This window comes from Ruegeria sp. AB11 (assembly GCF_056536325.1).
Map to the genome: position 1 here is coordinate 342317 of NZ_JBQFJO010000002.1, position 114324 is coordinate 456640.

The 114324-nt window shown below is 55.1% G+C and carries 105 protein-coding genes and 4 pseudogenes (1 of these 109 running past the window's edge); 50 read left to right on the forward strand and 59 right to left on the reverse strand.

Annotation, left to right across the window (positions count from 1 at the left end):
* Nucleotides 1-229 precede the first annotated feature (229 nt).
* From ACR3EJ_RS21150 to ACR3EJ_RS21185, 8 genes and pseudogenes are all read left to right on the forward strand, one after another.
* Nucleotides 230-1165, forward strand: a pseudogene (locus ACR3EJ_RS21150) (aldehyde dehydrogenase family protein); the annotation flags it as partial.
* 20 nt (nt 1166-1185) lie between these two features.
* Nucleotides 1186-2555, forward strand: a pseudogene (locus tag ACR3EJ_RS21155) (aminotransferase class III-fold pyridoxal phosphate-dependent enzyme).
* A 506-nt stretch (nt 2556-3061) separates the two neighbouring features.
* Nucleotides 3062-3481: a hypothetical protein gene (locus ACR3EJ_RS21160; RefSeq protein ID WP_170703505.1), complete on the forward strand. Its 420-nt coding sequence runs from the start codon at nt 3062-3064 to the stop codon at nt 3479-3481.
* A 352-nt stretch (nt 3482-3833) separates the two neighbouring features.
* Nucleotides 3834-5564 (forward strand): ATP-binding protein, encoded by a 1731-nt coding sequence (locus ACR3EJ_RS21165; protein WP_170546443.1) that lies wholly within the window; start codon nt 3834-3836, stop codon nt 5562-5564.
* Complete coding sequence (locus ACR3EJ_RS21170; RefSeq protein ID WP_170546440.1) at nt 5561-6901, forward strand: sigma-54-dependent transcriptional regulator; 1341 nt, start codon at nt 5561-5563, stop codon at nt 6899-6901. Before ACR3EJ_RS21165 ends, ACR3EJ_RS21170 begins: the two co-directional genes overlap by 4 nt.
* Before the next feature lie 125 nt (nt 6902-7026).
* Nucleotides 7027-8037 carry a TRAP transporter substrate-binding protein DctP gene (dctP, locus tag ACR3EJ_RS21175; protein ID WP_170546437.1) on the forward strand — a complete coding sequence of 337 codons (1011 nt, stop codon included), beginning with the start codon at nt 7027-7029 and terminating at the stop codon, nt 8035-8037.
* Between the two features lie 68 nt (nt 8038-8105).
* Nucleotides 8106-8738 carry a TRAP transporter small permease subunit gene (locus ACR3EJ_RS21180; RefSeq protein ID WP_170546434.1) on the forward strand — a complete coding sequence of 211 codons (633 nt, stop codon included), beginning with the start codon at nt 8106-8108 and terminating at the stop codon, nt 8736-8738.
* An 11-nt stretch (nt 8739-8749) separates the two neighbouring features.
* Complete coding sequence (locus ACR3EJ_RS21185) at nt 8750-10150, forward strand: TRAP transporter large permease (RefSeq protein ID WP_170546431.1); 1401 nt, start codon at nt 8750-8752, stop codon at nt 10148-10150.
* A 1487-nt stretch (nt 10151-11637) separates the two neighbouring features.
* Here the strand turns inward: ACR3EJ_RS21185 and ACR3EJ_RS21190 are convergent.
* The 15 genes from ACR3EJ_RS21190 to ACR3EJ_RS21260 all read right to left on the reverse strand — a co-directional run bounded on the left by ACR3EJ_RS21190 (nt 11638) and on the right by ACR3EJ_RS21260 (nt 27146).
* Entirely contained in the window at nt 11638-12735 is a 1098-nt protein-coding gene (locus ACR3EJ_RS21190) for a M56 family metallopeptidase (protein WP_170546428.1), read from the reverse strand.
* Nucleotides 12722-13117: a BlaI/MecI/CopY family transcriptional regulator gene (locus ACR3EJ_RS21195; protein ID WP_010442339.1), complete on the reverse strand. Its 396-nt coding sequence runs from the start codon at nt 13115-13117 to the stop codon at nt 12722-12724. Before ACR3EJ_RS21195 ends, ACR3EJ_RS21190 begins: the two co-directional genes overlap by 14 nt.
* Nucleotides 13118-13182: 65 nt before the next feature.
* A complete protein-coding gene (locus tag ACR3EJ_RS21200) occupies nt 13183-13584 on the reverse strand; it encodes a DUF2160 domain-containing protein (RefSeq protein WP_170546425.1) in 402 nt (133 codons plus the stop codon).
* Between the two features lie 8 nt (nt 13585-13592).
* Complete coding sequence (locus ACR3EJ_RS21205) at nt 13593-14390, reverse strand: carbohydrate ABC transporter permease (protein ID WP_170474752.1); 798 nt, start codon at nt 14388-14390, stop codon at nt 13593-13595.
* Entirely contained in the window at nt 14387-15250 is an 864-nt protein-coding gene (locus ACR3EJ_RS21210) for a carbohydrate ABC transporter permease (protein ID WP_170546422.1), read from the reverse strand. The genes ACR3EJ_RS21205 and ACR3EJ_RS21210 overlap by 4 nt, the downstream gene beginning before the upstream one ends.
* Nucleotides 15247-16323 carry an ABC transporter ATP-binding protein gene (locus ACR3EJ_RS21215; protein WP_170546419.1) on the reverse strand — a complete coding sequence of 359 codons (1077 nt, stop codon included), beginning with the start codon at nt 16321-16323 and terminating at the stop codon, nt 15247-15249. Before ACR3EJ_RS21215 ends, ACR3EJ_RS21210 begins: the two co-directional genes overlap by 4 nt.
* Before the next feature lies 1 nt (nt 16324).
* Nucleotides 16325-17374, reverse strand: coding sequence for an ABC transporter ATP-binding protein (locus ACR3EJ_RS21220; RefSeq protein WP_170546416.1), 1050 nt, complete (start codon nt 17372-17374; stop codon nt 16325-16327).
* An 85-nt stretch (nt 17375-17459) separates the two neighbouring features.
* Nucleotides 17460-19199: an ABC transporter substrate-binding protein gene (locus tag ACR3EJ_RS21225; protein ID WP_170546413.1), complete on the reverse strand. Its 1740-nt coding sequence runs from the start codon at nt 19197-19199 to the stop codon at nt 17460-17462.
* A gap of 227 nt (nt 19200-19426) precedes the next feature.
* The gene (locus tag ACR3EJ_RS21230; RefSeq protein WP_170546411.1) at nt 19427-19699 is read right to left on the reverse strand and encodes a YHS domain-containing protein; all 273 of its coding nucleotides are present in this window, start codon (nt 19697-19699) and stop codon (nt 19427-19429) included.
* Between the two features lie 182 nt (nt 19700-19881).
* Nucleotides 19882-20937: a sn-glycerol-3-phosphate ABC transporter ATP-binding protein UgpC gene (locus tag ACR3EJ_RS21235; RefSeq protein ID WP_170546409.1), complete on the reverse strand. Its 1056-nt coding sequence runs from the start codon at nt 20935-20937 to the stop codon at nt 19882-19884.
* The gene (locus ACR3EJ_RS21240) at nt 20937-22184 is read right to left on the reverse strand and encodes an MGH1-like glycoside hydrolase domain-containing protein (protein WP_480423501.1); all 1248 of its coding nucleotides are present in this window, start codon (nt 22182-22184) and stop codon (nt 20937-20939) included. Before ACR3EJ_RS21240 ends, ACR3EJ_RS21235 begins: the two co-directional genes overlap by 1 nt.
* 5 nt (nt 22185-22189) lie before the next feature.
* Nucleotides 22190-23398 carry a carbohydrate ABC transporter permease gene (locus ACR3EJ_RS21245; RefSeq protein ID WP_170546404.1) on the reverse strand — a complete coding sequence of 403 codons (1209 nt, stop codon included), beginning with the start codon at nt 23396-23398 and terminating at the stop codon, nt 22190-22192.
* Entirely contained in the window at nt 23398-24633 is a 1236-nt protein-coding gene (locus ACR3EJ_RS21250) for a carbohydrate ABC transporter permease (RefSeq protein ID WP_170546401.1), read from the reverse strand. The genes ACR3EJ_RS21245 and ACR3EJ_RS21250 overlap by 1 nt, the downstream gene beginning before the upstream one ends.
* A 65-nt stretch (nt 24634-24698) precedes the next feature.
* Complete coding sequence (locus ACR3EJ_RS21255; RefSeq protein WP_170546397.1) at nt 24699-26054, reverse strand: ABC transporter substrate-binding protein; 1356 nt, start codon at nt 26052-26054, stop codon at nt 24699-24701.
* A gap of 18 nt (nt 26055-26072) precedes the next feature.
* On the reverse strand, nt 26073-27146 hold the full coding sequence (locus tag ACR3EJ_RS21260; RefSeq protein ID WP_260027290.1) for a LacI family DNA-binding transcriptional regulator: 1074 nt from the start codon (nt 27144-27146) through the stop codon (nt 26073-26075).
* A 170-nt stretch (nt 27147-27316) separates the two neighbouring features.
* Between ACR3EJ_RS21260 and ACR3EJ_RS21265 the strand changes: the two genes are divergently transcribed.
* Nucleotides 27317-27508: a hypothetical protein gene (locus ACR3EJ_RS21265; protein ID WP_170546391.1), complete on the forward strand. Its 192-nt coding sequence runs from the start codon at nt 27317-27319 to the stop codon at nt 27506-27508.
* 253 nt (nt 27509-27761) lie between these two features.
* Here the strand turns inward: ACR3EJ_RS21265 and ACR3EJ_RS21270 are convergent, their stop codons facing one another.
* The 10 genes from ACR3EJ_RS21270 to ACR3EJ_RS21315 form a co-directional block, all read right to left on the reverse strand.
* Entirely contained in the window at nt 27762-28916 is a 1155-nt protein-coding gene (locus ACR3EJ_RS21270) for a Gfo/Idh/MocA family protein (protein WP_375543915.1), read from the reverse strand.
* Entirely contained in the window at nt 28916-29971 is a 1056-nt protein-coding gene (locus tag ACR3EJ_RS21275; protein WP_170546385.1) for a sugar phosphate isomerase/epimerase family protein, read from the reverse strand. Before ACR3EJ_RS21275 ends, ACR3EJ_RS21270 begins: the two co-directional genes overlap by 1 nt.
* Nucleotides 29972-29998: 27 nt before the next feature.
* On the reverse strand, nt 29999-31027 hold the full coding sequence (locus ACR3EJ_RS21280; protein WP_260027289.1) for a LacI family DNA-binding transcriptional regulator: 1029 nt from the start codon (nt 31025-31027) through the stop codon (nt 29999-30001).
* A gap of 37 nt (nt 31028-31064) precedes the next feature.
* The gene (locus ACR3EJ_RS21285) at nt 31065-32687 is read right to left on the reverse strand and encodes a dihydroxyacetone kinase subunit DhaK (protein ID WP_170546380.1); all 1623 of its coding nucleotides are present in this window, start codon (nt 32685-32687) and stop codon (nt 31065-31067) included.
* An 11-nt stretch (nt 32688-32698) separates the two neighbouring features.
* The gene (locus ACR3EJ_RS21290) at nt 32699-33691 is read right to left on the reverse strand and encodes an ABC transporter ATP-binding protein (RefSeq protein WP_170546377.1); all 993 of its coding nucleotides are present in this window, start codon (nt 33689-33691) and stop codon (nt 32699-32701) included.
* The gene (locus tag ACR3EJ_RS21295; protein ID WP_170546374.1) at nt 33684-34781 is read right to left on the reverse strand and encodes an ABC transporter ATP-binding protein; all 1098 of its coding nucleotides are present in this window, start codon (nt 34779-34781) and stop codon (nt 33684-33686) included. The genes ACR3EJ_RS21290 and ACR3EJ_RS21295 overlap by 8 nt, the downstream gene beginning before the upstream one ends.
* A 2-nt stretch (nt 34782-34783) precedes the next feature.
* Nucleotides 34784-34972, reverse strand: a complete 189-nt coding sequence (locus ACR3EJ_RS21300; RefSeq protein ID WP_010442360.1) for a hypothetical protein — start codon at nt 34970-34972, stop codon at nt 34784-34786.
* Nucleotides 34969-35907 carry a carbohydrate ABC transporter permease gene (locus tag ACR3EJ_RS21305; protein ID WP_170546370.1) on the reverse strand — a complete coding sequence of 313 codons (939 nt, stop codon included), beginning with the start codon at nt 35905-35907 and terminating at the stop codon, nt 34969-34971. The genes ACR3EJ_RS21300 and ACR3EJ_RS21305 overlap by 4 nt, the downstream gene beginning before the upstream one ends.
* Nucleotides 35904-36851, reverse strand: coding sequence for a carbohydrate ABC transporter permease (locus ACR3EJ_RS21310; protein WP_010442362.1), 948 nt, complete (start codon nt 36849-36851; stop codon nt 35904-35906). The genes ACR3EJ_RS21305 and ACR3EJ_RS21310 overlap by 4 nt, the downstream gene beginning before the upstream one ends.
* Nucleotides 36852-36930: 79 nt before the next feature.
* On the reverse strand, nt 36931-38250 hold the full coding sequence (locus ACR3EJ_RS21315; protein ID WP_170546367.1) for an extracellular solute-binding protein: 1320 nt from the start codon (nt 38248-38250) through the stop codon (nt 36931-36933).
* Between the two features lie 387 nt (nt 38251-38637).
* Between ACR3EJ_RS21315 and ACR3EJ_RS21320 the strand changes: the two genes are divergently transcribed.
* The 4 genes from ACR3EJ_RS21320 (at nt 38638) to ACR3EJ_RS21335 (ending at nt 43353) form a co-directional block, all read left to right on the forward strand.
* Nucleotides 38638-39417 (forward strand): MOSC domain-containing protein, encoded by a 780-nt coding sequence (locus ACR3EJ_RS21320; protein WP_480423507.1) that lies wholly within the window; start codon nt 38638-38640, stop codon nt 39415-39417.
* Between the two features lie 231 nt (nt 39418-39648).
* A complete protein-coding gene (gene xylB / locus ACR3EJ_RS21325; RefSeq protein ID WP_170546364.1) occupies nt 39649-41106 on the forward strand; it encodes a xylulokinase in 1458 nt (485 codons plus the stop codon).
* Entirely contained in the window at nt 41103-42050 is a 948-nt protein-coding gene (locus ACR3EJ_RS21330) for an aldose epimerase family protein (RefSeq protein ID WP_170546361.1), read from the forward strand. The genes xylB and ACR3EJ_RS21330 overlap by 4 nt, the downstream gene beginning before the upstream one ends.
* A 1-nt stretch (nt 42051) precedes the next feature.
* Nucleotides 42052-43353 carry a cytochrome c peroxidase gene (locus ACR3EJ_RS21335; RefSeq protein WP_170546358.1) on the forward strand — a complete coding sequence of 434 codons (1302 nt, stop codon included), beginning with the start codon at nt 42052-42054 and terminating at the stop codon, nt 43351-43353.
* Here the strand turns inward: ACR3EJ_RS21335 and ACR3EJ_RS21340 are convergent, their stop codons facing one another.
* Together ACR3EJ_RS21340 and ACR3EJ_RS21345 are read right to left on the reverse strand one after the other, a co-directional pair.
* Complete coding sequence (locus ACR3EJ_RS21340; RefSeq protein ID WP_480423509.1) at nt 43354-44865, reverse strand: CRTAC1 family protein; 1512 nt, start codon at nt 44863-44865, stop codon at nt 43354-43356. It lies immediately after the preceding gene.
* Nucleotides 44855-46072, reverse strand: a complete 1218-nt coding sequence (locus ACR3EJ_RS21345; protein ID WP_170546353.1) for an ROK family transcriptional regulator — start codon at nt 46070-46072, stop codon at nt 44855-44857. Before ACR3EJ_RS21345 ends, ACR3EJ_RS21340 begins: the two co-directional genes overlap by 11 nt.
* Before the next feature lie 151 nt (nt 46073-46223).
* Here ACR3EJ_RS21345 and xylF point away from each other — a divergent pair, with 151 nt between their 5' ends.
* From xylF to xylA, 4 genes are all read left to right on the forward strand, one after another.
* Nucleotides 46224-47243 carry a D-xylose ABC transporter substrate-binding protein gene (gene xylF / locus ACR3EJ_RS21350; protein ID WP_155150139.1) on the forward strand — a complete coding sequence of 340 codons (1020 nt, stop codon included), beginning with the start codon at nt 46224-46226 and terminating at the stop codon, nt 47241-47243.
* Nucleotides 47244-47306: 63 nt separating this feature from the next.
* Nucleotides 47307-48605: a sugar ABC transporter permease gene (locus ACR3EJ_RS21355; RefSeq protein ID WP_170332141.1), complete on the forward strand. Its 1299-nt coding sequence runs from the start codon at nt 47307-47309 to the stop codon at nt 48603-48605.
* A complete protein-coding gene (locus ACR3EJ_RS21360) occupies nt 48605-49408 on the forward strand; it encodes an ATP-binding cassette domain-containing protein (protein WP_170546351.1) in 804 nt (267 codons plus the stop codon). The genes ACR3EJ_RS21355 and ACR3EJ_RS21360 overlap by 1 nt, the downstream gene beginning before the upstream one ends.
* Before the next feature lie 9 nt (nt 49409-49417).
* The gene (gene xylA / locus ACR3EJ_RS21365) at nt 49418-50725 is read left to right on the forward strand and encodes a xylose isomerase (protein ID WP_170546348.1); all 1308 of its coding nucleotides are present in this window, start codon (nt 49418-49420) and stop codon (nt 50723-50725) included.
* A 527-nt stretch (nt 50726-51252) separates the two neighbouring features.
* Here the strand turns inward: xylA and ACR3EJ_RS21370 are convergent.
* The 5 genes and pseudogenes from ACR3EJ_RS21370 to ACR3EJ_RS21390 all read right to left on the reverse strand — a co-directional run bounded on the left by ACR3EJ_RS21370 (nt 51253) and on the right by ACR3EJ_RS21390 (nt 55242).
* Entirely contained in the window at nt 51253-52041 is a 789-nt protein-coding gene (locus tag ACR3EJ_RS21370) for an IS3 family transposase (protein ID WP_480423648.1), read from the reverse strand.
* Between the two features lie 52 nt (nt 52042-52093).
* The gene (locus tag ACR3EJ_RS21375; protein WP_170703282.1) at nt 52094-52381 is read right to left on the reverse strand and encodes a transposase; all 288 of its coding nucleotides are present in this window, start codon (nt 52379-52381) and stop codon (nt 52094-52096) included.
* A 602-nt stretch (nt 52382-52983) separates the two neighbouring features.
* Nucleotides 52984-53190, reverse strand: a pseudogene (locus ACR3EJ_RS21380) (transposase); the annotation flags it as partial.
* Nucleotides 53191-53332: 142 nt separating this feature from the next.
* Complete coding sequence (locus ACR3EJ_RS21385; RefSeq protein ID WP_170546345.1) at nt 53333-54244, reverse strand: amidohydrolase family protein; 912 nt, start codon at nt 54242-54244, stop codon at nt 53333-53335.
* Nucleotides 54241-55242 (reverse strand): ester cyclase, encoded by a 1002-nt coding sequence (locus tag ACR3EJ_RS21390; protein ID WP_170546342.1) that lies wholly within the window; start codon nt 55240-55242, stop codon nt 54241-54243. Before ACR3EJ_RS21390 ends, ACR3EJ_RS21385 begins: the two co-directional genes overlap by 4 nt.
* A 147-nt stretch (nt 55243-55389) precedes the next feature.
* Between ACR3EJ_RS21390 and ACR3EJ_RS21395 the strand changes: the two genes are divergently transcribed.
* From ACR3EJ_RS21395 to ACR3EJ_RS21465, 15 genes are all read left to right on the forward strand, one after another.
* Nucleotides 55390-56439 (forward strand): ABC transporter ATP-binding protein, encoded by a 1050-nt coding sequence (locus ACR3EJ_RS21395; RefSeq protein ID WP_010442382.1) that lies wholly within the window; start codon nt 55390-55392, stop codon nt 56437-56439.
* An 85-nt stretch (nt 56440-56524) separates the two neighbouring features.
* Nucleotides 56525-57751, forward strand: coding sequence for an ABC transporter substrate-binding protein (locus ACR3EJ_RS21400; RefSeq protein WP_170546338.1), 1227 nt, complete (start codon nt 56525-56527; stop codon nt 57749-57751).
* Between the two features lie 65 nt (nt 57752-57816).
* Entirely contained in the window at nt 57817-58845 is a 1029-nt protein-coding gene (locus ACR3EJ_RS21405) for a carbohydrate ABC transporter permease (protein WP_170546335.1), read from the forward strand.
* A 1-nt stretch (nt 58846) separates the two neighbouring features.
* Nucleotides 58847-59728, forward strand: coding sequence for a carbohydrate ABC transporter permease (locus ACR3EJ_RS21410; protein ID WP_010442385.1), 882 nt, complete (start codon nt 58847-58849; stop codon nt 59726-59728).
* Nucleotides 59729-59906: 178 nt separating this feature from the next.
* Complete coding sequence (locus tag ACR3EJ_RS21415) at nt 59907-60935, forward strand: nuclear transport factor 2 family protein (protein WP_170546332.1); 1029 nt, start codon at nt 59907-59909, stop codon at nt 60933-60935.
* Nucleotides 60936-61067: 132 nt separating this feature from the next.
* On the forward strand, nt 61068-61598 hold the full coding sequence (locus ACR3EJ_RS21420; protein ID WP_170546329.1) for an ester cyclase: 531 nt from the start codon (nt 61068-61070) through the stop codon (nt 61596-61598).
* Between the two features lie 11 nt (nt 61599-61609).
* Nucleotides 61610-62941 carry a histidinol dehydrogenase gene (gene hisD / locus ACR3EJ_RS21425; RefSeq protein ID WP_170546326.1) on the forward strand — a complete coding sequence of 444 codons (1332 nt, stop codon included), beginning with the start codon at nt 61610-61612 and terminating at the stop codon, nt 62939-62941.
* The gene (locus ACR3EJ_RS21430) at nt 62938-63990 is read left to right on the forward strand and encodes an ester cyclase (RefSeq protein ID WP_170546323.1); all 1053 of its coding nucleotides are present in this window, start codon (nt 62938-62940) and stop codon (nt 63988-63990) included. The genes hisD and ACR3EJ_RS21430 overlap by 4 nt, the downstream gene beginning before the upstream one ends.
* 1 nt (nt 63991) lies before the next feature.
* On the forward strand, nt 63992-64759 hold the full coding sequence (locus ACR3EJ_RS21435) for an SDR family NAD(P)-dependent oxidoreductase (RefSeq protein WP_170546320.1): 768 nt from the start codon (nt 63992-63994) through the stop codon (nt 64757-64759).
* Nucleotides 64759-65778, forward strand: coding sequence for a LacI family DNA-binding transcriptional regulator (locus ACR3EJ_RS21440; RefSeq protein WP_170546317.1), 1020 nt, complete (start codon nt 64759-64761; stop codon nt 65776-65778). The genes ACR3EJ_RS21435 and ACR3EJ_RS21440 overlap by 1 nt, the downstream gene beginning before the upstream one ends.
* Nucleotides 65775-66749 carry a nuclear transport factor 2 family protein gene (locus ACR3EJ_RS21445; RefSeq protein ID WP_170546314.1) on the forward strand — a complete coding sequence of 325 codons (975 nt, stop codon included), beginning with the start codon at nt 65775-65777 and terminating at the stop codon, nt 66747-66749. Before ACR3EJ_RS21440 ends, ACR3EJ_RS21445 begins: the two co-directional genes overlap by 4 nt.
* Nucleotides 66750-66900: 151 nt before the next feature.
* On the forward strand, nt 66901-67863 hold the full coding sequence (locus ACR3EJ_RS21450; protein ID WP_170546310.1) for a cupin domain-containing protein: 963 nt from the start codon (nt 66901-66903) through the stop codon (nt 67861-67863).
* Nucleotides 67864-67965: 102 nt separating this feature from the next.
* On the forward strand, nt 67966-69090 hold the full coding sequence (locus ACR3EJ_RS21455; RefSeq protein ID WP_170546307.1) for a cobalamin-independent methionine synthase II family protein: 1125 nt from the start codon (nt 67966-67968) through the stop codon (nt 69088-69090).
* The gene (locus tag ACR3EJ_RS21460; protein WP_170546303.1) at nt 69087-69782 is read left to right on the forward strand and encodes an alpha/beta fold hydrolase; all 696 of its coding nucleotides are present in this window, start codon (nt 69087-69089) and stop codon (nt 69780-69782) included. Before ACR3EJ_RS21455 ends, ACR3EJ_RS21460 begins: the two co-directional genes overlap by 4 nt.
* Nucleotides 69779-70474 (forward strand): RraA family protein, encoded by a 696-nt coding sequence (locus ACR3EJ_RS21465; RefSeq protein WP_170546300.1) that lies wholly within the window; start codon nt 69779-69781, stop codon nt 70472-70474. Before ACR3EJ_RS21460 ends, ACR3EJ_RS21465 begins: the two co-directional genes overlap by 4 nt.
* Nucleotides 70475-70626: 152 nt before the next feature.
* Here ACR3EJ_RS21465 and ACR3EJ_RS21470 read toward each other — a convergent pair whose 3' ends face one another.
* Nucleotides 70627-70773: a hypothetical protein gene (locus ACR3EJ_RS21470; protein WP_170546297.1), complete on the reverse strand. Its 147-nt coding sequence runs from the start codon at nt 70771-70773 to the stop codon at nt 70627-70629.
* 249 nt (nt 70774-71022) lie between these two features.
* Between ACR3EJ_RS21470 and nhaC the strand changes: the two genes are divergently transcribed.
* Entirely contained in the window at nt 71023-72495 is a 1473-nt protein-coding gene (gene nhaC, locus ACR3EJ_RS21475) for a Na+/H+ antiporter NhaC (RefSeq protein WP_170546294.1), read from the forward strand.
* Between the two features lie 72 nt (nt 72496-72567).
* Nucleotides 72568-73584: a GlxA family transcriptional regulator gene (locus ACR3EJ_RS21480; protein ID WP_170546291.1), complete on the forward strand. Its 1017-nt coding sequence runs from the start codon at nt 72568-72570 to the stop codon at nt 73582-73584.
* Between the two features lie 113 nt (nt 73585-73697).
* Here the strand turns inward: ACR3EJ_RS21480 and ACR3EJ_RS21485 are convergent, their stop codons facing one another.
* Both ACR3EJ_RS21485 and ACR3EJ_RS21490 read right to left on the reverse strand, forming a co-directional pair.
* Nucleotides 73698-73835 (reverse strand): hypothetical protein, encoded by a 138-nt coding sequence (locus ACR3EJ_RS21485; RefSeq protein ID WP_170546288.1) that lies wholly within the window; start codon nt 73833-73835, stop codon nt 73698-73700.
* A gap of 155 nt (nt 73836-73990) precedes the next feature.
* A complete protein-coding gene (locus tag ACR3EJ_RS21490; RefSeq protein WP_170546446.1) occupies nt 73991-75190 on the reverse strand; it encodes an ROK family transcriptional regulator in 1200 nt (399 codons plus the stop codon).
* Nucleotides 75191-75376: 186 nt separating this feature from the next.
* On the opposite strand from ACR3EJ_RS21490, the gene ACR3EJ_RS21495 reads away from it, so the two are divergent.
* From ACR3EJ_RS21495 to fsa, 5 genes are all read left to right on the forward strand, one after another.
* Entirely contained in the window at nt 75377-76396 is a 1020-nt protein-coding gene (locus tag ACR3EJ_RS21495; RefSeq protein ID WP_029622083.1) for a sugar ABC transporter substrate-binding protein, read from the forward strand.
* Between the two features lie 117 nt (nt 76397-76513).
* The gene (locus ACR3EJ_RS21500; RefSeq protein ID WP_170546286.1) at nt 76514-77584 is read left to right on the forward strand and encodes an ABC transporter permease; all 1071 of its coding nucleotides are present in this window, start codon (nt 76514-76516) and stop codon (nt 77582-77584) included.
* Nucleotides 77584-78366: an ATP-binding cassette domain-containing protein gene (locus ACR3EJ_RS21505; protein WP_170546283.1), complete on the forward strand. Its 783-nt coding sequence runs from the start codon at nt 77584-77586 to the stop codon at nt 78364-78366. The genes ACR3EJ_RS21500 and ACR3EJ_RS21505 overlap by 1 nt, the downstream gene beginning before the upstream one ends.
* Nucleotides 78363-79034 carry a nucleoside/nucleotide kinase family protein gene (locus ACR3EJ_RS21510; protein WP_170546280.1) on the forward strand — a complete coding sequence of 224 codons (672 nt, stop codon included), beginning with the start codon at nt 78363-78365 and terminating at the stop codon, nt 79032-79034. Before ACR3EJ_RS21505 ends, ACR3EJ_RS21510 begins: the two co-directional genes overlap by 4 nt.
* Nucleotides 79035-79131: 97 nt before the next feature.
* Entirely contained in the window at nt 79132-79785 is a 654-nt protein-coding gene (gene fsa / locus ACR3EJ_RS21515) for a fructose-6-phosphate aldolase (RefSeq protein ID WP_170546277.1), read from the forward strand.
* Between the two features lie 491 nt (nt 79786-80276).
* Here the strand turns inward: fsa and ACR3EJ_RS21520 are convergent, their stop codons facing one another.
* The 6 genes from ACR3EJ_RS21520 to ACR3EJ_RS21545 all read right to left on the reverse strand — a co-directional run bounded on the left by ACR3EJ_RS21520 (nt 80277) and on the right by ACR3EJ_RS21545 (nt 83726).
* Nucleotides 80277-80420, reverse strand: a complete 144-nt coding sequence (locus ACR3EJ_RS21520) for a hypothetical protein (protein WP_311201799.1) — start codon at nt 80418-80420, stop codon at nt 80277-80279.
* A 15-nt stretch (nt 80421-80435) separates the two neighbouring features.
* Nucleotides 80436-81332 (reverse strand): AGE family epimerase/isomerase, encoded by an 897-nt coding sequence (locus ACR3EJ_RS21525; RefSeq protein ID WP_311201798.1) that lies wholly within the window; start codon nt 81330-81332, stop codon nt 80436-80438.
* Between the two features lie 5 nt (nt 81333-81337).
* Nucleotides 81338-81475: a hypothetical protein gene (locus ACR3EJ_RS21530; protein ID WP_170546275.1), complete on the reverse strand. Its 138-nt coding sequence runs from the start codon at nt 81473-81475 to the stop codon at nt 81338-81340.
* A gap of 19 nt (nt 81476-81494) precedes the next feature.
* Entirely contained in the window at nt 81495-81680 is a 186-nt protein-coding gene (locus tag ACR3EJ_RS21535; RefSeq protein WP_170546272.1) for an SAM domain-containing protein, read from the reverse strand.
* 504 nt (nt 81681-82184) lie between these two features.
* Nucleotides 82185-82826 (reverse strand): NAD(P)H-binding protein, encoded by a 642-nt coding sequence (locus ACR3EJ_RS21540; protein ID WP_170546270.1) that lies wholly within the window; start codon nt 82824-82826, stop codon nt 82185-82187.
* 12 nt (nt 82827-82838) lie between these two features.
* Complete coding sequence (locus tag ACR3EJ_RS21545) at nt 82839-83726, reverse strand: EamA family transporter (protein ID WP_170546267.1); 888 nt, start codon at nt 83724-83726, stop codon at nt 82839-82841.
* 77 nt (nt 83727-83803) lie between these two features.
* On the opposite strand from ACR3EJ_RS21545, the gene ACR3EJ_RS21550 reads away from it, so the two are divergent.
* Nucleotides 83804-84313, forward strand: a complete 510-nt coding sequence (locus ACR3EJ_RS21550) for a MarR family transcriptional regulator (protein WP_170546265.1) — start codon at nt 83804-83806, stop codon at nt 84311-84313.
* A 162-nt stretch (nt 84314-84475) separates the two neighbouring features.
* Here ACR3EJ_RS21550 and ACR3EJ_RS21555 read toward each other — a convergent pair whose 3' ends face one another.
* Entirely contained in the window at nt 84476-85462 is a 987-nt protein-coding gene (locus tag ACR3EJ_RS21555; protein WP_170546261.1) for an aldo/keto reductase, read from the reverse strand.
* Between the two features lie 81 nt (nt 85463-85543).
* Here ACR3EJ_RS21555 and ACR3EJ_RS21560 point away from each other — a divergent pair, with 81 nt between their 5' ends.
* Together ACR3EJ_RS21560 and ACR3EJ_RS21565 are read left to right on the forward strand one after the other, a co-directional pair.
* Nucleotides 85544-86371 (forward strand): LysR family transcriptional regulator, encoded by an 828-nt coding sequence (locus tag ACR3EJ_RS21560; protein ID WP_170546258.1) that lies wholly within the window; start codon nt 85544-85546, stop codon nt 86369-86371.
* Nucleotides 86372-86594: 223 nt separating this feature from the next.
* Complete coding sequence (locus ACR3EJ_RS21565; RefSeq protein WP_170546255.1) at nt 86595-87722, forward strand: hypothetical protein; 1128 nt, start codon at nt 86595-86597, stop codon at nt 87720-87722.
* 818 nt (nt 87723-88540) lie between these two features.
* Here ACR3EJ_RS21565 and ACR3EJ_RS21570 read toward each other — a convergent pair.
* From ACR3EJ_RS21570 to ACR3EJ_RS21600, 7 genes are all read right to left on the reverse strand, one after another.
* Nucleotides 88541-89923, reverse strand: coding sequence for an FGGY-family carbohydrate kinase (locus ACR3EJ_RS21570; protein WP_170546252.1), 1383 nt, complete (start codon nt 89921-89923; stop codon nt 88541-88543).
* A gap of 12 nt (nt 89924-89935) precedes the next feature.
* Complete coding sequence (rhaM, locus tag ACR3EJ_RS21575; RefSeq protein ID WP_170546249.1) at nt 89936-90250, reverse strand: L-rhamnose mutarotase; 315 nt, start codon at nt 90248-90250, stop codon at nt 89936-89938.
* Nucleotides 90250-91233, reverse strand: coding sequence for an ABC transporter permease (locus ACR3EJ_RS21580; protein WP_170546245.1), 984 nt, complete (start codon nt 91231-91233; stop codon nt 90250-90252). The genes rhaM and ACR3EJ_RS21580 overlap by 1 nt, the downstream gene beginning before the upstream one ends.
* Nucleotides 91230-92213 (reverse strand): ABC transporter permease, encoded by a 984-nt coding sequence (locus ACR3EJ_RS21585; protein ID WP_170546242.1) that lies wholly within the window; start codon nt 92211-92213, stop codon nt 91230-91232. Before ACR3EJ_RS21585 ends, ACR3EJ_RS21580 begins: the two co-directional genes overlap by 4 nt.
* 14 nt (nt 92214-92227) lie before the next feature.
* The gene (locus tag ACR3EJ_RS21590) at nt 92228-93754 is read right to left on the reverse strand and encodes a sugar ABC transporter ATP-binding protein (protein ID WP_170546240.1); all 1527 of its coding nucleotides are present in this window, start codon (nt 93752-93754) and stop codon (nt 92228-92230) included.
* Nucleotides 93755-93819: 65 nt separating this feature from the next.
* The gene (rhaS, locus tag ACR3EJ_RS21595) at nt 93820-94818 is read right to left on the reverse strand and encodes a rhamnose ABC transporter substrate-binding protein (RefSeq protein WP_170546237.1); all 999 of its coding nucleotides are present in this window, start codon (nt 94816-94818) and stop codon (nt 93820-93822) included.
* A 43-nt stretch (nt 94819-94861) separates the two neighbouring features.
* Nucleotides 94862-95668, reverse strand: a complete 807-nt coding sequence (locus ACR3EJ_RS21600; RefSeq protein ID WP_170546235.1) for a DeoR/GlpR family DNA-binding transcription regulator — start codon at nt 95666-95668, stop codon at nt 94862-94864.
* Nucleotides 95669-95855: 187 nt separating this feature from the next.
* Between ACR3EJ_RS21600 and ACR3EJ_RS21605 the strand changes: the two genes are divergently transcribed.
* Both ACR3EJ_RS21605 and ACR3EJ_RS21610 read left to right on the forward strand, forming a co-directional pair.
* Nucleotides 95856-97958 carry a bifunctional rhamnulose-1-phosphate aldolase/short-chain dehydrogenase gene (locus tag ACR3EJ_RS21605; RefSeq protein WP_170546233.1) on the forward strand — a complete coding sequence of 701 codons (2103 nt, stop codon included), beginning with the start codon at nt 95856-95858 and terminating at the stop codon, nt 97956-97958.
* 22 nt (nt 97959-97980) lie between these two features.
* Nucleotides 97981-99222: an L-rhamnose isomerase gene (locus ACR3EJ_RS21610; RefSeq protein WP_170546229.1), complete on the forward strand. Its 1242-nt coding sequence runs from the start codon at nt 97981-97983 to the stop codon at nt 99220-99222.
* Between the two features lie 80 nt (nt 99223-99302).
* On the opposite strand, the pseudogene ACR3EJ_RS21615 reads toward ACR3EJ_RS21610, so the two are convergent.
* From ACR3EJ_RS21615 to ACR3EJ_RS21645, 7 genes and pseudogenes are all read right to left on the reverse strand, one after another.
* A pseudogene (locus ACR3EJ_RS21615) lies at nt 99303-99482 on the reverse strand (DDE-type integrase/transposase/recombinase); the annotation flags it as partial.
* A gap of 171 nt (nt 99483-99653) precedes the next feature.
* On the reverse strand, nt 99654-100106 hold the full coding sequence (locus tag ACR3EJ_RS21620; protein WP_170546226.1) for a hypothetical protein: 453 nt from the start codon (nt 100104-100106) through the stop codon (nt 99654-99656).
* Nucleotides 100093-102492: a trimethylamine N-oxide demethylase gene (locus ACR3EJ_RS21625; RefSeq protein ID WP_170546223.1), complete on the reverse strand. Its 2400-nt coding sequence runs from the start codon at nt 102490-102492 to the stop codon at nt 100093-100095. Before ACR3EJ_RS21625 ends, ACR3EJ_RS21620 begins: the two co-directional genes overlap by 14 nt.
* On the reverse strand, nt 102489-102842 hold the full coding sequence (locus ACR3EJ_RS21630) for a cupin domain-containing protein (protein WP_170546220.1): 354 nt from the start codon (nt 102840-102842) through the stop codon (nt 102489-102491). Before ACR3EJ_RS21630 ends, ACR3EJ_RS21625 begins: the two co-directional genes overlap by 4 nt.
* A gap of 19 nt (nt 102843-102861) precedes the next feature.
* Complete coding sequence (locus ACR3EJ_RS21635; RefSeq protein WP_170546217.1) at nt 102862-104844, reverse strand: ABC transporter permease; 1983 nt, start codon at nt 104842-104844, stop codon at nt 102862-102864.
* Complete coding sequence (locus ACR3EJ_RS21640) at nt 104844-105872, reverse strand: quaternary amine ABC transporter ATP-binding protein (RefSeq protein WP_170546215.1); 1029 nt, start codon at nt 105870-105872, stop codon at nt 104844-104846. Before ACR3EJ_RS21640 ends, ACR3EJ_RS21635 begins: the two co-directional genes overlap by 1 nt.
* An 84-nt stretch (nt 105873-105956) precedes the next feature.
* The gene (locus ACR3EJ_RS21645) at nt 105957-106907 is read right to left on the reverse strand and encodes an ABC transporter substrate-binding protein (protein WP_170546212.1); all 951 of its coding nucleotides are present in this window, start codon (nt 106905-106907) and stop codon (nt 105957-105959) included.
* Nucleotides 106908-107145: 238 nt separating this feature from the next.
* Between ACR3EJ_RS21645 and ACR3EJ_RS21650 the strand changes: the two genes are divergently transcribed.
* The 5 genes from ACR3EJ_RS21650 to ACR3EJ_RS21670 all read left to right on the forward strand — a co-directional run bounded on the left by ACR3EJ_RS21650 (nt 107146) and on the right by ACR3EJ_RS21670 (nt 111717).
* Nucleotides 107146-108081: a LysR substrate-binding domain-containing protein gene (locus ACR3EJ_RS21650; protein ID WP_170546210.1), complete on the forward strand. Its 936-nt coding sequence runs from the start codon at nt 107146-107148 to the stop codon at nt 108079-108081.
* Between the two features lie 174 nt (nt 108082-108255).
* Entirely contained in the window at nt 108256-109932 is a 1677-nt protein-coding gene (locus ACR3EJ_RS21655) for a formate--tetrahydrofolate ligase (protein ID WP_170547678.1), read from the forward strand.
* Nucleotides 109933-109989: 57 nt separating this feature from the next.
* Entirely contained in the window at nt 109990-110295 is a 306-nt protein-coding gene (locus ACR3EJ_RS21660; RefSeq protein WP_010442824.1) for a chorismate mutase, read from the forward strand.
* Nucleotides 110296-110348: 53 nt separating this feature from the next.
* Nucleotides 110349-111239, forward strand: coding sequence for a bifunctional methylenetetrahydrofolate dehydrogenase/methenyltetrahydrofolate cyclohydrolase FolD (folD, locus tag ACR3EJ_RS21665; protein ID WP_170474711.1), 891 nt, complete (start codon nt 110349-110351; stop codon nt 111237-111239).
* Between the two features lie 169 nt (nt 111240-111408).
* Nucleotides 111409-111717 carry a hypothetical protein gene (locus tag ACR3EJ_RS21670; RefSeq protein WP_170547547.1) on the forward strand — a complete coding sequence of 103 codons (309 nt, stop codon included), beginning with the start codon at nt 111409-111411 and terminating at the stop codon, nt 111715-111717.
* Here ACR3EJ_RS21670 and ACR3EJ_RS21675 read toward each other — a convergent pair.
* Nucleotides 111702-112544: a DMT family transporter gene (locus tag ACR3EJ_RS21675; protein ID WP_170547545.1), complete on the reverse strand. Its 843-nt coding sequence runs from the start codon at nt 112542-112544 to the stop codon at nt 111702-111704. The two genes, ACR3EJ_RS21670 and ACR3EJ_RS21675, sit on opposite strands and share 16 nt — an antisense overlap.
* A 141-nt stretch (nt 112545-112685) precedes the next feature.
* Between ACR3EJ_RS21675 and ACR3EJ_RS21680 the strand changes: the two genes are divergently transcribed.
* A complete protein-coding gene (locus tag ACR3EJ_RS21680) occupies nt 112686-113120 on the forward strand; it encodes a group II truncated hemoglobin (RefSeq protein WP_170547543.1) in 435 nt (144 codons plus the stop codon).
* 10 nt (nt 113121-113130) lie between these two features.
* Here the strand turns inward: ACR3EJ_RS21680 and ACR3EJ_RS21685 are convergent, their stop codons facing one another.
* Both ACR3EJ_RS21685 and glnT read right to left on the reverse strand, forming a co-directional pair.
* The gene (locus ACR3EJ_RS21685) at nt 113131-113841 is read right to left on the reverse strand and encodes a type 1 glutamine amidotransferase (protein ID WP_170547541.1); all 711 of its coding nucleotides are present in this window, start codon (nt 113839-113841) and stop codon (nt 113131-113133) included.
* 64 nt (nt 113842-113905) lie between these two features.
* Nucleotides 113906-114324, reverse strand: the end of a protein-coding gene (glnT, locus tag ACR3EJ_RS21690; RefSeq protein WP_170474700.1) for a type III glutamate--ammonia ligase. It continues 910 nt past the right edge of the window; 419 of the gene's 1329 nt are visible here — the last part of the coding sequence; its start codon lies beyond the right edge, outside the window — the gene reads right to left on this strand; the stop codon is at nt 113906-113908.

Sequence of the window (114324 nt, forward strand, 5' to 3'; positions counted from 1 at the left end):
GCCTGTTTGCGCGGTTTTGACCGCTGGCCCTGATGGGTTCCGCAAACCAAGTTCCTATCGGCTTTGCGGGCTGCAACGCCCGAGCTATTCGGCGGAGTGTCCTAGTTCTAGCGGCTAACTTATGCACCATCATCTCGCGGGTCTTGCTAACTTATTATTGTTCCTTTCCTCTCAGCCTCTCGAGTAGCTGGACGTGGGCTGTAGGGTTCATCGCGCGTGAGGACGGCCCATAGCTGCGGGCTGCGGCGTACTTGTCCACCCTTCGAAAGAAATGCCTTTTTCCGCGCTGGCCCTCGCTGAGCTTGCAGATCGTGCGGGTTTTCCGGACGGTGTTTTCAATGTTGTGACCGGAGACCCCTCAACAGTAGTCGAGCCCTGGCTGACCGACCCCCGGGTTCGGGCGCTTTCCTTTACCGGCAGCACCGAAATTGGGCGGATGCTCTATGCCCGGTCGGCAGAAACCGTTAAACGTCTGGTCCTTGAACTTGGCGGGCATGCCCCGTTCATCGTTTTCGAAGATGCCGATCTGGACGTTGCGGTTCGCGAAGCCGTCAACGCGAAATTCGCAACAACCGGACAGGATTGCCTAGGCGCCAACCGGTACCTTGTTGCACGCCCCATCTATGATGAATTTGTCGACCGATTCGTCAAAGCCACAGCGGCGCTTTCAATGGATGCGGGGATCAACGATCCGGACCTCGGCCCGCTGATGAACGCGGCAGCTGTCGCAAAGCAAATCGAACAGGTCGAAGACGCTGTCGCACAGGGCGCACACTGCCTGCTCGGGGGGCAAGTATCGGACAAAGGCCCCTTGTTCTTTGAGGCCACTGTCCTTAGCAAAGTGCCGACAAGCGCAAAGATCTTCCACGAAGAGACATTTGGCCCGGTGGCAGCGATCACGCCCTTCGATACCGAGGAGGAGGCGGTCGAGATCGCAAATGCGACGGAATACGGGCTGGTTGCGTATGTCCACACAGGACCCGCGTCGAATTTATCGAACGAGCCGGGCCTTGCAATTCGGCATGGTTGCCGTGAACCGGACCAAAATTACCGGCGCGCCGATCCCGTTCGGCGGCGTCAAACAGTCCGGGCTTGGGCGCGAAGGCGCCAGACAAGGCTCGAGGCTTTCACAGAAATCAAATATGTCTGCCGCGACTGGACGTGACAAAGGCGAGGAACAAAACAATGCTGACAAATGATCAACTGGCCGCATGGGATCGCGAGAATTTCTTTCACCCTCAACACATCTGGCCAACCACGCACGGGGCGAGACACCGTCTCGTGTCATCACAGGCGGAGAAGGTGTATATCGAAGACCGGGATGGCAAGCGTCTGCTTGACGCCTTTGCCGGGCTTTATTGCGTCAACGTTGGCTATGGACGTCCGGAAATCGCCGATGCGATCGCGGAACAGGCCAAGGAACTGGCGTACTATCATGCTTATGTCGGACATGGCACCGAAGCGTCGATCACGCTTGCCAAAATGATCCTGGATCGCGCGCCGGATCATATGTCCAAGGTATATTTCGGACTGGGTGGTTCTGACGCAAATGAGACCAACATCAAGCTTGTCTGGTACTACAACAACATCCTTGGCCGCCCCGAAAGAAGAAGATCATCAGCCGGTGGCGGGGGTATCACGGGTCTGGCCTGATGACCGGGTCGCTAACCGGGCTTGAGCTGTTCCACAAGAAATTCGACCTGCCGTTGGCTCAGGTCATTCATACCGAAGCACCGTATTACCTGCGCCGCCCCGAAGCTGGTATGAGCGAACAGGAATTTTCCGACTGGTGCGCCGCCCGTCTCGAAGACCTGATCCTTGCCGAAGGGCCAGACACGATTGCTGCGTTCATTGGCGAACCCATCCTTGGAACCGGCGGGATCGTCCCGCCGCCTGAAGGGTATTGGGCGGCCATTCAGGAAGTGCTGAACAAATACGATATTCTGCTGATCGCAGATGAGGTGGTCACCGGCTTCGGACGGCTCGGCAGCATGTTCGGCTCGACGCACTATGGATTGCAGCCGGATATCATCACAATCGCCAAAGGCCTGACCTCGGCCTACGCGCCGCTATCCGGTTCGATCGTGTCCGAAAAGATGTGGTCTGTTCTGGAGCAGGGGACAGATGAAAACGGCCCCATCGGTCATGGATGGACATATTCCGCCCATCCCATCGGGGCCGCCGCCGGTATTGCCAATCTGCAGCTAATGAACTCGCTGGATCTGGTAAGTAACGCAGGTACCACCGGCGCCTATCTGAATGCCGAGATGCAAAAAGCCTTGGGTAACCATCCAAACGTCGTTGAAATACGCGGCGAGGGTATGCTCTGCGCCGTCGAATTCGCGCGTGATCCTTCATCCCGGTTGTTCTTCGAGCCCGACAAAGGCATCGGTGCAAAGGTCGCTGGAGCGCTCTTGGGGGAAGGCGTCATCGCAAGAGCCATGCCGCAAGGCGACATACTGGGATTCGCCCCTCCACTATGCCTCACGCGCGACGAGGCCGACCGGATCGTCGAGGCAACACGCCGAGCGGTTACTTCCACCGACTTTGCATAGGCACATCTTTTCATTGCCACACCGCAGAGTCACGATTCGAACGTGCTTGGGCGTTAGGGATAATTCAAGTTCGACGCCTCGGCAGCGATTGTGGGTGCCTTTGAACCTCAATTGCTACCGTCGACGCGTTTGAACGGATGCACGCCCGATAGCCTTTTGTGCTGACATTGCTCTATTCTCTTCAACCGTCGTTCTGAACTCAGGTCCCATAAAGCGGTCGTTTGAACAATGGCCGGTCTGTCCCGCGTTTCCGACTTCCGTCTTTCATCAACTCATGCAACTGAAGCGAATGGCGGCTTTGGCGGGCTGCACCGCAGCGGAGTAGGCCATTGGCCAGTAGAAGCTGGGCCGTCCTCGTGATCAGCTATTGGCGGGCCAGCGGGCTTTTCTGCAATGGCACAGAGGTCGGCAGCGAGTCCCTAAGTGCCCAATGCTGCACTTTGTACGAAAGACTGCTTTTCTGAACTTTTTCTTATTTTGGGCGTTTGATAGCAAGAGGTATAGAAATGCCTTCTGACACGCAAAAACAAAAATTTAAGACCTGGGCTTTCGCAATCTTTTTATGGGCCTTTCTATGTGTATGGCTGAGCGGAATGACCGCAGGACTGATGGCCGGAGCGTGCCGGAATGATCGCTATGAGGTTGCCAAGAAGCTTCGGTTCTGTAACTTTTCACTCGCCGCTGGCGCTTGGATGAATTTCTCATCTCTCGAACGAGCTAAGGGGAGCCGCATCGAACTCGAAAGAGGGATCGCGCTGTATCAGACGGGAGAAACAGACAAAGCGGTTGAAGCATTTGAGGAAGCCTTGCGTGACGCGCGAGCAAACCCGGGGCCTTGGGAACAGGACCTCCACCAGCGCATAATTCAAATGGAAGACCGCTACACGCTCGCGCTGTGGGTGTCGGTGGTCGAAGCGGTCAAATAGGAGACTTGAGCAGCTTGGATATTTTCAGAGCCGCCATTGGTACAAACGCAACGAAAGTCTTTTTTGTCCGCATCCTGTGAACTCGCAGACGTCGAGATTTTGCATTTGCAGCGAATGTCAGAAAAGCGGGCTGCGTCCGCAGAATTGCGATACTGTGCTAGATGTCTCCTTTGGGCCGAATCTGCTTACGGAATGCAAATAGTTGTTTCGGCATGTTCGTTCGTTGCTTCGCGTTCTCAAATTACTCGGTCATTCTTGTTCGGCCAAAACATCCAAATGTCAGTTTAGAACTCTTGGGATGGACGGCTAATACCTACTGTGATCCTATGCCGTCGCAGTTCATGGGCATTCAATGCGATCAGCTTCGTATATTGTAGGTATTTTGATAGCCATTGCCGCCAGCATTGGCCTTTATTTGGTTTCTTACCAGTACTTCGTTTCGGAGGAGCTTTCGAAAGCTCAGGGCCGGCTCTCTCTTTACCAAAGCTCGGTAAACAGCGAACTCGAACGATTTTCCCACCTCACATATGTGCTGTCACAGGATTCCTTTGTAATTGGAACAGCTGAAGGAGACGGCACCGGAACTTTAAACCGACGCCTCGAGGATTTTGCGGAGCAGGCGGGATTGGATGCGATCTACCTGATGGACGAAGACGGGATCACGATTTCCGCATCGAACTACCGCGACACTGGGAGCTTTGTTGGCCAGAACTACGCTTTCCGTCCGTATTTCCAAACTGCTATTTCTGGTGAACAGGGCCGCTTTTATGCCATCGGGGCAACAACTGGTCTGCCAGGCTACTTCATCGCCAACGCTGTGCTTGACGACCAGGGAACTTCAACTGGCGTCATTGCTATTAAGATCGATTTCTCTAATCTTCAGGATAGTTGGAAAAACTCGGGCGAACAGGTTCTTTTGGCCAATGAAGACGGCGTTGTTTTGCTTTCTTCGAACTCGGATTGGCAATATCGCGCGTTGACGCCACTGTCGGAACCACAGCGAGAACGGATTCGAGATGCCAGGCAGTTTCCGGGCCAAGACTTAGATGCGTTGGATTGGGTTGAGTTGCCGGGAGATCAGGCCAGAATTGCGGGGACGAAGCGCCTGCATCTTGCAGCTACAGATCTACCTCATGGCTGGTCGCTCCACTATTTTGCAAGTGACGATCAGGCCGTTGCGCGCAGTTGGCTGGTAACTGCAGTTTTTGTCCTTTTGGCGGGGCTCGCATTTATCTTTTTCCAGATACAACGCGCAAGGCGCGTAGGCGCGGCCTTAGTGCGGTCCGAAGAGGAAGAAGCAAAGCTGCGGGAGGCAAATGAAAGGCTCGCCATCGAAATCGACGACCGCAAGAAAGCCGAGCGGAGCCTCAAACGCACCCAAGGGGAATTGGAGCGCGCAAGCCGACTGGCGGCTCTGGGGCAACTATCCGCGTCGGTCACGCATGAACTGGGCCAGCCGATCGCTGCGATGCGCAATCACCTGGTGGCAGAAGAGATCTCATCTTCCAGTGGGTCTAAGCTACCGCAAAAAATTGGAAGTCTGGTCGACAGGATGGAAGGGATCACGCGCCAATTGCGGTTCTTCGCGCGCTCAGAGAGTGAGGCGTTCGACGACGTAGACTTATGCACTTCGGTCAATGCCGCGTTGGCTCTGGTTGTGCCAAACATCGAGCAGGGCAAGGTGAATATCTCAGTTGATGCGCCGACCGGTCTGGTTTTTATCCGGGGCAGTGCACTGCGGATCGAACAAGTCATCACTAATCTTTTGCGCAATGCGATTGACGCGATGGACGAAGTGGATGCACCTGAAATCCATATCGCTGTCATAGCTACTGATGATGAAGCGGTGTTGGAAATTCAGGACAATGGTCACGGGTTGGGCAAGGCAACGCTGGCTGAGTTGCAAGAGCCATTTGTAACCACAAGAGAGAGTGGGAGAGGCATGGGCTTGGGACTGGCCATTTCCACCAGCATTGTCAAAGATCACGATGGCAAGATGACGGCCCGAAATCGTGATGGCGGCGGAACAGTTTTCCGCGTCATCTTCCCGATAGCCTCAAATACTGAAGAAACGGACGAATGACCCAGCAGCAAGCCTTCAAAGTTCTGGTCGTTGATGATGACAGATCGATGCGACAATCGCTTGTCGAGTTGCTCGAAGCCGCTGGCTGGGCCGTTAGCGCCCTGTCGCGCGCGACCCTCGTGATGGAATATCTGGCCCACACCTCGCCCGATGTTATTCTGTCCGATGTGCGTATGCCCGGCATGTCGGGACTTGAATTGCTGTCCAGCCTGGACAGGCATGTGGCGCCTCCGTTGGTATTGATTTCGGCACATGGTGACATCCCGATGGCGGTTCAGGCCATACAGGACGGGGCGTACGGGTTCATCGAAAAGCCATATGAACCACGGCGATTGCTTACGGTGCTGAGGCACGCTGCTGAACAAAACAGAATGCGAAGAAGCAATGCCCGCCTCAAAGACCGGCTGTTCAAACTGTCAGGCCTTGACCGCATCCTGCTGGGCCAAACAGACGCCATTACAGACTTGCGACAAGAAGTACTTGATCTGGCCGATACATCCGTTGCGGTTTTGCTGCAGGGGGATACCGGCACCGGGAAAGAGCTGGTTGCCCATGCTTTGCATGATTTGGGCCGCTCGCCGGAGGCACCCTTTCTGGCGCTGAATTGCGCGGCATTGTCCTCCGAGACGTTTGAAGCAGAAATGTTCGGCGTCGCGGGTGAATCCGACGGAAGGCTTGTGGCAGCATCGGGTGGGACCTTGTTTCTGGACGAAATCTGCTCGTGCCCACCAGCGGCTCAGGCGAAGCTACTAAGGGTCATCGAAGATCAGCAGGTCCTTCCGGTGGGGGCTGTGTCGCCGGTGCCGGTAAGTGTCAGGGTCGTGTCAGCAACCAACGAAGACGTTGTACTGGCCGCCGAGGAAGGCCGCCTGCGTCAGGACCTTTTGTTTCGACTAAATACTGTCGTCTTGACTTTACCTCCACTACGTCAAAGGCGGGATGATCTGGTTCTTTTGGCGACGCATTTCTTGAACGAATACGCGCAGGTTTATGAGATAGACGCGCCAGAACTCGATCAGGACGATTTGGCCGCTCTGCTTGCACATAGCTGGCCCGGGAACGTACGCGAATTGCGCCACGTCTGCGAACGGCGCATTTTGGCGGCCCGACGCGGAGGAGGGTCGGTGGTGCAGGCTATCCAAAGCGATCAGCACTTCGACGAAGTGCCGGATACGCTGCGCGAAGCGGTTGCTGCTTTTGAACGCGAACTCATCGGCAAAGCCATCAAGGCGCATAAAGGCCGTATGGATGCCGCCGCCGAAGCGCTTGGGATTGGCCGACGGACACTCAACGAAAAGATCGTCAAACTCGATCTCGATAAAGAGGCGCTGTTGTAGGAGAAATCACTCTGCGGATATCCGCAGGGACTCCGAAACTTCACGCGCATTTTCCTTCATAGGCAGGCTGCTGCGCATCGTGAATACTCTGCCCAAACACATTGCGTGATCTGGGAGGAGCCACTATGCGCAAACATCTTAACCGGGCGGCCATCGCCGCCCTGTCGCTGACCGTTGCATCCGAAGCACTGGCTGTCGAATGGAACGTTTCCCTGTGGGGCAAGCGTCGTGCCTTTACCGAACACGTCGAGAAACTCGCCGAACTGGTGAACGAAAAAACGGGCGGTGAGTTCACACTCAACATCAGCTATGGCGGCCTGTCGAAGAACAAAGAAAACCTCGATGGGATTTCGATTGGTGCGTTTGAAATGGCCCAGTTCTGCGCTGGCTACCACCGCGACAAGAACCCCTCGATTACTGTCCTGGAACTGCCGTTTTTGGGCGTGACATCGCTTGAACAGGAAGTCGACCTGTCGATGGCCGTCTATCAACACCCGGCCGTTGTCGAGGATCTGGCCCGCTGGGATGCTACGCTCCTGATGCCGTCGCCGCTACCGCAGTACAACCTTGTTGGCGTCGGTGAAGCACCTAAATCCCTAACCGATTTCGAAGGTCTGAGCGTTCGGGCGACTGGCGGCATCGGTAAAGCGATGGAGACGGTTGGGGCAGTTCCGACCTCGATGTCTGCATCCGAAGTGCGTCAGGCAATGGACAGCGGCATCGTCAAAGCGGTCAGCTTTGCGCCACACGCGCATATGTCTTTTGGCACCATTGAAAATGGCACGTGGTGGACGACGAACCTCAATCCCGGCACCGTCAACTGCCCTGTCGTGGTGAACACGCTGGCACTGGAAGATCTGTCTGACGAACACCGCGATGCTCTGCTGGGATCGGTGGAAGAGGCACTGGATCATTACGTGAGCCACTACCAGACCAAAACGATGGAAGCGTGGGGCCCTGAGCTGGATCAACGCGGCATCGAACGGGTCACTTTCAGCGATGAAGAAATCGCAGCGTTCAAAGAAGCCGCAGCCGCCCCCGCGGCCGAGGCCTGGATCGCAGAAAACACCGAGCGTGGCCTACCAGCACAAGAGCTCTATGACCTTGTGACTGGCAAGATCGCAAACGGGAGCTAATCCACTCAGTGCCCGGCGTCAGCTTGATTGGCGTCGGGTTATTTTTTTCCTGACAGCGGAGTACAACGATGGCCGGGTCATCCCAGGTGCTGTCCGACGACAGCCGTCTCAGCATTCTCGATCAACACCTCTACAAACTGGAAAGCTTTCTGGCTTTGATCAGCGGTCTTGCAGTCTTTTCGCTGATGGTCATGGCCGTAGTCTCCGTTGGTGGTCGGAACTTCGCCAATGCACCACTTCCCGGGTACGTGGACTGGATCGAGCAGGCCATGCCATTAATCGCCTTCATGGGGATTTCCTATGCGCAGCGTGATGGCGGTCATATCCGAATGGACATGGTTGTTGGAGCGCTTAGAGGCCGGATACTCTATATCGTTGAGTTTATCACAACCGCTGTCATTCTGGCGCTGATCGTCTTGCTGATCTGGGGGAGTTGGGCGCATTTTGCACGCAGCTTTGACTTTGGTGCGCCACTCTGGAGCCGCGACAGCTCTATCGACATAGGTATCCCGCTGTGGCCCGCAAAGCTGTTGGCCCCCGTCGCCTTTAGCGTGCTTTGCCTAAGGCTTGCTTTACAGCTCTGGGCCTATGGTCGCGCGATCAGGCACCCCGATCAGGCACCTATTGCCGTCCCGCTAATAGCCGATGCAGCCACTCAAGCTGCAATGGAAGCCGAGCACGTCTCGGGCCACGACAACTGAGGTTATATCTGATGGAACCCATTGATATTGGTCTGATCGTCTCGGGCGGTATGCTTGTTCTTGTGGTGTTGGGGATGCGCGTGGCCTTTGCCGCCGCGACAGCTGGCATGATTGGCTTGATCTGGATCTTCTGGGCCAAGTTTGGGTACGACCCGGCGCGGTTCGGCAAGGCTCTGACAGTGGCCGTCAAAACAGCGGGGCAGGTGCCGCACTCCAAGATTTCAAGCCAGGCGTTGAGCCTTATTCCGACCTTCATCCTGATTGGCTACCTCGCCTATTACGCGGGCCTGACCAAAGCACTGTTCGAAGCCGCGAAGCGTTGGCTCGCATGGGTCCCGGGCGGGCTGGCGGTTTCGACCGTTTTCGCAACCGCTGGGTTTGCGGCGGTATCTGGGGCCTCGGTCGCCACTTCCGCTGTGTTCGCCCGTATCGCCATCCCCGAGATGCTGAAGATAGGCTACGACAAGCGTTTTGCTGCAGGTGTCGTTGCTGCAGGCGGTACGCTCGCCTCGCTCATCCCGCCTTCGGCCATTCTGGTCATCTACGCGATTATCGTCGAGCAGGACGTGGGCAAACTGCTGTTGGCGGGATTCATCCCGGGCATGTTCTCGGCAGTAATTTACGGCTTGCTGATCATTGGCATGGCCGTTGTGATCAAAGGATTTGGCCCCGCAGTCACCGGATTTACATGGAAAGAACGTTTCCTCTCGTTGCCGCCCGCATTGCCCATCGTGATTGTCGTCGTCACCATCATCTTCTTTGTTTACAACCCGTTCGGCGGCGATGCCTGGGGTACGCCAACCGAAGGTGGCGCAATTGGAGCATTTGTGGTGTTCCTGATGGCGCTGTATCAGGGCATGCGCTGGTCCGAACTCAAAGACGCGCTTTTGGAAACCGCCAAGCTGAGCGTGATGATTTTCACGATCATCTGGGGCGTTTTAGTTTACGTTCGTTTTCTTGGTTTCGCCGAACTGCCAAGTGCATTCTCCGACTGGATCACCTCGCTTGAGATGTCTCCGATGCTGATCCTGATCTGTATTCTTCTGGCTTACGCTGTACTGGGCATGTTCATGGATGCCATAGGTATGCTGCTGCTGACGTTGCCGGTAGTTTACCCTGCCGTCATGGCGTTGAATGGTGGTGAAGCCGTAAGTGCAGCCGAAAGTACCTTCGGTATGTCCGGACCTATGTGTGCCATCTGGTTTGGCATTTTGGTTGTCAAAATGGCCGAGTTTTGCCTGATCACCCCGCCTATTGGGCTGAATTGCTTTGTCGTGGCCGGCGTTCGTGATGACCTAAGCGTTCAGGATGTTTTTAAAGGTGTAACGCCTTTCTTTCTGGCGGATGCTGCAACCATCGCGATGCTCGTTGCCTTCCCTGCTATCGTCCTATGGCTTCCTGGTCAGGTTTGAATCACATGGAATGATTTTGGAGTGCGGTATGCCGGTGCAGCTAAGGCCTGCATCAATCAGCTGCACTGCAGAATACATGACACTTGTTCAATGGCCGGTTTGGGCCGAATGGTGGCGAGCTATCCGTTTCAGTCAGGCGCTGCTAGCTCCGCTTTCTCGACAGTCTCAGTCGTGACACATTTTATAAGATCCCGCGAACAGCGGGCATGTGTACAAGTTCAGAATAGATAGCTCGCAGCAAGTCGTCGTGCGGCAGGGGTTCTACCAAACGGCCACCATGCACTGTACCAGGATACAAGAGAAATAGTAGCGTCGGTGCAGTCTCAGTTTCGGCATTTGGGCCCAAGTAGTCAAAACATATTGGAACCGGGCCTTGCAATCAATCGCGTGGAAAAAGTTCATTGGCATCGCTAAGTAAGAACAGATTTGTTCGCTTGCTGCCTTGAATAATCTCCGTGAGCGCGTCCCGCCAACCTAGGATTTATTTCCTGTCGCCTTTAAGCCTAGACCCATCAACCACCCAAAGCATGTTTTTACAAAAATCCTCGCGGGCTCGACGCTCTTTGGGATCGAGATGGGAATGTTGGATCTCCAAAGTGAGGCCTGCCAGCGTGTAGACGTCGGCAATGTGCTTCTCACCAGTATTTTGATCAGTAAACACTTGTTCTTGCCAACGGAGTGGAAACTCATTTTTCCAGTTCCGATTCCAATCAGTTTCTGGTTCCCACCAAGGATCACATTCCACTTTGCATTTGTGCGCCGAATGATGAACCCTAACCTCGCCACAACGCGGAATCATTTCAGATTTGCAATATGAGCATTGCCTTACAGTCCCAGGGATCGGTCTACTTCGGTTGCCATTAATGATTGCTGTTAACATTCCTGCGCCTGGAGCCTGTGGTTTTGAGGTCAGCTAAACGTAGCAGCTTTTCACATCCATCTCGGACTGTTTCGCGAGGCTTAGTGCCATTGGCTTCAGAGCAGCGCATTGCGAAAAAATGGGCCCGAGTCTGGCTCAGTGTGGCGCAATGTCCGCTTTGGGGAAGCTGCGACGCTGCATCGGATGGTGTTTTCAGAGTCCGCCATGGTCCGTCTTCATCGGAGCTGTAAGTTGGCTGATATCGAATGCTGCTCTCACCCCGATGTCGGCAGCGAGCCCATAGTTCTAGATGCTGCATCTTGAATGAGTGACTGCGAAGCTATGATTGCTGCCATTGGTCTGCGCAAGGCGGCCTATGGCTGACCTTCATCTGCGGGTTGCGATGCTGCGTTGCAGCAGGTCGGAGCCGCCATTGGCTGCTATCAAATCGTTCTCGGACAATCGATGTCGAGCAACACGGGCGCCCGCATTAGAGCCGGTGATAGCGGCACATTGAACCCGGACTCATTGAAAACCAGCAGCATCGTAGCGCCGAATCTGCGACCAGCTTGCTAGAAAACCGGTGGGGCCGACTTTCCAATCCACGCCGGACTTAAAATTCGGCCTTTCAATTTCCCTGATTCCGAGCTTCCAGCCGTTCCAGATTTACAACCGTCGAAAGCATAAGACGATCATGGCTCCAATCCTGGGTTTGACGAACCGAGGCAGACCCAATGGCAAGCACAACAACCAGAGAAAGCGTCAGCCCAAAGAAGTTTGTTGACAATTGTGTGTTGGTCACGGGCGCATCGGTCAGGGCGATCACACGCTGGCGCAGAACTTGCTTTGCTTTCGGCCCGTTAACCAGGGCTACATGAAGAATGCGAGGGTTCTTCAGCTTGATAGATCGTGTGCAGTAGTCCAGTAGACAAGCGGTATAGTCGGTCGCGTCAATGCCTTTGCGCGAGACGACAGACTGGTCGCAGGCCAATTCGCGAAGCCGATCAAACTGTTGTTTCATGGCCAGATAGGCCGGGTTCCAAAACAGCAGAGGACGCATAAGCTCGAAACCCAGTTCCCATTCCACGTCCAGCGCGCGGATGTGCTGGAATTCATGCGCCAGAGCAAAGCGCAAATCGCGTGGCGAGTTTAGCAAATGGCTGGGCAAAACGACGTGACGGCGACGAAGGCCGCGTACCGCAAAAGGCACAGTTACGCGATCTGAAAGGCGAATGTCCACCTTTGCCGACTGTCGCCAAAGAAAGCTGGACCGTACGGCCTTGCGAATTGTAAGCGCGTTGCGGGCAACCCGAATTGCCAGAACAATTGATAGAAGAACCAGCGTAGTCAGCGCGCAAGTTACGAAAACAGAGCCGCCTGACAAGACATAGTCGAGCCAGCGTTCGCGCGTATTCAAAAGGGTTTCGAACTGCGCAGCGGGCATGGCGATTTCGCCGCGCAAATAGGCCGCCACTGCGATATCCCCCAGCGCGACAACACGTCCGGGCCACACCTGAGCGACAAAGCCCGAAACACCGATCGCCAGAACCGGGCTGAGCATAACGCCGATGCAAAGTATCTTGAGCGAACGAAGCTGAGCAACAAAGCCGTACCTCATGGGCGTCAACGCAAGGCCCCCACGCACGGCCAGCCAGATCAGCGCCGATAATCCAAGCACAACGTTGAACTCGAGAAACGCATCGAGAACCGGTTTAACCGCTGTCATTTTGCAGTCTCCTCTCTACCAGTGCTCGAATCTCCTCTAGGTCATCTTCTGTCAGGCCCTCATCGTCGACCAGCCTTGCAACCAGAGTTGCGGGCGTGTCGTCAAACAGGGTCCGGGACAGATTCTGCAACGACCGCGACTGATACCTGTCCTTCTCGAGAAGGGGTCTGTAGATCAGCGACTTGCCGTTCTTCTCGCTTTCGACAAAGCCCTTCTCATCAAGGATCCGCAAAATTGTGGCTCCGGAAGTGTAGGCGAGATTGCGATCAGGTGGCAGGCGATCAAGGACTTCACGGACCGTGCCCTGACCAAGCGCCCAGAGTTCGTTCATGAACTCAAGTTCCACTTCGGTCAGAAGATTTGTTGTCTTTTTCTTTCGCATCAATCTCGGTGTCGCCATTATTAGTATGTCTGACAGACAAGCATCCTTTCGCTGTTTCGCAAAGCCTAAACTTTCCAGAAGACGAAGACGCCCCAACCGATGGACAGGAAAAGCGGCGTCCAGACCGGTTGTCCGACCAGCCCGAGCCAGGCCAGGAAGATATAGGTCGAGCCCAGCAGGGTGATGAACAACCGATCCCCCAGCGTGGTGGTCAGCCCCAGCACGCCGCGCCGCTCGATCCCGTCTCGGAATTTGAACCCTTCCAGCAAACCAATTAGGGCGATGGCCGAAAATATACCGATGAACACCGCCAGTGTTGCCGGAGTCCATGCCATCCAGAAATCCGGCCACAAAGGAGCGGTCCACGAGAAACCTTTTTCCTCTTGCTGACCGACACTGCCCCAACCGGCCTGTTGGGCATAGGCCACTGAAGGCAGGAATGGCAGAGTGACAAGAAGTTTACGCATATCGAACCTCACACACGTCCCATCGCGAAACCGCGCGCGATGTAGTTGCGGACAAACCAGATGACGATGGCGCCGGGGATGATGGTCAGCGTGCCGGCGGCGGCCAACAGGCCCAGTTCGTACCCCGCGCTGGAAGCGGTGCGGGTCATCACGGCGGCAATTGGTTTGGCCTCGACCGCAGTCAGGGTTTTGGCCAGCAGCATCTCGACCCATGAGAACATGAAGCAGAAGAAAGCAGCGACACCGACGCCCGCTTTGATGTTCGGCAAGAAGATCGTCACGAAGAAACGCGGGAACGAGTAACCGTCTACATAGGCGGTTTCATCCAGTTCCTTCGGGACGCCGCGCATGAAGCCTTCCAGTATCCACACCGCCAGAGGCACGTTGAACAGCGTGTGTGCCAGCGCCACAGCCAGATAGGTGTCGAACAGGTGGATCGACGAATACAGCTGAAAGAACGGCAGCGCGAACACAGCCGCAGGGGCCATCCGATTGGTCAGCAGCCAGAAGAACAGCTGTTTGTCCCCCAGGAACCGGTAGCGCGAGAACGCGTAGGCCGCAGGCAGCGCCACACAGACCGAGAGCACCGTGTTGATCGTCACGTAGATGATCGAGTTGATATACCCCCAGTACCACGTGGGGTCGGTAAAGATGGTGATGTAGTTCTCCAGCGTGAAGGTCTGGGGGAACAGGGAAAAGCCCGACAGGATCTCGTTCGTTGTCTTGAAGGACATCGCCACCAGCCAATAGATCGGTAGCATAAGAAACGCGATATAGAGGATCGGGATAAGGGACCGCTTCTTCATTGCGCGTCATCCTTTGTCATCAGAGTGTAGAAGACCCACGACACAAGCAGCGTGATGGCGAAGTAGATCAGGCTCATCGCGGCTGCAGGGCCAAGGTCGAACTGTCCCAGCGCGATCTTCACAAGATCGATCGACAGCAAGGTGGTTGAGTTACCGGGGCCGCCGCCGGTCAACACGAAGGGCTCGGTGTAGATGTTGAAACTGTCCATGAAGCGTAGCAAAACGGCGATGGTCAGGACGGTTTTCATCTTGGGCAGCTGGATGTAGCGGAACACTGACCACGGGCTGGCACCGTCAATCTTGGCAGCCTGATAATAGGCGTCAGGGATCGAAACGAGGCCCGCATAGCACAGCAACACCACAAGCGAAGTCCAGTGCCAGACATCCATGACAATGACGGTGATCCAGGCCGAAAGCGGCTGTTGCGTCATGTCATAGTTGATGCCCAGAACGTCATTCAGGAAGTATCCCAGAAGACCGATCTGGGGCAGGGTGAAGATGTTCCACATCGAACCGACTACGTTCCACGGGATCAGCATCGGCAGGGCCATCAGCACCAGACAGACCGGCACCCAGAATCCTTTGCGAGGCATCGACAGGGCCACGATGATGCCCAACGGCACCTCGATCAGCAGGATCAGGAAGGTGAACAGGAATTGCCGACCCAGCGCGGCTTGGAAGCGGTCGGATCGCAGGATCTGTTCGAACCAGCCCAGACCTTCCCAGAAGAACTGGTTGTTGCCGAAGGTTTCCTGCACCGAGTAGTTGACCACTGTCATCATCGGCACCAGCGCGTTAAACGCGACCAGCGCCAACACCGGTAGGACAAAGAACCATGCCTTTTGGTTTTCCGTTCTCATTGCGCGCGCTCCTCGGTAGCAATCCAGCCGTCGCGGTATACGCGCGATTGTTCAGGTTTGAATTGTAGGAAGACCTGTGAGCCGGGCTCAGGCACCACATTTTCCGTCACAACCTTTAGCGCAGTATTGCCGACCATGGCGCTGACCACATAGTGGCGTCCAATGTCCGAAACTTTGGTTACATGTGCAGGGATGCCTGTGTCGCCGAAGCCTACATATTCAGGGCGGATGCCCAGATCGGTGCGGCCCCCGTCGCCATGGGTCAGGCCTTCCAGCACAACCTCGTGACCTTCGAACACCGCGCGGTCACCCTTGGCCTCGCAGGGCAGCACGTTCATGCCGGGGGAGCCGATGAAGTGGCCGACAAATGTGTGTTGGGGTCGCTCGAATAGCTCAACGGGCGTGCCGATCTGCACCACTTCGCCTTCCTGCATCACCACAACCTCATCAGCAAAGGTCAACGCCTCTGTCTGGTCGTGGGTCACGTAGATCATCGTGGCTTGCACACGCTGGTGCAGCTCTTTCAACTTGGAGCGCAGTTTCCATTTCAAATGGGGGTCGATCACTGTCAGGGGTTCATCGAACATCACCGCGTTCACGTCGTCTCGCACCAGACCGCGACCCATAGAGATCTTCTGTTTGTTATCCGGGCTAAGACCCGAGGCGCGAGTGCCCAGCATATCCGTGACGTCAAGCATCTCGGCAATCTCATCGACGCGACGCTTAATCGTCTCCGGGTCAACACCCCGGTTTTTCAGCGGGAAAGCCAGGTTCTCGCCGACTGTCATCGTGTCGTAGATCACCGGGAACTGGAACACCTGTGCGATGTTGCGTTGGTCGGGGGGTAAGGTGGTCACGTCACGGTCGTCAAACAGGATCTGTCCTTCGGACGGCGTCAAAAGACCCGAGATAATGTTTAGCAACGTGGACTTGCCACAACCGGACGGTCCTAGCAGCGCATAGGCACCGCCATCGCGCCAAGTCACGTCGATTTCCTTCAGTGCATAGTCTTGCGGGTCTTTCGGCGTCGACATGTAGCTGTGTCGCAGGTTTGAAAGCTTGATCTGTGCCATGTCAGGCTATCCTTTTGCCATCTTGGCCGAAATACCGGCAGTGGGCCGGGTTCATGTAGAAGCCGTGATCTTCGCCAACCTGATAGGGGTGGACGCCCGAGGCAAGTGACACCCACGCATCATCGCCATGTTGGAAATGCGCGCTGGAATCCGAGCCGGACAGTTCGGTCACAATCACGCGGCCGGTAAGCTCCACATCATCATCGGAAGAGCGAAACGGGGTCACCCGATGGGGACGCACGGCGACCATGTAATCTCCGTCGGCCATTTCTGTGACAGCCCAGCCACCTCCACCAGCCATTTGCGCCTGAGCGCCGGACACAGTGATGCGCGCGACATTGATCGGCGGATCCGAAAAAACTCGCGCGGCGGCGATGTTCTCAGGGTTGCGATAAATATCAGCGGTCGGCCCGAACTGGGTCACGCGACCATCTTCCATCAGGGCCGTGTATCCACCCAGAAGCAGTGCTTCTTCGGGCTCTGACGTGGCATAAACCACCACAGCACCACGACCCGCGAACAGATCGGGCAACTGCTCGCGCAATTCTTCACGCAATTTATAATCGAGGTTTGCCAACGGTTCGTCGAGGAAGACGGCGCGGCTCTCTTTCGCAATGGCGCGCGCCAGTGCCGTGCGTTGCTGTTGCCCGCCTGACAGCTCATGCGGGCGGCGGTGTAACATCGGGCGCAGTTGAAGCAGATCCGCGGCTTCTTCCACGCGGCCCACAATCTCGGACTTTGCCATACCCGCAACGCGCAATGGAGAGGCGATGTTGTCGAACACGGTCATATGCGGGTAGTTCACAAAGAACTGGTGCACCAGGCTGATCTGCCGCTTCTGCGTGTTCAGTTTGGTCACATCCTGACCATCCATGAAGACCTTGCCCGAGGCAATCGGGTCCAGCCCGGCCATCATCTTGATCAGAGAGGTCTTGCCCGATCCTGTCGCGCCCAGCAACACATTGAAATGGCCGGTCTGCAGCGTCAGGTTGGTTGGTTTGATATGGATGACGTTGCCGACCCGCTTGGTCGCGTCCTGTAGTTCGATCATTTTCGCGAATTCCGATCCCGCAGCGCCCGCGCTGTCTTGGTCTTGGTGTGGGGGTGCCGCGAACGGCACCCCGGGTTGCTTTGGCTTACTGAGACTGCCAGCGCTGAACCAGCTCGTCATAGTTGACAGTCTGGCCTTGCGGCTTTTCGTTCTCAAGCTTGGCCTTGGGCGAACCTTCTTTCTCGAGCCAGAATGACGCATCCTGCGGCTCGTTCAGGCGCGGTCCGCATCCACCGTAAACACCTGCGCTTTCATCCGCGGCCTGCATACGGGCCATGGTGATGTCCATCTCTTCTGCCAGACGGTCCATCGCCTCTTGCGGAGTGAACGCGCCCGAGTTCACGTCACCGATCTGCTGCCACCAGATCTGGGCCAGCTTCGGATAGTCCGGAACGTTGATGCCAGTCGGCGACCATGCCACACGGTCAGGCGAGCGATAGAACTCGACCAGACCACCCAGCTTGGGTGCGCGTTCGGTGAACGACTCGTGGTTGACCGAGCTGTCGCGGATGAAAGTCAGACCCACATGGGACTTTTTCACATCGACAGTCTTGGAGGTCACGAACTGAGCGTAGAGCCAGGCCGCCTGAGCTCGATCCTCGGGGGTCGATTTAAGGAAGGTCCATGAACCCACATCCTGATAACCAACCTTCTGGCCTTCTTCCCAGTAGGGACCATGCGGGCTGGGCGCCATCCGCCAAAGCGGCGTGCCTTCGTCATCCACGGTGTTGTTGCCTTCGGACTTGGGCTTGACCATGTCGGCAGTAAACGCGGTGTACCAGAATATCTGCTGGGCCACATTGCCTTGGCTGAGCGCCGGCAGCGACTGATAGAAGTCATAGCTTGCGGCACCTGGAGGCGCATAGCTCCGCAGCCATTCATCCCACTTGCGGATGGCATAGACCGCAGCCGGACCATTTGCAGCACCACCGCGCGAAACGGACGCACCGACTGGGTTACATGTGCCCGCTTCCATGCGGATGCCCCATTCGTCGACGGGAACACCGTTCGGCTCGCCCACGTCACCGGCACCAGCCATCGACAGCCAGGCGTCGGTCATGCGCCATCCTAGGTCAGGCGCGCGCTTGCCATAGTCCATGTGGCCATAGATCGCGACGCCGTCGACTTCTTTCACGTCATTTGTGAAGAATTCAGCGATGTCTTCGTAGGCCGACCAGTTGACCGGAACGCCCAGATCATAGCCGTATTTCTCTTTGAACGCGGCTTTGTTGTCCTCGTCATCGAACCAGTCCTTGCGGAACCAGTAGAGGTTCGCGAACTGCTGGTCAGGCAGCTGATACAACTTGCCGTCCGGTCCGGTTGTGAACTGAATGCCCATGAAGTCATCTAGATCCAGCGTCGGCGAAGTTGTCGCCGCCCAGTCGCCACCCATCATATCGGTCAGCGGATAGGCCAACTGCAGGCGCGAATGTGTTCCGATCAGGTCGCTGTCGTTGACATAACCATCATATAGGTTCCGCCCGGTTTGCAGCTGAGTCTGAACGGCCTGAACCACTTCACCCTCGCCGAGAATCTGGTGATTGACTTTGATCCCTGTGATTTCCTCGAACGCCTTTGTCAGAACCTCGGATTCATAGGAATGCGTCGGGATACCCTCGGACAGGACATTGATTTCCATGCCCGAGTACGGTTGTGCAGCTTCGATGAACCACTTCATTTCGGACAACTGTTCGTCCTTCGACAAGGTCGATGGCTGGAATTCGTCGTCAATCCAACGTTGTGCTGCGGCTTCGTCGGCCCAAACAGGACCGTGCCCCGCAATGACGGCCGCTGCCGCCACGGCGGAAAGTAGATGTCTCCGCATCTGTCTCCTCCCAAGATTATGTGATCCGGCGCAGACCGGATGGCAATCAGCATCGGTGATATTCGGCGCAGCTGTCAAACTAAAATTTTAGTAATGACTGCTAGTATTGTTAACCAGTTGATAGTGAACATTATTTTTACCATTTAGATATTTATGATTTATAATTTGTTCAATCAACTGATATCCGTGGGTACTGATAACATCGCGTAACTAATTCTTGAGTCGACTCAACACCCGCTGCTCAAATGCGAATTCAAAAATAGAAAAAGCGGCCTGTCAATGATGTCCGCATGTTTCGGATCTCCATCGAATTTCTTGCCAAGCGCGATCACGAAGGCATAGAAGCCGCCATATTGCGGTAGATACGCTTCAGAGTTTGCTTCGAACTTCGCTTTACTTTCTTTCGAGGCAAAGTAGTAGGCACCGCCTTCATGCACGGCGGTGTAGACGGTTGTACCGTCCGCCACGGCACCTGTTGTCGCCAAGGTCGCGGCATCCACCCCGTGCAACCCAAGGGGCACAAAGTAATGGCCCAATTTTAGGGGGCAAAGACACTAGGTTTAGGCTGAATATAGCAGCCCACATTGATAGGGTTTGCTTCGGCTTCAGTTCTTTAGCTTTACACTCACTGTGTTCTTGAGTGTCAATGGTCTAGGTTTGCAACGGATACCGATGGGTTCATCTATCTAAGCCCCAAAGCCTGCCCGTTTTCATCAAAAAAATGCAGATTGTCCGTGGGGAAGTGCAGACCAATGTGGGTGCCCGATGTCAGGGCCGTATCGCCGTTCAGACGGACTGTGACCTTGTCCTCGCTTCCACAATCCACAATCAGGAATGTGTCTGCACCCAGATATTCGATCACCTCGATGACGCCGTCAGTCTGACCATCGCCTGCAGCGCCTACCCGAATGTGTTCGGGGCGGATGCCAAGCTTGGTGGCCGCTGCGGACCATGAAAACGGGCCACTGCGGCCGTGCTCAAGATGGAAACTGTCGCCCTCGGTCGCGCAGGGCAAGATATTCATCTTTGGGCTGCCGATGAACTGGGCCACGAACAGGTTCGCAGGGCGTTCATACAGCTCGCGCGGCGTACCGACCTGAGCGATCTTGCCGTACTCCAAAACCACGATGCGGTCGGCCAATGTCATCGCTTCGACCTGATCATGCGTCACGTAGATCATCGTGCGCTTGAGGCTTTGGTGCAGCTTTGCGATCTCATACCTCATCTCGACCCGCAGGGCGGCGTCGAGGTTGGAAAGTGGCTCGTCAAACAGGAACGCGGTGGGGTCGCGGACGATGGATCGGCCGATAGCAACCCGTTGCCGCTGACCACCAGAAAGGTCTTTTGGTCTGCGTTCCATGAACGGTCCCAGCTTGAGAACCTCTGCAGCGCGATTAACCTGTTCGGCGATCTCCGCCTTGGGAACACCGGCCACCTTTAAAGAGAACCCCATGTTCTCGGCGACTGTCAGATGCGGATAAAGCGCATAGGATTGGAACACCATTGTCAGGCCGCGTTTTGAAGGCGGGTGATCGGTGACATCACTGTCATTGATCAACAACGACCCGCGCGAGATATCCTCGAGCCCGCCGATCATGCGCAACAGAGTGGACTTTCCGCAGCCCGATGGGCCAACGAAAACGATGAACTCGCCCTCTTCGATCTTGAGGTCCACGCCCTTGATGACCTGGGCCGAGCCGAACCATTTTTCGACTGATTTAAGTTCGATGCTACCCATCAGGCCCTCCCTGCCCAGTGAAGCCAAACCGCTGCTGTCCAAGAGAAAGCCTTACCACCAGCCGGGCTCCCGGTTATTGGATCGAAGTATTCTGCAAAACCAAAGCCCGAGATCAGATCGCCGGTTTTTTTGCGCAACTGATCTGCGTGCTCGGTATGACCCAGATCCTGTAGCCCGAATCCGATCATCATGTTCATGAAAGCCCAGGTGGGCCCGCGCCAATAGCGGCGCGCGTCGAATTTCGGCATTTCCGGGTCATAACTCGGAACTGGATAGGGCACGGTTTCTAGTGTGGTTTTCAACCGTTCCAGCATCTTGTCCGACTCAACACCCGCATACCAGCACAGGTAGGACGCGTTCGATACGCTGCCTGACATCTCGCCGGTATGTGTGTCGCGCGCATCAAAGCTGCCCAGCTCTTCGTTCCAAAGCGAGCGAGCGCCGGCTTCCAGTTTTTCAATGTCTGTGCTTAAGCCTTCAGCTGCCAGACCAAGCTGTTCACTGATCACCAGCAAGTCCCGCGCGGCCCGCAGTGTAGCAAAGGTCATCGTGGGATCGGCGACACGGAACGGGTTCAGCGACAGCAGCTCCTGCTGATCCCAGCCTGCTTTTCGACCGATCTGTACCAGCCTGATGTAACGGTCATAGTCGAACTTTGTCGGGCGATCCTCGCTGTTAACATGGCTGGTGTCGCGGCGTTTGTACTCTCCCACATCCGACGCATCCATGCGCGCCATTGAATTGTCCCAATCTGGCGCGTTATCACGACCCGCTTCCCAAGGGTGGGTTGTACAAACAGCCCCGAATTCATCCAAACGCCATTTCATGATCCAGCGGTGCCAAGCCAGCAGCTTTGGGAACAGTGCCTTCATCCGTGCGTCTCCGAACGCGGTGTCCTGTTCCCAGATTTTGCGGGTCATCGTGGCCGCGATGGGGGGTTGGATAATACCCGATGAGGGGATCGGACCATTGCAGCCCCAAACATCCGGGCCGGGGAAATACCCTTCATCCTGCTGGTGGAACAGGATGTGTGGCACCATGCCACTATCCCATTGCCCGGTAAACAGTGTCTCGATCTCGACCCAGGCGCGGTCGAGGTCGAACTGGGCAAACCCAAGCGCAGTAATCGCACTGTCCCAGTTCCATTGGTATGGGTACAGCCCTTCGGTTGGGATCGTGTAGCCGCCGCGATCATTGGCAATCAGGATATTGCGTGCCTCGCGGTCGGGGTTTGTGTGTTGATTCATCTCGGTCATCCTTTGACAGACCCCGCTGTGAGGCCTTTGGTCATAAAACGTTCAAGCCCCAGGAACAGCGCCATGATCGGCACGGTGGCGATCACCGCACCGGCCATCAGGTGCTGGCGGGGAATTTCTGAGGAGTTCAGCATCGTGACTCCTCGGGTCAGGGTAAATTTCGACGGGTCGTCCAGCAGCATGAAGGCCAGAAGGAACTCGTTCCAGGCGATCATGAAGACATAGAGTGAGACCGAGGCCAGCGCTGGCAGGCTCAGTGGCAAGGTAATCTTCCAGATCACCGCCAGGCGGGACAGGCCGTCCATCAGCCCGGCCTCTTCTACCTCTGTCGGCAATCCGCGAAAATAGCCCTGCAGCATATACAACGCGACTGGAATTGTCGTCACCGGGTAGATCATCACGATGCCGAGGATCGAGTTGCGCAGGCCGGTCAGCGAGAACGCAATATAGATCGGCAGCGCCAGAACGATCATCGGCACCATGTAGATCAGCAGAATCGAGCGTGAAAAGGCCTTTTGCCCCTGAAACCGGAACCGCGCCACGGCATAGGCTCCGGGTACACTGAACAGCAGCGTTATGAACACCGTCAGTACCGAGACATAGAAGGACGTCCACAGATAGCTGCCGAAATTGAAGTCGCGGAACAGCTCGGTATAGCTGCGGAACAGGGCGGCGCCCTGGCTCAGGTCCACCGAGAAATCCAGCGGGTTCTGCAACAGCGCCTGCTGGGATTTCAGGCTGGTCATCACCATCACATAGAACGGAATGATCACGATGGCGGTGAAAAAGATATAACCAAAACCGGTGCAGAACCGGATCACCGCATCCTCGTATTCATGGCGGGTGAGCTCACCGAACGGTGTTTCCTTCAGGATCGCTGCCATCGACAGATGCATCACAACGGCAATGCCGATCACCGTGATCAGAACCGCCTGCAACGATGTGCCAGAGCCGATCAGAACCGGGCCAAATCCGCTGAGGCAAGACAGGCCCAACAGTGCCGAAATACCCAGACGCGCGCGCGCGCGCTGTTGCGGAAAACGGACATAAACAAGACCAGCCAGTGTTCCCCAGATCAGGCACAGTAAGACCTGTGGTCGGAATGCGTCGCCGGTTGAGAACGACATGGTGATGGCAGCGGTGGTGGCGATCACCACCATCCATAGCGCGCCCAGAACAGGGCCGGTTATATACCCTTTGCGCATCACAGACCCTCCTCTCGGCTGATGAAGCGGAAGAAGACGAAGCTAAACGCGATCAGGCACATCAGGATCACTACGGCGACGGCCGCGCCTGCGCCGATGTTCGAGATTGCAAAGGCCTGCTCATAGACATTTACGGTCAGCGTGCGGGTGCCCGCATTGCCGCCGGTCAGCAGGAAGATGTCGTCGAACTTGTTGAACGTCCAGATAAAGCGAAGCAGGAACAGCACCGACAGGATACCCAGCAGTTGCGGGATGCTCAGCAGCCAGAACTTCTGGAACGGAGAGGCGCCGTCCATATCCGCAGCCTCATACATGCTAGAGTCTATGGACTGCATTCGCGCCAGAATGAACAGGAAGGATAGCGGGAAATAGCGCCAAATCTCGAACACCGTCACCATGATCAGCGCCAGTGGTCGTTCGCCGAAGAAGTTGATCGGTTCGCTGCTCAGGCCCATTTGAACCAGCAGTGCATTGGCTGAGCCTGAGAATGGGTCAAACAGAGTAACCCAGGTGAATGCTACAGCAATAACCGGGGCGACATATGGGAACAGATAGAGACCGCGTATGAACCCTTGACCGCGGAAACTTTTGTTAAGCAGCAGCGCGGCGAACAATCCCATGACCAATGCGCCAATGGTTCCGAAGACGGTGTAGAACAGCGTCACCCAAAGCACGCCCCAGAACTCTGACCCATCGAAGACGCGGGCGTAGTTTTCCAGGCTGAACTCGAAATTGGTCAGCACATTGGGACCGCTGCCTGTAACGCCGGGTTCTGACCCTTCGACCAACTCTTCGAATGCGTCAGGGTCGCCGTCTACGGTGACCGGGATACGAATTCTCTCGCGTTGGCCGCCATCCAAGATACCAAAATCGCAGAACAGGTCTTGTCCTTCCAGCACACATGGTGCTGCGATCTCACCTGTGGGTGTCACACCCTCAGGCAGCACATCGCTTAGAGTGACGCCGCCGATGGCAATCTCCTGACTGGAATTTCGCAGGCGATATTCGATCCGCAGATCATCGCCCGATCCACGCAGGCTTTCTCGGACAACCGGCGCCGGTGGGCGCAGGTCGGACAAGGTAAAGGGCTTGAAGCTGATCCAGATGATCGCCAGCAGCGGCAGGATCACAACAAGAGACACGCTTATCACGGTCGGAGCCAGCAATGCCCAGGCAAGACGCGCTTCGCGCTTGGCAAGAGCCCCGGTACCGTTCGGTGGGGTGGCCGAAGACATGAGAAACCTCGAAGGGTTGGGTGCAGCGGCGCGAACGCCGCTGTAGATGCCATTGAGTGGTAGCGTTACTCGACCTTGGCGAGTTCTTCGTTCATCGCCGCAACGGCTGCTGCGGCGTCAATCTCATCGTCGATATACCGACGGACGACGCGGTTGATCGCCTGGCTGTTGATTATCTTCGATGCCAGTGCCAGCTGACCCTCGGCCACGCCCCAGCGCTGTGCCACATCCAAACCGCCGACGATCTCGTCGATCATCGACTGTTCGTATAGCTCACCCAGCGGTGCCTTGCGGTCGACGCCAACGGGCAGTTCGGCCCAAGCCTCAGAGAATGCATTCGGGTTGTCCGCATTGCCGCGGCGCACCGGGAACTTACCCTCGGGCGCGATCGCCAGCGTCTGGGTATAGCCGTCATCCATCGCGAATTTCACGAATTCCATCGCCGCATCGGTGTCCGCGTCGTTGGTGATGCCAAAGTAACGGACGTCACCCCATGCTGCGCCATCGGGGTTCGACGGGCCGGACAGTTTGGTTACGATGCCGGTTTTGCTGGCCAGATCGCGCGAGGTTGGGTCGTCATTGATGGTCGGCGGAGCACTATCCCGCAGACCGGCCAGTTCATCCAGAATGAAGGGCGACCAGATGATCATCGCGGCCTTCCCGTCAAAATACAGCTCGCGCGATTGCTTCCAGAACAGCTCACCCGGAGGAGATGCCTTGGAGATCGCTTTGTAGAAATCCAGAACCTCGGTGGTTTTGGCTTCGTCCAACGGCTGGAACCCATCGGGGCCAACCGGCGACACACCATTGGCCAGGAAAACATGCTCGAGCACCTGGCTCATGAAGTTCTCATCAACCTTGGTGGCCGAGACAAAGCCATACATTTCCGGCGGGTTGTGCAACGCTTCCAGCGCGGCCTGAATGTCGGCAAAGCTGTCGGGCGCTTCCAGACCGGCTTCGTCGAACAAGTCTTTGCGATAGACTACCATTTGGGTCCAGCCGTCGACCGGAACAGAGGCCGTTTCACCGTTGAACGCCGCCATTCCCAGCGCGCCCGGTGCAAACGTATCGGCGCCCAGTTCTTCAATCACCTCAGACGCGGCTTCGGTGTCCAGAATTCCGGCTTCGGCCCAAGGCAGGGCGTATTGCAGCGGGTGGTAAACAACATCCGGCAGGTCACCAGCAGCAAAAGCAGCGGTGGCACGGGTGCCCAGATCGGTTTCTGTAACTGGGATCACCTCAACCGTGGTACCGGTTTCGGCTTTGAACTGATCGGCCATCTCTTGCTGTTTTGCCAGACGTTCGGGCTGTTCCTCGGTGGTCCAGAAGCGGATTGTGTCCGCCTGCGCAGAAACGGCAGCCAGCACCAGCGCCAGCGATGTGCCCAGCATCAGCCGAGATACTTTAGGTGTGAGTTTCATAGTCGGTTTCCTCCCCGGTTATGATCGTTGGATTAGGTTGATTTTTCGCGCCAGTGCCTCGGGTGTCAGCCGGGGTGGCCCGTCGGATTCGCGTGCGATAAGCACGGCATCGCTGAGTTCGCGCAGGGTTGCGGGTTCTTCGCCTCGGGTCTGGCGGATCAGTAGTGTGGCCAGTCGCTCTCCTGCGCGTCTCGAATCCACGCTGAATGTTGTCAGCCCCGGATTGACGTATTGGCATTCGGGAATGCCGTCATATCCAAGGATTGAAACGTCTTTTCCGATCTCAAGGCCAAGTTCAGCGCAAACTGGATAACACCCTAAAGCAGCCAAGTCGGTCGCAAACACCATTGCGGTTGGTGGGTGGTCCAATTTCAACAGCGACCGCGCTTCGTTAGCCCCTTCTTCGCGTGTCCGTGCACCTTCCCGGATCAATTCTGGATCATCCCGCAAGCCGGCAACTTTCAGGCCTTCAAGATACCCGTCGCGGCGCAAATGACTGTAGTTGAACTTCGGATCACTGCCGACATAACCGATACGGCTATGGCCAAAGTTGACCAATCGAACGACCGCATTTCTGATTGCTGCTTCACCCGATATGTCAAACCAAGACATATCATCCATTGGATCCGGTTGGCCGTATTCCGTCCGCCCGTATAGGATAAATGGGACCTGCAATTCTCCAAGGTACTTTACCCGCGCGTCGTCCACTTCGGTTCGGGGCAAAATGAAACCATCTGCCTTGCGTTCTTCGACAAGACGTCCCAACACATTGAGCATATCTTTCCCGGACTTTGCCGTGGAAATTGTCATTGTCCAGTCCGACGCACTGGCTGCTTCGCAAGCGCCTGCCAGAAAATCCTGAAGAAACGGGTTGTGCTGGTCCGGTTCTTCGCTGTTGATGACCATCGCAATAGCCCGAACTTTTCCTGTTCGAATAGCCTGCGCGTGACTGAGCGGGCGATAGCCCATCTTCCTCGCCGTGACCTCAACTCTCTTTCGCGTGACTTCCGAGATGTCTGAATACCCGTTCAATGCGCGCGATACCGTGCTCTTTGAAAGCCCGAGATGATCCGCCAATTCGTCGAGTTTCACCCGCCGTGGCGGTGAGGCGCTCCTAGACTGAGATTGGCGGTTTTGCAGATTGGGATTCGTTGTCATCCTACTATTTGTTCGTTCCGAAACCGGTTTCGGCAACAAAAAAGTCGAAATACCTCTCAAGTGACTTGTTTGAAACGTTATAGCGAGCGTAACGGGGCTGAGGCGTGGGCGAGAACGATCCCGAGTTTGATACGAGGGCCTATCTCAATGAGATGTGGGAAGAAGATTTTGCGGAGTCTGTCGCGATGGTGGGGGCTAGGGACAACCTGGGAACCAGTGACGCGGACCTCGCTGAAGACTTAGAAACGCAGTTCAAACTGATTGCAGCCGCTCACACTACAGGCGAGGCGGACTAGATCGATCGCGTCATAAATCACATTGCATTCATTTGGCATATGAAAAAGCAAGAGATTCATGAAGCTGGGGATGCGAATGACGAGGACCTCGGCGAGTGATGGTACAGCGTTAAGGTGGTTCACATAACATCCGTTCAGCGATGCTCGCAGCTTGTTGTACCGGAGTGTTCATCTATAGTTTGTGCGAGCTTCAGTTCTTGGCAGATACTCACAGCGTTTTTCAAGATGTCCACTCTATCCGCACAACCAGACTTTACTCCAACTTGACCCAAGCCGCATTTTTTGAAGAGCTTTGCACGCATGCGGCTACAAACTTAACGCCATTGAGGCCGTCGCGAACCGTTGGATAAACAACCGAAGCGTCAGGTGAAGTCCCGTTTCGGAAAGCTTGGATCGCCTCCGCAGCCTCCCCATAGATATTCGCGAACCCTTCCAGATACCCCTCGGGATGGCCCGGAGGAACTCTGCTCAACCTATTGGCAGGATCACCGGCCCCAGCTCCATTTCGGGTGACTAGACGCTTGGGTTCGTTGTAGGGCGTAAACCACAGATAGTTAGGATCTTCCTGAGACCACTCCAGCCCACCTTTTTCGCCATAGACTCGCAAACGAAGTGCGTTTTCATTGCCGGGAGCCACCTGAGAGGACCACAGCATACCCCGCGCTCCGCCTTCGAAGCGAAGCAACACGTGCGCGTTGTCATCGACTTTTCGCCCCGGCACAAAGGCCTGCAAGTCCGCCGCCAAGCTTTCCGCTGTCAGCCCGGTTACAAAACAAGCAAGGTTGTAAGCGTGAGTTCCGATGTCACCGGTTGATCCACCCGCGCCCGAGCGTTCGGGATCGGTTCGCCACTCAGCCTGTTTGAAATCCTGCTGCTCGGTCAGCCAGTCCTGCGGGTATTCAACCTGAACCACGCGTATCTTTCCAATATCGCCATTGGCAACCATTTCACGCGCCTGCCGAACCATCGGATAGCCCGTGTAATTGTGGGTCAAAATGAATAGGGCATTCGAGCTTTCAGCTGCTTTGACCAGCTTCTTTGCATCGGCAAGGGTCGAGGTGAGTGGCTTGTCACAAATTACATGAATACCGCGTTTCAGGAACTCACGTGCAGCCGCATAGTGAACGTGATTTGGCGTGACAATTGAGACCGCCTCGATCCCAGATTTCAGCCGGGCTTCCCTGATCGCCATTTGTTTGAAGTCTTCATAGACCCGTTCGAGCCCTAATGCATGACCACTTTCAATGGATTTCTCTGGCGTCGAAGACAAAGCACCGGCAACCAACTCGAACTTGTCGTCCAGTCGCGCGGCTATGCGGTGAACGCCACCTATGAATGCGTCGTTTCCGCCGCCAACCATGCCAAGCCGAATGCGGCCCGAGGCTTCTTCACTGCGTCCTGTAACCATCACTCAATCCCCAGCATCTTGCGATTGGCTGCTTCGTCTGCGCCACCATCAGCGAAATCATCAAAGGCTTTCTCGGTCACACGGATGATGTGATCGGACACGAACTGCGCGCCTTCACGCGCTCCATCCTCGGGGTGTTTGAGGCAGCATTCCCATTCGACAACTGCCCAGCCATCAAAGTTATTTGCCGCCATTTTTGAAAAGACCGCCCCGAAATCCACCTGGCCATCACCAAGCGAACGGAAGCGCCCGGCACGATCGACCCAGCCTTGATACCCGGAATAAACACCCTGTCGGCCGGTCGGGTTAAACTCGGCATCTTTGACATGGAACATCCGGATCCGATCTTTGTAGATGTCGATATTGTCCAGATAGTCGAGGCATTGTAGCACGTAGTGCGACGGGTCGTACAACATGCAAGCGCGTGGGTGATTGCCTGTCCGTTCAAGAAACATCTCGTACGTCACGCCGTCGTGGAGGTCCTCACCTGGGTGAATTTCGTAACAGACGTCAACGCCGCATTCTTCGGCGTGATCCAGGATCGGCACCCAACGCCGAGCGAGCTCATCAAACGCCGTTTCGATCAAGCCAGCAGGGCGCTGCGGCCAAGGATAGACATAGGGCCATGCCAATGCGCCTGAGAATGTCGCATGCGCTGGAATACCCAAATTTTTCGAAGCAGATAGTGCTTTTTTGACTTGGTCTACCGCCCATTCTTGCCGGGCTTTCGGGTTTCCTCTGACGCTTTCGGCTGCAAAACCATCAAACGCGCTGTCATAGGCCGGATGAACAGCCACAAGCTGGCCCTGAAGGTGGGTTGAAAGTTCAGTGACTTCGACGCCATTATCCTTGGCTTTGCCTTTGAAGTCATCGCAATAGCTGGCGCTGGACGCGGCTTGTTCCAGGTCGAACAACCGGCCATCCCAACTGGGAACCTGAACGCCCTTGTATCCACAGTCAGCCGCCCATTTGGTGATCGCGTCCCACGAATTGAACGGCGCTTCGTCCCCTGCGAATTGCGCAAGAAACAAAGCTGGACCTTTAATTGTCTTCATAAAATTTCCTCCCCAAAACCTAAGCCTCTATGGCGGTAAATTTTCCTTCAGATAGATGTCGATACGGATACGTTCCTGGGCTTTGTTGAATGGCACTTTGTCCGAAGTTGCACGCAGCAGACGGACGGCTGAACGAACAATATGCCCGGTGTCTTGCGAGATAAGAGCGTCAAATGTACCGAGCGTAAGCGCCTCACGACTGAGCGGAGTAAGCTCATGAGCTATGATCACCAGATCTTTGCTGAGCTTGTTCTCGGAAAGAAATTGAATCAGGCCTGCATTGCCTGCTGCTGAGGAATAAATTCCAACCAGATCCGGGTAGGTTTCAAAGATCTCGGGCATCATCTTGTAAATCAGATCCGGGTCATCCCGGCCCTCGACAGACGCTACGACTTCGAGGTGTGGAAATTCTTCAGCCACAACTAGATCAAAGCCTTGACGACGCTCTAGGTGGTCACGTGCCAAACGGGATCCTGTAAGTACCAAGACCTTGCCGTCGCGATGCACAAATCGTCCCATCAGCTGAGCGGCGGTTCGCCCTGCCGAAACGTTATCAATTCCTACAAAGTGGTCTCGCTCAGAACTCGGCAAGTCAGACACCAACGCAACCACCGGAACGCCTTTGTCTCTGAGCCTTTTTACGGCGTCGCGGACAGAAGGCGTTTCGGGTCCGAAAACGGCGACTCCGTCAACCTCCAAACTGTCGACAGCATCCAGAATGTTAACGATATCCTGCGGTTCAAACGGAGCAACTTTCTTTATCGCAACGCGGGTCCGCTCGATAAATTGGTCGCGGGATTGTTCTGCGATCTGACTGCTGATTGCATCCACAAACTCGTTGTCCGTTTCCGGCAGAACAAAGAGGAAATTGTAGACACGGTTTCGTGCAAGGTTTGCTGCGGCCGTGTCGCGCACATACCCCAGCTCATCAATCGCCTTTTGTACTTTCTGTACGGTTACGGCCCGTACGCCGGGGCGCCTGTTCAAGACCCGGTCAACAGTCGCCAGGCTGACACCCGCTACGCGCGCGATGTCATTGACGGTTGGCTTTTTCACCAATTCTAATTTTTGTTTTTGGTCTTCCACGTGTTTTTCAACCCTCAATCTCCCGCGCTAAGCCCTCAAACAACAAAGCAACAGCCTCAGCGCCGGGATCGTTATGTCCAACTAGGTTTTCTTCGGGAACATAGGCTGCGCGGCCTGCCTTCGCACGTCGAATATTCGCGGTGTTGTTCGCGCCTTCGCGGGCAGCCTCGGCCGCATGCGCCAGACCAGATGGCAGTGCGGCAAGTGCCGGTGCCAGGGCGTCAATCATTGTCCTGTCACCTACCTTGGCACCCCCAACCTGGCTGACGCGATTCAGACCTTCGACCAGAGACTTCGGTACCGAAGCCCCGCTCGCAGAGGCATCTCCAGCCGCGTTGAAAAAAATTGCGAGTATCACGCCGGAAGAACCACCCATTGTCTGGCTTAACTCATTGCCCAACGCCGGAAACAGTTGTGTCAGGTCAGCGAGCGGCATTCGGTCAAGGCTACCTTGCAACGCTCTAGCGGCCGTCGCCAACGTGCTTCCTGTATCGCCATCTCCGGATTTCGCGTCCAGCTCGTTCAGGTTCTTCTCGGCGTTGATGAGCAGTTCCGACAATCGGGTGATCGTCTCCCTTGTGGCGGGATTGTTCGAAGGAATTGGATCGATAGGGGTCAGGCCATCAGGCAAAGGCGCTACTTTTATCGGGTCGATGGAATTGACACCGGGCCAAGCCGCCAGATCAACAGGAGCTTCAAGTGCCGCTAAATCGTCCTGATCTACAGGCAGAATAGAAACAGAAAACCCGTGCATATCCAGCGATGTCATCATTGGAGCTGGGCCGATGATATGGTGGGCAATGCCAGTCTCGGACAAGGCGTGCGCGAGGACAGCCATTTCTAGCGGAGTTGTAGAGCCAAGGTTGTTGACCAACGCCACACAATCCCCAGAGCCCACCCTTTGTTTCAGCTTATCCACTACTGTGGACATGGCCGATACAGCATTTGAGAACTCGACTTGCTGTACACCGGGCTCGCCGTGGATGCCTAAGCCGAGCTCCGCTTTGCCGGGTGCGATCCGGTCTTCCTTTGGAGATCCCGGAACGGTACAGGTGTCCAGGCTCATACCGATGCTGACAACCTTTGCTATAGTGCTTGTTGCTGCTTTGGTAACGGTGTCTAGGTCAGCACCGCTTTCAGCGAGTGCTCCGGCGATTTTGTGCACGAACAACGTACCCGCCACGCCACGTGGTTGCGGAAGGTCGGGCAGGGCGATGTCATCATCAACAACAACCATCTCTACCTTGCGGCCCAATGCACGGGCGCGTTCAGCTGCCAGTCCAAAGTTCAACCGATCACCGGTGTAATTCTTCACGATAAGCAAGCACCCAGCCTCACCCGTAACCGCAAGAATACCCGCCAGTACCGCCTCTACCGACGGGGAAGCAAACACTTCGCCGCACACCGCTGCTGTCAACATACCGGGGCCAACAAAACCTGCATGGGCGGGTTCGTGGCCAGATCCTCCTCCGGACACCAAGGCGACCTTCGACTTGTCCCAATCCGACCTGAAAATCACCTTGATGTGTGGGTATCCGTCCAGCCGGGTAAGTCGCCCTCCCGAGGAGGCCAGAAGGCCGTCTATCGCCTCTGTCACCAGAGTTTCTTTCGTGTTGAGGAACTGGGCCATGCTTTTGCTCCTTAATTCACTCGCGCGCCGGACGCGTCAAAATACAAAGGGTTGTGGGGGCGGATTTTTATAACTTTTCCAGATGGATAATCCTGATGGACATCAATTAAGGTCACAACCGGGTGACCGTTTAAGTCCAGGTGCAACCGCGTTTGATCCCCCAGATGCTCAGCACGTATGACACGCGCTTCACTGCCTTCGCCTTCAATGATGTTTTCCGGGCGTAGGCCAATCTGCGGGCCTTTGTGATCGCCTTCGAACAACCCGGACGGCAGGATATTTATCCGCGGCAGACCCAATCGGCTGGCTACGTAAACACTGCCCGGGTTTTCATAAATGTCCCGAGGTGTTCCGTACTGAACCAACCGGCCGTTCTCCAAAACGCCGATATGCGTCGCCATTGTCATGGCTTCGACCTGATCATGGGTCACGTAGAGCAAGGTTGACCCCAGATCGGCCTGAATCCTTTTCAACTCGACCCGCAAATCCGCCCGAAGCTTGGCGTCCAAAGAACTGAGCGGTTCATCCATCAGGAAGATTTGGGGATCACGCACCAGCGCTCGTCCAATTGAAACGCGCTGCATTTCACCGCCAGACAGTTCAGTGGCCTTGTTATCCAGTTTGTGCGGGATCTGAAGAATCTCCGAGACCTCATTAACCTTCCTGGTGATCTCGTCCTCTGGGGTCTTCAGGATCGGCGACCGTAGAGGGAAGGACAGGTTTTCCCGCACTGTCATATGCGGGTACAGCGAGTACTGCTGGAAGACCATCGCTACATCGCGCTGAGCGGGAGTGTCTATTCCAACGTCACGTCCGGCAATGTGCACAGTTCCTGAATCCAGTTTCTCGAGTCCGGATATCAATCTCAGCGTCGTTGTTTTTCCCGCGCCAGTCGGGCCCAACAACACCACAAATGCACCGTTGGGGATCGTCATCGAAATACCGTCCACCGCTTTGACGTTGCCAAATGACTTCGAGATATTCTCCAAAACGACTTCAGCCATTGCTCAGTACCTCGTCGTTCAGAGCGGACCTCAACGCGCGCCCGGTAGATTTTTCAAACAAAGTTACTGCGGGGGAGCGGAACTCCAATCCCACTGTCTCACCGGGACTGACGACCTCGCGTGCATCAATCCGGGCTTTCAGCTCTCCATTCGGGCTTTGCAGCGTCACGATCTGAGTGGTTCCCAAATATTCTGCGGCCAGAACCTTGGCCCGATATGCGCTCGCATCAGATAGAAAAACATGCTCGGGGCGAACGCCAAAAACCAAGTCACCTTCCGCCCCTTCCATCAACCTCGGCACGGCTTCGTCATGGCCATTCAGCCGAACCATTTCCGAACCAGGCTCGACCTTTCCCTCAAACGGCAGGAAGTTCATCGAAGGAGACCCGATAAAATCCGCAACGAACATCGTAGCTGGTTTGTCGTAGATTTCCTGGGGTGTACCGAATTGCTCGATCACAGCGTTGTTCATCACAACGATCTTGTCGCCCATTTGCATGGCTTCCAACTGATCATGTGTGACGTAAACAGTGGTCGCGCCCATGCGATCATGAAGTGCGCGCAGTTCTTCGGCCATATGCTCGCGAAATTCGGCATCCAGGGCACCAAGAGGTTCGTCCATCATGAATGCCTTGGGTTCGCGAACAATCGCGCGTCCAAGCGCTACGCGCTGTCTATCGCCGCCCGAAAGCCCACCTACCGGGCTATCGAGGATGTCGTTGATCCCCAGAATTCCCGCGACTTCCTCTACTTTGGCTTTGACAGCAGCACGCGGCATGCCCTGCGATATCAGGGGGTAGCTGATATTCTTGCGCACGTTCATGTGGGGATACAGCGCGAACATTTGGAACACGAAGGCAATGTCCCGCTCCGACGGTGGCCGCTGGCTGATCTCTTCACCGTCCAGATAGATTTCACCCGATGTTGGAAGTTCCAATCCAGCTATCATCCGCAGCGTCGTCGTCTTTCCGCAGCCGGATGGCCCGAGCAGCATGAAAAACTCGCCGTCCTCAATCGTGAACGAGCTTTCGCGGACAGCCGTGAAATCGCCAAACATCTTTCTTACGTTTTTGACTACGATCTGGGCCATTTCTACTCCGGGAAATGACTGACGATGATGAACATGACGGTTCCGATCAGCGTGACGATGAAGGAATAGGTGAAGGCCCAAAGGACAAAGGGCTGCATCAGCATGAAGACTCCCAGTGCGATAAGGATGGTTGCGACCATTTCCCACGGGCCACGGCGGAGCCGCATCAATCCGGTTAGAAAATCGCTCATTTGCGCACGGCTCCGAATGTGATCCCACGCAGCAAATGTTTGCGCATCAGGATGGTGAAAATCATGACGGGGATCAGGAAGATCGTGGCACCTGCCGCCACAGCAGGCCAGTCCAGGCCGCCAATACCAATAATGGTCGGGATGAACGGTGGCGCAGTCTGCGCATTCGCGGATGTCAGCAGCACGGCAAACGCGTACTCATTCCAGGCGAAGATCAGGCAAAAGATAGCTGTTGAGGCTATGCCGGTTGCGGCTTGCGGCAGCACCACTTTGTAGAAGGCCTGAAATCTCGTGTAGCCATCTATGAGGGCGGCCTCTTCGTACTCTCTTGGGATTTCGTCGATGAAACCCTTCAGCAACCAAACCGCCAAGGAAATATTCACGCCCGTATACAGCAGGATCATTCCCAAATGCGTGTCGCTGAGACCAAGGTTTCTGAACATCAGGAATATTGGGATGGCGACGGCGACCGGGGGCATCATCCTTGTACTGAGGATGAAAAAAAGAAGGTCGTCCTTAAGCGGTACTTTAAACCTGCTGAAGGCATAGGCGGCCAGCGTGCCAAGGAAGATACTCAAGAACGTTGAGCCAAATCCGATGATAACCGAATTCATAAAGCGTTCCCCGAACTTGGATGGCCCGACAATCACCATGTCGTATTGGCGGACGATCTCATCGGCCCAGTTCTGCGGTGGGTTTGCTTCCAGAAATTCCTGCGTTTGCCGTGTTCGTGTGGTGAAGAGATTGACGTAGCCTTCAAGCGTGGGGTCAAAGACCACTTTGGGCGGATAGCTGATCGCATCGGCTGGGGATTTGAACCCAGTCAGCAAGATCCAAACCAGTGGGATCATTGTGATCAGCGCATAAGAGATGACCAGAAAACCAGCGATCCACTTGGACCGGTTAGAGGGTTCGGTGACGGAAAAATTGCTCATCTCTGTTTCACCTTGTTCAGGGCTTTGACGTAGATCGACGCAAGGCCGAACACGGTGACGAAAAGGATTATCGCATAGGCTGACGCATAGCCCGTACGCCATTTCTCAAACGCCTCCCGCTTGAGATTGATTGAGGTGAGTTCCGTTACAGAACCGGGGCCTCCGCCGGTTAGCTGAACTACGAGGTCGAACATCTTGAAGTTCTCGATACCTCTAAACAGCACGGCCAGCATCAGGAACGGCAACACCATCGGGATGGTAATCGTAAAGAACTGTCGCAGCTTGCTGGCCCTGTCGATTTCAGCCGCCTCGTAGATGTAATCGGGAATGCTGCGCAGACCGGCCAGACAGATCAGCATCACGAAGGGGGTCCACATCCAAGTGTCGACAATCACGATCGCCCACGGAGCCAACGTCACGGATCCCAGCATTTCAAAGCTCGACGGGTCCTTGCCGGTAAACCAGGACACGATGTAGTTAAACAGTCCGATTTGAGGTTGATACAGGAACTTCCAGAAGTTCCCGACAACCGCCGGGGACAGCATCATTGGCAGCACGATAATCGTGGTCCAAAGATCGTTGCCCTTGAATTTCTTGTTGATCAACCACGCCAGAGTAAACCCGATCAGGACCTGGAAAAAGATCGTCCAGAACAGGAAATGCGCCGTCGCCTGCATATTTAGCCAGGTGTCCGAGTCCGTCAGGATACGCTCGTAATTCCTGAGGCCTACATCTTTGACTTCACGCCCGATCCGGTTGGCCTTGTAGTTGGTAAAGCTCAATTGGATGGTCCAGATCAACGGAAAGATGTTGATCGCCAGCAAAAGAAAGATCGTTGGGGAGATGAATATCCAGGCGATCGCGCGGTCAGATAATCCTCGGATTTTTCGCGCAACTCGCTCGGGCGTTGCCTGTGCAACGCGATCTATTGTCCTGTCAGACATCTCTTTGCCAGTTCTTGTTGGTTTAGGACTCACGGGTGAAGGTGGAGCGGGTTTGCACCCGCTCCTGTCTGCGTCCGGACTACAGCTTGCCTTCGTCTTCGAAGACTTCCGTCCAATCTTCGATTAAAAGATCAAGCGCTTCTTGAGCTGTACCTTGGTCGGCAACCACGTAGTCGTGGATGCGTTTCTGCATTGCCAGCAGCAGTTCCGCATAGGCAGGCTCTTGCCAGAAATCCTGTACACCGCCCATTGCTTCCAGGAAGTCGCCGGCAAATGGTTGGCTGTCTACGAAACCAGGATCTTCCAGCACGGAGTTATGCGCCGAGTAGCCGCCGAGCTCCCACCATTTGGCCTGAACTTCCGGCTGTGCAAACCACTTAATGTACTCAAGTGCGGTGTCCTGTTTGTCAGAGTAGCTGACGACAGAAATACCTTGTCCGCCCAGTGTCGAACCTGCCTGATTTTGTGGTGGGTTCACGAAGAAGTCGATCTTGTCACCGCCAGTATTGGGGTCGGCATAAAGACCTGGGAAGAACGCAAACCAGTTCATAGCCATGGCGACCTGACCGGACTTAAAGGCGTCCAAGCTCTCACCCATGTAAGAGTTGGTATATCCCGGAGGCGTCGCCGTTTTGTAGAACTCCTTGTAGAATTCCAGTGCCTCAACCGCTTCGGGTGAGTTTACCGCGCCTTCCATGTCATATGAGCCCGGGGTGTTTTCGTATTTGAAACCCCAAGGATACAGCGCTCCGGTCACACCCATGGTGATCCCTTCCGAACCGCGCTCGGTAAAAATTGCGGCGCCATAGACTGTCTTGCCGTCGATTTCACGACCTTGGAAGAACTGCGCGATCTGCAGCAATTCTTTCTGAGACTGAGGTTCACGAAGGTCCTGACCAGTTGCTTCTTTGTATGCGGCTTGGATTTCGGGGTTTTCGAACCAGTCCTTGCGATAGAACCAGCCGTTTGCATCGCCCATCGCAGGCAGCGCGTAGTAATTTGGTGTGCCCTTAGGCCAGGTCGAGTAAGCGTAAACAGTGGCCGGCGCGAAATCGTCCATGCTGATGCCTTCAGCATCAAAGAACTCGTTCAGCTGGACATAATGACCATTCTCAGCGCCACCGCCAATCCATTGGCTGTCACCGATCAGTAGGTCGCAGAGCTTACCCCCAGAATTCAGCTCGTTCAGCATCCGATCCGCAAAATTTGGCCAAGGAACAAATTCGAAGTTCATGGTGTGGCCGGATTCTGCTTCAAATTCTTTTGATAGCTCAACAAGCGCGTTGGCCGGGTCCCATGCAGCCCAACAGAGCGTCAGATCTTCAGCATTTGCCTTGGTAGAAAGAGTAGTAGCGGCAAGGACTATTGCGCTGGTCGAGGCCAGTTTTGTGTAAGTCATCCATTCCTCCCTTTTTGCGCCGTCAATCGAGGATGTGCGAATCGCGGCATAAATCCAAGGCTATTTGAGGTACGCACCTCAAGTCCAGATATTTTTGAGGTTCGTACCTCAAAAAATTGGAAAAGATAGCCAATTTTCTCTCTTAGTTATTGATTCATATCGAAATTACGCATTGCCTTTGAGGCGAATGTATCTTCGGTAGCGAGGTATCGAATGGTAATATCGACTCAAATGGGCGCAGCCGTCATGCAGCCAACAGGTTCAGCTAACCCGCTTCTGAAGCGCTCAAATATTATTTTGGTCGATACCTTTGAGAATTCGAGATAGCGTCAAACAGCGCGGACAATTCGGGACCGTGCATAACTCTTTTTGGTCAGGTGCAGACGTATGAGCAATCTCTCCATCGTCCGATTGAACCGCTACCCTATAAAAGGCTTGAGTTCCGAGCCTATGCGAACTGTGACGCTGCGAGCAGGAGATGGCATTCCGGGCGATCGCCTGTTCGGATTTGCTCGCTACAACTCCGGTTTCGACATGCAGAACCCAACGCCACTGCCGAAAGATCGTTTTGTCGTTTTGTTGAACGAGGCTGCACTGGCAGGCATTCAGACCGATTTTGAAATTAAGTCCCAGGCACTTGAGATCAATGCGAACGGAAAGATACGACGCTTTGATATGCGAGAGTCTGAAGATCGTGAGAAGGCGGCAGAGTTTCTTTCTTCAGAGATCGATTTAAAAGATCCAGAGCTGCCAAAGTTTGTCTCTTCTACTCCTCATAGGTTTACAGATGTATCTGTCGTATCACCGCAAATGATGAACGCGATATCCGTTTTGAATCTGGCCTCTGTGAAAAAGTTGGGCGAACAACTGAACGCAGAAATCTACCCGGCGCGCTTCCGAGCGAATATTGAGATAGACGGATTACCTTCGTTTGCTGAGCTGGATGCAGTTGGATCAGTTTTAAGATTTGGCGATGTCGAGTTGAAGATACTCTCACGTACCAAAAGGTGTGCAGCAACTGAAGTGAACCCGAAAACGGCCGAGCGCGACTTGAAAATACCCTACCTTATTCGAAAATTGATGGGCCATATGGATATGGGCGTCTATGTCGAAGTGATTAATGGTGGAACGCTAGCTGTCGGTCAAACTGGGGAAATACTCGCTTAGACCTTGCCTCCTGCCAAAGAGGCTTTTGTAAGAGGTTTGCGCCATGTTCGGTCAGACGATTTAACCCAACTCTTGCTCAGTCTTTCTTTTGGCTGTCCAGGGTATCGAAGGACGTCGCGTTCGTGTTTTCTGATCCAGATACGATTGGAGGGCACTCCTTTTACGGAGCCTTGACAAAATCCCTGTTTCAATAAATTTTAGCCATTAAAATATTTAGGCAGGTGGTGCTCAATGTATCTGGGCTTGGATTTGGGAACGTCAGGTCTTCGCGGGATTCTGGTAGATGACACAGGACCCGTTGTCGGTGATGCCGAAGTCAGCATTTCCACTTCGACGCCCAAGCCAGGCTGGTCTGAGCAGGATCCTTTGGATTGGATCAACGCTTGCGAAGAGGTTGTTGGGAAGCTTCGCGTCGGTAACCAGAAAGCATTCTCAAAATTGCGAGGTATTGGCCTAAGCGGACACATGCACGGCGCCACACTACTGGATTCTGACGGTGAAGTATTGAGGCCCTGTATTCTTTGGAACGATACTCGGTCAGCCGACGAAGCGCGGACACTAGATCAAACACCAGAGATGCGCGCAATATCGGGAAACATCGTATTCCCGGGGTTTACGGCGCCGAAACTCGAATGGTTGCGTGCGAATGAGCCGGACGTGTTCTCAAAGGTGGGCAAGGTATTGCTGCCGAAAGATTATTTGCGGTTTTGGTTGACTGGCGAATATGTTTCAGACGTGTCTGACAGCGCAGGAACATCCTGGCTGGACGGTGACACTCGGCGGTGGTCAGAAAAGGCACTAGCCATAGGTCACATGCGCGCCGAGCAGATGCCGAGCTTGGTTGAGGGCAGTGATCGGGGTGGAGAGTTGAAGGTCCGTTTGAGGCAGGAGTGGGGGCTTTCGAATCCGGTTGTCGTGGCTGGAGGTGCTGGCGACAATGCTGCCGCTGCCTGCGGGATCGGGAGCATCAACGACGGCACCGGTTTTGTCTCACTCGGAACGTCCGGCGTGTTGCTTGTTGCGCGGGAAGCCTATGCTCCTGATCCGGAAACAGCCGTGCACTGTTTTTGTCATGCGGTTCCTGATCGGTGGATACAAATGGGTGTCATGCTGTCAGCAACGAACAGCATGAACTGGCTTGCTCGCAATCTTGGCGAACCCGTGGAAAGACTCGCTTCAGCTATGCCTGAAAAACTGAACGGACCTGCAGCGATCACCTTCCTGCCATATCTGTCAGGAGAACGAACGCCGCATAACAATAGCCATATTCGAGGCGCGTTTTTGGGCGTGGACATCTCGTCGGAGCCCGCTGAGTTGACCCAGTCTGTGATGGAGGGTGTTTCTTTTGGAATGAGAGATTGTCTGGAGGCATTGAAGAGCACCGGAACCCAGCCTGACAGTCTTATGGCAGTTGGGGGAGGCGCGCGTTCTCGGTTCTGGCTGGAAACCTTGGCTACTGTTTTGCAAGTTCCACTGGATTTGCCAAAAGGCAGCGAATTTGGCGCCGCAATGGGCGCCGCACGCCTCGCAATTTGTGCTGCGACCAACGCAGAACCGACCAGAGTTATGACGCCGCCGGAAATTCAGGAACGCATCGAACCACGCAGGAATCTGATTGACGCCTACGAAAACGAATACCGGAGATATAGGCAATTCTACAAAGCGCTTGCGCCGCTGGCAGTGAGATGAAACCAGAAACGCGTAAAGCCTCCGGGATCGAAACTGCCATTCTTACCGATGGGAATATGCGTGTTTCGGTCCTGAACTATGGAGCTATCACGCGGGGTTGGTGGTACAAGGACGTGCCGCTCATCCTTGGGTTTGACGATCCAACTGCGTACCTCACCGATACGCGTTACCTGGGCGCAATTGTAGGGCGTGTTGCCAACCGGATCAGCGGCGCGACGTTTGATTTGGATGGCACCAGTTTTCAATTGAACGCCAATGAGGGAAAAAACACCCTGCATGGTGGCGACGATGGACTGTCTAAACAGTTTTGGGATCTCGAACAGATTGCACAGAACGAAGTCTTTCTGAGGTATGTTTCTCGCGACGGCGAGAGCGGCTTTCCGGGGAATATCAGGTTCGAAGTCAGGATATGCTTACAGGGCTCACGCTTGGTCTATTCAATAGCTGCACAGCCTGATCGGCCGACGCCGATAAGCATTACGCAACATAACTACTACACTTTGGGTGCTGTAGAAGGCGTAGACGAGCATAAGCTGAAGCTCGCTTCAAATCGGTATCTGGAAATCGATGATCAGGGTATTCCGTCGGGCAGAGTGCTTACGACCAACGAAAGCGGGTTGGATTTTTCAACGCCCAATACGATTGGGAGTGTTTCCGAAGGGATCGATCACTATTTCTGCTTTGATCATGATCGCGACCCAAAAGTCTCGGTGGCGGAAATCACTTCACTCTCTGGCCTTGCGTTGACCGTCTACTCGGACCAACCCGGAGCACAGGTTTATTCTGGCTATGAGCTGACAAAACCGCGTCGCGCGTCGCGTGGTGTGTGTATCGAGCCATCGGGTTATCCCAACGCACCGAATATTTCGTCGTTTCCCTCGATCATCTATACTCCGGAGAATCCGTATCGGCAGGAACTTATTCTAGAAGTTTCTGAGGAATGACATGAAAGCAGTTTCGCTATTCTTGGCTTTCGGATCAGTAATGTCAGTTGTGGGCGGTGCGCGTGCCCAATCGCTTGGTCCTTTGCCGGAGTTCCTCGAACCCGACTTTGCAAGTGCGGAGCTGGGGCGTTTGCTGTTCTATGACCCGATCTTATCTGGCAACAAGAATATCAGCTGCGCAACCTGTCATCATCCCAGGCTTGGCACGTCCGACGGTGTTTCCCTTGGTATCGGGGAAGGGGGAATTGGGTTGGGTCCAGAGCGGACATTGGACTCAGGGAATACCCCGGAACAACGTATTCCTCGAAACTCACCAGGGCTTTGGAACCTCGGAGCCACTGAGTTCACGACGTTTTTCCATGATGGGCGACTAGAGGCAGACCCAACGCAACCTGATGGTATCAGAACCCCGTTGGGTACTCATATGCGGTCTGGTTTCAATTCAGCGCTGGCCGCACAGGCCATGTTCCCGGTTTTGTCGCCAGACGAAATGGCGGGTCACTATTCTGAGAATGACGTGAGCAAAGCGGTTCGTCTCGGATTTCTAACACAGAAAGGCGGTGCGTGGGATCTGATTGCAGAACGTGTTGCGGCCATTCCAGAGTACGAGCAGAGGTTTGAAGATTTAGCGCCAGATGATGGAATTACGTTCACGGCAATTGCCAACGTAATCGCGGACTTTATCGCGTTCGAGTGGCGCGCGGATAACAGCCTGTTCGATCGCGCGATGCGAGGTGAGGCCGCGCTTTCAGAAGAAGCCGAGATTGGGATGGGCTTGTTTTATGGAAAGGCCGGATGCAGCAATTGCCACTCGGGCTGGTTCCAGACCGATCACGAGTTTCATTCGATTGCAATGCCGCAGATCGGCCCGGGAAAGGCGGCGCGATTTGAAAACCATGTCAGGGACGACGGGCGTCTTCGCGTGACCGGTGATCCCGACGACGCGTTTACTTTCCGCACGCCATCTTTGCGCAACGTGACATTGACAGCTCCGTACGGACATAACGGAGCTTTTGCCGAACTTGAGGACATCGTGCGGCATCATCTGGACGCGGTTTCGTCGTTAAAAAACTACTCGATCGAGTTGGCCGCATTGCCGGACTTCCAGGGCTCCAAAGATCAAAGGGCAATGTCGGACAATCAGCACGTGGAGGCGATTGCCCAAAGCAACAGCTTATCGAGTGTTAACCTAACGGATCAGGAAATCGACGCTCTTCTCAGATTTCTGGCAAGCCTTGAAGACCCGGCAGAGCGGCTAGGTGTGCCCGATCAAGTTCCAAGCGGGTTACCGGTTGAAAAGTAATCAGCGGTGAAGACGTATGATTTGGTTGGGCGGATAGTCCAACCACTCGCCTTTCGACCCATCCGGCCAGATCATACGAACCTGCACCTGGTCCTCACTCCCAAGCCCAAAATGCTGAAACCCAGCGATACCACCAGCGTGACCGCCGCCGATTGTTAGCTCGCGGGTCTGAACACCCAGCGAGGTTTTGACTTCAATAAATCCACCAATTGCTGCGTGATTGGTTTGATCCTGAGTGACATCCAGCAATAGCCAGTTGCCACCCTGAGAAGTGTTCTGGCTGACTTCGAGCTCAGAACCTCGGTTGACGACCACCAGATCCAGCTTCCCATCGTTGTTCAGGTCAGCAAGCGCCGCGCCACGAGACTTAGCCATCGAGGCAGCACCGGCATCTGCTGCAGCTTCAATAAACTGACCGTCGGGGTTCTGTAGTAGTAGGTTATTGGGGTCGTTCAGAGCCGCATCGGGCATTTGTTCTACGTTTCCCTTGGCCACGAATATATCGTCCCGGCCGTCGTTGTTGACGTCGCCAAACTGTGCGTGCCACCCGGTGGATGGCCTTCCGTCTCCACCGTTATGCGGTCTATGAGCGGTCGTACCCTTTTCGTAAGTTGCATCGCGCCAGGTCGGGCCGTTTGTCACTGGGTCAAAAATCTGGAGTTTCTGGTCACCCATCGAGGTCAGATAAACCTCAGGAAAACCGTCTCCTGTAAGGTCGCGAGAGGCGATCCCCATTCCCCAGATTGAAAATGGACGCCAGCCGTCGTCTTCCGAGTATTGCCGAGGCTCAGGCTCCATTGCCCATAACTGCTCGTGACCGCCGCGAACATAGTAGTGACGGTCATTGCTGATGCGAAGATCAGCGCGGCCAGTTCGAGCCCAGTCCGAAAACAAAATAGAAAGTGAGCAGTAGCCGGGCTCAAGATGCAGCGGCTCATGATACAAGTTGCCTTCTGAGCGGTACAGAAGGGTTGGTCCGCAGGAGTCAAAAGGACCTTCGGGATCAAACCGATCAACATAGGTGCCAAACGCCAGGGTCGGTAAAGTTTGCCCGCTTTCCCATGTTGCCGAGAAACCTGTGGTCCAGTGATCCTTGGACTGAAACCCGAGTTCAGTGAAAGGGCTGAATTGGCAGTCGGGATGGCCCCGAAGAAGCAGGTCTGGGCCAACACGCAAAATCGCCAGATCCATTACGCCGTCGCTATCAACGTCGAGAGGGTAGGCACCGGTAACACCGGTCACAGAAAGAACTTCAGGGGTCTCAGCCTGAAATGATATCTGTTCCTTCGAGGAATTGATGAACAGTTGAGACCGGTTGGAACCGCCAGCCAAAAAGAGTTCTGGCAGCGAGTCCCCATTGCAATCGAAAACGGCCACACCACCGCCGACAAAATGCTCCCACCCGCCATCATAGACGTGTTTTGGCACATCCACCTTTATAAATTCAGGAGTATCAGCGCCCGCATTCGCAACTGTGGCCAAAGCCGCAATTATCGCAAACTCAAGGCGCATTCGACGTCAGCTCCTTGACCTTTAGAATCGAGACTTGCTCAATTCCATAAGCTGCTGCCCCTTTGGCCCACATCATGTCGCCCCAGTGATGAACTTTGATCTGGGGCAAAGGTGCATCGACATTCACAACGCCGTTCCGAATGCGGGTCATAACTTCGCTGGAACACAAATGTTCAAAGCTCATTTGTGCCCCCGAGACGATAATGCACTCTGGGTCAAACAAGTTGATCAGGTTGGAAATTCCGAGGCCAAACATCTGACCTGCGCGGGCAAGCACCGACGAAGCTCTGTCGTCGCCTGAGTTGGCGCGGTCATGTATTTCGGAAACGGAGTCCATGTCGTTGGTATGACCGGTGACTGTCATCTCACGGAGCAGGGCATAGTCACCCACATAGGCTTCAAGACACCCGCGTTGACCGCATTGGCAAAGGGCCCCGTCAAGCTGAACTTTGGTGTGCCCAAACTCAGCGCCACAGCCTCGTTCTCCACGGTATAGTTTGCCGTCCACTACGATGCCAAGGCCAACACCGTGTTCGATCGTAACGACGAGGAAGTTCTCTAATCCCTTGCCCAAGCCAAAAAGCTGTTCGGCCTTGGCGACAAGATTGGCATCGTTGTCAACGAATGCGGGGCAGGGCAGTTTATTAGAAAGCAAGTGGCTGAAGTCAATATTTCTCTCGGTAATTGAAGAAGACCAGTGGACAAAATTCCTGTTTGCGTCGACCAGTCCGGCCACCCCGATAGAAACACCTGCCAAATGTGCGACGGAACGGTCGATCTGACTGCAGGTTTCTTCAAGTGCTTCGCGGATCGCCGATACAAATTCTTGCGGCGACATTCTGGCGTGATCCAGAGCATACTTATGAGATGCTACTTCGTTACCTTCAAAGTCGACCAAGATAACTGAGATTACTTGCCGAGCCACCTTTAGACCGGCCACAAGGTACATCTGGCTGTCCAGTTGCAGCAATACTCTGGGTCTGCCTCTCTTCCCCGACATTGACTGTGCCTGGCTTTCAGTCTCTTTAACCAGCCCGGCCGAGATGAGATCAGCCGTGGCGGCGGTGACAGTCGCAGGACTGGTTTGCAAGGCGGATGCAATATCGATCCGCGAAACGGATCCCTTTGCTCTGATGTGCTCCAGTACCCGCAGGCGGGTAGTATTTCTTTGTTCCAAAGAAACCGGAGAGGCTTTGCTTTTCAGCATCTTGTCCTCGCGAATCTTGCTGTTGGCCCAATCTATTTGAAATTGAGTGCCTCTTGTAGAGTAAATATTTTACCGACTGAAATAAATATGGTATTCAAATTTGTGAGAGCCGCGAATCGAAATGCGATGGCTCGGCAAATGGGAGGAAATCATGAAGAGAATTCTCAGCTTTTCGGCTGTGGCCACTTTGTTGGCTTCGACCGCATTCGCAGAGCCAGTGGTCGGCGTAAGCTGGTCGAACTTTCAGGAAGAGCGTTGGAAAACAGACGAAGCGGCCATCAAATCGGCGCTTGAAGCAGGGGGTGCTGAGTACATTTCGGCGGACGCGCAATCGTCTTCCGCAAAGCAGCTTTCGGACATTGAAAGCCTGATCGCCCAGGGCGTGGACGCGCTTATCATCCTAGCGCAGGACGCACAGGCCATTGGTCCAGCGGTTCAGGCCGCGGCAGACGAAGGTATTCCTGTGATTGCCTATGACCGTCTGATCGAGGACGACCGAGCATTTTATCTGACCTTCGACAACGTGGAAGTCGGCAGAATGCAGGCTCGAGCTGTCTTTGAGGCCATGCCTAAAGGCAACTACGTGATGATCAAAGGCTCTCCTACTGATCCGAACGCAGATTTCCTGCGCGGGGGGCAGCAAGAGATCATCGGAGCAGCCGTCGACAGCGGTGACATCGTAATCGTTGGTGAGGCCTACACGGATGGTTGGTTGCCCGCGAACGCGCAGCGGAACATGGAACAAATCCTGACCGCGAACGAGAACAACGTGGATGCTGTCGTTGCGTCGAATGACGGTACTGCAGGTGGTGTTGTTGCTGCGCTGACCGCACAGGGCATGGAAGGCATTCCGGTTTCCGGTCAGGACGGCGACCACGCGGCATTGAATCGTGTCGCACTGGGAACGCAGACGGTTTCGGTTTGGAAGGATGCTCGCGAACTTGGAAAGGCGGCTGGTGAAATTGCTGTCGCATTGAGCGGTGGGACAAGCCCTGCTGATGTCGAAGGTGCAGTGAGCTGGACGTCACCGGGTGGAACCGAGATGAACTCGGTTTTCCTAGCGCCTGTTCCAATCACTAAGGACAACTTGTCCGTGGTTGTTGATGCCGGATGGATCCCGCTGGAAGATCTTTGCCAAGGCGTTGAAAACGGACCTGCTCCTTGTAACTAAACCACTCAGCCCTGGGCCTCTTAGTCCGGGCCTGGGGCAAATGCTGAATATGAAAGATCGGAAATGACCGAAACTTCGTCTCAGCCGATACCTGAAAAAGCGAAACCCAGCCTGTTCCAGCAACTGGAACTGGACATGCGACTTTTGGGAATGATCGGCGCGTTTGTCATCCTGTGTATCGGGTTCAACATCTTCACGGACGGACGGTTCTTGACGCCTCGGAACCTGTTCAACCTCTCCATCCAGACGGTTTCAGTGGCCATTATGGCGTGCGGAATGGTGTTCATTATCGTCACTCGCCACATCGACTTGTCGGTAGGAGCGCTGCTGGCAACAACCTCAGCCGTAATGGCAATGACGCAAACCGAGCTTTTGCCGCAAATACTTGGGATGGGTTTGAACAATCCTGCAACTTGGGCGATCACCATTGTAGTCGGGCTGTTTGTCGGCACGCTGATTGGTGCGTTTCATGGCTGGATGGTTGGCTACCTGACGATACCGGCCTTCATTGTCACGCTTGGTGGATTTTTGGTTTGGAGAAACGTGGCGTGGTATTTGACCAGCGGCCAGACGATTGGCCCTCTGGATAGCACGTTCCTGATGTTTGGCGGGACTAACGGAACTTTGGGAACAACGACAAGCTGGCTGTTTGGACTGTTCGCTACTGCGATCGCTATCTGGGCGTTGTGGAGTGGTCGCCGCGCAAAAGCGTCACATGGTTTCCCGGTAAAACCTGTTTGGGCCGAGGCCACTCTGGCCGGGATAATCGCAATTGCTATCCTTGGGTACGTTTACATCGTAAACAGCTACGCCATTCCGACGCGCCGGCTGCAACGTATGTTCGAAGCGCGCGGCGAGACAATGCCAGAAGGGCTGGTTGTAGGATACGGCATACCGATTTCTGTCCTCATACTGATCATCGTAGCGGTTACCCTGACGATTGTGGCACGAAAAACCCGGTTTGGTCGGTACATCTTTGCCACTGGCGGAAACCCGGATGCGGCAGAGCTTTCTGGCATCAATACACGGCTGCTGACCGTGAAGATTTTTGCGCTTATGGGCTTCCTGTGCGCCGTTTCTGCTGTGGTCGCCTCGGCACGCCTTGCAAATCACTCAAACGACATTGGCACACTGGATGAGCTGCGCGTCATCGCCGCTGCAGTGATCGGAGGAACCGCATTGTCTGGTGGCATCGGCACCATATACGGCGCGATCCTTGGCGCATTGATCATGCAGGCGCTGCAATCGGGCATGGCAATGGTTGGCGTGGACGCCCCGTTTCAGAACATCGTCGTCGGCAGCGTCCTCGTGTTGGCCGTCTATATCGACATCGTTTACCGCAAGCGACTGGGGGCCAAGTGATGCAAGCTCAGGATACTCAGAAAAGACTTTCCGGCACTGGGCGCGGTTCAGGCGCGCCGCCATTGGTCGAGATGCGCGACATCTCGATTTCCTTCGGTGGGATCAAGGCCGTCGACCATGTGTCGGTCGATCTCTATCCGGGTGAAGTCGTTGGTCTGCTTGGCCACAATGGCGCCGGAAAGTCCACGTTGATCAAGGTATTGTCCGGCGCATATCAGATGGACCACGGCGAGATTCTGATCGATGGCAAGTCGGTCGAGATTGACAATCCCCGTGATGCGCGGGCGAATAACATCGAAACGATCTATCAGACGCTCGCATTGGCCGACAATTTGGACGCGACTTCGAACCTTTTCCTGGGGCGCGAGATGACGACGCCATTCGGGTTGGTCAACGACGCAGCCATGGAGGCCGAATGCCGAAAGATAATGGCGCAGCTCAATCCGAACTTTCAGAAGTTCAATGATCCGGTCTCCGCCTTGTCGGGTGGGCAAAGGCAATCAGTGGCGATCGCTCGGGCTGTCTACTTCAACGCACGTATTCTGATCATGGACGAGCCGACAGCGGCACTTGGGCCACATGAAACGCAGATGGTGGCGGATCTGATTCACCAACTGAAGGCACAAGGCATCGGGATATTTCTGATCGACCACGATGTGCATGCCGTTATGGAGCTGTGTGACCGCGCCTCGGTCATGAAGAACGGGAAACTGGTCGGGACGGTCGATATCGCAGACGTCACTGACGACGATCTTTTGTCGATGATCATTCTCGGCAAACAGCCAGCACAAAAAGCACAGTAGGGGGCAGAAATGCCAAGTGGATTTTTTGAAGGGATCGAAAAGATCAGGTTTGAAGGCGCGGACAGCGACAACCCGCTGGCATTCCGCCATTATAATCCGGACGAGATTGTCATGGGAAAGCGCATGGAAGACCATCTGCGATTTGCTGTGGCCTGGTGGCATTCATTCGCTTGGGAGGGCGGAGACCCCTTTGGTGGACCTACGTTCGAACGCCCATGGTATCCTCAGGACGATATGGGCCGGGCCCGCCAGAAGGCAGATATTGCATTCGAATTGTTTGAGCTTTTGGGGCAGCCATTCTTTTGCTGGCACGACGCTGATATCCGGCCCGAACAGGGAAACTTTGCCGATAACCTGCGCACATTGGAAGAAATCACTGATTATATCGGTGAAAAGATGCAAGTTTCTGGCACCAAACTGCTTTGGGGTACGGCCAATATGTTCAGTCATCGTCGCTGGATGTCTGGCGCCAGTACCAATCCTGATCCCGACGTTTTTGCGTTCGCTGCAGCGACAGTGAAATCCTGCATGGATGCAACTCACAAACTAGGTGGTGAAAACTATGTTCTGTGGGGTGGTCGTGAGGGCTACGAAACCCTTCTGAACACGGACCTGAAAACTGAATTGGACCACATGGGCCGTTTTCTGAACATGGTCGTAGAGTACAAACACAAGATCGGGTTCAAAGGCACTATTCTTGTGGAGCCGAAACCTCAGGAGCCTTCCAAGCACCAATACGACTATGATGCAGCTACTTGCATCGGTTTTCTTCGGAAGTACGGGTTGGAGAATGAAGTGAAGCTGAATCTCGAGCAGGGCCACGCGATCCTTGCCGGGCATAGCTTTGAGCATGAAATTGCGGTTGCGGCTGCTGAGGGGATGCTGGGTTCGATTGATATGAACCGCAACGATTACCAATCTGGATGGGATACAGACCAGTTCCCGAACAACACACCGGAAGTTGCCCTAGCTTACTATTACATCTTGAAAGCTGGTGGTTTTACCACCGGCGGCACAAATTTCGACGCCAAAATTCGCCGACAATCGATTGACGCTGTCGATCTGGTGGCGGCTCATATCGGCGGAATGGACATATGCGCACGCGGTTTGAAGGCAGCGGCTGCTATGATTGCGGATGGGGGTTTGGAAAGCGCGCTTTCGCAACGGTATTCCGGTTGGAAGTCTCCCAAAGCGAAGTCCCTGTTAAGCAGTAGCCTGGATGAAATTTCCGCTCGTGTTTTAAATGACGGAATAAACCCAGAGCCGCAATCTGGACGCCAGGAAATATTAGAGAATTATGTGAACAGATTTGTCTAACTGCCAAACTTGGGTGTTTTACACTGTTGTCAATAGTCACGCCAAGCCGCCCTTGGTGCTGAGGACACTAAGGGAGGTTTTGTTCATAACCCGACCATAAAGACATAACCTTTCCTTGATCTGGTCAAACAGCCGCAATTCTTTTGGGGTCACAAATGCTTGGCGTGTGGGTCAGAAATGATTGACGTGATTGACCGATTTAATGAGGTTTTGGCCGTCGATTGAGTCGAATATCGGTGACGTACCACACGGTGGTTGCAGTAGCGCGCCATTCAACACTCTGCCCGGTGATGACCGCAGTGCGGACTTTGCTGCCTTTGAACTGTCAAAGCCAAACGTCCGGTTTGGTCTTTTTGCGTAATCGCTGTAAAACGACATGGTCGGATCAGTTGTTCACACCGCTAATTTTGATCGAGTAGATTGGATTGGCAAACATGGATCAGGGAATTTGGTACCGGACATGGAAAAGCGGGAGATTGGGCAAAAAGAAGCAACCGAAAAATTTGGAGTGTCTACCCCGCATGTGTCTAGCCCCCGTGTTCTGGGCCATCTCGGACTAGAGTTTCGGGGACTGGTGGGCGCATGTTGAGGGCCTGATGCGGTCGGGTGTGGTTGTATTGCCTGAGCCAGCAATTGATCACGATCTGTGCCTGCTTGGTCGTTGTGAACCATTCGGAATTGAGAACCTCGCGGCGGAGCGTTCCATTGAGCCTCTCGTTGTATCCGTTCTCCCAGGGAGAGCCCGGGTAGATCCGGATCGGGTTCACACCGACCTTCTCGAGCCAACTCTGGGTTGCCCGTGAAGAGAACTCTGGGCCGTTATCGCTTCGAACGAAATCAGGCTTTCTGTGGCGCAGGAACAGCCCGTAGAGAACCTCCAGCACATCTTCAGAACCCATGCGGGTCCGAACTTCCACTGCGAGCGCCTGGCGGGTGTATTCATCCAAAACCGTGAGCATCTTGTAGCTCCGCCCATTGCTCAGCTTGTCGTGAACGAAATCGACGCTCCAGACATGGTTAGGATGCGTCGGTCGGAGTCGAATGATCGAGCTGTCCTTGTGGTACAGGCGACGCTTCTTCTTGTGCCGCTGCGGGAGTTGCAGACCTTCCTCCCGCCACAGCCGTTCTACCTTCTTGTGATTGACACGCCAGCCCTCGACCCGAAGTAGCTGCGCCACCTTACGGTAGCCATACCGGCCATAGCTCTTGGCCAGACGGATCATGGCCAGTCGAAGAGCATCATCGTTCTTCTCTACGGTAGGTATTGCATGGAGCTGCGTGCAAGGCCGACCACCTTGCAGGTGCGACGCTCTGATGTGCCGAGCTTCTGGCGAGCATGAATGACGGCCTGACGAAGTTGGCTCGTCGTCAGGCCCTCGGTTTTAGGTAGTTCAGACTTTCTTTGAGGATCAGCTTGTCCAGTTCCAGTTCGGCCACGATCTTCTTCAGCCGGGTATTTTCTTTCTCCAGGCTGCGCAACTCCGACAGTTGCGACTTGCCCATGCCACCGAACCGACGCCGCCAATTGTAGTAGGTCGCATCGCTGACACCGACACCACGACAGGCTGTCCGAACATCGTCGCCATCTGCCAGCTTCAGTTCAATCTCACGCAGCAGCTTCAGAATATCTTCGTCCGAGTATCGCTTCCGAGCCATCCCTTGTTCCCCCTTCTCGGCCAAAGTAGTGGCCCAAGTTTAGGGGGCAAAGACAAAATTTCAGTCACGTTCCACAGTGCTCGTATAATGCGACACATAGTTCTGCCACCAGCGGCAGAACCCTGCCATTTTCGCCTCACTTCTTTCATCCAGCACCTAGACATTTCATTGAACCTGACTTCCTTTTAGGAAAATCAGGGCTGATTTGCAGATCAGACGCCGAAGGCGCATGTTCTTGCTGATCTGCCACGTGGCGAACACGGATGGGGGCGAGGCAATGCTATTCGATAATGGTGGTGCGGCCTGCGGGCGGAGCCGAGGACAGGGTGTTGTCTAATAGGGTTACCCGAGGGGGAAGGCAGCGTCTTACCCCTGACGGCCAGAGGCGTTTGGCTTGTCCAAATCCCGCGGCCCAAAACAAGTGCGGCGGCGCTAGCCGCGCCGGTACTTATTGCGCCAGAACGCGTTGTTATTCGAATGAATCGGGCTGGAAGCGGTCCTTCGCTGCGAGCGTGAGATTGAATTGACGTTATCGCTGAAAGCGGACATTCATCGTCAATATTGCTCCTGCTAAGTCGCTAGGGTCAGGACACGTTCTTGTTTCATAGCCAGAACATGACGGTCTCGGTGAGCGCGATGGCTGAGAGGAATACCTTTGGGCACCTGTCGTATCGGGTTGCGACACGCCGCCCGTCCTTGAGTCTACTGAACATGATCTCGATCTCATTGCGGCGTTTGTATCGGCGCTTGTCGTATTTGACGGTGGTTCTGCGCTGCTTTTGACCTGGGATACAGGCGCATATCCCTTTTGCGACGCATCACCTTGGATATTGTGTGCCGTTAAAAGAACTCATGACCAGACATTCGACCTTGAATTACGGTGAGCCATCGGCTTGCTTTATCGATGCGGGACAATGGTCCAATTTTTTGCAACTAAACCCTCAGTCTGCACTAGCGATTCAAAATTGAATCTGCCTTCCTAGGAACCTCAAGGTCATAAAATCTTATAGCAGTTTCGCTGAATACCGCCGAATGCGATTCAGCGGGAACCAGATCGCGATAAATCTCCGCCAATGAGGCGTAGTCGCCATAGAGTTTATCTACTGGAAAATTTGAACCAAACATGACCCTCTTAGGCCCAAATTGTTCAAGGCATTCATCCACGATCGGTCGAATGCTATCTGAGGTCCAGTTGTGATCGAACATTCCCAAACCCGAGAGTTTACACGAAACATTAGGCAGATTGGACAGCGCGCGCAGATTTTGAGCCCATTCCTTCAGGCCCGCGGGGCTGCGGTCATGCGGCGATCCGGCGTGGCATAGTGCAACACGAATATCCGGCGCCAGCGCCAGCACGCGGGCGGTCTTTTTCATGAGTTCGGGAACGAGTTGCAGATCAAAACTGAGATTGCATTTTCCGGCTTCTTTTAAACCGATCAGGAATTGTGGATCATCCAGTAGTGCATTGGTGCCTGTCTGCGCGTCCTCTCCGGGTGCGCGGCCAACGATCTGGCGCACGCCACGCACGGTCGGAAGGGTCTGAAACGTGTCGAGCTGGGCGGATAGTTCGGTAGAAGTCAGATCACAATACACAACCTGTGCCATCGGCCAGTCTGGATTGGCATCGGCGACAGATTGAACCCATCTGGCTTCGTCCAGGCCGTTTTCTGCTCCCACTTGAATATGAATCGATGCGCCGATGCCACAGGGCGCGGCTTCGGACCGGAACTCGCGCAGCAGGTAATTCCGTTGAATCGGCGTTGGGTCGCCGAAGAACCTTTCCACCCCGCGTGCCATCAGCCAAGGGTAGTGTACTGCCTCGAGGTCCCAAAGGTGGTGATGTGCGTCGATCCAATGAGTCATGTTCGCGGCACCTCTGCCATTCGGGCCAGAATATCGACACCTTGTTGTTTCCAAAAGTGGAGGAGGTCAATGAAGATCCAGTTTTCGGCCAGTTTGTCCCCGGAACGCCGGTAGATATCGATCACCCTGAATTCGCCGGTCTTGCCGGTGGCGGGCATGCCCATGAAACCTCCCGTGGGACGCGCGGTGAAGTTCGGCCACCCAAAGAAACCACCATAGTGACCTTCGGCCATGCGGCAAATGTGTTTGGTTTTTGAGCGATCCGCAAACGAGGACCGGAACGGCCCAGCATGTTGTTTTGCATAGCGTTCAATTGTGTAAGTCGCCCCGATGCCCGATGGGCCCCACCAGATCATATCCTCACACCAGCTGCGGCGCAGTTCGTCCACAAGGCTCAAACCGCTGTCCCAGCGACCGAGATCGGAAATCATTGCGTTAATGGCCGCTAAGGTTTTCTCGCCTTCTGCGGCGGGCTGTGGGCCGAACATCAACCCATCGTGAGTCATCGGTCCGGGCTGAACCAGCTGCGCGGCCGTCTGAGGAGGGAAGGGTTTTAATCCCGCCTGCATCATCAGGTGCGGGATGTCAAAATACATCGCGGTCTCGGTGATTTTGCCGTTCTCGACCTTGTTGAACTCGCAATATCGCAGGAAGACCATCTTGTGTGTCGGGGGAATGCCCAGCCAGTTATTGTCGAACAAACCCATCAAATGACCCATCGACACAACCCAGACCGAGCTATGCCCGTCGATCTCATTCGCGCCCGCCATAAACACATCCATCCGGCGCTGCAAACCTGTTAGGCTCGACCACAGAGGGAGCCAGAATTTTTGGACTACATCATCGATTCCGGTCAGTTCGTTGAAGGGATGGAATCCTCGCCATAAAAGCCCTTTCTCGCAATAGTTCGAGAGTGTTTCTGCGATGGCCGGGTCCTTGGATCGACTCAGCGCGTCGTAGAAGCCGAGGACAATCTTCTTCTCGGATTCATAATACATATTGTTTACTTTCAGTAAGTTATGAGATGGTTCACATCGGCTTCCGACAAGTTTGCATTCGCATGCAAAAAAAACTTGCCATAAGCTTTGCTGAATGTCTATGCTTCTGCATGCGTATGCACAATTTTGCGCACCAGGGAGGGTGGAATGGCCGAAATTCAACTTCGGAACGTCGGTAAGCGTTGGGGCTCATTTGTCGGCGTAGACAATTTTGACCTCACTATCGCCGACAAGGAGTTTCTGGTGCTCCTTGGTCCATCAGGATGTGGTAAGACCACGACCATGCGCATGATCGCGGGCCTGGAAGACGCAAGTGAGGGTGACATTCTGATCGATGGCGCGCGTGTCAACGACATGGAGCCCAAGGACCGGGACGTCGCAATGGTGTTCCAGTCCTACGCCCTGTATCCGAACATGAACGTTTACGAGAATATAAGGTTCCCACTGAAGGTTCGCGGCATTGATCCCGCAACACATGACGAAAAAGTGCGTCGTGCGTCGGCGATGGTCGAACTGGATGACTTCTTGCATCGTAAACCGGCAGAGCTGTCGGGTGGGCAGCGTCAGCGGGTCGCGCTGGCGCGTGCCATTGTTCGTGAACCCAACGTGTTTTTGATGGACGAGCCACTGTCCAATCTTGATGCAAAACTGCGCGTTTCTACCCGCGCCCAGATCAAGAACCTTAGCCACGAACTGGCGGTGACAACCATTTACGTGACCCATGACCAAATCGAGGCGATGACGTTGGCCGATCGCGTGGTGATCATGAAACAAGGTGTGGTGCAGCAGGTTGGTTCTCCGACCGACATTTACGATGAGCCCGCAAACACATTTGTGGCGAGTTTTATTGGCAACCCGGCGATGAACCTTGTTGATGGCGATGTCAAAGGTGGTGTGTTCCGCGCTCGAAACACCGAAGTGCAGGGGCTGAACGCACCGGACGGTCCCATCACGCTGGGATTTCGCGCCGAGGACGCCAATGTTGTGGAAAGCGGTGGCGAGATCAACGCTCCGATCTACACGCAAGAGCTATTGGGCGACAGCACGATGGTCTCGGTTCGGATTGGCGGAGCACTTGTCTCAGTTAAGGCCGACAAAACCTATCGGGCCGAGATCGATGATCAGGTTTCGATCCATATCCACACCGATCACTGCCACTTGTTTGATGCGCAAACAGGCGCACGCTTGAATGGCTAAACGTTAAAATCCGTACCCGTCACAACGGGTTCAAACAAGGGTGCAGACTTCGAAGATGCACCCAAACATCCAGGGAGGAATACTTATGTTTCTAAAGAGAATCGCATTGGCTGGCTCGATGTCCGCCTTTGCCGCGAGCGCAGGATATGCATGTGAAATCGACAGTCGGGTCAATATTGTTGGCAACGAATTTGCGGCCATTCAGGCCGTCGCGGCCGGTGCCAAGGAATGCACCGGGGCGTCAGTAGAATCTAACCTGACATCGGAGCACCAAACGATCAACGTGGCTGGTTTGTCCGGAAATCCGTCTGAGTATACAAGTGCCATCATCGCCAACAGCTCGATAGTGGCGCTGATGAACGAAGACGTCATTCGCCCGCTAAACGATCTTGTGGAACAATATGGTCAGGACCTGCAGCCGGGGCAGCTGATCAAAATTGGCGACAATATCATGGCCATCGCGTTCATGGCCAATGCGCAGCACCTGATGTACCGCAAGGATGTTCTGGAGCAGGCTGGTGTTGAAGTGCCAACCACGTATGAGGAACTGCTTGAAGTGGCCAGCGCTATACGCGAGCAGGGGATCATGCAAAATCCGGTGGGCGGCGCCTACGCATCGGGTTGGAATCTGGCACAAGAATTCAACAATATGTTCCTTGGCTATGGTGGCCAGCACTTCAAGCCCGGCACGGCCGAACCCAACGTTAATTCTGAAGCCGGCGTAAACGCGCTGAACATGATGAAAGCGTTGTCGGAATACATGAATCCCGACTTCCTGACCCATGACTCGAACGCAACCAACGCTGAATACCGCGCGGGTAACGTTGCAATTATGAATATGTGGGGGTCGCGTGCGTCACAGCAGACCACCACCGAGGGCGTGTTGCAAGAGGTGATCGACGGCCACGCAATTGGCGCACCGCTTACAGTTGGTGGCGGGGATACCCCGGCATCGACCCTGTGGTGGGACGGCTGGACTGTCGGAAAAAACATCTCGGATGAAGAGGCCGAGGCCACATTCATCGCCATGAAACACGGTATCCGCCCGGACATGTTGAACGATGAGACCACGCCGTTAGCGGTTTGGCTGATCGAAGGCTACGAGCCCGCTGCAGATGCCGAAGGCGTTTTTGCCGCAGCCAAAATGGGCACACCCGCCTATCCGATGCTGCCCTACATGGGTCTGATGCACAGCGCGCTTGGCAACGAACTTGCGGACTTCATGCAAGGCAAGGAAAGCGCTGAACAGGCACTTGCCGATGTCGAGGCCGCCTATCGCGCCGCCGCCATCGAGCAAGGCTATTTGCAATAACAAGCCCATTGCGCGGGCGTCTTCGATATCCGCCCGCGCAAACTCACTGACGCGAGGATTGCAACATGCGCCATAAGACATTCCTTTGGTTCTTCCTGCCCACAGGACTTGCGATGTTGCTGTTCATCGCCATGCCAATCGTATCGGTCGTGACACAATCGATCTTCGCACCTCACCCAGCGGTACTTTTGGAAGTTGAGAATTGTACCCCCCTGATTGGGTGTACTACAGAGACGACTATCGACCAGGAAGCGACAGCCGTATTGCGCGCCGAGCAACCCTTGGGCCGGTTTGTCGGATTGGGCATCTACTTTGACCGTGGCCACCTGGCGATCCAGGAAATCAGCCAGATGTGGGCGTCCAACGAGACGTGGGACGGGTTCTTCTCGGAACTGGGAAATCTGCCTTTTTACCGGGCAATGGCGTTCACGCTTACCTTCACTTTCATTGTGACGCCTCTCACAATCCTCTTGGGGCTGGTAATCGCTCTGGCAGTTAACTCACTGCACCGGCACCTCAAAGGTCTGATGATCTTCTTTTCGCTTCTGCCCATGATCGTCACCCCGCTTATCGGGTCTCTTATCCTGTTCTGGATGATCGACAGCCGCGGTGTCATTGGCAATGCTCTTGTATACATGGCCGGAGATCCGAATTTCAGCCTTAAGGCCTCAACCGGGCTGATGTGGGTTGCCTTGATGGTTTACGGCGTCTGGAGCTCGGCCCCGTTTGCCTTCGTCGTGTTCTATGCCGGGCTACAAACGCTGCCTCAGGACCAGATTGAGGCGGCGCAGATCGACGGCGCAACGCGCTGGCAACAAGTCAAGTTTGTGGTCGTCCCGCATCTCATGCCACTTGTGACATTTGTTGCGCTGATCCAGCTGATGGACAATTTCAAAGTGCTTGAGCCGATCATCGGGTTCAGCGCCGGAGCACATGCACAATCTCTCAGCACCTTCATTTTGAACGACATGAGTGGTGAAACCCGTCAACTTTCATCCGCTGCCGCAACCTCTGTGATGACAATTATCGGGGTCGCCATTCTTCTGTCGCCCGTGCTTGTCCGCACATGGCGTGACTTCAAAGGAGCAAGATAACATGGCCAGTCGCGCACAAAGAATGCCCAAAAGCCTTCGGATTGCCTCGTCCTTGTTCGTGCTTCTTTGGTTCTTCCTGGCTGCTTTCCCATTCTTCTGGACAGTATGGGGCTCGTTCAAAGTCGAGTTGGATTTCTTCTCTATCGCTGACTGGACCAATGCGTTGACCGGTGCCCGAACCGAAGCAGTCTATGGGTCGCCATTCACCACCACTGGCTATGAGGGCGCATGGATACAGGAAGAATTCTGGCGCAATGTTCTCAATACCGGAATCGTGTGTTTCTTCGTGGTCACTATTTCATTGACCATAGGAACGCTGGGAGGCTACGCGCTTTCACGGTCAACCTATAATTACACGTTCTGGCTGTTGATCACGGCGTTGATATTCCGCGCGATGCCACCGATTGCGCTGGTCTCAGGATATCTGTTGCCCTTCTTTGAATGGAACATCTGGGGAATCCTCCCAACCACCATCATCGTGCTTGTGGCGATCAATCAGCCCTTTACCCTGTGGATGCTGCATTCCTTCTTCAAGAACATCCCAAGCGAATTGGACGAAAGCGCCAAGGTCGATGGCTGCAACCAGTTTCAGGCCTTCCGCCGTGTGATCATTCCGGTGATGTGGCCGGGCGTGATCACCACAGGGCTGTTCTCATTCCTGCTGGCCTATAACGACTTTGCTGTGGGCGCGATGCTGTTGTCCGAAAGCAACCGCACGATGGTGCCTGCCATTGCCGCGTTCCTTGGCACAACGCAAACCGAGGGCAATGTGATGTTCGCCGTTGCAGCCGTGGTTTCGGCCACCGTACCACTGTTTATTCTGGTGATGTTCTTTCAGCGTCAGATAGTGGGCGGCCTAACCGCCGGGGCCGTGAAAGGCTGACACGAATGGGACGCACACATCCTCAGTCGGTATCTGCACATGCGCACACAGCCCGCCTTAACATGGCTGCTTGCCGGACCCGGAGGCCGGGGCGAATTCCCTTTGCTTTGATGCGTGCTGGGCCTCCTGCTCGCTCAGCATCAAAGCAAATTGGAATCCGTTTGATAAGGACAGCGCCATGAACGCCCGCGCAAACCGCCCTGCCATGGGTATCGCCACCGAAACCACGTTTGATAACAAGCGGCTTTACCGCCAGTTTCTAAACAGCTTCAACCAGGGTGTCGGCCCCGCCACCGAACTAGCCGCAGTGGCGATCTTTTCGCCAGACGCCAGGATCGAAGCCAGCCACCCGATCAATACCGCCCGCAGCGGTGATGGTTACATGCGCGATATTATCGCGCCCATTGCAGAGGCCTTTGAAGGCTGCACCCGTCAGGATTACGTCGTGACCGGTGGTGAATACCTTGGTACCGAATGGGTCACCTCGACCGGCTATTTCCACGGCCAGTTCACTCGGCCCTTCTGCGGTATCCCGCCCAGCGGCAAGCTGGCCTTTCTGCGCTACGGTGAATTTCACCGGATGAAAGGTGAAAAGATTGTCGAAACTTACGTCTTCCTCGGCTTTGCAGAGCTGATCATTGCGCTCGGCCTCTGGCCGCTGGAGTTGCAGGGCTATGAGGGCACCGTTCCCGGTCCCGCAACCCATGACGGCAATGTCATCGGCCCCTCGGACCAGGAACAATCGCGCTTCACCGCCGATCTGGTCGAAGACATGCTGAAACAGCTGACCACCAAGGATCAGAACTGGCGCCCCTACTGGGACGAGCGTATGGTCTGGTACGGCCCCGGCGGGCTGGGATCCTATGCCACAGTCGACGCCTTTGCAAAATTCCAATCCCCCTTCGAGGATACTTTCGAAGGCTGGGGCGATGGCCAGCGCGAAGGCATCACCGGTGTTGGATCCAACTGCAAGGCGGGCGATGGGGATTATGCCTTCCTGTGCGGCTGGCCGCAGATCACCGGCGTGCAGGTGAAACCCTTTCTGGGGCTGGAGCCTACTGGCAAACGCGTCTTCATGCGCGACTGCGACTGGTGGCGTTGCGCGGACGGGAAGATCATCGAGAATTGGTGCATGCTCGACATCCCGCATGTGCTGTTGCAGCTGGGATACGACCTGTTTGCCGAAATCGCTGAGCAAGCCGCATGAGCTGTTCAGCCAGACACAATGCCGTTGCGCGCCATCCGGCGCTCAACCGGATGCCAAGGGATTTTCTAACAGCTGATTGATCCTCCCCGTCCACATAGAAATCCCCTTGGTAACCATAAAAGGAAGAGACACATGAAGGGCTCCCGCCCAGAACAGGCCGTGCTGACACGCGACACGGACATGAGCAAAACCGATCAGACCCGCGCCGTGATCGAGGCGATGGTGGATGGTCTGAACGACCACCGCATTGACGATATCGGTGAGTTTTTCGCGCAAGGCTTTCGTTGGATGGGCAATCAGGGCTGCGGCACCAAGACCGGGTTGCAGGAGTTTCAGGAAAACTGGCAGCGCCCGTTTCAGGCCGCCTTTTCGGATAAGACCTGCATCGACGAAGCGCGCCTCTACATGGGCGAATGGGCTGCGGCCTTTGGCCGTCAGGAAGCGACCCATTCGGGGGAGTTTCTGGGCATCGCCCCGACCGGCAAGCGGGTCGAGATCCGCTACATGGATTTCTGGAAAGTCGTCGACGGTAAGATCGTCGACAACTGGGTGAATGTCGATTTCGCCCACGTCGCCGCGCAGCTTGGCGTTGATCTGTTCAATGGCGAAGGCTGGGAAACATTCGACCGGGGAGAGAAAACTCCGCCCCGGCCCGACAATTGAGGATTAGGACAATGGCAATTGAATATCTTAAACGCGGCAAACCCGAAGCCGACCGGGCCGAAGATGACGCCAAAACACGCGCTGTCGTCGAGGCGACGCTGAAAGATATCGAAACTCGCGGTGACGCGGCAGTGCGCGAGTTATCGGAGAAATTCGACGACTATTCGCCTGAGAGTTTCCGCCTGAGCCAGCAGCAGATCGACGACCTGATCGCGTCGCTGACCGAACGCGAACTGGCGGACATCAGGTTTGCGCAGGCACAGGTGACGAACTTTGCGCAGGCGCAGCGCGACTCGATGCTGGATATCGAGGTTGAAACGCAGCCTGGCGTGATACTGGGCCACAAGAACATCCCCGTGCAGTCCGTGGGTTGCTATGTGCCCGGCGGCAAGTTCCCGATGGTGGCTTCGGCGCATATGTCGGTTGCAACAGCGAAGGTCGCCGGCGTACCCCGGATCATCGCTTGCACGCCGCCGTTTCAGGGCAAACCAAACGCTGCGGTGATCGCGGCCATGCATCTGGGCGGCGCGCATGAGATCTATGTCATGGGGGGTATCCAAGCCATCGGCGCCATGGCAATCGGGACCGAAACCATCGATCCGGTTCACATGCTGGTTGGCCCCGGTAACGCCTTTGTGGCCGAAGCCAAGCGCCAGTTGTTTGGCCGCGTCGGCATTGATCTCTTCGCTGGCCCGACCGAGACCATGGTGATCGCCGATGAAACCGCAGCCGATGCCGAGCTTTGCGCAACCGATCTGCTGGGTCAGGCAGAACATGGCTATAACAGCCCCTGCGTTCTGCTGACCAACTCGCACAAACTGGCTGCGGAAACTTTGTCGGAAGTCGACCGCCTACTGGGCATTCTTCCGACCGCGGGCACCGCGAAAGTGTCGTGGGACGAGTATGGCGAGGTGATCGTCTGCGACAGCTATGACGAGATGCTGCAGGTCGCTGATGATATCGCATCCGAGCACGTTCAGGTCATGACCAACCGCGACGATTGGTTCTTGGAAAACATGACCTGCTACGGCGCGTTGTTCCTTGGGCCACGCACAAATGTGGCAAACGGCGATAAGGTGATTGGGACAAACCACACCCTGCCGACCAAGAAGGCCGGTCGCTATACAGGCGGTCTCTGGGTGGGTAAGTTCATGAAAACCCACAGCTACCAGAAGGTCGTCACCGACGAGGCTGCGACGCTGATTGGCGAATACGGCTCGCGCCTGTGCATGCTGGAAGGCTTTGTCGGCCATGCCGAGCAATGCAATATCCGCGTCCGCCGCTATGGTGGGATCAACGTTCCTTACGGTGAGGGCGCCCCTTACCGAGAGGCTGCGGAATGACCGACGTCCATTCAGCGAACAAGGCGCTGATTGCCCCGTTGCGGGCGGCAATGTACGGTTTTGACGAAGCAGGGGTGCGCGCCGCGCTGGATACGCTGATCGCACCGGGCGCGGTCGTGCATATGCCGCATCCTTTCGGTGATCTGATCGGTCCGCAGGAGCTCTACGACACCTGCTATGCGCCGTTGCTGACATCCATGCCCGATCTGGAACGCCGGGACTGGATCGTGATGGGCGGGCCAACGGAATATGGCGATGATTGGGTCGGTTGTGGCGGGCATTACATTGGCACTTTCGTCGCCCCGTGGTTGGATATCCCGCCAACCGGGCACCTGACCCATATGCGATTCCACGAATTCTACCGCATCGCTGATGGCAAGGTTGTCGAGATCCAGACTCTGTGGGACCTCCCCGAGGTGATGATGCAGGCCAAGGCCTGGCCCATGGCCCCGTCGCTGGGGCTGGAATTTTGCATTCCCGGCCCGGCAACGCTGGACGGCATCGTGCCCGGACCGTGGGATGAGGTGATGTCGCAGGCCTCGTGCACTCACATTGTCTCAATGCTCGAACACCTTGAGAAACACCCCAGCCAGGGCGGCCCTGAAGTGATGGAGATGGAGAAGTTCTGGCATCCGCGCATGAACTGGTACGGTCCTGCAGGGATCGGCACGGGTCGCGGTATCGCGGGTTTCCGCAACTGGCACCAGATTCCGTTCCTGAACGGCATGCCCGATCGTGGCCAGTATGTTGAGGATATCACCTATCACTTCTTCGGTGACGGCGACTATGCCGCTGTTACCGGCTGGCCCGACATGATCCAGACCGTCACGCATGATGGCTGGATGGGTATCGCGCCGTCCAGCAAGCGGATTACCATGCGCAGCCTCGATTTCTGGCGGCTCGAAGATGGTCTGATCCGCGAGAACTGGGTCATGGTCGATCTGCTGGACGCCTACCGCCAACTGGGCGTAGATGTCTTTGCCCGCCTGCGCGAGTTTAATAAGGCACGCGTTCCGGGCAAAATTCCGTTCCCGGTCGGCGAGGTCTGATATGCCCCAATTCCCCAGCACCCCCAGTTTCAGCCTCAGCGGCAAGCGCGCACTTGTCGCCGGAGCTTCCTCGGGCATCGGCATGGCCTGCGCGGTTGCGCTGGCCGAACATGGTGCCGAGGTCACACTGGCTGCGCGCCGCGCAGATGCGCTGCGCGATATCGCCGAGGAAATGAGCGCCCGTGGCTGGGCTGCCCATGTGCTTGAACTGGATGTCTCGGACGTGGCGGCAACGGCCGAGGCTGTGGCGCAGAACGGACCGTTTGATGTATTGCTGAATTCGGCAGGTCTGGCCCGGCACGGTAAGGCTGTGGACACGCGATCGGATGATTTCGATGCCGTGATGGGGGTGAATGTCCGGGGCGCCTATTTCCTGACGCAAGCTGTTGCCAAAGGCCTGCTTGACGCTGGACGCCCCGGTTCGCTGATCAATATCTCCAGCCAGATGGGCCATGTGGGCGGTCGCGAGCGCGCTGTCTATTGTGCGTCGAAATTCGCGGTCGAAGGGTTCACCAAGGCGATGGCGTTGGAGTTCGGACCCGCAAAGATCCGCGTCAACACGATCTGCCCCACCTTCATCCTGACCGAGTTGACCAAATCCACCTTCGACGATCCAGACAAACGCGCCTGGATCCTGGACAAGATCAAACTTGGCCGACCGGGTGAGATTGAGGATATCATGGGGGCTGTGGTCTATTTGGCCTCGGATGCGTCAGCGTTGGTGACCGGCACAGCAATTTTGATCGACGGAGGTTGGACGGCAGACTGATGGCGGTGCACAAAGTTACATCCATGGACGTTGCCCGGATGGCTGGGGTCAGCCAATCCGCAGTCAGCCGGGTGTTTACGCCGGGCGCTTCGGCTTCGCCCAAGACGGTTGCTAAGGTACGCAAAGCGGCAGAGGCATTGGGATATCGGCCCAACGTGCTTGCCCGAGCCATGGTCTCGGGCAAAAGCGGCATCATCGGTCTGGTCGTGGCATACCTGAACAATCAGTTCTATCCAGAAGCGCTGGAAAAACTGTCGAACGCCTTACAGGAGCGCGGGTATCATGTGCTGATATTCATGGCTTCTAATTCGGCCCAGAACATCGATAAGATTGTTGGCGAAATCCTGGATTTTCAGGTCGATGGGATCGTTGCTGCTTCGGTCGCGCTGTCATCCGATCTGTCTGATCGCTGCCGGGCGGCCGGGGTGCCCATGGTTCTGTTCAATCGTGGGCAGGATGATCCCACGATGTCATCGGTTACATCGGATAACCAGGCCGGAGGACGTAAGGTCGCCGAATTCCTGCTGGCCGCAGGGCACAAGAAAATCAGCTATGTCGCCGGTTGGGAAGGCGCGTCGACCCAGCGGGACCGCGAGGCCGGTTTTGTCGCGGCCCTGCACCAAGCGGGCGCGACGCTACATAGCCGCGAAGTTGGCAACTTTGGGGCGGAAGACGCTCGGGGCGCAACCCGCAGGATGTTTGCCTCGGACCCGCCTGATGCTGTCTTCGTCGCCAACGATCATATGGCGATTGCGGTGATGGACACGCTCCGGTTCGAGTTGGGCCTGAATATCCCCGAAGACGTTTCGGTGGTGGGGTATGATGATGTCGCCGTTGCGGCCTGGCCCAGCTATGACCTGACAACAGTCCGACAGCCCGCCAACCGCATGGTGGCGGAAACGGTGGACATTCTGCTCAGTAAAATCGACGACCCGCAGATAGAGCCCAAGCAGCTTGAGATCGACGGACCACTGATCATTCGCGGCTCGGCCCGCATTCCTGAAGGATGGCAAACATGAAGGGATTTGATCCCAAATTCAAAGACTTTCCCGACTATATTATCGGGATTACTAAAGAGATATGGGAAGATCGTGGAATTGCCACTTTGCACCATTATTATGCGCCGGATATCGTTGTGCGTTCGCCCGGTTCGGTTGTGGTTGGCAATCAGGGAGTTATCGCCGCCACGATGGCAACCCTTGCCGAGTTTCCGGATCGTACATTGCTTGGCGAGGATGTGATCTGGTCGGGCACACCGGAAGAGGGCATGCTGTCGTCGCACCGCCTGCTGTCCACGGCAACGCATTTGGGCGACGGCGTTTATGGCAAGGCGACCGGCAAAAAGCTGGTTTATCGCATCCTCGCCGATTGCCACGCAATCAATAACCAGATCAACGACGAATGGCTGATCCGCGACCAAAGCGCGATTGTCCAACAGATGGGCTGGGATCCCAAGGAATACGCCCGCGACCTGATCGCCCGCGAGGGCGGACATGACGCCTGTATTCAGCCTTACACGCCCGCAAACGATCAGCCTGGCCCTTATAAAGGCCATGGCAACGACAACGAATGGGGCCAAAAATATGCCGACATTCTGACCCGGATCATGAATGCCGATATGGGTGTGATCGAGGAAGAGTATGACCGCGCCGTCCTCTCGGAATATCCCGGTGGCACCACAGGGCATAGCTGGGGGCCGGTGGATCGGTTCTGGATGGGGCTGCGCGCGTCTTTCCCGAATGCAGAATTCAAAATCCATCACCAAATTGGTCGCGACGATCCGATGATGCCACCGCGCGCGGCGATCCGCTGGACGCTGCGCGGCAAGCATGACGGCTGGGGCGTTTTCGGCGTGCCGACCGCGACCGAGGTCTTTGTGCTGGGCATCAGTCAGGCCGAGTTCGGCCCCTGGGGTCTGCGTAAGGAATACACCCTGTTTGACGAAACCTCGATCTGGAAACAGATTCTGCTGAAAACCGGCGATCTCTAGAATGTCGCTCCGTATCTCAAATCTGGATGCCGGGCAGGTGTTGCGGCGGTTCCACGCCCACCGCGCCAGCCTGCGTGCCCGGCGGCTGAACAATCGTCCGCCGGGAGGTTTGGTTTGATCCGATCAAACCCAAATCAAAAGGAGAAAAGATATGAGTACCATCGAAAGCCGCATCGTCCGTTATGGCGAACTGAAGCCTTGTAAAACCGCGTTCATCGACGCGCACACACCGGGGTCTGACCAGAAGGAGAACTTTACCATTATTGGTGGCGGGGTTAGCGAAAGCCCCGATCAGCACGTCCACATCACCGACAAGATCGGGTTCAACATCGGCGCAGCGGGGCAACCGCCTAAATGCCGCAATTCACTGCATAGTCACACCACCGCCGAGGTCTTCTTTGTCGCCAAGGGCCGCTGGCGGTTCTTCTGGGGTCGTTACGGCACTGCAGGTGAGTTCATCGCCGAAGAAGGTGACATCTTCAACATCCCGACCGGCATCTTCCGCGGGTTCGAGAATGTAGGCCAGGACTACGGCATGATCATGTCGATGCTGGGCGGCGACGACGCTGGTGGCGGTGTGACCTGGGCTCCGCAAGTCATTCAGGACGCGCAGGCCCATGGCCTGGTTCTGGGTAATAACGGCGTACTCTATGACAGCAAAAAGGGCGAGGAATTGCCGCACAACGTGCAGCCCATGCCGTTGCTGACCGAGGAAGAGCTGAAAGCGTATCCCGAGGTTCCCGTTGATGCGGTGATCGGAAAATATGTCGCCCGCTACTGGGATCTGATGGCGCTGTCGGTGGACAAGCCGACAATGGTGATCGGTGAGAATGGCCTGATCAAGGACAAGCCCGGTTTCGAGGTCGATTTCCTGACACGCGGTTCGGCCGTTGCTGATAAGGTCAAGGCGGACAAGCCTGTGGTTCTGATGCCGGCCAGCGGCCATTGGCGTATCAGGATCAATGAGGTCGAAGTAACCCTGTCCAACGGCGATACCGCACTGGTTCTGCCTGGCGAAAGCTACAGCGCCGAGCCGTCGATGACCGGCGAAACGGGTCTGTATCGTATCACTGCCACCGACGATCCGGCTGGAGCGACCTGGACAGGTGCATGACGCCAAAATTGCGTGTCCCGATTTCAATCGCGGCATGCTCAGCACATCCTGCACCGGGATTCCAGCCCGGCGCAGGAACAAGATTTGGAGGGAGATGAAGACATGACCCGCATTTCAACCACCCATGTGGGAAGCCTGCCGCGCAGTCAGGAGGTCGTTGACTTCATCTTCGCGCGCGAGCGGGAGGAACCGTTCGATCAGGCCGCGTTCGATGCCTGCATGACCGCTGCGGTGTCCGGGACGGTGCGCAAACAAGCCGAGGCCGGGGTTGATATTGTCTCGGATGGTGAGACCTCAAAAATCTCTTATGCCACTTATGTGAAGGATCGCTATACCGGCTTTGATGGGGACAGCCCACGCAACGCGCCGGCGGACCTCAAAATGTTTCCGGGCTTTCTGCAACGATTGGCCGATGACGGCGGAACGCCGCAATATGCGCGGCCCATGTGTGTGGGTGAGGTGCGCTCGAAAGGGCAGGGTGAGCTGCAGAAAGACATAGACAATCTCAAGGCTGCGATGGCCAAACACACGGTCGAGCGCGGTTTTATGAACGCCGCTAGCCCCGGGGTGATTTCCCTGTTTCTGCAAAATGATTTCTACCCAACGCGCGAGGCCTATCTGGCCGCGCTGGCCGATGCGATGAAAGAAGAATATGAAACCATCGTTGGTGCGGGTCTGGATTTGCAGCTGGATTGCCCGGATCTCGCCCTGTCGCGCCATATGCTGTTCACCGATCTGTCCGACGATGAATTCGTGAAAATTGCAGACATGCACGTTGAGGCGTTGAACCACGCGCTGCAAAACGTCCCATCCGAAAAAGTGCGCGTCCATATCTGCTGGGGCAATTATGAGGGCCCGCATTGCTGTGACATCGCCATGGACAAGGTGTTCAAAACGTTGATGTCCACCAAATCTCGCTTTGTTTTGTTCGAAACCTCGAACCCGCGCCATGCGCATGAATGGACGGTGTTCCGTGACCGCAAGGATGAGATTCCGGATGACAAGGTTCTGGTGCCCGGCGTGGTCGACACCACGACCAATTTTGTCGAACACCCTGAGCTGATCGCCCAACGAACCGAGCGGTTTGTGAACATTGTAGGCGCCGAACGCGTGATCGCCGGATCGGATTGCGGCTTTGGCACCTTTGCGGGTTTTGGCGCGGTCGATCCGGACATCGCATATGCAAAGCTGGGCGCGCTTGCCGAAGGGGCTGCCCTGGTCAAATGACGCCGCTTATCCTTCTGCCCGGCATGATGTGCGATGCGCGGTTGTTCACACCGCAGATTGACGCTCTGTCAGGCAAATACCCGATCCTGTCCGCACCGATCGGCGGAAAGGGCACAATGCAGGCGTTGGCCGCCGAGGTGCTGGCCTATGCGCCCGAGCGCTTTGCTATGGCGGGGCTCTCCATGGGTGGCATCGTGGCGATGGAAATCCTGCGGCAGGCTCCGGACCGTGTGGCCGGTCTGGCGTTGATGGACACGAACCCACTTGCTGAATTGGACGAAGTAAAAGCCAGGCGCGGCCCTCAGATCGACGCCGTCGAAAGCGGCAACTTGCGCAAGGTGATGGCCGAAGAGATGAAGCCGAACTACCTGACGGACGGCCCGTGCCGCGCAGAAATTCTGGATTTGTGCATGGATATGGCCATGGATCTTGGGTCGGAGGTTTTCGTCAATCAATCCAAGGCTCTGCGTGATCGCCCGGATCAGAGTAATACCCTGCGTGAATTCACGGGTGCAGCGCTGGTTCTGTGTGGGCGCGACGATACCCTTTGCCCTGTCGCACGGCACGAATTGATGCACGGCATGATGCCGCAAAGCGGGTTGGAAATCATCGAAAACGCCGGCCACTTGCCGACTCTGGAACAACCGCAACAAACCACGGCGGCTCTGATCCGCTGGCTGGAGGCAATATGAACCAATCTCTGCTGGACCTGCTGAAAAAGGTCGACACGCCAACTGTTTGCAACGCCATCGAAGTGGCGCAGGGCAAGCGCGGTTTCAATGATTTTACTCGGGGCACGATGCAGTGCTCTGACCCTGATGCGGGTGCGATGGTAGGATATGCCCGGACCGCAAAGATTGCCGCCGTAAACCCGCCAACCGAGGCCTCCGACGTGATCCGCGCGCGCCGTATGGACTACTACCGGCACATGGCTTCGGGTACAGGTCCCGCCGTGACCGTTGTGGAAGACACGGACTATCCCGGCTGCATTGGTGCGTACTGGGGTGAAATCAATACGACTGTCCACAAGGGTTTTGGCATCAGCGGTGCGCTGACCAACGGCGTGATGCGGGACCTCGGCGACCTGCCGGCTGGATTCCCGGTGGTTGCCGGGTCTGTCGGGCCAAGCCACGGGTTCGTGCACGTGAAAGAGGTTGGAACTCCGGTGACAATCTTCGGCCTGTCCATCAATGACGGTGACCTTGTGCATGCCGACCGGCATGGCGCTCTGGTGATCCCGCCCGAGGTGGTGGACGAGCTTGAACAGGCAATCATCAAGCTGCTTGAAACCGAGAAACTGATCCTGGATCCCGCCCGAGCATCGGGGTTCGACTTCGACGCCTTCGAAAAAGCATGGGCGGCGTTCGAAGCCTCGCGGACATAAACTTGCGATCGGCTCTGGTGCTAAACCTTACAAGAAGACAACTTATCCGTTCGGTTGTTGTTGTCGCATTTGCGGCTGTGGTCATTCTGGTCACTATTGTTCTGTCCGTCGAATATAGCCGTATGCCATTCGTTCTTGGTCAGTTCGGCTATCTAGTACCTCCCGGCGGCGACGCTGTGAATGATCACGTCCGCCTGCACATTTTTGATATACCCCAGAGTCTTGATCAACGCCTTGTAGTTCCCGCCGTCGCGTTCTATGACCAACGCCCTCCACTTGGCGCTATCCGGGTAAGGCATGAGTAGCTCGTCGCCTCGCTGGGCGCGCGCACGATTTTTCGAAGCAAGGCATACTTCGCGAACGCAAGTAATTTGTTTGGCGTGATTGCAATGGTCAGTCTTCAGTTTATTCGAAGACGCCGAAATCCGACGCCCCAATGTCGCAAATTCTAACAAGATGTGCGCTCTGACCGACAGTCTCACAACGCCAAACTTGGTTTCTTCCGCAGATCATCACGGTTCTGGACCATTCCAAAGGAGGAGACCCATATGTCTGGGAATGAAGACAACATACGGCAGCCCGGCTTGGTGCTGGCCCTCGTGCCAATAGTGCTGACCCTGTGTGTGCTTGGGCTGCAATTATTCTATTTCGGTGACTTTACTCCACACATCCCACTGGCATTCGGAATCGCAATCACAGGCATCGTTGGCCTCATGTTGGGTCACAAATGGCCCAGTATCGAAGAGGGCGTGTTCCACGTTATCAATATCTCCCTACCGTCAGTCTCGATACTGATCACAGTGGGGATGATCATCGGAGTGTGGATCGCAAGCGGCACCGTCCCGACGCTGATCTACTATGGTCTCAGGATTTTGTCGCCCGAGCTTTTCCTCGCCGCAGGAATGGTTCTTTGCTCTATTGTCTCCGTTTCTTTGGGCACCTCGTGGGGAACGACAGGCACCGTCGGATTAGCGCTGATGGGGATTGGAGCCGGGTTCGGCATTCCAATGTATTGGACAGCGGGGGCGGTAGTCTCTGGTGCATTCTTTGGAGACAAGACCTCGCCTTTATCAGATACGACAAACCTGGCACCTGCTGTGACGGGGACTAATCTGTTCGATCACATTCGGAATATGCTTCCAACCACAGTTCCTTCCATGCTGATTGCACTGGTAATTTATTTTGTCGTAGGCTTCACTTTGATCGACACGTCCCAGGTATCATTTGACCGTATTCACGCGATCACCACCGCGCTGGACGACGCTTTCTGGATTTCGCCGATCATGCTGTTTCCGGCTGTTCTAGTCATCGTGCTGGCGGTCATGAAACAACCTCCGATCCCGTCACTGTTCGCAGGTGCCGTTGTGGGCGGCATCATGGCTATCTTCTGTCAGGGGGCTGGACTGCATGAGACGTTCACCTTCGCCAACAGCGGCTATTCGATCGATACTGGGGTTCCGGAGATCGATCCCTTGCTGAACCGCGGCGGTATTCAGTCTATGATGTGGACGATTTCACTGGTGCTGCTGGCTTTGGGGTTTGGCGGAGCGCTTGAACGCGTAGGTTGCCTTCAGGCCATCATCAAAGTTGTCATCTCAAAGGTGAAAACGTTTGCCGGTATTCAAACCTCAGCCATCTTAACCTCTGTCGCGACCAACACAGTTGCAGGCGACCCCTATCTGTCAATTGCACTGCCAGGGCGGATGTATGCACCGGTCTATCGCGCGATGGGCTATTCCCCGCTGAACCTGTCCCGGGCGGTCGAGGAAGGCGGAACTCTGGTGTCCCCTCTGATCCCTTGGAACGCGGGTGGTGCGTTTGTCATCACGGCGCTTGGCTTGGGTATCGCGGACGGCAACTTCGAAAATCTGCTGTATATTCCGCTTGCATTCGCTTGCTGGCTGTCACCGGTCATCGGTATCTTCTATGCCATGACAGGGCTGTTTTCGCCTAAAGCCAGCGAAAAAGAAATCCGCTCCTGGGAGGAAAGCGGCGAACCTGTTGCACAGATGAGTGCCTAATCTCTCTGCACCAACACCAAATGAGGTGTTGGTGTCCTTCATCCGCCTCGGTCGATACTGGGAGGAGAGCATATGGACCCGAGAAACTTTGTCCCAAAGGGCGCGGCCAGCTATCGCATTGACTATGATGGATCGGCCAAGGAAATCTATTTTCTTCTGCTGCCAAAACTGACAATGCTGGCCTTCAGCGCCGCAGTGGAACCCCTGAGGATCGCCAACCAGGTTACTAACAAAGAACTGTATAAATGGTTTCTGATCACTGAAGATGGAAATCCAGTTTCTTGCTCGAATGGGGTTGAAATTACGCCGGATTTTGCGTTGCACAACTTGCCGCGATCGTCGCGGCTATTTGTCTGCTCAGGTATTGAACCGGCCGAAAGTACCAACCCCAAGGTGCTGTCGTGGATCCGCCGCCAAAGAACCTTTGGATGTAATCTGGGTGGTATTTGCACAGGGGCTTTCGCCCTTGCCAAGGCTGGAGTTCTGTCAGGGAAAAGGTTCACATTGCATTGGGAAAACCACCCTGCTTTTGTCGAACATTTTGATGATTTGGAGCCATCGTCAAACCTGTATGAGATCGACAATGAGCTTATGACATGTGGCGGCGGAAATGCTGCAACCGACATGATGTTGGACATGATCGAATCCAATTTCGGAAATGACCTTGCGGTCATTGTTTCGGACATGTGCATTCACTTTCGATCCAACAATAGTAAAACGCTCCAGAAATCAGCCTTTTCGGTAGCTTTGGGTAGTCGCAACCAGTACCTGATCAACGCAATGCAGATCATGCAAGAAAACCTGGAAGAGCCGTTAGATATCTCTGAAATAGCAGAAGCCGTGCAGATATCTCGTCGCCAGTTAGAGCGTCTCTTCCAAAAGTATGTCGAAACTTCGCCTGTTCAGTTTTATCTAGAACTGCGCGTTTCGAGGGCTTACGCATTGCTCAGCGAAACCGAGATGGCGGTCGCGGAAATCGCGGCAGCCACAGGCTTTAGCAGCGCAACACAACTTACAGTACGATTCAAGAAACGCTACGGCGAGGCACCAACTTCATTCAGAAGGGGGTGGTCTGAAAGACGTGAATAATTCGCGTCCGAACAGTCATAATTTGAGGCATCTAAACGTACTCCAGTGCTTTCTCTGCAGCGACCCTGTTGCATGGATCAGAGCTGGGGCGAACTGACCCCAGACCCAACGCTTCAGAAAATGCGCTCATGTTCTGCACGACCGAGAGATGTCATGTGGTTCAGCGCTTTTGATGCAATTTTTGCTTCAACTACTTGAGTGGCAAGATCACGCGCTTGCAGGCGACGGGCATGATTGAACTTGTATGGCATCCACGGCAACTCCCGAAAATGAAAGCACCAGAGCTAAACTGGGAAGCCGATCCGTGCAACAAGGTCGCGCAGGACAACATTCCAGATGAAGTAATGGTGCGGGATAATGATCCTCGCCGCAGTCCGCCGGATAACCCTTTCAGCCATTGGGTAGGCTACATCCCAGAAAGCCCCGCATTGGTATTCAATAGAAACTGGCGGAAGATCGGGCTGCTTGCTGCTCCAATGCCTCGGGCGTTTTCACCAACTGCTGCAGCTTCTACAACCGGAGGAATCAATCCACGCTTGTCTTGGTTGAGGAGGTAACGACGAACCCGGGCAACTAACTCTTCGCGCACTTCCGATGGGAACGCGCCGTCTATGAAAATCGCCTCAAAGTCGATGACCGCGCAAATAGACAAGGCAGCCTTGGCAAGTTCCTGTGCTGTGGTACCAATCCAAGGCTCGACATATCGCGAAATGCTGCTCCAATCTTGAGGCTTCGTCCAGAGTATTTGGGGATCGACACCGGCTTCGATCAACCTGTCTTCGAGCAAGAACAGTGAGGCAGTGTCGATCAACTGCTGGCTTTCGCCTAAAGGCCCGGTCGTTCGCATCGCGCCCAAGGCACCTGCATTTCCCTGGTTGCCCTCAAACACGGTGCCGTTCAGCGCGACTCCGCCGCCGATCATTGACCCGATGAAGAAATAAAAATAGTCGCGATATTCGGCCCCGCGCCCATAAAGATGCTCGGCGTGACAGGCAGCCGTCGCATCGTTGACCACAAAAACTGGCAGGTCGCTGAACTTGGCGACCTCGGAAAAGAAATTCACGTTTTTCCAGGACCTGAATTTTTTGGCCGCAAGCCCAGACAGGTCGTGCCATTTCCACAGTTCGAACGGAGTTCCGATTCCAATCCCGCATACACGGTCGCGAAGTTTCTGGGGTTCATGGACCAGAAGCTCCTCCAATCCTTTCTCCAGAAACCCGAACACCGCTTCGGGCAGCGGATAGTCATAAGTCGTCGAGATTTGATGGCGCGGCTTGCCGGTGAAGTCGATCAAAAGAAGATCAGCGCTGCGGCGACCGATCTTCATTCCCACCGACAGGATGCCTTCGGGATTGAGTTCCATTGGGATCGAAGGTTTCCCTACCTTGCCCCTTAACGGCGTCCCACGTTTGAGAATCTCGTCCTTTTCGAGCTTACGCAGAATGATCGACACGGTCTGCGGAGACAGGCCTGTGAGACGCGCGATTTCGGCCCCGGCAGCAGGTCCATGCCGTTGTAAAACCGTCAGAATCAGGCGTTCGTTATGATCACGAACACCGCTCTGGCTTACCCCGCCGGTTAGTATTTTCAGCGCTTCTCTTTCCATAACATTAAACATAAACACCTTGTTTTCTTATGAAAAGATACGTGGGTAAATTAATAAATAAACTTTATTTATTTATTGACATAAGGGCTAGAATCACGGTTTCTTAAGCAGGACCTTCATTGGAGGATGGAGGCGCGCCTTGTCGCTATTCCGCACGGGGCCACAACAATTTTCTGGGAGGACAACATGAGAAATCTACTCAAGCTCGCCGCATCCGCGACTGCGCTGACTTTTGCCGCTGCATCCGCGCAAGCGGCTGGTGAAACCGTCTGCCTGATTACCAAGACCGACACCAACCCCTTTTTCGTCAAGATGAAGGAAGGCGCAACCGCCAAGGCAGAAGAGCTGGGCATGACGCTCAAGGCGTTTGCCGGCAAGGTTGATGGCGACCATGAAACTCAGGTCCAGGCCATTGAAACCTGCATCCTCGATGGCGCAAAAGGCATTCTACTGACGGCATCTGACACCAGCTCGATCGTACCTGCGGTCAAACAGGCGCGGGATGCGGGGGTTTTGGTCATTGCGCTGGATACACCGCTTAGCCCGATTGACTCAGCGGACGCGACATTCGCGACGGACAACTACAAGGCCGGTCTGCTGATTGGTCAATGGGCCAAGGCCAAAATGGGCGACGCCGCGGCCGATGCCAAGATCGCGACGCTGGATCTGAATGTCAGCCAGCCGACAGTGGACGTTCTGCGCAATCAGGGTTTCCTCGACGGGTTTGGTGTGGACCTGGCGGACCCGAATGTCATCGGTGACGAAACCGATGCGCGTCTGGTCGGCAGTGACGTGACCGACGGCAACGAAGAAGGCGGTCGCCGTGCGATGGAAAACCTTCTGGCCAAGGATTCATCGATCAACGTTGTTCACACGATCAACGAACCGGCTGCTGCGGGTGCATATGAGGCACTGAAATCCATCGGGCGTGAAAACGACGTGCTGATCGTTTCGGTCGACGGCGGGTGCCCCGGTGTCCAAAACGTCGAAGCCGGTGTGATTGGGGCGACAAGCCAGCAGTACCCGCTGTTGATGGCCTCGCTTGGTGTTGAGGCCGTGAAAAAATGGGCCGAAGAGGGCGTGAAGCCCGAAAACACACCCGGCAAAGACTTTTATGACACGGGCGTCGCGCTCATCACCGACCAGCCGGTTGATGGGGTCGAGTCGCTGTCGGTCGCAGAAGGCCTGGATCTCTGCTGGGGCTAAAGGCAGCCATATTGGGTGAGGCGCGCCACTGCGCCTCATCAATCCTCTCACCAGCCAACCGAAATTTCCTGTACACTGATTTCGTGGGCGCGATGCCAGCCACGAAAAGGGGGAGATATGTCTGAAGCAAACCAAAACACCCAGGAATTCGAAACCGCCGCCAGCGCTTCAGAAACCGTGGCGGAGTTTGAAGATAACCGGCGTGGTGTTCTGGGGAAGTTGCAGCATCTTCTCCACGTCAATCCATCCTTTGTGCCATTGATCGTTCTAGTTGGCGCGATCGTGATTTTCGGCCTGCTGCTGGGGTCCAAATTCTTCTCACCCTTTGCGATGACGCTGATCCTGCAACAGGTCCAGATTGTGGGCATCGTGGCCGCGGCGCAAAGCCTTGTCATTCTAACCGCCGGCATCGACCTGAGCGTCGGTGCAATCATGGTGTTTTCATCCGTCATTATGGGTCAGTTCACCTTCCGCTACGGCATCCCCGTACCCATTGCGGTGATGTGCGGGCTGGCAATGGGAACACTAATCGGGGCTCTCAACGGCTGGCTGGTCAGTCGCGTAAAGCTGCCGCCCTTTATTGTTACGCTCGGCATGTGGCAGATCGTTCTGGCGACAAACTTCCTGTATTCCGCAAACGAAACAATTCGCAGTCAGGATATCGAGGCCAACGCCCCATTCCTGCAATTCTTTGGCACAAAATTCAGCATCGGTGGTGCGACTTTCACGGTTGGCGTGATCTTCATGCTCGTTCTGATATTCGTGTTGGCTTACGCGCTAAAACACACGGCTTGGGGCCGGCATGTCTATGCAGTCGGGGACGACCCCGAGGCGGCCGAGCTATCCGGTGTGAACGTCCACAAAACACTGATGTCCGTCTACATGCTGTCCGGTTTGATTTGTGCCTTTGCGGGCTGGGCTTTGATCGGGCGCATCGGATCGGTCTCGCCGACCTCCGGCCAATTGGCCAATATCGAAAGCATCACTGCGGTCGTGATTGGCGGTATTTCACTGTTCGGCGGGCGTGGCTCCATTCTGGGGTCCCTGTTTGGGGCACTGATCGTCGGCGTCTTTACTCTGGGGCTCAGGCTTCTGGGCGCGGACGCACAGTGGACCTTCCTGCTTATCGGACTTCTCATCATCGCAGCGGTCGCAGTCGACCAGTGGATCAGAAAGGTATCGGGCTAATGTCAGACACAACTCCAGTCGTCCAGGGCCGCGGGATCGTGAAACGCTATGGCCACGTCACCGCCATCGACCATTCTGACTTTGAACTGCGCCAAGGGGAAATCCTTGCGGTTATTGGCGACAACGGCGCAGGCAAGTCGTCCATCGTCAAGGCGATTTGCGGCGCCACTATCCCAGACGAGGGCGAGATTCTGATCGAAGGGGAAAAGGTCAACTTCACTTCTCCGATCGACGCCCGAAATATGGGGATTGAGATTGTCTATCAGCAGCTCGCCATGTCCCCTGCTCTGTCGATAGCCGACAACATGTTCATGGGGCGCGAGATCCGCAAACAAGGGTTCATGGGCAAATACATGCGTCAGCTTGACCGTCCAGCAATGGAGAAATTCGCCCGTGAAAAACTGACCGAGCTTGGGCTGATGACTGTACAATCGATCAATCAGGCGGTCGAAACTCTCTCTGGCGGCCAGCGCCAAGGCGTAGCCGTTGCGCGTGCTGCCGCCTTTGCGACGAAGTTCATCATCATGGACGAACCCACGGCTGCTTTGGGGGTCAAGGAAAGCCGCAAAGTGCTTGAGCTTATCCAAGACGTGCGGGCACGTGGTATTCCGATCATTCTGATCAGCCACAACATGCCGCATGTTTTTGAGGTTGCTGACCGCATTCATGTGCATCGGCTGGGCAAAAGGCTCTGCACCATTGATCCCAAGGATTACACGATGTCCGACGCGGTGGCCTTCATGACCGGCGCCAAGGAACCCCCAAAAGAGGACGCCGCGTGATCGATCAAGATGCAAAGCGCGTTTGTGACCTGATTTCCTCCCGGAGGCAGGTTGGGGTTCGGACGATTGTCGCAATCGCCGGCCCCCCTGCATCCGGAAAGTCGACTTTGGCGGAAACGGTGGTGCAATCGCTGAACGCGCAACAAAGCTCTGCGGTTCCTTTAGCCACGCTGGTGCCCATGGACGGTTATCATCTGGACAACCGCGTGCTGGAAACGCGAGGCTTGCTGGCCCGAAAGGGTGCGCCGGAAACCTTCGATGCAGTTGGGTTCTGCACTGCAATCAGAGGGCTGCAATCCGCGCAGCATGAGTCCTTTCATCCTAAATTTGACCGCCAAATGGACCTGGCCATTGCGAATGCGATTGCCGTTCACCCGGAAACTCAGATTGTAGTCGTAGAAGGGAACTACCTTTTGATGAATAGCGACCCGTGGAGGACGTTGGCAGATGTGTACGCCGTAACGGTTTTTGTCAGCCCCACATTGGAGGAACTCGAAAACCGGTTACAGCATCGCTGGATCAAGCATGGCTTTGACCCGCAAACCGCGCTGCAACGCGCAAAAACGAACGATCTGCCCAACGCGGAACACGTCATCCGTGATAGCAGGAAAGCGGATATCACATTGAACCAGAATTACACCGAATTCGGGATGCGCTACGCGTTCTGACCCTGCGCAACGAAAGCTGAAACGATCCGTTGATGCAAACGCCTCTGGGCGATTTCAAGTGCAATCAAAATCACCCAATACACGATGAGGAAAGCTCATGAAATTCTTCGTGGACACTGCAGAAGTAAACGACATAAAAGAACTGATAAACTTTGGATTGTTGGATGGCGTTACTACCAATCCAAGCCTGATCGCCAAGTCCGGCCGGGATTTCAAAGAAGTCATTGCCGAATTTTGTACATTGACGGAAACGCCCGTGTCAGCAGAAGTTGCAGCTTTGGACACAGCTGGCATGATTGCGGAGGGAGAGCACCTTGCCGCGATTGCTGACAACGTCGTCGTCAAACTGCCTTTGACACTAGATGGCCTCAGAGCCTGTGCACACTTCAAAAGAGAAGGCATCAAAACAAACGTCACACTCTGCTTTTCACCCAATCAAGCGCTTTTAGCGGCGAAAGTTGGAGCGACCTATGTATCTCCTTTCATTGGCAGATTGGACGACATTAATCTGGACGGAGCCGATCTGATCCGTGATATCCGTACCATTTACGATAACTATGGTATTGAAACGGAAATCATTGCTGCATCCGTCAGAAGCCCCAATCATATTACAGAGGTGGCATTGGCCGGATCAGACATAGCCACAATCCCTCCGTCCGTTATCCGCAAATTGGTCATGCATCCATTGACCGATACCGGCATCGAGAAGTTTCTAAATGATTGGAACTCGACTGGGCAATCGATCCTTTGATGGATTGCCATTTTGTCTGGGAGGGAACGGCCTGTACCAAATGTTTTACGGCTGAGCGGCAAGGCTGCGCTTTGAGGAAGTAAACGCTCAAGGAGAGTCTTTCGGCTTTGTCAAGCAGGTCAATCTTAGTGGGAAATTGTCGGAACTCCTCTTAATGGCGGCATGAACACTACGGCCCAAAGCAGACATCCGCTTCGTCGTCAGCGCCGCTGTGCAGCTTCACCAGATCGGCCATTCACTGCAGTTTCAGAAACTAATTGTAGACGAACCTGACATTCAACTAACTTGTGTGGTCGACTTTTGAGTGCGCGCGTGGGCTAGAGAGGCATCATCCTCGACAGGCGTCAAGATAGCGGAAACAAGCACGCTTGCAGCGAGTGGTAAATGTTGGGATTCCCATCAAAGATGGATGTCACGACATTCCCATTCTCAGCCACCGCTGGAAACCAACCGCCATGCTTATGATTCAAGAACGTAGCACTCGCATAGGTCTAGCGCTTCCGGTACCAGATCTCGTCTTCCGGCATTTTGTCCACAGTAATCAGCGCGGTGACTGCTCCAATTGCTTCGGCGATCGACCACCAAAACCGGGAGCCGTTGGCAGCCTGGCCATCAAAGTCCAGCGGGTAGGCCAATCCACCTCCGGGTAATCAGTCATCATTCAATGCCTGTTCAATCAAGTGGCGCGCGGTGCCGGGCGCATTGGCTTCCGGCCGAACCGACAAGTCCCAATGCTGAAGCTGAAGCCGACCGAGTTCAAGCGAATGAACAGGAGCCGTTCCGGCAGGCCTGAACATCGGATTACCCGCATAGTTATGATCAATCTGCCATTCAGACGTGTAATGCTCAGGCAACCGCCGGTTTTCCCCAGCCGCGATCTTGTTGATGAAGAAGTCCAAAATGCGACCGGCTCGGGAGAGGTAAAATTCATCTCCGAACGCCTCATAGGCAGACAACATCGCTTCAACACCATGCATATTCGCATTCATTCCACGATAGGTGGAAAAAGGTGTCCAATCCCTATTCCACTCGTCGCAGAACAATCCCGTGTCTTTATCCCAGAAATGCTCGTCCAAGACCTCGCGGGCATCCGCCATCAGGCGGTCAGCCTCCGGGTGACCGGCCAGCTTCGCGCTTGCAGAGGCAAGAAGAACAAAGACATGTCCGTAGGCGAGCTTGCGATCATCCTTGATCTGATTACCCTCCAGCGCCCAGACATATCCGCCATAGTTCCGATCTCTGTGGTGGTTTTCGAGATATGCCATGCCAAGATCCATGATCTGATCAGCGCCCTGAAAACCTGCAAGATGTCCCAAGGCATATGAATGGATCAGACGCGCCGTCGTTTGCAATCCCTGAAACTCACCGGGCTGCGGGCCGCCATCGTGACCAAGAATGAAGAACCCTGGCCCGTTTAGGCAACTGGCGCTGAAGAACTCAAGCTGTCGCATGGCCTGATCCATCAACCAGTTACGGTGATTGAAGGTTTCAAGCCAATACCTCGGTTCGGAATGCGCGCCAGGTGGCAGAGGTTGGTCTTTGGTCATCTCTTTTATCCCGCAAGAGGAGTAATGTAGCGCGCACCGCGCCCCGGCAACAACGCTCGCGTCGCGTGCAGAATTGCGCTCGCACCAATTCCATGCAGATGATAGGTATCTTCAACCGTGCCAGCCTGTCTAAAGTGTTCCATCCCAAGGGATTCTGCTCCTTCAGCCCACCACTAAGACGTTGGATAGCAGCCAAAACCTTGCGTTTTGGAACAATTGGCAACCCAGCTCTACGAGGTCTTTCTCTGTTAACTCCGGAAGAGTCTCAAAATCGATTTCGACGTTGTCGAAATCCTTTGCGTACTTTTCTAAGCCGAGTTCAGCCAGCCAGCTTGCGACATCAGGCATGCACAATTCTCCACGGACTCAGCTTGCCTAATTTTGATATTTTCACAGAGCTTTTTGGATATGTTTCAAAGTTATTGGGAAGTAAGACACTTTATCCAAGCTCGAGTAGAGTTGCCTTCCGAAAGTGACCCCCCCATGGGCTTTGGTCCAACAATGGTGCTTATCAACGCCAATGCAGTTCTAGTCATCAATCCCGACCGGAATATTGCCTTTATCACGCAAGCACTCTCGCCTGTGGCTTTCTATTACCCATTTCCCGCGATCTATCTAACGGCCCAAAGGAAACATCCATCAATCTGAGCAGCTCTGCAGTTCAGTTTCCTGAAAACGAATCTTTAAACCTGAGAGCGGCATTCAGGTCAGGCGCAGGACTGCATCGCGTAAGAAACTGCGTCGGCCCTGCAGCGATCAACGTCTTGAGTCGGCGGACTGCTCCCTATAGGAAACGCCCTGCCTGCTAGCCGGCTGGCTGGACGCCTTTCCCATAGCGCTCTGAGACGAAGGTTAGTAACCGACCGTGAACCCAGCACGCGGAAACTTGGTTGATTGTGCCTCATCTACCAGCGCAACAGCAAAATCTTCCATCGATATCTCTGATTTGCCAGCTTCATCAACGAGCAGCGTGTCCGTTCCGGTTCTGAACGCGCCCAGGCGTTGACCGGGCTGCAAGAGGGCCGACGGGCTGGCATATGTCCAGTTTGCCGATGTTTCAGAGGCGCAGAGTTCCCATTGCGCCATCGATGCGCGGGCAATCGGAACGATGTTTTCAGGTAAGAAATCGGGGTCTGACAAAACCGTATGTGGACTTCCGTTTGGCAGATGGAGTCGCGCGGCGCCGCCAACGATGATCACCCGAAGGCCCGTGCGTGACGCAGCATTGAGGATCGAACGTGTCAGAGCGACAATCTCGCCTTCGCGCCCGGGCGGAGAGCGCAACGCGCTGATAGCCATTTCCTGCGATTCCATGGCGGCGGCGAGGGCTGCGGGGTCTGTCGCATCCGCGATGACTGGCCTGATGCTTTCCGGCAACTTGGCAAACGCTGCCTCGTTTCGGACAGCTGCTGTTACGTCATGCCCGCGTGCGAGCGCTTCTGTTACGACGCGAGAACCGACATCACCGGTGGCACCAAATACTATGAGTTTCATGGAAGTTCTCCTTTATACTGGATTGCGGATGGGATGTTTCGGAAGGTTGGGCGGGCGGACGCGCCCCGCCCTTTGTCCAAGCCAAATTGCGGCAAAAACAAGCACGGCCCCAGTGATCTGCATCTGTGTCAGCGCCTGACCCAGCAATGTCCAGCCGATCAGGACGGCGGAAAGCGGGCTCAGAAAACCAAGTACCGAGACGGCATCTGGCTCTATCCGAGAGATGCCGCGGAACCACAGGATATAGGTGAGCGCAGCCCCGATGAGAGCAAGGTAAAAGATGCCGGAGAGGTTTCGTGCATCCAGTGGAGGAAGAGGCGGCTCGATGAATACGGCCAGAAGCACCAGCAACAGACCGCCGGCGGTCTGTTGCCACGCGGTGAAGGTAAGTAGCGACACGGGAGGCTGCCATTTCCGGGTCAGGACTGTACCTGCGGCCATTGAGGCCGCTCCGCAAATCCCGGCTATCAAACCGATTGGATCAAGCGATATGCCGGACCCCAAGACGAGCAGTCCAACACCTAGGATGCCGATCAAGGCGGCCAGCGCCGACGCGGCTCGGATTGCGGTCCCGAGCAGCGGTGCGGCAAGGAATACGACGATCAGCGGCTGAACAGCACCGACGGTAGCCGCGATTCCCCCCGGTAACCGGTAGGCTGCGATAAAAAGAAAGACCCAGAACAGCGTGAAGTTCAGCGCGCCAAGAATAAAGATGCGCAGCCACCAATTACCTTTCGGCAATCGAGGAGCCAAAACAAGCAGCAGCAGGCCGGCAGGCAGAGCGCGCAGGGCGGCCATCGTCACCGGATACCCGGCAGGAAGAAACTCCGTCGTCACATAGTAGGTGCTGCCCCATACCAATGGCGCAATGGCTGTGATTCCAATGTCGAGATGTCTCATCGCAGATCTCCATTATCTTGACGTCAAGATATACTGCTTTATCTTGACGTCAAGATATAATCCCGCAATATGTATGCATGGACCACGTAGACCGCATCATTGCTCAATGGAACAAGGCCCGGCCCGACCTTGATGTCGGACCGATGGAAATCATCGGCCGGCTATCTCGTATGGCTACCAAGCTCCGAAGTGAAATGGATAAAACCTGGAAGGCACATGGGTTAAACGCCGCCAGCTTTGATGTCCTGGCGACCCTGCGCAGATCGGGTAAACCTGATGGCTTATCCCCTGGCGAGTTGCTGGACCTGACCATGGTGACCTCTGGAACAATGACCAATCGTATCGACCAACTCGTCAAACGCGGCCTTGTCGAGCGAGTGCCAAACCCCGAAGACAAGCGCGGGTTTCTGATCCGCTTGACCGAGACCGGTTTTGCGACAATCGAGGATGCCGTTGGCGATCATGTCGAAACACAGCATCACCTTTTGCGGGGGCTATCTCCGGCGGAAGCCGAAGATTTGAACAAGCTATTAAAGACGCTGGACGAAAGAGTGAACTCCGATAGTGGGACGAATTCACGCGAGTGATCGTATCTCTGGGTGCAACACACAACCGCGACCTGTTGGCCTTATGTCGCTCCGATGCGGACGGCCCTAAGCAGACCTTGAACAGAAATCTGAATTGCCGCGTTAGCAGACCGCGTTGCCAACATTCGCGGCAAGCGCACAGATTTGATACAGTTCTTAATGTTACCTGGGGCGGTCTGGCTCGTTGGGATTGCGCGAAATCAAGCTTTCTATTTCGTTCATTGCTTCAACTGGCAAGGCACCAAAGGTCAGTGCTCCCGAAATGCCTTCAATTTGTTCTTCTGTCCGAGCGCCCGGAATCGGTACGTATGTTTCAGATTGGCCCCATATCCACCCGAGAGCTCCTTGCACAAGCGTTCGGCCATTGGTGGTCAGCAGATCCCGAACCGCTTCGAGTTTTTGCATGAAGTCAGGGTTTACCCTTCCATCCGAATAGTACTCCATCCAGCTTTCACCGGATGCGCGCACGTCGTTTGGTGCCATGACACTGTTCTGATCGTACTTGCCCGAGAGCAACCCCATCGCAAGAGGTGAGCGGATTAGGGATAATAGCCCTTCCTCTTGGACAACTTGTTGCATACGGGGTGCGTCGAAAAAGACGTTCAACACGTATTCCACCGCCTCAAAACCATCTCGGGTTGAGGCCGCTCGGGCACTTTCGGAATGGTCGGTGCTCCAACCATAGGCGCGCAACTTGCCGGCCTCTTTAAGCTGGTCCAGTTCGTCAAATACCGCCTCCCCCTGGGCAATTGGCATATCGTTCACATGCAACAGCAAGAGATCGATCCGATTCCGTTCCAGCCGCGAAAGGCACCCATCTACGGCAAGGCCCACCTGATCCGGGGTGAAGGGGTCAAACGAAATCTGCCTGCTTGCCTCATCGATCCCAACCCCGATCTTTGTGACAATCAGGGCGTCGTGCCGGTGCTTTAACGCTTTGCCTAACAAACGTTCCGAATGCCCCGCGCCATAGGCGGCAGCGGTGTCAAAAAGCGTGATTCCACCATCCAGTGCGGCATGGATCGTACGAATAGAGGTTTCGTCGTCCGATCGGGTGTAACCCAGCGACTGTTCGCCCCAATACATCTTGCCGCCGATCGGCCAGCATCCCATGCCAAGGGGTGAGATTTCGGTGTTGAGAAAGTTCATCTGTGGCCCTCTTGACTGATCCTCCAGAAATAAAGCCGCGACTCTCTTTTCATCAATAATACAGAATGTAATCTTCATTTCATGGATGAAAGTAACTTTGACTGGGACAACCTGCGGCTTTTCCTTGCGGTTGCCAGAGCGGGCGGGCTTGGACCAGCCGCTGAACAGACCGGCAAGAGCGCACCCACCCTGGGTCGGCGCATGATCGAGCTTGAGCGCAACCTGGGAAGCGAACTGTTTCACCGCAAACCGCGAGGGTATGACCTGACCGAAGACGGGCAAGCGCTTTTGAGGAAGGTCGAAGGAATCGAAGCGCGTGTCATACCTGTCACGGAAAGCAGCCTTGCCACCGCGCCACCTTTGGTCAAAATCTCGGCCGGGAGTTGGGTGACAAAGGTTTTGATCGGCGCGGTCGGAAGGCTTACCCGTTCAATGCCGGTTCGGCTGCGATTCATCTCGGCAGAAGAGGTGTTAAAGATCGGACACCGGGAAGCCGCGATCGGCATTCGAAATCGCCGACCAGAAGAGATTGGCCTGGCGGGTCGCAAGATTGGGCGAGTTCGGTTTGCGGTCTATGCTGCGGATGAGAGCATTTCGACCTGGGCGCGCGTGATGTCCAAAACACCCTCGGCCAGATGGCTGCGGGCGCACGCGCAAGAGGGCGACGCAATCGAAGTGACGGCGCCGCAAAATGCGCTTGAGCTTGCAAATGCAGGTCTTGCCCGGGCGGTTCTGCCAACTTTCATTGGAAACACCCAGCCGGGCCTGAAACCGGTCTCACCTTTGATTGACGATCTGGAACATGATCAGTGGCTGGTCACCCATCATGAAGATCGGTTTCTTGCAGAGGTGCGGCATGTCATAGATCGCACCCACGCAGTGATGTCGGAAGCTTGTGAAAACGGATGAACCGATGCCTCAAATTCCTATTCACCTAACCGTTCCATCAACCGAGCACACACGCATCAGTCCTAAGAGACGTAAGGGCGGAGTTGTTAATGTTCGGTTAAAAATAACAACTCTGGGAAGACTGAAAGCTGCCCTAATCTGAACTCATTCCACCGACAATCTTGGTTAAGCCGGTTGCCAGAGCACCTTGGTTTAGATGATGAGAGCGAGAAGGAATTTTGTTTTGTTGAACTTTCTGAGAGTAAGCGTTTCCGCGCTCGCGTTAACTGCTTTCGTAGCCGCACCCGTCGCGACCGTTCTCACTGCCGATTACGCCTATGCGAAAAACGGCAACGGAAATGGTGGAGGCAAAGGTGGTGAAAAAGGAGGAAATGGAGGCGGCAAAGGCGGCGACAAAGGTGCTAAAAGTGGGGCGGGCTCAGACGGCAAGCTGAACCGGAAAAGCAGAAAATCCGCTAACAAAGGTGATAAGTCAAAACGCAGCGGTCGTTTGGGCCGGGCTGTCAAAGAAGATTTTCAAACGCTAGGTCGCAATCTACAGAAGAACGGGATCAAGGGCCTATTCAAAGGTAATAAAACCAAGCCGGTAGCAACGAGCGCAAACAAGTCTACTGTTAAGCCAGTACAAAAACCGCAAAGCAAGAAAACAAAAATTGTCGGCGATGGCACTCTCGCCCCGCGCAATCTTGGCAAACTGAATGGTGCTATTAATTCCAGCATCAACGCAAAGCTCGCGCATATTGCGAACGGTCAGTATGCGAAGGGTACAGGGCCAGTCAGCCTAGCCGCTGGCCTGGCCGTTGCCGACGCGAATTTCAATCATGTCATGGGTGAAGATTACACTTTAAGCCCAGCAGACGTTAAGGATATTGCTGCAGCTTACGATTACTTGGACGCTGCCTCTATGACGCTGGAAGAAGCCGAGAAGGTTCTTGCCGATGAGATGGCAAACCCGGGTGTGACTGACCCTGAAGATTTGGCAGACGCTCAAGCGGTTAAAGATGCGCACGACGCAATATTGAACGATGATGGCAATGCGATTGAGCGCCCAACCGAGGATCAATTGGCTGCCGCGGAGTCAGTATATGAAGCAGAGGCAAGCCTCCTGGGGAGTTACGAGGGTGACTTTTCTGAAGACGATGTTTTGGCTGCGGAGCAACAAGACCGCGTCCTAGATGCAGTACGATCCTCTAATCCCGACGAAGAAGCAGTAAAAGCTACGCTCGGTGCAACCGATAGCGAAACTGCCCATGTCGACAGCGAAGACAATGAAGAAGTCATTGATCAAACTGCGGGAGAGGATCAAACCTCCAACGAGGAAACCCAAGAAGAACTTGCAAATAATGGCTGAAGAACAGTTGGTGTGCCGTAGAATGGAATGCACTGGCAAAATTCGCTTCTGACGATAACCATCTGTCACCAGTGTGTGGAAATGAGAGGTGGTGCGAGGGGCTGGCTGAGGGGGTAGAAGCCGGCCCCTCTCCTTAGACTCGAGGGGGTGTGTGGTATTTCTGAACCCAAAATACGGGTTTTGCGAGTTGGACGATATTCGGGGTTTCCCGTAAAGCTGCAAGTTTGTGCGAAACGGTTTGTTTCCACAGCACGAACTATAAGTTTCTCAATGATTTGTAGGCACTATTTTGCCGTAATGCGATATTCACGATGTGGGCGGCATGTCTTGATTTTAGCACTTTCTGGTTTTTCAACTGGATTTGAGGGGGTTGCCTAGTACGGCTTGTCGCCCAGCGACCAACACGCCAAATTCTCAAAACTGCAAACTGCGTTTATAAAATGTCAGGATGTGTACGTATATTTCTTTTAACGGTCGCAATCAGAACATGTCACTCAAGTATCAAGTTGATGCGGCGCGCCTTGATGGGGTTTAGCGATTCTAATGAGGGGGTACGAGTTCGGAGCGTCGCACTTGCTGTCATCAAAATTCCTGTACCATCCGGGCAACATCATCGCGATTGCAAGAGTCGAACGTTGTGCTGATCCGCAAATGTGGCGGCAAAGTTAATACCATGGAGACATGTCGCAAACGACCGATGGTCGAGGATAGAAAGTCAATTATTCTAACGCATTATTGGAGTCCGTCTGTTTGAAATCTCCATAGTACACCCTGTCCTCAAATAGTGATTCTCCGGTTCATTCTGTGCGGCAAAGGCGTCATTTCTGCGAAACCCTAAGCCAGTTTTCAGCATAAGAAAGCAGGCCTTTTCTGAGAGCCTCGGGCTGCGGGACGGGCAGTGTTTCGAGGGAAGTGACCGTGCTTGACGGTTCGACAAGCATAGCCGCGCCCTGGCTTGTTCCGGTGGCCGTTTGGGAAACCTTGATTGGCACATTTGAAACCGCTGCCAGCATCAAAAGATAAGCTCGGTTTGCGGCGAAGGGGCCCTCGACGATGATCGGGCCCTGGTGGCCAATCTCTTCGAGGCAGCGGGACGTGACCAGCGCAAGATAGAAACTGACCGCTGCTTTGCGAAGGGATGTACCCAATGCGGGTTCCGGGCCAATCCAATGTAACTTGCGTCCGCGAAATGGCCCGCTTTCCGTGACAACCGCAGGAAGCAACATCGCCTTGTCTTCCAGTATCGTCTGCATGTCGGTATCCGAGGGATTTGGGCAACTCTGGCACCCGATAGCGATATCGTACTCTCGCCCGCCCATGAAGCGGGCCGAAGGAACAGCGTTTCCAAGGGCGTTCACATTGATAAGCGTGTCCGCATTCGGGTCGAGCGTGATCGGCTGCCCACCGATCGACATAGCGATAACCCAGGTACCGGTGGAAACAACCGATAACGGTGGCTGATGGCCAAGAATGTGCGGCAGCAGTGAAGCATTTGAGTCATGAATGCCGCAATGGACCGGTGTATCAGGGTTGAGCCCCGTGTGTGCCGCTATGTCCGGCAAAACTGTACCAAGAACCTCTCCGGGGCGGCGCGGCGGCGCGAGTTTATCCGCCACATCAAGTTCCACGACTAACGACGAGAACTGCCCTGCGTGGGGATTCCAAAGGTCAGTATGGCAACCAAGCGACGTGACATCCGTTGCCGCGACACCGGTCAATCGGTACCCCCAGTATTGAGGATAGGTCACGATCGTTTTTGTACGCGCTTTCAGTTCCGGATCGACCTGAAACTGCCAATACAGTTGCGCGCCAATGTTAAGGCCCATCGAAAGCCTGGGAGACCCTGTTTCAGAAAACGCAGGTCGAATGGCATCATAGGCATCAGCAAGCGTTTCCGGCCCGGTAAACTCATAATCCAAGATCGGCGCGGACAAGGAACCGTCAGCGGCAAGCAGGGCCACGCACGCCCCATGCGTCGTCACGGAGATGGCAGAGACGCCGTGTTCACGATGGAAATCCGCCAGCCCACGCAGGATAAACTCCCAATGCCCTTCGACGTCGAAATGCGGCCATGGGGAATCGTACAGCACGGTATTAGGCCGGGTGATGACAGCCAGCTCGGACATGTTGGCCGGATCGACCAATGCCAGTTTTGCGTTGGTTTTTCCGATGTCGATGACTGCGACGTGGCCCTTAACCATATGCACGGCACCTCACGACATGTGGAAAACGGTTTCCAGCGGCTTTGCAACTGGTTCGTTGTCTTGATGGGTTTGCATAATATCCGCCATATGCGCCCACCAGCGCTGCATTATCGGGTGTGCTGACAGGTCTTCCATTGTGTGATCATCGGTCCGCCACAGGACACCAAACAGAATACCTGTGTCGTCGTCCAGGTGGATCGAATAATCAGACACCCCCGCCTGTTTCAGAAGCTCCAGAAGCTCTGGCCAGACTTCATCATGACGCCGGCGGTATTCGTCTTTGCAGCCAGGGTTCAACGTCATCTTGAACGCATACTTCTGCATCAGCCTCTCCACATAGTCCAAAGGCGGGGCAGTGCGATGACGCCAATCAGAAGCGCACCGATCACAATGGACATCACGATTCCAGGTACATTCAGAAGCCCAAGTCCGAAGGTTACCAATCCCATCACAAATGCGGCAATGACAACACCGGGGATGCTGCCCGACCCACCAAGAATGTTGACCCCGCCCAGAACGACCATCGTCACCACCTCAAGTTCCCACCCAAAGGCAATCGATGGGCGCGTCGACCCGAGACGTGACGTCAGGCAGATTGCGGCGACGCCCGACATAAGGCCAGTCAGCAAGAACAAAAGAAACTTCACCCGCGCGACCCGGATGCCCGAGAACAGCGCACCGGTGGGATTGTTGCCGATGGCATAGACTGCACGGCCGAAATTGGTTTTGTGCAGGATCACTCCATAGATCACAGCAAGCAGCGCAAACAGGACGAACTCAAACGAAATGACCCAAAATACATAGCCCTGGCCAAAGTAGGCAAAGTCCGTCGGGTAACCCTTGTAGACCTGATCCCCCAGGACGATATAGCTGATCCCGCGGAACAGACTCATTGTCCCTATAGTGACCACGATCGAAGGCAGACCCAGACGGGTAACCAAGACCCCGTTGAAGGCCCCGCACAGAACCCCGGTCCCCAAACCGACAAGGATCAAGACCGGAGTCCCGACCCCCATTTGGACCGCCGCACCCATAGCCGTGGATGCAAGCGCGATTATTGAGGCAACAGATAAGTCGATTTCGCCCGAAATGATCAGCAGTGCCATTGCGAAGGCAATAATTGCCTTTTCAGTGAAATTGAAGGTCGCGTCGGACAGGTTCCAGGCGTTAAGGAAATATGGCGAGGCAAAGCTGTTGGCAATGAAGATGGCGATGGCGACCGCCAGCAGCAGCGACTCCCAGCTCTTTAGTTTCCGCTCCAGCGGCGATTGCAACCGGTCGGGAATGAAACGGTCGGTGGTGCTCATGCCGTATGCTCCGCTGATTTAAGGATGATCCGTCCCTTGTCGCGATTGGCCCGTGAATTCATCGCCACAGCGATAATGATCGCGCTGCCCGAAATGGCCAGTTGCCAGAATGGTGAGACATTAATGACAGGCAGGGCGTTCTTGATCAGGCCAAGAAACAACGCTCCCAACAACGCGCCGCCAACCGAACCGATGCCACCCGCAATCGAAACACCGCCGATCACACAGGCGGCGACCACATCAAGCTCGAACCCGCCCGCAATGTCGACATAGGCCACGGCATAGCGCGACACCCAGAGATACCCGACCAAGCCGGCCAGTGCACCTGAGATTGTAAACGCCCAGAACTGGGTCTTGCCAACATCGATGCCAGTGTAGGTTGCCGCGTGCGGGTTGCCACCGACCGCATAGAACGCCCGTCCCAGTGTCGTCCGCGTCATCACGATGGCGAACGCGATCACTGCAATGATGGCGATCCAGCTCAGCATTGGCAGGCCCAGAAATTCAGATCGAGAAAAAGCTTTGAAGGCAGCGCTCATCTCGTGGCTGTTCACCCATTTTCCGTCAGAAATCAAAAAGATGATCCCGCGGAAAATAGTCATGGTGCCAAGCGTCACAACGATGGGTGGAATATTGAGTTTCCAAACCAGAATTCCGTTGACCATGCCCATCATCGTACCAAGAGCAACAGCTACGGCAACGATCACAACGACTGGCACACCCGGCGCCGCAACATTGATCATTGAGACGATCATGCCGGTCAGAGCGAGGTTCGCGGCCACTGACAAGTCAATGCATTTGGTCAAGATCACAATCATCTGGCCGATGGCGAGTAGGATCAGAGGTGAAGTGTCATTAAACACGACGGAGAGGTTGGATAGCGTGACGAAGCTGGGGAAGCGCATTGAGATCAGCGCTAGAAGAACAGCAATTGCGCCCAACAACAGGGCTTCCCGAGAAGCGATGAACCGTTTCAGCATACTTGCGGCCTCCATCAGATACCTGCCGCATGGCGGACAAGGGTTTCGGGGGAAAGGTCGGTGCCTTCCAGCTCCGCCGCGATGCGGCCTTCACGCATGACGATGACTCGGTCGGACATGCCCATGATTTCGGGGATTTCCGAGCTGACCATGATGACGGCCAAGCCCTGAGCAGCAAGCTCGGCCATAAACTCGTGCACGGCAGCCTTGGATCCGATATCTATGCCCTTAGTCGGTTCGTCAAGAATGATCACTTTGGGCTGCGTTGCCAGCCATTTGGCGATCACCACCTTTTGCTGATTTCCACCGGACAGAGATCCCACATCGGTATCAAGCGAAGCTGCACGCAAATCCAGACGCTCGGTATATTCTCGGGCCAGACGAAACTCCTCTGCCAGTCGCAGAAACCCGTGCTTTGAGGTTCGATTGAGCGACGGAAGCGTCACGTTTTGGAAGATTGGAAGCGAGGTAATGGCACCCTGTGTCCCTCTATCCTCTGGGACGTAAACAACCCCGTTTTCAATTGCGTCTGCGGGGGAACGGATCACCCGGATATTTCCATCGATCTTGGTGACGCCTTTGGATGGTTTCGTGATCCCGAACAACGCCTGCATGAATTCTGAACGTCCGGCTCCGACCAGACCGTAGAAGCCGAGGATCTCACCCCGGTGCAGTGTGAAACCTATATCCGCAAACTCGGTGGGGTGATCGTAACCAACGACCTTAAGCACTTGTTCTCCAATGCGGCTGTCACGGGTTGGAAAGATCTGGCTCACATCCCGCCCAACCATCATCTTGACCAGTTCGGCTTCGGTGATATCGGAGATCCGGCCGTCGCCAATGAACTGACCATCCCGAAAAACGGTGAAGTGATCCGCTATTCGAAAGATCTCGTCAAACTTGTGGCTGATGAACAGGATGGCTTTGCCCTGCTCTTTGAGCGTTTCTACAAGATGATATAGTTCCTGAATTTCTTTGTGCGATAGCGCTGCAGTTGGTTCGTCCATGATGACGACGCGCGCGTCGATCGACAGTGCGCGGGCAATCGCAACAAGATGTTTGTTGGCGATCCCAAGTTCACGCAGCTTAGTTGAAGGATCGATTTCTGCTCCGATTTCGGACAGAATATCTTGCGCCCGTTGCTCCATACTCGCCCAATCGATCAACCCCAAACGGCCACGTGGCGCATGGCCCAGAAAGATGTTTTCGGCGACCGACAGCTCGTCAAAAAGCACTGTTTCCTGGTGGATGGCAGTGATCCCCGCATCCGCGGCGTCCTGAGCTGTGGAAAACTGAATTGCCTCTCCATCAATACGGATCGCGCCGCCGTCAGGCTGGTAGATCCCGGTGAGAATTTTTACGACCGTGGATTTGCCCGCGCCATTCTCCCCAACAAGAGCAGTCACTTGGCCGGGGTAAAGCTTCAGTTCGACCTCGGACAGAGCTTTTACACCGGGAAATGTCTTAGTGATCCCATCAAGCGCCAGGATCGGTTCAAGTGCCCGGTCGGCTGCGGCTATCGGATCAGGTTGAATCTGCATCGCCGTATCATTCATTGGAAGTGATGACCCGGCGCGGTACGCCGGGTCGGGTGGTCAGGCCACGATCAGAAGATCGACTTGAAGTCGTCGACGTTCGAGCTGTCATAGGTGAACGGATCGGACATCGCGGCCGACCCTGTATCGTCCAGCGTCGCTTCGCCCATACGCCCCATCGGAACTGAAGACCCCGCATCGGCCGTGGCCCCTTCATGGATGTTGTAGGCAAGCATGGTTGCCGCATAACCCAGATCAATCGGGTTCCAGATCGCAAAGCTTTTGGTTGCACCAGACTCAACGCAGCCGGCCATCTCGGATGGGAGACCAAGACCGGTCACGTTGATTTCGCCGATTTTGCCCGCGTCTGTGACGGCCTGACATGATGCCAGGATACCCACGGTTGTCGGTGCAATGATTGCTTTCAGATCGGGATAGGTCGACATCAGGCCCTGCGCTTCACGATAGGACTTGTCCGACAGGTCATCGCCATAAACTGTCGAGACCAGATTGACGCCCGGATAATTGGGCAGAACCTCTTTCGCAGCTTCGATCCATGCGTTCTGGTTGGTCGCAGTTGCCGACGCCGACAGGATTGCAATATCCCCACCATCGGGCATGTGATCGGCCGCCAGCTTGATGATTGTGTTGCCGATCAGTTCGGTCGACGACGGGTTCAGATGCATTTGCCGGCCCTCGGGGGAAACTCCCGAATCCCAGGAAACGACAGTGATGCCGCGGCTCATCGCCTTTTTTAAAGCGGGTACCAGCGCATCCGGGTCGTTGGCCGAGATCGCAATGGCGTCGACGCCCTGGGCGATCAGCGAGTTAATGACCTCGATCTGGCCTTCCGCAGTGGTGTCGGTTGGACCGGTATAAATGATCTCGACATTCCCAAGCTCTGCTGCCGCTTCTTCGGCGCCTTTGGCAGCAGCTTCAAAGAACCCAATGCCAAGTGCCTTGACGACAAGCGCGATTCGCACGTTGTCCTCGGCAAAGGCCGGGGCGGTGGTCAGACTCATGGCAAGCCCAAGACCTGCGACCAGTTTACTGAAATTGCGACGGTGCATTACGTTTCCTCCCATAGTCACTACGATTTTTGACGCATTGGCCCTATGAAGCCGCTGCGTCTTCTTCCTGAGCGGCGCCGGATTCAGCGACGATCAAATTCACATCCGCAGCTTCAAGCATGGCTGCTGCACTGTCTGAGATACGCTCGTCGGTGATCACAGTTGTGATCCGATTCAACGGGCACAGCACCAGACTGGAGCGGTTCTCAAACTTGGAGCTGTCGACAAGAACGATGAGTTCGTCAGCCTGACCGATAAGCTTTTCTTCTGCCTGGATCAGAAGCGGGTCTGCCTCCATGAGGCCAAGTGGTCCCAGCCCTTGCGCCCCCATGAACACGCGGCGTGCGTAGAAATTGCGCGTCACGTCATTTTCGAAGGGGGAAAGAATGATGTTCTGCTCGCGATAGATCACCCCACCCGACAACATTACGGTGTTCTTAGAGTGCTTGAGCAGATGCTCGGCAATCGGAAATGAGTTCGTAAATACCTGCATCCGACGCGAAGCTAACGGATGCACCATCTGAAATGTGGTGGTGCCGCCATTGATGATGATCGATTCACCATCTTCGCAAATCTCGACCGCCGCACGGGCGATGGCCTGCTTCTCACGCGTGCGCATGGTTTCGTTGATTGCAAATGGCCGTCCGGCAAGCCCCACAAACTGCGGCGGGTTAAGTGCTTCGGCTCCACCCCGCACCCTCTTTAGTTTGCGTTCTGCATCGAGTGTGGCGATGTCACGACGTATGGTCGCCTCTGACGCGTCTGTCAGATTGCACAGATCCGCAACAGTAACGACTGGACGGTCCTGAACCGCAGACAGAATAACTCTATGACGTTCTTTTTCGTGCATTCACGCCTCCCTTGAGCGTCAACACTGCGCAGTTTCAATGCGTCTGTCAATCAAAAACAATCAACACTAATCACTATAGCACATATTATGGCTGATAATGATTGTTTGTGATTGACAATTCTTGACTGCCTTTTCAGGATGTACCCTAAATCTAATTCAGGCGCGCGCCGCCGACCCGGAGGACAGCATGTTGAAATCTGAAGATAAATCGCTTCTGGATAATCGTTGGGATGAGGCTGCTGTCGCTGGAATGAGCGAATCGGAACTGCTGCTCTACCGTTCGAATATCCTCGGAGCTGATAAGCGCGTGACAAATTATGGCGGCGGCAACACTTCAGCAAAGGTGATGGAAACCGACCCGCTAACCGGCAAAGAGGTCGAGGTCCTGTGGGTTAAAGGATCCGGGGGGGATATCGGCTCGATCAAGATGGACGGGTTCGCGACGCTTTACATGGACAAGCTGAAAGCTCTGAAAAGTCTGTATCGCGGTGTGGAATTAGAAGATGAGATGGTTGGCTACTTGCCACATTGTACCTTCGATCTGAACACGCGCGCGGCATCAATCGACACCCCGTTGCACGCCTATGTGCCACAAAAACACGTGGATCACGTCCATGCTGACGCCATCATTTCCATCGCGGCGTCCAAAGGCTCAAAGGAACTGACGCAGGAAATATTCGGCGACAAAATCGGTTGGTTGCCCTGGAAACGACCCGGGTACGAGCTGGGTTTGTGGCTTGAAAAGTTCTGTTTGGAAAACCCGGATGCGGATGGGGTGGTATTGGAAAGCCACGGGCTGTTTACCTGGGGGGACACCGCGAAGTCCTGCTATGACAAGACAATCGAAGTCATCAATACCGCCACCCAGTGGCTGGCCGAAAAGGCGGAAGACGTCGCACCTTTCGGAGGTCCCATCCACCAAAGCCTTAAACCCGAAGATCGCCGCGCCGTAGCTGCACGGCTGATGCCCGCAATCCGTGGATTTGTCTCGGGCAATCAACATATGGTTGGGCATTTCAATGACAGCGATGCGGTTCTGGAGTTCCTCAATGCCAACGAGATGGAGTCTCTCGCCGCACTGGGGACATCCTGCCCCGATCACTTCCTGCGAACCAAAATCCGTCCATTGGTGATCAATTACGATCCGTTGAAAGGCAATATAGATGAGGTGCTTGAAGGTCTGTCTGCGCAGATTGCCGCGTATCGGGATGCCTACGCCAGCTACTACGAGCGCTGCAAGCACGACAACAGCCCAGCACTGCGTGATCCCAACGCTGTGGTGTATCTGGTGCCTGGCGTTGGTATGATCACCTTTGCCAAGGACAAGGCAACGGCGCGCATATCCGGGGAATTTTACATCAACGCCATCAACGTGATGCGCGGCGCCTCCTCGGTCAGCGAATATGTAGGTTTGCCAGAGCAAGAAGCCTTCGACATCGAGTATTGGCTTTTGGAAGAGGCCAAGCTTCAGCGCATGCCAAAGCCCAAATCGCTTGCAGGCCGGGTGGCCTTGGTCACCGGCGGGGCGGGTGGGATCGGTGCGGCGACGGCGGAACGGTATCTGTCTGAAGGCGCATGTGTTGTCCTCGCGGATATCAATGCCGACGGCCTTGCCACTACCCAAGCAGCGCTCGCGGCAAAGTACAGCGCCGACGTAGTGCGCAGTGTGACCATGGATGTTACCAGTGAAGAATCCGTAGCACGTTCATTCAATGAGGCCGCTTGCGAGTTTGGCGGAGTTGATATCCTCTTATCAAACGCAGGCATTGCATCCTCTGCTCCGATTGAGGAAACCTCACTGGCTCTTTGGAGCAAAAACATGGATATCCTCAGTACCGGATACTTTCTTGTCAGTCGCGAGGCTTTCAAGTTGCTGCGGTTACAAAACATGGGCGGCTCCATAGTGTTTGTCGCGTCCAAGAATGGGCTGGCGGCTTCACCCAACGCCTCGGCTTACTGCACGGCCAAAGCCTCCGAAATCCACCTTGCGCGGTGTCTGGCACTGGAAGGGGCCGAGGCGGGTATCCGAGTGAACGTTGTCAACCCGGATGCAGTTCTGCGTGGATCAAAAATCTGGGAAGGCGACTGGCTGGATCAGCGCGCCACTACCTACGGCACGAACAAGGAAGGGCTGGAAGAAATGTATCGCCAGCGCTCAATGCTAAAACGTTCAGTCCTGCCGGAAGATATTGCTGAGGCCTGTTATTTCTTCGCGGCTGACACCTCTGCTAAATCCACCGGCAACATATTGAACGTAGACGCAGGAAACGTTCAGGCCTTCACACGCTGAGGCCATACGAAGGGACGAGATCATGAGCAATTATGACAGCGCGAGGCAACAGTTTGCGGACTGGGGCGTCGACACCGAAGCCGCCATCGAGACGCTTAAGGCCATTCCAATTTCCATGCATTGCTGGCAGGGCGATGATGTGGTCGGCTTCGAAAAGAAGTCCGGAAGTTCAGGCGGTGGCATACAAGCGACGGGCAACCACCCTGGCCGAGCACGCACACCGGACGAACTGCGGGCTGATCTGGAGTTCGCTTATTCACAGATTCCGGGGGCGCACCGTCTCAATCTGCACGCGATGTACCTGGACACCGATGAATCACCCGACCGGGATGAAATCGAGTTGCGTCATTTCGCGCCGTGGGTTGGCTGGGCCAACGAGCAAAACATAGCGCTAGACTTCAATCCCACCTTCTTTGCCCATGAGAAAGCTGACGACAATCTAACCCTTGCGCACCCAAACCAGGGCATCCGGGATTTCTGGATCGAGCATGGCAAACGTACACGTGAAATTGCATCTCAAATCGGTGATGCGCAGGGCAACCCATGCATCAACAATATTTGGGTACCGGATGGTATGAAAGACCACCCGATCGACCGGATGACACCTCGAAAGCATCTTGAAAACTCTCTGGATTCTATGCTGTCGGACCCGTTCGATGGCCAACATCTTCTGGATGCTGTCGAGAGCAAACTTTTCGGCATTGGGGTCGAGGCTTATACGGTCGGCAGCCATGAATTCTATCTGGGCTATGCGACGCGGAAGGGTACGCTTCTTTGCCTCGACATGGGGCATTTCCACCCAACTGAAAACATCGCCGACAAGCTAAGTTCCGTCGCCCTATCGGTCGAGAAAATCCTGCTTCACGTCTCGCGCCCGATGCGGTGGGACAGCGATCACGTTATTCTGCTCGATGACTCCATTCTTGCCATGGCGCAGGAACTGGTCGCATGCGATCTGCTTGGCCGCACTCATATCGGACTTGATTTCTTCGATGCCACGATCAGCCGAACTGCCGCGTGGGTCATCGGAACACGCAATATGCAAAAGGCGCTTTTGCGCGCACTACTTCTTCCTTTGGATCAACTGAAAACTGCTGAGACCTCGCTGGACTTCACGACGCGCTTCATGATGACAGAAGAGCTTAAGGATCTGCCCTTCAGCGCAATCTGGGCCGAATACTGCGAACGGATGGATGTAAAATACGGGAAATCCTTGCTTAGGGAACTCGACAATTACCAAAGCAAAGTTTCGACGCGAGGATAGACGAGCCGGGTTCTGTCGCAAAGGTTATGTTGCAAATTTTTGGAACGATCAGAGTAAGCGCCTTACCAGGCACACTTATCCTACGATCTCAGCGAACCCCCGAAAGCCGGAGGTTGCTGCTTTCGGGTCATAGTGGCGACTTCAATGCCATCCAACGTAGCAGACGCGGATGCGAAGGATTTGAACCCACACATATGTCGAACGCGCCGTTTTATGAACCGATGATCCTGCTCGATCATGTTATTCAAAAATTTGGACCTGATTGTCTAAACCTTGGCTTGGCAACCAAACCGCTTCAGAATACCTGAGCTGACAGCTCGCGCCACTGCCTGTTCTGTTGTCCAGCACTTGGGCTTCGTGACGATCGAAGATGGCAGAGCATGAACTACTCTATCCTTAGTCATCTAGCGAACAAAGGTACGTCGGCTGCGTCAATTGCGATGTTCGAGACTCAAAAACACCAATGAGCGATTGATTTGGCTCTTGTCTTTTTGGGCGACGCGATAAAGACGGTCCGAGGTGATAAGTTCCTTCTGTACGTAGCTGTCAGGGTGGTTAACGGAACTACCGTGTTGTGTCTGAGTTCCGTCTTTGCAACGTGTTACTTCGGTCCATAGGTCGTTGAATGCGCGATTTGCTTCGGTGTCTCGGAACGAAAACTCCCATCGGCATGAAATGCCTTGGACATTGACCAGGCCGACATACGGTTCGCACGTTACTCCTTTCGGCGAGAAACCAGTGGTGTTGTAGTTTTCAAGTGCGATAACCCTGTCACATAATCCTGCGAAGCCGGTTTCTGGCGAAGTAGCCATGACAAATCCCAGAAAACAAACGACCGCAACTTTGGCCGTTTGCTTGGTTGTCAATTTATCATTCAGCCGCATCCGGGAAATCGTTTCTTAGGTAAACACCCTTCACACGCTCTTTTGCTGGATCAAAATGCGGGAACGGAACAATTTTTGCCTTCAAGCGCTTTTGCTGCCCATCCAGTTGGCCGATCTCAATATTGTGCCCCTCGAGCGCATGGGTTGATGCAACCCGCCCGAGGGCGATGACCTTGCCTAAGATGGGTGATTTCATCGCGCTGGTGATTTCACCGACCTGCGCTTTTCCGATACGTACACAATCGCCCGGAGAAGGAACTGTTCCACCTTCTATATCAAACCCGACCAGTTTGCGTTGAGGGTGAGCCTTGCGTTCTTCAATTGCGCTGCGCCCGATGAAGTCATCGGTCTTAGATTTCAATGGGACGGTAAAACCGACCCCAGCCTCGAACGGATCGGTTTGGTCGTCGAATTCGGACCCAGCAAAGATCAAGCCGCCTTCGATCCGCAACATGTCGAGGGCGGCAAGGCCAAGCGGAGCAATTCCATAATCCTGACCAACTTCCCAGACACGGTCGAAAATCTCGACAGCATCATTGGGGTGGCAGAAGATTTCATATCCTAATTCGCCGGAATATCCGGTTCGGGAGATCACGACAGAGGTGCCGCGCACATCCCCGACCCGGGCCACGGTAAGCCGGAACCAAGGCAATTCTTCTATGGTTGGCTGCTGGGGTGGCGTCCAGAATATCTGCGAGAGGATGTCGCGGCTGTGCCGCCCCTGTACCGCGATGTTGTGCAACTGATCTGTAGAGTTTCGAACCCAGACATTCATGTTGCGCTTACGCGCTTGTTCCTGCAGCCACAAACCGCTGGTGTCGTTGCCACCAATCCATCGGAAGTTGGTCTCACCCAGCCGATAGATAGTGCCGTCGTCGATCATGCCGCCATGTTCATAGCACATTGCCGTATAGACAACTTGACCGACGCTCAACTTCTTCATGTTGCGGGTCACGCAAAGCTGCATCAGTTCTTCGGCATCCGGGCCAACAACCTCATATTTGCGCAGTGGACTCAGATCCATTACGGCGACTTTGTCTCGACAGGCCCAATACTCTGCGATTGCGCCATGATTGGTCATCGTATTGGGCAGCCAATATCCGTTATATTCGACAAAATCACGGGTATGACGTGCAAAGCAGTCGTGAAATGCTGTTTTCTTGGTTTCTTCCACATCCGCCTCCGCAGATTTTCTGTAGCCGTAGGACCGTTTAAAATCCTTGGTCGCTTTGTAAGTTCGCACCTGAATGTCGGTTGGATTCCAGCCATTGGCCGGGTCGATGTCGCAGGGGCAGCCGGTACTGACGCAGACAAGATCCGTCAATGCGCGCAGCAGCACGAAATCTCCGGGTCGCGACCAAGGATCATCCATACCGATGGCATTGCTATCGTCCAGCATTGTATTGAAGAAAAAGTTGATCGCGGACCAACCTGCGCGGGGACGGATGCCATATTGGCTCAGATCCTTGTTGATATTGTCCGAGCAATTGACATGGCCAGGATAGCCCAGATCTTCATAATACCTTGCTGTGCAGGCCAGCCCGAACGTGTCGTGGCGACCGCACGTATCCTGCACGATCTCAACCAGGGGTTCCTGATCCACTGACCAGTATTTCGAGAATATACCTGGTTGCGGATACAAGCTGCCCACCAGGCTGCGTGTCGTGGTGGGATCAATCTCGCGTTCGATCCCCTGATCCAATGCACGTCGGCTGAACGCCTGAAAGTCTGAGCATTCGCGGCCCCTGATATCCACGATCTGGATGAACTCTCCGGCTTTGACCTCATAGGATTTGGCGTTGCCAGGCTGAATGTTGATATCCTTAAGTGGGTCGGCCAGCGGATCGGGCGGGCCCACGTCGGGTTTTCCCAAGCCGGGAGCGGCACGCTGAATGTACAGGATAATGTCGGTCGGTGGGTTATTGTCTTCAGGGCGCATCGCTTCGCCTGGTGCGGCGACGATCAGAAGACCGTCACTTTCCGCCACGAAATGCACCATGTCGCCGGGGCGTGATCCATCTGAGAAAGCCCTGACTGCATCCCCGCGTCCGATGTCGAAACCAGCAACCTCTAACGCGCGCAGCACTTTCTTGCCCGAAGCCGAGCCATTCGCCAGAGTTGCAATCAGCCCCTCTGGTCGCCCGTGCCCCTGCGCGCCAAGCATGGCAGCGTCCGAGCTTCGATCCGGGGCAAAGAACACCATCTCGGCGGGTTGCATCCCATCGCGATCCAACAATGTGATCGTGTCGCCTTTGGACACCGTAACCGCACGCGATCCTGTGCCAGGGACGGGATGACGTTCCGTGCCATGGGGCAGGATTGGAAGGCCAGGAGCCAGAACCCCGCTGCGTTCATACGGCACTTCGAAGACCGGCTTCACATTCATAATACACCTTCCTGAATAGATTCGGTCGCGCCGCGGTGCATGACCACCAAAAGGCATCCCGATTTGGTGTGTGAAAAATGGCTGGAACCTGCGGTTAGACTTACGAAGTCACCGCTGCGATAGCTGAATCCATCGTGATCGGTCAGATCACCTTCGAGGACAAAGAACTCTTCCGGACCGTGATGAATATGCGGGTTCGAGCGCGTGCCAGGTGCCATTTTCATCAGATAGCTGCTTTGGCCGGTATCCTGGTCAAAGCTGACATTTTTCCACCAAACTTGTTCGTCGGGCAGGTCTTTCATCTGCATTCTGACAAAGCCGGTATCGTCGAAACGGGAGACCGTACGCATATTTTGCTGTTGTGACATCTTATTCGAGCCCCAATCGCTTCTTGCGCTGTTCCGTCCAGCTGCTGATGGCCATGTCAAAGGTCAGAGCCATCAGCGACACATTCAGGCCAAGGACAAAGTTTTTACCCAACTCGGTGCCGGCCAGCGTTCGCTGCAGTTCCTGTCCCAGATCCTGAGTGCCGATGAAGGCTGCGATGATGACCATGAAGAAGGCAAACATGATGGCCTGATTGAACCCAACTGCCATTGTCGGTAGTGCCAGCGGAAACTGAACTGACATCAGCTTTTGCCGCCGCGTTGATCCAGACATGTCTGCCGCTTCGGTCATTTCCGAGGGTACGCTGCTGAGGCCAATAATGGTGTACCGGATCAATGGTACTGCGGCGAAGATTAGGATCGAGAACACAACAGCTACGTCATTAACGCCGAACAGCATGATTGCCGGGATCAGATAGATGAAGCTGGGGAAGGTTTGTGCCGTGTCACAGGCCAAAAGGATGCTTTTTGACCAACGTTCTGATCGGGCAGCGATTACACCGAGCGGTATGCCAATCAAGGTGGCCAGAGCAACAGCCGAAATAACTGTGTATAGAGTGATCACAGATCGGTCCCACCAACCCGAGAATGCGACGATGGTAAAGAAAACCGCCGCATATATACCTGGGCGGCGTCCACCGATCCAATATGCAAAAGCAACGACTATTAGGATGAAGGCGGGGGTTGGGATCGCCAGCAACGTGTCCCGGAACGGGATCAGAACCTTGACGTTCAGAAACCAGCGCAACCATTCAGTTGTTCCCTTGATAGCCTCGATCGCCAGGAACGACTTGATCACCACATCAATTTCCTTGCCTTGGCTCAGGTGCTGTTTGCGACCAACTTCGGCCAGGATCGGAAACAGCTGCGACAGCAGAATAAAACCAATGAATAGACCCAGTGCGACCAGCGAAATCTTATACCGCTTCCACCAGGGTGTCCCACGTTCAAAGTGAACAGGTTGCTTGACCACCCATGCCTTGGACATCCGATCCAGCGTTACGGCTAGAAGAACAATCGTAACGCCGATCTCGAACGATCTGCCAAGTTTGAAGCTGCCCATCATTGCCAACAGCTTGGCACCGAGACCGGGCATACCAATAAAGGCGGTCAGAACAACCATGGCCAGACACAGCATGATCACCTGGTTTACGCCGACTAGAATTTCGGTGCGTGCTGCCGGAACATAGACATGGCGCAGCATCTGCCAACGAGTGCAGCCGGACATTTGGCCCGCCTCGATCACTTCAGGGCTGACCTTTTTTAGCCCTAGCGTTGTCATTAAGATCATAGGCGGGATGGCAAAGGTAATCGTTGCTACGGCTCCAGCGGTTGGCCCCACCTTGAAGAAAATCACAGCGGGCAGCAGATAGGTAAAGAAGGGCAGGGTTTGAAGCACAGACAGAATGGGCTTCAACATCCGCTCGAACCAGCCATATTTCCACGCGGCGATACCAAACGCCAGACCCAGCAGAAACGCCAATGGCGCCGCGACGACGATCACGGACATTGTTTGCATGGCGATCTTCCACTGACCGATCGCAGCCGTCCAGATAAAGGTTCCAGCGCCCAGGGCGGCCAACCGCCAACCACCGACAGCGTATCCAACAACCCCAGCGACGGCGGCAATCGCAGACCATGGGATTGGTCCCAGATAGGGCCAGCGACGCTTGCCTTCCAAAAGGTTTGCTGACGTGTCCAGCAGAAACTCTAGAGGACCTTCCGCGATAAAGCGGGTTACATAAATCAAGCCAAGGTCATTTTGGATGAAGCTGAAAACTGCGTCCAGAACCTGCGCAGTGGGTGGGATAGCGGCTTCGGGGATGCGGTTTAGCCATTCAGGCAGAATACCAACTGCCTTGGCAAGGATCAGTGCGAAGGCCACGGCAAGCAGCACAGAAAGTACACGGGAACGTCCCCATGGCTTGTCTGATGTCTCTGTCAGATCTGTCGACAGCGTCGCCATTATTCGGCTCCGAGCAGGACATTCAGTGCAGTGTCGCGCTCCAGTACACCGGTGACAACGCCTTTGTCATTTGCAACCGGCAAAAGGATGCGGTTGTCATTGACCAGAACCCGCGCAAGTTCGTGGATCGTTGCTCCACCATTGATTGGTGCGCCTTCCAAAGCGTGTCCGTTGACTGGTTTCGCCAGCCCTTTCGCATGCACTACGCGGGCTTTGTCGATGTCCTCGGTGAATTTCGCCACGTATTCCGTGGCGGGGTTCATGACGATCTGGTCCGGCGTATCGCATTGTTCCACCGCGCCATTGCGCATGATCGCGATCCGGTCCGCCAGACGCAGCGCTTCGTCAAAATCATGGGTGATAAAGACAATGGTTTTACCCAACATCTCTTGTAGCCGTAGGAATTCATCCTGCATTTCACGTCGGATCAAAGGGTCAAGAGCGGAGAACGGCTCATCCAGAAACCAGATGTCCGGCTCAATCGCCAGGGACCGGGCGATGCCGACGCGTTGCTGTTGCCCTCCGCTGAGCTCGCGCGGGAAATATTCTTCACGGCCTTCTAGGCCGACCAGTTTTACAACTTCCAAAGCGCGCTCGCGTCGGTCATGACGATCTTGGCCGCGCATTTCCAAAGGGAAGGCCACGTTGTCCAAAACGGTACGATGCGGCAGCAATCCAAAGGACTGGAACACCATGCCCATCTTGTTGCGGCGCAACTCAATCAGGTCACGTTCGCTCAGGCTCATAATATCCTGACCGTCGACCTCAATGATGCCTCCAGTAATGTCATGCAGCCGCGAAAAACACCGTACCAGGGTGGATTTTCCTGATCCCGACAACCCCATGATGACCAGCATTTCACCTCGGCCAACCTCAATCGATACATCCTTGACCCCGGCGATGTAGCCGTCCGCACGTATCTCATCGAAGCTGCGGCCCGCGGGAATAGATTTCAGATAGGTCTCAGGAGAAGCTCCAAACAGTTTCCAGACGTTTTTGGCTGAGATGACGGGCGCTGTGGCGGACATGGCTGCCTTCTTTCTTGTTAGGCACGGCCTTGCTTCACTGAGATCGGCAAGGCCGCGCCAGTTTCGTTGCGAATGACCGGATTATCAGCTGCAGGCGCTGATCCAGGGGTCAACAACGGCGCGGTTAGCATCCAGCCATTCGGCTGCTGCCTCTTCCGGTTCCAGCTCGTCTGTGTCGACCAGCTTGGCCATTTCCGCGATTTGCGGGTTGGTGAACGAAATTTCAGTCAATACGCAGTAGGCCGCCGGCCACTTGTCTTTCATGCCATCCCACGCGGCTTTTTTCAGGTAACCGGTGGCTGGATTACCGCAATCATACAAAGCCTCGGGATTCGGACCTTTGGATGGGTCTTTGTCGCAACCATCTTCCCAGGCAGGAAATTCGACAAACTCACCGGGCCAGACAGCTTCGGCAAAGTTGGGTGTCCAGTTGAAGACCAGAACCGGCTTCTTGTCCGCCTCTGCGGCGCCGATCTCGGCCCATAGGGCTGCAGCCGAACCTGCATTGATCACGGTGAAATTCAGATCAAGCGCTTCGGCACGCTCTTTACCATGCTTTAACCAGTCTACTGGACCATCCAAATATCGGCCCTTGTCGCCGGTTTCTGCTGTTGCAAACAGATGCGCACAGTCGTTCAGAGCTTTCCAGTCGGGCAGGCCAGGGCAGGACTCTTTGGTCCACATCGGATACCACCAGTCCTCGCGGGTGACGGCATCGTGGTCGCCTGCATCATGCAGACCACCCTTTTCCAGAGCCGCGCGGAAGGATGCTCCAAATGCGCCTTCCCAGACTTCCATCTCAAGCGTGACGTCGCCCAGACGCACCGACTCGTAGACCGCCTGACTGTCGGTCGTGACGTATTCGACATTATCACCGATCTCTTCGAACAACTGGCCGACCACGTAAGACATAACGATCTGGCTGGACCAGTTGTGAATTGGGATGACGATCGGATCGCTGCTGTCTTCTGCGATCGCACCGGTGCCCGCTACCGCTGCCAAGGTTGCAGCAGAAAGTAGGTTTGAAAGTTTCATGATTGCTCCCTGAGTGACGTTCGATATTGGATTGAGGGCTCTTCCGGCCCCGAATTTGCGCATTCTGCCCAAATTTGCGCGAAACGCAGAACAGAAATTTGAGAGGCGTTGCCCATAAAATCTTGAGGCTAATTCATTTTTTTACTATCTTAACAGTCAGTTGCCTGATCGGTTTCCAGTTGACGCAGGCGAATGTTCTTTGATTGCAATCCGCTTCAGATCGGGAATCCGCCGTCAGATGCCAAAGAAAGCACCAGTTACCGGGAAGGTTCTTCCACCGCTCGACTACCTTTTGGCTTTTGAAGCGGCGGCCAAGGCCCAGAGTTTTGCGCAGGCCAGCAAGGTGCTCAACATTTCGGAAACAGCAATCAGCCGCAAAGTACGTCTGCTGGAGCAACATTATGACGTACCCTTGTTTGTCAGAGGTCATCGGTCGGTTTCGCTGACACAACAAGGGGCCATATTGCTAGCGACAGTTGAAAAGTCGCTGGATTTGATGCGAGACGTCAGCCGTGATATGTTGGCCAAACATCAGGCCAATACGGTGTCGATCTCCGCGACCAACTCTGTCGCGTCGCTCTGGTTGATGCCGCAGCTGCGTAAGTTCAACAAATCCAATGGCCGCATCCGTATTTCGCTGGTGTCTTCGGACAGCGACGCGGAGTGCCTGTCTGATTCTATGGATCTGACGATATTGCGCGGGGAAGGGGATTGGCCCGGATATGAGGCGCAGCTTTTGTTCGGGGAAACCGTTTTCCCGGTATGTAGCCCTGATTATCTCAAAAGTAATCCGAAGGCGGCAGTACTATCCGCGCTGCCGGAATTGGATCTGATTGAGGTGACCAGCAGCCATGCGGAATGGATGACTTGGCATACCTGGCTTGGCAGCAATGAAATTTCTACCTCATTGATGGAACGCGCTGTGGCCTTCAACACCTATCCTCTCTCTATACAAGCAGCTGTTGATGGTTTGGGCGTCGCACTGGGTTGGGCCCATCTTGTTGACCCCTTGCTTGAAAGCGGTGCGTTGGTCAGACCAATCCAGGACATATCGGTACGAACGCAGTCGGGATATTATCTTCTGAAGAACCCAACGCAAAAATCATTTCCCGAGCGACGCATTGTCGAGGATTGGTTGTTAGGGCTCAGCGCAGGGCGCAAACGTTACGCGTGATCCGATGGCGCCATCGCGCGATAAATTTTCTTTCCTTCAATGTCTCTGAAATTCAAAGGTTGACCGAAGGGAATAAATATTTACCTTAAAGAAAGTATCTGATTCAGCCCCGGGTCGCATATGCGGACGGGTCTGAATTCGTTCGGCCTACTTTTGCAGGGAGTCCAAAGCCCAATGAGCTATAAATCCGATATTGAGATTGCCCGTGAGGCAAACAAGAAGCCGATTCAGGAGATCGGTGCGAAGCTGGGCATTTCCAGTGATGATCTGCTGCCCTACGGCCACGACAAGGCGAAAGTCAGTCAGGAATTCATCAATTCGGTTCAGGACCGCGAAGATGGCAAGCTGATCCTGGTCACGGCGATCAACCCGACCCCTGCGGGTGAAGGCAAGACGACCACCACCGTTGGTCTGGGCGACGGACTGAACCGCATCGGCAAGAACGCGATGATCTGTATCCGCGAAGCCTCGCTTGGCCCGAACTTCGGCATGAAGGGCGGCGCTGCGGGTGGCGGTTACGCGCAGGTTGTTCCGATGGAAGAGATGAACCTGCACTTCACCGGTGACTTCCACGCGATTACTTCGGCCCACTCGCTGCTGTCGGCAATGATCGACAACCACATCTATTGGGGCAACGAGTGCGAGATCGACACCCGCCGCGTCGCATGGCGCCGTGTGGTCGACATGAATGACCGTGCGCTGCGCCAGATCACGGCGTCTCTGGGCGGCGTGTCGAACGGTTTCCCGCGCGAAGCTGGCTTTGACATTACCGTGGCGTCCGAAGTCATGGCGATCCTGTGTCTGGCAAACGACCTGAAGGATCTGGAAAAGCGTTTGGGCGACATCATCGTCGCTTACCGCCGTGACAAGACCCCGGTTTACTGCCGCGACATCAAGGCCGAAGGCGCAATGACCGTGCTGCTGAAAGACGCGATGCAGCCAAACCTGGTGCAGACGCTGGAAAACAACCCGGCCTTTGTTCACGGTGGGCCTTTCGCAAACATCGCGCATGGCTGTAACTCGGTCATCGCCACCAAGACCGCTCTGAAAGTGGCTGACTATGTCGTTACTGAAGCGGGCTTTGGTGCTGACCTGGGTGCCGAGAAGTTCATGAACATCAAGTGCCGCAAGGCGGGCATTGCTCCGTCGGCAGTGGTTCTGGTTGCCACCGTGCGCGCGATGAAGATGAACGGCGGCGTTGCCAAGGCCGATCTGGGTGCGGAAAACGTTGACGCTGTGAAATCGGGCTGTGCCAACCTCGGCCGTCACATCGAAAACGTGAAATCCTTCGGTGTGCCGGTTGTTGTCGCCATCAACCACTTTGTCACTGACACCGATGCCGAAGTACAGGCGGTCAGCGACTATTGCGGCGAACATGGCGTCGAGGCGGTTTTGTCGCGCCACTGGGAGCTGGGCTCGGAAGGCTCTGCGCCGCTGGCCGAGAAGGTTGTCGAGATCGTCGAAGGCGGCAGCGCCAACTTCTCGCCGATTTACCCTGACGATATGCCACTGTTTGAGAAGATCGAAACCATCGCCAAGCGTATCTATCGCGCGGATGAGGTTCTGGCCGACAACAAGATCCGTAACCAGCTGAAAGAATGGGAAGAGGCAGGCTATGGCAATCTGCCGGTCTGCATGGCGAAAACACAGTATTCGTTCTCGACCGACCCGACCCTGCGCGGCGCGCCCACCGGCCACTCGGTTCCGGTGCGTGAGGTCCGCCTGTCCGCCGGTGCCGGTTTCATCGTGGTTGTCTGCGGTGAGATCATGACCATGCCCGGCCTGCCGCGCAAGCCGGCCGCGGAAACCATCTGCCTCAATGACGCAGGTGAGATCGAGGGCTTGTTCTAAGCCGCCGAATAAGACATCTCGTGGTCCGGGGAATTCCCGGGCCATGAGGAGACAAACATGCCCACTCTGACACCTCCAAAAGACTGCCACTCAATGCGGGAGTTGCGGGTTCAGATCGACAAGCTGGATCGGCAGCTGATCGAGATGTTGGTGGCGCGTGCAGGTTACATCGACCGCGCATCCGCGCTGAAGCCGGGCGAGGGCTTGCCTGCACGTATTCCGGAGCGTGTCGAGGATGTGGTGCAAAAAGTGCGTATGAATTCGGACGAGCTGGGTATGGATCCTGACCTTGCCGAAAAACTATGGCGCACCTTGATTGATTGGTCGATTGCGCGCGAAGAACGCGTGCTCGGCCCCGACTGAATGACCGGGCGCTTTGTGCGCCCGATCCGTTTTTTGAAAGAAGGGATCAAAGGATGGTAGCTCAAGTCATCGACGGTAAGGCCTTTGCCGCCAAAGTGCGCGCGCAGGTGGCTGACCAGGTTGCGAAACTGAAGGAAGAAAACGGCATCACACCGGGTCTGGCGGTGGTTCTGGTGGGCGAGGATCCGGCCAGTCAGGTCTATGTCCGCTCGAAGGGAAAAATGACCGTTGAAGTCGGTATGAACTCATACGAGCACAAGCTGGATGCAGACACCTCCGAAGAAGACCTTCTGGCGCTGATCGACAAGCTGAACAATGATCCGGCAGTGCATGGTATTCTGGTGCAGCTGCCGCTGCCCAAGCACCTGAACGAAGACCTGGTGATCAACTCGATTGATCCGGCGAAAGATGTAGACGGGTTCCATATCTCGAATGTCGGCCTGCTGGGTACGGGCCAGAAATCGATGGTGCCCTGCACGCCGCTGGGCTGCCTGATGATGCTGCGCGACCACCATGGCTCTCTGTCGGGCATGGATGCTGTTGTAATTGGCCGCTCGAATATTGTGGGCAAGCCGATGGCGCAGCTGCTGCTGGGCGACAGCTGCACAGTGACCATCGCGCATAGCCGCACCAAGGACCTGCCCGACGTGGTGCGCCGCGCCGACATCGTCGTCGCCGCCGTAGGCCGCCCCGAGATGGTGCCGGGTGACTGGATCAAGGAAGGCGCGACCGTAATCGACGTGGGCATCAACCGGATCGAACGTGACGGCAAGAACAAGCTGGTTGGCGATGTGGACTATGCCAGCGCGGCCGAACGCGCAGGTGCAATCACTCCGGTACCGGGTGGCGTAGGCCCGATGACGATCGCCTGCCTGCTTGCGAATACGCTGACCGCCGCGTGCCGGGCGAATGGCCTGCCAGAACCCGAAGGCCTGACAGCGTGAGATTTGCTGCTGCTCTTCACGCAGGCGATGGCAAGTCCGCCAGTTCCAAAGTGCTACAATATTGGCGATTGGCGGGCCGCGCCATGCGTATGTGATAGTATCAATTGGCCACTCTCCGACGAAGGTTGCACGCGTCCGCGCTTTGATAGCCCGCGCGGCACAAATAGACATGGCACTCGATCAGCAGCTCTGGGGCAAAGAAATGTCGCAGGACGAATGTCGAACTCAGATCAAACAACTAAACGAGTCGGTGGATGTTTATGCTGTCCTGCTTTTACCTGATGCGCCTGCGCATATCGACGTACTCAACTTGCGAAGTGAGTTACAGGGGCATAAAGACCTAATTCGCCCCGGTGCATGGCACAATCCCGGACCCGTTCGTCCGGGCGAAGTTGATTGCGTATTAAACAGTGCGATTGCTGCCCATCAGACCCAATGGGATGCGCTGGATAACGGAGATGCTCAGATCGCGAGATAGCCGATTCCCGCAAAAGCGATAATGCATCCAAGCCATTGAAAGAAAGCCATTTCCTCTCGCAAAATTGCCCAAGCCAAAACAACAGTCAACAACCCGAAGATCGAGGCTGCAACGGACGCGTATTGGGCATTAGGCAACCCACCGGCAGACACGACGCACAGAATTGCCACCGCATCGAGCGCACCCATCAGGCACAACAGGGGCAGGGCTCGTGCGCCCGGCCAAAGCGACTTGCGAGATGCAATGGCGATTACCGCCAGCACAGGGATAGCGGTCAGACGACCAATCAGTGAAACAATGAACTCGTCGCCCAGTTCGGCTGCGTACTGACCCAAGGCGAATGTTGCAGCGAACCCAATTGCAGCAAGTATAGAAAAGGCAATCGTCGGCCCGGTGGCAGGGTATTCCGTACTGTCGTCGGATCGGGTCGATACAATGGACACGCCGACACCAATGGCAATGATCGCCAGCCATTGCCAGATGCTGACCTCGGAACCACGCCATATCGCAAGTGTGACAGACAGGACCGGATAGCTAGCGACAAGCGGAGCGACGAGACGTACAGGCCCGCGTTGAAATGCAGCATACATACTGAGGCCAGCCAGCAAATAAAAGCCGCCTGCTACAACTGCGTAGGATACTGCTTTGGCGGACATGGGGGCGAATCCAGCCCATATTGCCACAAGACCGAACTGTAGCAGCGCCCCGGCAACCAGTACGGCCATCAATGCGGCAATGACGCTCACGGACTGACTGATATATCTCACAGCAAGATCGTGAAAACCCCAGCACAACGCTGCCAGCAGACCCAGAGCAAGGGCGCTCATCCGGTCGCCTCGCGTAACTGGGAATGCCCGGAAATTTCGTATCCTTCTCTCGATATCAACCGCGCCAACATGTCACTGGTGATAAACTTATTTTCCTGATATGCAATATTTATTGACAGTGGCAACTCGGAGAAGAGACCTATGTCATCGGCTTTGGATCAACTCGGTGGCGAAGAAAAGCTGCGGACTCTTGTCGAACGTTTCTACGACCGAATGGAGACCGACCCAGCGGTGCATTCGCTGCACAGGCTACATTTTCGCGGTCATGGATTATCTCATACAACACAGGCGCAGTTCGAATTCCTGAGCGGGTTTTTGGGCGGTCGTGCTTATTATCGTGAGCGATTTGGTCATATGGACTTGCGAGAAATTCACGCGCATGTGCCGATACGCGAAGCGGATGCCGAGCTTTGGCTGGAAACTTTTGACGCCGCGCTGGCAGATTGCGAAATGGACGGTTCAGTGGTGGGCAAAATGCGCGCAACATTGCGCCGCGCTGCGCTAATGCTTGTCAATGATGTCCCCGATTGGAGAGTTGAAGCAGACAGCGAAAAGAACCTTGAAGTTCCCGGTTGATCGCGTGTGATCAGATCTGTCGCAATCTGTTATAGAAGCTGGATGTTATCCTGAATTGTTCTTCAACTATTTGGTCACTGTCAGAGACCATTTCCCACGCAGCATCTGCGGAACCTAGCCAATCAACAGCGCATTGATGGTTGGCGGGATCGTTCATCCACGATTGGATTGTACCCTGAACGAGCTCGGGGTGGAATTGTACGCCCCACGCACAGTCTGAAACCCGCAAGGCCTGAACAGCACAGGCATCAGATTGTGCCATAATTGAAGAGTCGGCTGGCAGATCAACAGCTTCAACTCCATGCCATTGGAGCACCCGGAACTGATGAGGCAAGGGCTCGAACAGCGGATCGCCCCGCATATTACCAGTCAGATTGATGGAATGCACGCCGATCTCGGGCTTTTGCATGCGTGCGCATTTCCCACCCAGCGCGTCAACCAAAAGTTGGTGGCCAAGACAAATACCAAAGTAAGGACGTTTGAGCTCTTGGACCCAGGTCCTGATTGCTTGCTTTTCACGCACAAGCCACGGATGTGTTTCGGTTTCCCAGACGTCCATCGGACCGCTCAGAACAAGAAGCAAATCAAATTCGTCAAGCTGCGGGATCGGTTGACCATCATAGAAATGCACAATACCGGCCGTATCACCGCATGACGAAATGTGCTCCAGAAACGCTCCGGGGTTTTCGCCCGGCGTATGCTGGAAAATCAGTATGTTCACGAGGTGCGGGTCTCCGCTTAACCGAAGGGGTGGGGCAGCAGGATGCCTGCAGCCCCTGATTTGTTTAGATGTCGAGCGTGTGGTCTTTTTCCCAGCGTGAGAAATGGCTGACGAAGGAATTCCATTCCTGGTGTTTCATTTTGAGGAATGCGCTTGAGAATTCCTGACCCATCATGGCTTTCAGCTCGGTATCGTTGTCATATTCGCGCAACCCGTCGAGCATGTTCAGCGGTAGTTTGGGGGCGTCAGTGACGGTATGGCCTTCGGCATACATATCGATGTCCCAGCGACGTCCCGGATCGGCCTTGGAGCGGATGCCGGACAGACCTGCGGCGATAATGACCGCCTGCAGCAGATAGGGGTTGGTGGCCCCGTCGGCCAGGCGCAGCTCAAACCGGCCTGGACCGGGCACCCGGACCATGTGTGTGCGGTTGTTGCCGGTCCATGTCACGGTATTGGGGGCCCAGGTCGCGCCCGACATCG

Excerpts from the sequence above, each read along its gene's own strand:
- ACR3EJ_RS21160 (WP_170703505.1), top strand. The coding sequence starts at position 3,062 with ATGCCTTCTGACACGCAAAAACAAAAATTTAAGACCTGGGCTTTCGCA.
- ACR3EJ_RS21165 (WP_170546443.1), top strand. The coding sequence starts at position 3,834 with ATGCGATCAGCTTCGTATATTGTAGGTATTTTGATAGCCATTGCCGCC.
- ACR3EJ_RS21170 (WP_170546440.1), top strand. The coding sequence starts at position 5,561 with ATGACCCAGCAGCAAGCCTTCAAAGTTCTGGTCGTTGATGATGACAGA.
- dctP (WP_170546437.1), top strand. The coding sequence starts at position 7,027 with ATGCGCAAACATCTTAACCGGGCGGCCATCGCCGCCCTGTCGCTGACC.
- ACR3EJ_RS21180 (WP_170546434.1), top strand. The coding sequence starts at position 8,106 with ATGGCCGGGTCATCCCAGGTGCTGTCCGACGACAGCCGTCTCAGCATT.
- ACR3EJ_RS21185 (WP_170546431.1), top strand. The coding sequence starts at position 8,750 with ATGGAACCCATTGATATTGGTCTGATCGTCTCGGGCGGTATGCTTGTT.
- ACR3EJ_RS21190 (WP_170546428.1), bottom strand. The coding sequence starts at position 12,735 with ATGACAGCGGTTAAACCGGTTCTCGATGCGTTTCTCGAGTTCAACGTT.
- ACR3EJ_RS21195 (WP_010442339.1), bottom strand. The coding sequence starts at position 13,117 with ATGCGAAAGAAAAAGACAACAAATCTTCTGACCGAAGTGGAACTTGAG.
- ACR3EJ_RS21200 (WP_170546425.1), bottom strand. The coding sequence starts at position 13,584 with ATGCGTAAACTTCTTGTCACTCTGCCATTCCTGCCTTCAGTGGCCTAT.
- ACR3EJ_RS21205 (WP_170474752.1), bottom strand. The coding sequence starts at position 14,390 with ATGAAGAAGCGGTCCCTTATCCCGATCCTCTATATCGCGTTTCTTATG.
- ACR3EJ_RS21210 (WP_170546422.1), bottom strand. The coding sequence starts at position 15,250 with ATGAGAACGGAAAACCAAAAGGCATGGTTCTTTGTCCTACCGGTGTTG.
- ACR3EJ_RS21215 (WP_170546419.1), bottom strand. The coding sequence starts at position 16,323 with ATGGCACAGATCAAGCTTTCAAACCTGCGACACAGCTACATGTCGACG.
- ACR3EJ_RS21220 (WP_170546416.1), bottom strand. The coding sequence starts at position 17,374 with ATGATCGAACTACAGGACGCGACCAAGCGGGTCGGCAACGTCATCCAT.
- ACR3EJ_RS21225 (WP_170546413.1), bottom strand. The coding sequence starts at position 19,199 with ATGCGGAGACATCTACTTTCCGCCGTGGCGGCAGCGGCCGTCATTGCG.
- ACR3EJ_RS21235 (WP_170546409.1), bottom strand. The coding sequence starts at position 20,937 with ATGGGTAGCATCGAACTTAAATCAGTCGAAAAATGGTTCGGCTCGGCC.
- ACR3EJ_RS21240 (WP_480423501.1), bottom strand. The coding sequence starts at position 22,184 with ATGAATCAACACACAAACCCCGACCGCGAGGCACGCAATATCCTGATT.
- ACR3EJ_RS21245 (WP_170546404.1), bottom strand. The coding sequence starts at position 23,398 with ATGCGCAAAGGGTATATAACCGGCCCTGTTCTGGGCGCGCTATGGATG.
- ACR3EJ_RS21250 (WP_170546401.1), bottom strand. The coding sequence starts at position 24,633 with ATGTCTTCGGCCACCCCACCGAACGGTACCGGGGCTCTTGCCAAGCGC.
- ACR3EJ_RS21255 (WP_170546397.1), bottom strand. The coding sequence starts at position 26,054 with ATGAAACTCACACCTAAAGTATCTCGGCTGATGCTGGGCACATCGCTG.
- ACR3EJ_RS21270 (WP_375543915.1), bottom strand. The coding sequence starts at position 28,916 with ATGGTTACAGGACGCAGTGAAGAAGCCTCGGGCCGCATTCGGCTTGGC.
- ACR3EJ_RS21275 (WP_170546385.1), bottom strand. The coding sequence starts at position 29,971 with ATGAAGACAATTAAAGGTCCAGCTTTGTTTCTTGCGCAATTCGCAGGG.
- ACR3EJ_RS21285 (WP_170546380.1), bottom strand. The coding sequence starts at position 32,687 with ATGGCCCAGTTCCTCAACACGAAAGAAACTCTGGTGACAGAGGCGATA.
- ACR3EJ_RS21290 (WP_170546377.1), bottom strand. The coding sequence starts at position 33,691 with ATGGCTGAAGTCGTTTTGGAGAATATCTCGAAGTCATTTGGCAACGTC.
- ACR3EJ_RS21295 (WP_170546374.1), bottom strand. The coding sequence starts at position 34,781 with ATGGCCCAGATCGTAGTCAAAAACGTAAGAAAGATGTTTGGCGATTTC.
- ACR3EJ_RS21300 (WP_010442360.1), bottom strand. The coding sequence starts at position 34,972 with ATGAGCGATTTTCTAACCGGATTGATGCGGCTCCGCCGTGGCCCGTGG.
- ACR3EJ_RS21305 (WP_170546370.1), bottom strand. The coding sequence starts at position 35,907 with ATGAGCAATTTTTCCGTCACCGAACCCTCTAACCGGTCCAAGTGGATC.
- ACR3EJ_RS21310 (WP_010442362.1), bottom strand. The coding sequence starts at position 36,851 with ATGTCTGACAGGACAATAGATCGCGTTGCACAGGCAACGCCCGAGCGA.
- ACR3EJ_RS21315 (WP_170546367.1), bottom strand. The coding sequence starts at position 38,250 with ATGACTTACACAAAACTGGCCTCGACCAGCGCAATAGTCCTTGCCGCT.
- ACR3EJ_RS21320 (WP_480423507.1), top strand. The coding sequence starts at position 38,638 with ATGAGCAATCTCTCCATCGTCCGATTGAACCGCTACCCTATAAAAGGC.
- xylB (WP_170546364.1), top strand. The coding sequence starts at position 39,649 with ATGTATCTGGGCTTGGATTTGGGAACGTCAGGTCTTCGCGGGATTCTG.
- ACR3EJ_RS21330 (WP_170546361.1), top strand. The coding sequence starts at position 41,103 with ATGAAACCAGAAACGCGTAAAGCCTCCGGGATCGAAACTGCCATTCTT.
- ACR3EJ_RS21335 (WP_170546358.1), top strand. The coding sequence starts at position 42,052 with ATGAAAGCAGTTTCGCTATTCTTGGCTTTCGGATCAGTAATGTCAGTT.
- ACR3EJ_RS21340 (WP_480423509.1), bottom strand. The coding sequence starts at position 44,865 with ATGCGCCTTGAGTTTGCGATAATTGCGGCTTTGGCCACAGTTGCGAAT.
- ACR3EJ_RS21345 (WP_170546353.1), bottom strand. The coding sequence starts at position 46,072 with ATGCTGAAAAGCAAAGCCTCTCCGGTTTCTTTGGAACAAAGAAATACT.
- xylF (WP_155150139.1), top strand. The coding sequence starts at position 46,224 with ATGAAGAGAATTCTCAGCTTTTCGGCTGTGGCCACTTTGTTGGCTTCG.
- ACR3EJ_RS21355 (WP_170332141.1), top strand. The coding sequence starts at position 47,307 with ATGACCGAAACTTCGTCTCAGCCGATACCTGAAAAAGCGAAACCCAGC.
- ACR3EJ_RS21360 (WP_170546351.1), top strand. The coding sequence starts at position 48,605 with ATGCAAGCTCAGGATACTCAGAAAAGACTTTCCGGCACTGGGCGCGGT.
- xylA (WP_170546348.1), top strand. The coding sequence starts at position 49,418 with ATGCCAAGTGGATTTTTTGAAGGGATCGAAAAGATCAGGTTTGAAGGC.
- ACR3EJ_RS21375 (WP_170703282.1), bottom strand. The coding sequence starts at position 52,381 with ATGGCTCGGAAGCGATACTCGGACGAAGATATTCTGAAGCTGCTGCGT.
- ACR3EJ_RS21385 (WP_170546345.1), bottom strand. The coding sequence starts at position 54,244 with ATGACTCATTGGATCGACGCACATCACCACCTTTGGGACCTCGAGGCA.
- ACR3EJ_RS21390 (WP_170546342.1), bottom strand. The coding sequence starts at position 55,242 with ATGTATTATGAATCCGAGAAGAAGATTGTCCTCGGCTTCTACGACGCG.
- ACR3EJ_RS21395 (WP_010442382.1), top strand. The coding sequence starts at position 55,390 with ATGGCCGAAATTCAACTTCGGAACGTCGGTAAGCGTTGGGGCTCATTT.
- ACR3EJ_RS21400 (WP_170546338.1), top strand. The coding sequence starts at position 56,525 with ATGTTTCTAAAGAGAATCGCATTGGCTGGCTCGATGTCCGCCTTTGCC.
- ACR3EJ_RS21405 (WP_170546335.1), top strand. The coding sequence starts at position 57,817 with ATGCGCCATAAGACATTCCTTTGGTTCTTCCTGCCCACAGGACTTGCG.
- ACR3EJ_RS21410 (WP_010442385.1), top strand. The coding sequence starts at position 58,847 with ATGGCCAGTCGCGCACAAAGAATGCCCAAAAGCCTTCGGATTGCCTCG.
- ACR3EJ_RS21415 (WP_170546332.1), top strand. The coding sequence starts at position 59,907 with ATGAACGCCCGCGCAAACCGCCCTGCCATGGGTATCGCCACCGAAACC.
- ACR3EJ_RS21420 (WP_170546329.1), top strand. The coding sequence starts at position 61,068 with ATGAAGGGCTCCCGCCCAGAACAGGCCGTGCTGACACGCGACACGGAC.
- hisD (WP_170546326.1), top strand. The coding sequence starts at position 61,610 with ATGGCAATTGAATATCTTAAACGCGGCAAACCCGAAGCCGACCGGGCC.
- ACR3EJ_RS21430 (WP_170546323.1), top strand. The coding sequence starts at position 62,938 with ATGACCGACGTCCATTCAGCGAACAAGGCGCTGATTGCCCCGTTGCGG.
- ACR3EJ_RS21435 (WP_170546320.1), top strand. The coding sequence starts at position 63,992 with ATGCCCCAATTCCCCAGCACCCCCAGTTTCAGCCTCAGCGGCAAGCGC.
- ACR3EJ_RS21440 (WP_170546317.1), top strand. The coding sequence starts at position 64,759 with ATGGCGGTGCACAAAGTTACATCCATGGACGTTGCCCGGATGGCTGGG.
- ACR3EJ_RS21445 (WP_170546314.1), top strand. The coding sequence starts at position 65,775 with ATGAAGGGATTTGATCCCAAATTCAAAGACTTTCCCGACTATATTATC.
- ACR3EJ_RS21450 (WP_170546310.1), top strand. The coding sequence starts at position 66,901 with ATGAGTACCATCGAAAGCCGCATCGTCCGTTATGGCGAACTGAAGCCT.
- ACR3EJ_RS21455 (WP_170546307.1), top strand. The coding sequence starts at position 67,966 with ATGACCCGCATTTCAACCACCCATGTGGGAAGCCTGCCGCGCAGTCAG.
- ACR3EJ_RS21460 (WP_170546303.1), top strand. The coding sequence starts at position 69,087 with ATGACGCCGCTTATCCTTCTGCCCGGCATGATGTGCGATGCGCGGTTG.
- ACR3EJ_RS21465 (WP_170546300.1), top strand. The coding sequence starts at position 69,779 with ATGAACCAATCTCTGCTGGACCTGCTGAAAAAGGTCGACACGCCAACT.
- ACR3EJ_RS21470 (WP_170546297.1), bottom strand. The coding sequence starts at position 70,773 with ATGCCTTACCCGGATAGCGCCAAGTGGAGGGCGTTGGTCATAGAACGC.
- nhaC (WP_170546294.1), top strand. The coding sequence starts at position 71,023 with ATGTCTGGGAATGAAGACAACATACGGCAGCCCGGCTTGGTGCTGGCC.
- ACR3EJ_RS21480 (WP_170546291.1), top strand. The coding sequence starts at position 72,568 with ATGGACCCGAGAAACTTTGTCCCAAAGGGCGCGGCCAGCTATCGCATT.
- ACR3EJ_RS21485 (WP_170546288.1), bottom strand. The coding sequence starts at position 73,835 with ATGCCATACAAGTTCAATCATGCCCGTCGCCTGCAAGCGCGTGATCTT.
- ACR3EJ_RS21490 (WP_170546446.1), bottom strand. The coding sequence starts at position 75,190 with ATGGAAAGAGAAGCGCTGAAAATACTAACCGGCGGGGTAAGCCAGAGC.
- ACR3EJ_RS21495 (WP_029622083.1), top strand. The coding sequence starts at position 75,377 with ATGAGAAATCTACTCAAGCTCGCCGCATCCGCGACTGCGCTGACTTTT.
- ACR3EJ_RS21500 (WP_170546286.1), top strand. The coding sequence starts at position 76,514 with ATGTCTGAAGCAAACCAAAACACCCAGGAATTCGAAACCGCCGCCAGC.
- ACR3EJ_RS21505 (WP_170546283.1), top strand. The coding sequence starts at position 77,584 with ATGTCAGACACAACTCCAGTCGTCCAGGGCCGCGGGATCGTGAAACGC.
- fsa (WP_170546277.1), top strand. The coding sequence starts at position 79,132 with ATGAAATTCTTCGTGGACACTGCAGAAGTAAACGACATAAAAGAACTG.
- ACR3EJ_RS21525 (WP_311201798.1), bottom strand. The coding sequence starts at position 81,332 with ATGACCAAAGACCAACCTCTGCCACCTGGCGCGCATTCCGAACCGAGG.
- ACR3EJ_RS21530 (WP_170546275.1), bottom strand. The coding sequence starts at position 81,475 with ATGGAACACTTTAGACAGGCTGGCACGGTTGAAGATACCTATCATCTG.
- ACR3EJ_RS21535 (WP_170546272.1), bottom strand. The coding sequence starts at position 81,680 with ATGCCTGATGTCGCAAGCTGGCTGGCTGAACTCGGCTTAGAAAAGTAC.
- ACR3EJ_RS21540 (WP_170546270.1), bottom strand. The coding sequence starts at position 82,826 with ATGAAACTCATAGTATTTGGTGCCACCGGTGATGTCGGTTCTCGCGTC.
- ACR3EJ_RS21545 (WP_170546267.1), bottom strand. The coding sequence starts at position 83,726 with ATGAGACATCTCGACATTGGAATCACAGCCATTGCGCCATTGGTATGG.
- ACR3EJ_RS21550 (WP_170546265.1), top strand. The coding sequence starts at position 83,804 with ATGGACCACGTAGACCGCATCATTGCTCAATGGAACAAGGCCCGGCCC.
- ACR3EJ_RS21555 (WP_170546261.1), bottom strand. The coding sequence starts at position 85,462 with ATGAACTTTCTCAACACCGAAATCTCACCCCTTGGCATGGGATGCTGG.
- ACR3EJ_RS21560 (WP_170546258.1), top strand. The coding sequence starts at position 85,544 with ATGGATGAAAGTAACTTTGACTGGGACAACCTGCGGCTTTTCCTTGCG.
- ACR3EJ_RS21570 (WP_170546252.1), bottom strand. The coding sequence starts at position 89,923 with ATGGTTAAGGGCCACGTCGCAGTCATCGACATCGGAAAAACCAACGCA.
- rhaM (WP_170546249.1), bottom strand. The coding sequence starts at position 90,250 with ATGCAGAAGTATGCGTTCAAGATGACGTTGAACCCTGGCTGCAAAGAC.
- ACR3EJ_RS21580 (WP_170546245.1), bottom strand. The coding sequence starts at position 91,233 with ATGAGCACCACCGACCGTTTCATTCCCGACCGGTTGCAATCGCCGCTG.
- ACR3EJ_RS21585 (WP_170546242.1), bottom strand. The coding sequence starts at position 92,213 with ATGCTGAAACGGTTCATCGCTTCTCGGGAAGCCCTGTTGTTGGGCGCA.
- ACR3EJ_RS21590 (WP_170546240.1), bottom strand. The coding sequence starts at position 93,754 with ATGCAGATTCAACCTGATCCGATAGCCGCAGCCGACCGGGCACTTGAA.
- rhaS (WP_170546237.1), bottom strand. The coding sequence starts at position 94,818 with ATGCACCGTCGCAATTTCAGTAAACTGGTCGCAGGTCTTGGGCTTGCC.
- ACR3EJ_RS21600 (WP_170546235.1), bottom strand. The coding sequence starts at position 95,668 with ATGCACGAAAAAGAACGTCATAGAGTTATTCTGTCTGCGGTTCAGGAC.
- ACR3EJ_RS21605 (WP_170546233.1), top strand. The coding sequence starts at position 95,856 with ATGTTGAAATCTGAAGATAAATCGCTTCTGGATAATCGTTGGGATGAG.
- ACR3EJ_RS21610 (WP_170546229.1), top strand. The coding sequence starts at position 97,981 with ATGAGCAATTATGACAGCGCGAGGCAACAGTTTGCGGACTGGGGCGTC.
- ACR3EJ_RS21620 (WP_170546226.1), bottom strand. The coding sequence starts at position 100,106 with ATGCGGCTGAATGATAAATTGACAACCAAGCAAACGGCCAAAGTTGCG.
- ACR3EJ_RS21625 (WP_170546223.1), bottom strand. The coding sequence starts at position 102,492 with ATGAATGTGAAGCCGGTCTTCGAAGTGCCGTATGAACGCAGCGGGGTT.
- ACR3EJ_RS21630 (WP_170546220.1), bottom strand. The coding sequence starts at position 102,842 with ATGCGTACGGTCTCCCGTTTCGACGATACCGGCTTTGTCAGAATGCAG.
- ACR3EJ_RS21635 (WP_170546217.1), bottom strand. The coding sequence starts at position 104,844 with ATGGCGACGCTGTCGACAGATCTGACAGAGACATCAGACAAGCCATGG.
- ACR3EJ_RS21640 (WP_170546215.1), bottom strand. The coding sequence starts at position 105,872 with ATGTCCGCCACAGCGCCCGTCATCTCAGCCAAAAACGTCTGGAAACTG.
- ACR3EJ_RS21645 (WP_170546212.1), bottom strand. The coding sequence starts at position 106,907 with ATGAAACTTTCAAACCTACTTTCTGCTGCAACCTTGGCAGCGGTAGCG.
- ACR3EJ_RS21650 (WP_170546210.1), top strand. The coding sequence starts at position 107,146 with ATGCCAAAGAAAGCACCAGTTACCGGGAAGGTTCTTCCACCGCTCGAC.
- ACR3EJ_RS21655 (WP_170547678.1), top strand. The coding sequence starts at position 108,256 with ATGAGCTATAAATCCGATATTGAGATTGCCCGTGAGGCAAACAAGAAG.
- ACR3EJ_RS21660 (WP_010442824.1), top strand. The coding sequence starts at position 109,990 with ATGCCCACTCTGACACCTCCAAAAGACTGCCACTCAATGCGGGAGTTG.
- folD (WP_170474711.1), top strand. The coding sequence starts at position 110,349 with ATGGTAGCTCAAGTCATCGACGGTAAGGCCTTTGCCGCCAAAGTGCGC.
- ACR3EJ_RS21670 (WP_170547547.1), top strand. The coding sequence starts at position 111,409 with ATGGCACTCGATCAGCAGCTCTGGGGCAAAGAAATGTCGCAGGACGAA.
- ACR3EJ_RS21675 (WP_170547545.1), bottom strand. The coding sequence starts at position 112,544 with ATGAGCGCCCTTGCTCTGGGTCTGCTGGCAGCGTTGTGCTGGGGTTTT.
- ACR3EJ_RS21680 (WP_170547543.1), top strand. The coding sequence starts at position 112,686 with ATGTCATCGGCTTTGGATCAACTCGGTGGCGAAGAAAAGCTGCGGACT.